The sequence below is a fragment of the Sphingomonas morindae genome (assembly GCF_023822065.1).
GTDB lineage: Bacteria > Pseudomonadota > Alphaproteobacteria > Sphingomonadales > Sphingomonadaceae > Solisphingomonas > Solisphingomonas morindae.
Map to the genome: position 1 here is coordinate 3,160,740 of NZ_CP084930.1, position 114,214 is coordinate 3,274,953.

General features: G+C 70.0%; 100 protein-coding genes, 1 tRNA gene and 2 pseudogenes (2 of these 103 only partly in view). 35 read left to right on the forward strand and 68 right to left on the reverse strand.

The features are described from left to right. Both hflX and hfq read right to left on the reverse strand, forming a co-directional pair. Positions 1 to 927, reverse strand: partial view of a GTPase HflX gene (gene hflX, locus LHA26_RS15415; protein ID WP_252166458.1) — the 5' portion only. It extends 393 nt beyond the left edge of the window; 927 of the gene's 1,320 nt are visible here — the first part of the coding sequence; its start codon is at positions 925 to 927; its stop codon lies off the left edge, out of view. After that, positions 924 to 1,433, reverse strand: coding sequence for an RNA chaperone Hfq (gene hfq, locus LHA26_RS15420; protein WP_302898078.1), 510 nt, complete (start codon positions 1,431 to 1,433; stop codon positions 924 to 926). The genes hflX and hfq overlap by 4 nt, the downstream gene beginning before the upstream one ends. A 239-nt stretch (positions 1,434 to 1,672) precedes the next feature. On the opposite strand from hfq, the gene gyrA reads away from it, so the two are divergent. Then, positions 1,673 to 4,387 carry a DNA gyrase subunit A gene (gene gyrA, locus LHA26_RS15425; protein ID WP_302898021.1) on the forward strand — a complete coding sequence of 905 codons (2,715 nt, stop codon included), beginning with the start codon at positions 1,673 to 1,675 and terminating at the stop codon, positions 4,385 to 4,387. A 126-nt stretch (positions 4,388 to 4,513) separates the two neighbouring features. Here gyrA and secA read toward each other — a convergent pair whose 3' ends face one another. After that, positions 4,514 to 7,252 carry a preprotein translocase subunit SecA gene (secA, locus tag LHA26_RS15430; protein ID WP_252166460.1) on the reverse strand — a complete coding sequence of 913 codons (2,739 nt, stop codon included), beginning with the start codon at positions 7,250 to 7,252 and terminating at the stop codon, positions 4,514 to 4,516. A 102-nt stretch (positions 7,253 to 7,354) separates the two neighbouring features. Beyond that, positions 7,355 to 7,903, reverse strand: a complete 549-nt coding sequence (locus LHA26_RS15435; protein WP_252166461.1) for an energy transducer TonB — start codon at positions 7,901 to 7,903, stop codon at positions 7,355 to 7,357. A gap of 108 nt (positions 7,904 to 8,011) precedes the next feature. Here LHA26_RS15435 and argJ point away from each other — a divergent pair, with 108 nt between their 5' ends. Both argJ and LHA26_RS15445 read left to right on the forward strand, forming a co-directional pair. After that, complete coding sequence (argJ, locus tag LHA26_RS15440) at positions 8,012 to 9,238, forward strand: bifunctional glutamate N-acetyltransferase/amino-acid acetyltransferase ArgJ (protein ID WP_252166462.1); 1,227 nt, start codon at positions 8,012 to 8,014, stop codon at positions 9,236 to 9,238. A 4-nt stretch (positions 9,239 to 9,242) separates the two neighbouring features. Further along, on the forward strand, positions 9,243 to 10,040 hold the full coding sequence (locus tag LHA26_RS15445; protein ID WP_252166463.1) for an inositol monophosphatase family protein: 798 nt from the start codon (positions 9,243 to 9,245) through the stop codon (positions 10,038 to 10,040). A 35-nt stretch (positions 10,041 to 10,075) separates the two neighbouring features. On the opposite strand, the gene trxA is transcribed toward LHA26_RS15445, so the two are convergent. The 9 genes from trxA to LHA26_RS15490 form a co-directional block, all read right to left on the reverse strand. Next, positions 10,076 to 10,396, reverse strand: coding sequence for a thioredoxin TrxA (gene trxA / locus LHA26_RS15450; RefSeq protein WP_252166464.1), 321 nt, complete (start codon positions 10,394 to 10,396; stop codon positions 10,076 to 10,078). A gap of 49 nt (positions 10,397 to 10,445) precedes the next feature. Beyond that, positions 10,446 to 13,880, reverse strand: a complete 3,435-nt coding sequence (addA, locus tag LHA26_RS15455) for a double-strand break repair helicase AddA (RefSeq protein WP_252166465.1) — start codon at positions 13,878 to 13,880, stop codon at positions 10,446 to 10,448. Then, the gene (locus tag LHA26_RS15460; RefSeq protein ID WP_252166466.1) at positions 13,877 to 16,795 is read right to left on the reverse strand and encodes a PD-(D/E)XK nuclease family protein; all 2,919 of its coding nucleotides are present in this window, start codon (positions 16,793 to 16,795) and stop codon (positions 13,877 to 13,879) included. The genes addA and LHA26_RS15460 overlap by 4 nt, the downstream gene beginning before the upstream one ends. Beyond that, a complete protein-coding gene (locus LHA26_RS15465; RefSeq protein WP_252166467.1) occupies positions 16,788 to 17,558 on the reverse strand; it encodes a nucleotidyltransferase family protein in 771 nt (256 codons plus the stop codon). The genes LHA26_RS15460 and LHA26_RS15465 overlap by 8 nt, the downstream gene beginning before the upstream one ends. After that, positions 17,555 to 18,538 (reverse strand): aminoglycoside phosphotransferase family protein, encoded by a 984-nt coding sequence (locus LHA26_RS15470; protein ID WP_437441262.1) that lies wholly within the window; start codon positions 18,536 to 18,538, stop codon positions 17,555 to 17,557. Before LHA26_RS15470 ends, LHA26_RS15465 begins: the two co-directional genes overlap by 4 nt. Next, positions 18,535 to 18,975 carry a tRNA (adenosine(37)-N6)-threonylcarbamoyltransferase complex ATPase subunit type 1 TsaE gene (gene tsaE / locus LHA26_RS15475; protein WP_437441263.1) on the reverse strand — a complete coding sequence of 147 codons (441 nt, stop codon included), beginning with the start codon at positions 18,973 to 18,975 and terminating at the stop codon, positions 18,535 to 18,537. Before tsaE ends, LHA26_RS15470 begins: the two co-directional genes overlap by 4 nt. Further along, the gene (locus LHA26_RS15480) at positions 18,975 to 21,347 is read right to left on the reverse strand and encodes a sensor histidine kinase (protein WP_437441223.1); all 2,373 of its coding nucleotides are present in this window, start codon (positions 21,345 to 21,347) and stop codon (positions 18,975 to 18,977) included. The genes tsaE and LHA26_RS15480 overlap by 1 nt, the downstream gene beginning before the upstream one ends. A gap of 128 nt (positions 21,348 to 21,475) precedes the next feature. Next, a complete protein-coding gene (ahcY, locus tag LHA26_RS15485; RefSeq protein WP_252166470.1) occupies positions 21,476 to 22,885 on the reverse strand; it encodes an adenosylhomocysteinase in 1,410 nt (469 codons plus the stop codon). Between the two features lie 143 nt (positions 22,886 to 23,028). After that, complete coding sequence (locus tag LHA26_RS15490; protein ID WP_252166471.1) at positions 23,029 to 23,589, reverse strand: YqgE/AlgH family protein; 561 nt, start codon at positions 23,587 to 23,589, stop codon at positions 23,029 to 23,031. A gap of 100 nt (positions 23,590 to 23,689) precedes the next feature. On the opposite strand from LHA26_RS15490, the gene LHA26_RS15495 reads away from it, so the two are divergent. The 5 genes from LHA26_RS15495 to LHA26_RS15515 all read left to right on the forward strand — a co-directional run bounded on the left by LHA26_RS15495 (position 23,690) and on the right by LHA26_RS15515 (position 27,980). Next, a complete protein-coding gene (locus tag LHA26_RS15495) occupies positions 23,690 to 24,169 on the forward strand; it encodes a peroxiredoxin (protein ID WP_252166472.1) in 480 nt (159 codons plus the stop codon). A 42-nt stretch (positions 24,170 to 24,211) separates the two neighbouring features. After that, positions 24,212 to 24,640, forward strand: coding sequence for a PaaI family thioesterase (locus tag LHA26_RS15500; RefSeq protein ID WP_252166473.1), 429 nt, complete (start codon positions 24,212 to 24,214; stop codon positions 24,638 to 24,640). Then, on the forward strand, positions 24,637 to 25,026 hold the full coding sequence (locus LHA26_RS15505) for a PaaI family thioesterase (RefSeq protein ID WP_252166474.1): 390 nt from the start codon (positions 24,637 to 24,639) through the stop codon (positions 25,024 to 25,026). Before LHA26_RS15500 ends, LHA26_RS15505 begins: the two co-directional genes overlap by 4 nt. 93 nt (positions 25,027 to 25,119) lie before the next feature. Next, complete coding sequence (locus tag LHA26_RS15510; RefSeq protein ID WP_252166475.1) at positions 25,120 to 25,782, forward strand: HPP family protein; 663 nt, start codon at positions 25,120 to 25,122, stop codon at positions 25,780 to 25,782. Between the two features lie 77 nt (positions 25,783 to 25,859). After that, positions 25,860 to 27,980 (forward strand): TonB-dependent siderophore receptor, encoded by a 2,121-nt coding sequence (locus tag LHA26_RS15515; protein ID WP_252166476.1) that lies wholly within the window; start codon positions 25,860 to 25,862, stop codon positions 27,978 to 27,980. A gap of 62 nt (positions 27,981 to 28,042) precedes the next feature. Here LHA26_RS15515 and typA read toward each other — a convergent pair whose 3' ends face one another. Both typA and LHA26_RS15525 read right to left on the reverse strand, forming a co-directional pair. After that, a complete protein-coding gene (gene typA / locus LHA26_RS15520) occupies positions 28,043 to 29,857 on the reverse strand; it encodes a translational GTPase TypA (protein ID WP_252166477.1) in 1,815 nt (604 codons plus the stop codon). Between the two features lie 65 nt (positions 29,858 to 29,922). Beyond that, entirely contained in the window at positions 29,923 to 30,555 is a 633-nt protein-coding gene (locus LHA26_RS15525; protein ID WP_252166478.1) for a LysE family translocator, read from the reverse strand. A 74-nt stretch (positions 30,556 to 30,629) separates the two neighbouring features. Here LHA26_RS15525 and LHA26_RS15530 point away from each other — a divergent pair, with 74 nt between their 5' ends. The 6 genes from LHA26_RS15530 (at position 30,630) to LHA26_RS15555 (ending at position 39,176) form a co-directional block, all read left to right on the forward strand. Beyond that, entirely contained in the window at positions 30,630 to 32,189 is a 1,560-nt protein-coding gene (locus tag LHA26_RS15530; RefSeq protein WP_252166479.1) for an alkaline phosphatase D family protein, read from the forward strand. A gap of 82 nt (positions 32,190 to 32,271) precedes the next feature. Beyond that, positions 32,272 to 33,468, forward strand: a complete 1,197-nt coding sequence (locus LHA26_RS15535; RefSeq protein WP_252166480.1) for a toxic anion resistance protein — start codon at positions 32,272 to 32,274, stop codon at positions 33,466 to 33,468. Then, positions 33,468 to 34,181 carry a hypothetical protein gene (locus tag LHA26_RS15540; protein ID WP_252166481.1) on the forward strand — a complete coding sequence of 238 codons (714 nt, stop codon included), beginning with the start codon at positions 33,468 to 33,470 and terminating at the stop codon, positions 34,179 to 34,181. Before LHA26_RS15535 ends, LHA26_RS15540 begins: the two co-directional genes overlap by 1 nt. 171 nt (positions 34,182 to 34,352) lie before the next feature. Then, positions 34,353 to 36,671, forward strand: a complete 2,319-nt coding sequence (locus tag LHA26_RS15545; protein ID WP_252166482.1) for a TonB-dependent receptor — start codon at positions 34,353 to 34,355, stop codon at positions 36,669 to 36,671. 105 nt (positions 36,672 to 36,776) lie between these two features. Next, positions 36,777 to 37,289 (forward strand): lactoylglutathione lyase, encoded by a 513-nt coding sequence (gene gloA / locus LHA26_RS15550; protein WP_252166483.1) that lies wholly within the window; start codon positions 36,777 to 36,779, stop codon positions 37,287 to 37,289. A gap of 93 nt (positions 37,290 to 37,382) precedes the next feature. After that, entirely contained in the window at positions 37,383 to 39,176 is a 1,794-nt protein-coding gene (locus LHA26_RS15555) for a thiamine pyrophosphate-requiring protein (RefSeq protein WP_252166484.1), read from the forward strand. A gap of 8 nt (positions 39,177 to 39,184) precedes the next feature. Here the strand turns inward: LHA26_RS15555 and LHA26_RS15560 are convergent, their stop codons facing one another. Beyond that, entirely contained in the window at positions 39,185 to 39,604 is a 420-nt protein-coding gene (locus LHA26_RS15560) for a hypothetical protein (RefSeq protein ID WP_252166485.1), read from the reverse strand. Positions 39,605 to 39,745: 141 nt separating this feature from the next. On the opposite strand from LHA26_RS15560, the gene LHA26_RS15565 reads away from it, so the two are divergent. Continuing rightward, the gene (locus LHA26_RS15565; RefSeq protein ID WP_252166486.1) at positions 39,746 to 40,165 is read left to right on the forward strand and encodes a secondary thiamine-phosphate synthase enzyme YjbQ; all 420 of its coding nucleotides are present in this window, start codon (positions 39,746 to 39,748) and stop codon (positions 40,163 to 40,165) included. A 16-nt stretch (positions 40,166 to 40,181) separates the two neighbouring features. Here the strand turns inward: LHA26_RS15565 and LHA26_RS15570 are convergent, their stop codons facing one another. The 3 genes from LHA26_RS15570 to fdhD are packed head-to-tail and all read right to left on the reverse strand — an operon-like array spanning position 40,182 to position 42,494. Continuing rightward, a complete protein-coding gene (locus LHA26_RS15570) occupies positions 40,182 to 40,700 on the reverse strand; it encodes a GNAT family N-acetyltransferase (RefSeq protein ID WP_252166487.1) in 519 nt (172 codons plus the stop codon). Continuing rightward, positions 40,697 to 41,689 (reverse strand): porphobilinogen synthase, encoded by a 993-nt coding sequence (gene hemB / locus LHA26_RS15575; protein WP_252166488.1) that lies wholly within the window; start codon positions 41,687 to 41,689, stop codon positions 40,697 to 40,699. Before hemB ends, LHA26_RS15570 begins: the two co-directional genes overlap by 4 nt. Before the next feature lie 10 nt (positions 41,690 to 41,699). After that, positions 41,700 to 42,494: a formate dehydrogenase accessory sulfurtransferase FdhD gene (fdhD, locus tag LHA26_RS15580; RefSeq protein WP_252166489.1), complete on the reverse strand. Its 795-nt coding sequence runs from the start codon at positions 42,492 to 42,494 to the stop codon at positions 41,700 to 41,702. A gap of 164 nt (positions 42,495 to 42,658) precedes the next feature. On the opposite strand from fdhD, the gene LHA26_RS15585 reads away from it, so the two are divergent. Next, positions 42,659 to 43,708, forward strand: coding sequence for a diacylglycerol/lipid kinase family protein (locus LHA26_RS15585; RefSeq protein ID WP_367890726.1), 1,050 nt, complete (start codon positions 42,659 to 42,661; stop codon positions 43,706 to 43,708). Here the strand turns inward: LHA26_RS15585 and LHA26_RS15590 are convergent. From LHA26_RS15590 to LHA26_RS15610, 5 genes are read right to left on the reverse strand one after another with little or no spacing between them, the layout of a single operon-like run. Then, positions 43,651 to 45,057 carry an MATE family efflux transporter gene (locus LHA26_RS15590; RefSeq protein ID WP_252166490.1) on the reverse strand — a complete coding sequence of 469 codons (1,407 nt, stop codon included), beginning with the start codon at positions 45,055 to 45,057 and terminating at the stop codon, positions 43,651 to 43,653. The genes LHA26_RS15585 and LHA26_RS15590 overlap by 58 nt on opposite strands. Positions 45,058 to 45,060: 3 nt before the next feature. Next, entirely contained in the window at positions 45,061 to 47,718 is a 2,658-nt protein-coding gene (locus LHA26_RS15595; protein WP_252166491.1) for a valine--tRNA ligase, read from the reverse strand. Positions 47,719 to 47,775: 57 nt separating this feature from the next. Then, complete coding sequence (locus LHA26_RS15600) at positions 47,776 to 48,459, reverse strand: DUF2497 domain-containing protein (protein ID WP_252166492.1); 684 nt, start codon at positions 48,457 to 48,459, stop codon at positions 47,776 to 47,778. Between the two features lie 42 nt (positions 48,460 to 48,501). Beyond that, a complete protein-coding gene (locus LHA26_RS15605; protein WP_252166493.1) occupies positions 48,502 to 49,953 on the reverse strand; it encodes a TolC family outer membrane protein in 1,452 nt (483 codons plus the stop codon). 17 nt (positions 49,954 to 49,970) lie between these two features. Continuing rightward, entirely contained in the window at positions 49,971 to 50,624 is a 654-nt protein-coding gene (locus tag LHA26_RS15610) for a protein-L-isoaspartate O-methyltransferase family protein (RefSeq protein WP_252166494.1), read from the reverse strand. A gap of 286 nt (positions 50,625 to 50,910) precedes the next feature. Between LHA26_RS15610 and LHA26_RS15615 the strand changes: the two genes are divergently transcribed. After that, positions 50,911 to 50,984 (forward strand) — tRNA-Gly (locus LHA26_RS15615). Between the two features lie 6 nt (positions 50,985 to 50,990). Here LHA26_RS15615 and LHA26_RS15620 read toward each other — a convergent pair. The 7 genes from LHA26_RS15620 to LHA26_RS15650 form a co-directional block, all read right to left on the reverse strand. After that, positions 50,991 to 52,217, reverse strand: a complete 1,227-nt coding sequence (locus tag LHA26_RS15620; RefSeq protein ID WP_252166495.1) for a hypothetical protein — start codon at positions 52,215 to 52,217, stop codon at positions 50,991 to 50,993. A 144-nt stretch (positions 52,218 to 52,361) separates the two neighbouring features. Continuing rightward, entirely contained in the window at positions 52,362 to 52,598 is a 237-nt protein-coding gene (locus LHA26_RS15625) for a hypothetical protein (RefSeq protein WP_252166496.1), read from the reverse strand. Further along, positions 52,595 to 53,233: a hypothetical protein gene (locus tag LHA26_RS15630; protein WP_252166497.1), complete on the reverse strand. Its 639-nt coding sequence runs from the start codon at positions 53,231 to 53,233 to the stop codon at positions 52,595 to 52,597. Before LHA26_RS15630 ends, LHA26_RS15625 begins: the two co-directional genes overlap by 4 nt. After that, the gene (locus tag LHA26_RS15635; protein ID WP_252166498.1) at positions 53,167 to 55,890 is read right to left on the reverse strand and encodes a toprim domain-containing protein; all 2,724 of its coding nucleotides are present in this window, start codon (positions 55,888 to 55,890) and stop codon (positions 53,167 to 53,169) included. Before LHA26_RS15635 ends, LHA26_RS15630 begins: the two co-directional genes overlap by 67 nt. 108 nt (positions 55,891 to 55,998) lie before the next feature. Beyond that, complete coding sequence (locus tag LHA26_RS15640; protein WP_252166499.1) at positions 55,999 to 56,334, reverse strand: Ogr/Delta-like zinc finger protein; 336 nt, start codon at positions 56,332 to 56,334, stop codon at positions 55,999 to 56,001. Then, the gene (locus LHA26_RS15645) at positions 56,331 to 56,822 is read right to left on the reverse strand and encodes a hypothetical protein (RefSeq protein WP_252166500.1); all 492 of its coding nucleotides are present in this window, start codon (positions 56,820 to 56,822) and stop codon (positions 56,331 to 56,333) included. The genes LHA26_RS15640 and LHA26_RS15645 overlap by 4 nt, the downstream gene beginning before the upstream one ends. Further along, on the reverse strand, positions 56,819 to 57,124 hold the full coding sequence (locus LHA26_RS15650; RefSeq protein ID WP_252168420.1) for a transcriptional regulator: 306 nt from the start codon (positions 57,122 to 57,124) through the stop codon (positions 56,819 to 56,821). Before LHA26_RS15650 ends, LHA26_RS15645 begins: the two co-directional genes overlap by 4 nt. Before the next feature lie 81 nt (positions 57,125 to 57,205). Between LHA26_RS15650 and LHA26_RS20185 the strand changes: the two are divergent. The 5 genes and pseudogenes from LHA26_RS20185 to LHA26_RS15665 all read left to right on the forward strand — a co-directional run. Further along, positions 57,206 to 57,376 (forward strand): annotated as a pseudogene (locus tag LHA26_RS20185) (helix-turn-helix domain-containing protein); the annotation flags it as partial. 174 nt (positions 57,377 to 57,550) lie between these two features. Next, complete coding sequence (locus LHA26_RS15655; RefSeq protein ID WP_252166501.1) at positions 57,551 to 57,877, forward strand: S24 family peptidase; 327 nt, start codon at positions 57,551 to 57,553, stop codon at positions 57,875 to 57,877. Then, a pseudogene (locus LHA26_RS20190) lies at positions 57,874 to 58,104 on the forward strand (helix-turn-helix domain-containing protein); the annotation flags it as partial. The gene LHA26_RS15655 and the pseudogene LHA26_RS20190, both read left to right, overlap by 4 nt. Before the next feature lie 93 nt (positions 58,105 to 58,197). After that, positions 58,198 to 58,578, forward strand: coding sequence for a S24 family peptidase (locus LHA26_RS15660; protein ID WP_252166502.1), 381 nt, complete (start codon positions 58,198 to 58,200; stop codon positions 58,576 to 58,578). A gap of 182 nt (positions 58,579 to 58,760) precedes the next feature. Continuing rightward, positions 58,761 to 59,897, forward strand: coding sequence for a hypothetical protein (locus LHA26_RS15665; protein ID WP_252166503.1), 1,137 nt, complete (start codon positions 58,761 to 58,763; stop codon positions 59,895 to 59,897). 17 nt (positions 59,898 to 59,914) lie between these two features. Here LHA26_RS15665 and LHA26_RS15670 read toward each other — a convergent pair whose 3' ends face one another. From LHA26_RS15670 to LHA26_RS15695, 6 genes are read right to left on the reverse strand one after another with little or no spacing between them, the layout of a single operon-like run. Further along, complete coding sequence (locus tag LHA26_RS15670; RefSeq protein WP_252166504.1) at positions 59,915 to 60,922, reverse strand: contractile injection system protein, VgrG/Pvc8 family; 1,008 nt, start codon at positions 60,920 to 60,922, stop codon at positions 59,915 to 59,917. Next, positions 60,919 to 61,314, reverse strand: coding sequence for a phage tail protein (locus LHA26_RS15675; RefSeq protein ID WP_252166505.1), 396 nt, complete (start codon positions 61,312 to 61,314; stop codon positions 60,919 to 60,921). The genes LHA26_RS15670 and LHA26_RS15675 overlap by 4 nt, the downstream gene beginning before the upstream one ends. Next, entirely contained in the window at positions 61,314 to 61,808 is a 495-nt protein-coding gene (locus LHA26_RS15680; RefSeq protein WP_252166506.1) for a phage major tail tube protein, read from the reverse strand. The genes LHA26_RS15675 and LHA26_RS15680 overlap by 1 nt, the downstream gene beginning before the upstream one ends. A gap of 32 nt (positions 61,809 to 61,840) precedes the next feature. Next, complete coding sequence (locus LHA26_RS15685; RefSeq protein WP_252166507.1) at positions 61,841 to 63,001, reverse strand: phage tail sheath subtilisin-like domain-containing protein; 1,161 nt, start codon at positions 62,999 to 63,001, stop codon at positions 61,841 to 61,843. 11 nt (positions 63,002 to 63,012) lie between these two features. After that, positions 63,013 to 63,354: a GPW/gp25 family protein gene (locus tag LHA26_RS15690; protein ID WP_367890727.1), complete on the reverse strand. Its 342-nt coding sequence runs from the start codon at positions 63,352 to 63,354 to the stop codon at positions 63,013 to 63,015. An 8-nt stretch (positions 63,355 to 63,362) separates the two neighbouring features. Next, the gene (locus tag LHA26_RS15695) at positions 63,363 to 63,905 is read right to left on the reverse strand and encodes a phage baseplate assembly protein V (RefSeq protein WP_252166509.1); all 543 of its coding nucleotides are present in this window, start codon (positions 63,903 to 63,905) and stop codon (positions 63,363 to 63,365) included. Between the two features lie 159 nt (positions 63,906 to 64,064). On the opposite strand from LHA26_RS15695, the gene LHA26_RS15700 reads away from it, so the two are divergent. Next, complete coding sequence (locus LHA26_RS15700; protein ID WP_252166510.1) at positions 64,065 to 64,982, forward strand: CE1 family esterase; 918 nt, start codon at positions 64,065 to 64,067, stop codon at positions 64,980 to 64,982. 292 nt (positions 64,983 to 65,274) lie between these two features. Here LHA26_RS15700 and LHA26_RS15705 read toward each other — a convergent pair whose 3' ends face one another. From LHA26_RS15705 to LHA26_RS15725, 5 genes are all read right to left on the reverse strand, one after another. Next, positions 65,275 to 65,541 carry a BrnA antitoxin family protein gene (locus tag LHA26_RS15705; protein ID WP_252166511.1) on the reverse strand — a complete coding sequence of 89 codons (267 nt, stop codon included), beginning with the start codon at positions 65,539 to 65,541 and terminating at the stop codon, positions 65,275 to 65,277. Further along, a complete protein-coding gene (locus LHA26_RS15710) occupies positions 65,531 to 65,794 on the reverse strand; it encodes a BrnT family toxin (protein ID WP_252166512.1) in 264 nt (87 codons plus the stop codon). Before LHA26_RS15710 ends, LHA26_RS15705 begins: the two co-directional genes overlap by 11 nt. A gap of 72 nt (positions 65,795 to 65,866) precedes the next feature. Further along, the gene (locus tag LHA26_RS15715; RefSeq protein ID WP_252166513.1) at positions 65,867 to 67,750 is read right to left on the reverse strand and encodes a hypothetical protein; all 1,884 of its coding nucleotides are present in this window, start codon (positions 67,748 to 67,750) and stop codon (positions 65,867 to 65,869) included. A gap of 22 nt (positions 67,751 to 67,772) precedes the next feature. Then, a complete protein-coding gene (locus LHA26_RS15720; RefSeq protein WP_252166514.1) occupies positions 67,773 to 68,432 on the reverse strand; it encodes a hypothetical protein in 660 nt (219 codons plus the stop codon). A 14-nt stretch (positions 68,433 to 68,446) separates the two neighbouring features. Further along, complete coding sequence (locus tag LHA26_RS15725) at positions 68,447 to 68,860, reverse strand: hypothetical protein (RefSeq protein WP_252166515.1); 414 nt, start codon at positions 68,858 to 68,860, stop codon at positions 68,447 to 68,449. Between the two features lie 450 nt (positions 68,861 to 69,310). On the opposite strand from LHA26_RS15725, the gene LHA26_RS15730 reads away from it, so the two are divergent. Both LHA26_RS15730 and LHA26_RS15735 read left to right on the forward strand, forming a co-directional pair. Continuing rightward, positions 69,311 to 71,089 carry an ATP-dependent nuclease gene (locus LHA26_RS15730; protein ID WP_252166516.1) on the forward strand — a complete coding sequence of 593 codons (1,779 nt, stop codon included), beginning with the start codon at positions 69,311 to 69,313 and terminating at the stop codon, positions 71,087 to 71,089. After that, positions 71,083 to 72,849 (forward strand): UvrD-helicase domain-containing protein, encoded by a 1,767-nt coding sequence (locus LHA26_RS15735; RefSeq protein ID WP_252166517.1) that lies wholly within the window; start codon positions 71,083 to 71,085, stop codon positions 72,847 to 72,849. Before LHA26_RS15730 ends, LHA26_RS15735 begins: the two co-directional genes overlap by 7 nt. 194 nt (positions 72,850 to 73,043) lie before the next feature. Here LHA26_RS15735 and LHA26_RS15740 read toward each other — a convergent pair whose 3' ends face one another. The 16 genes from LHA26_RS15740 to LHA26_RS15815 all read right to left on the reverse strand — a co-directional run bounded on the left by LHA26_RS15740 (position 73,044) and on the right by LHA26_RS15815 (position 84,757). Then, the gene (locus tag LHA26_RS15740) at positions 73,044 to 73,868 is read right to left on the reverse strand and encodes a DNA adenine methylase (RefSeq protein ID WP_252166518.1); all 825 of its coding nucleotides are present in this window, start codon (positions 73,866 to 73,868) and stop codon (positions 73,044 to 73,046) included. Positions 73,869 to 73,915: 47 nt separating this feature from the next. Further along, positions 73,916 to 74,134, reverse strand: coding sequence for a hypothetical protein (locus tag LHA26_RS15745; RefSeq protein ID WP_252166519.1), 219 nt, complete (start codon positions 74,132 to 74,134; stop codon positions 73,916 to 73,918). Positions 74,135 to 74,143: 9 nt separating this feature from the next. After that, entirely contained in the window at positions 74,144 to 76,030 is a 1,887-nt protein-coding gene (locus tag LHA26_RS15750; protein WP_252166520.1) for a gp53-like domain-containing protein, read from the reverse strand. Positions 76,031 to 76,039: 9 nt separating this feature from the next. Continuing rightward, a complete protein-coding gene (locus LHA26_RS15755) occupies positions 76,040 to 76,591 on the reverse strand; it encodes a phage tail protein I (protein WP_252166521.1) in 552 nt (183 codons plus the stop codon). After that, positions 76,588 to 77,487: a baseplate assembly protein gene (locus LHA26_RS15760; protein ID WP_252166522.1), complete on the reverse strand. Its 900-nt coding sequence runs from the start codon at positions 77,485 to 77,487 to the stop codon at positions 76,588 to 76,590. Before LHA26_RS15760 ends, LHA26_RS15755 begins: the two co-directional genes overlap by 4 nt. Before the next feature lie 883 nt (positions 77,488 to 78,370). Beyond that, positions 78,371 to 79,033: a phage virion morphogenesis protein gene (locus LHA26_RS15765; protein ID WP_252166523.1), complete on the reverse strand. Its 663-nt coding sequence runs from the start codon at positions 79,031 to 79,033 to the stop codon at positions 78,371 to 78,373. Beyond that, positions 79,030 to 79,536, reverse strand: a complete 507-nt coding sequence (locus tag LHA26_RS15770; protein ID WP_252166524.1) for a phage tail protein — start codon at positions 79,534 to 79,536, stop codon at positions 79,030 to 79,032. Before LHA26_RS15770 ends, LHA26_RS15765 begins: the two co-directional genes overlap by 4 nt. Then, positions 79,533 to 79,742 (reverse strand): hypothetical protein, encoded by a 210-nt coding sequence (locus LHA26_RS15775; protein WP_252166525.1) that lies wholly within the window; start codon positions 79,740 to 79,742, stop codon positions 79,533 to 79,535. The genes LHA26_RS15770 and LHA26_RS15775 overlap by 4 nt, the downstream gene beginning before the upstream one ends. A 31-nt stretch (positions 79,743 to 79,773) precedes the next feature. Then, entirely contained in the window at positions 79,774 to 80,277 is a 504-nt protein-coding gene (locus LHA26_RS15780) for a hypothetical protein (RefSeq protein WP_252166526.1), read from the reverse strand. Further along, positions 80,274 to 80,825, reverse strand: a complete 552-nt coding sequence (locus LHA26_RS15785) for a glycoside hydrolase family 108 protein (protein ID WP_252166527.1) — start codon at positions 80,823 to 80,825, stop codon at positions 80,274 to 80,276. The genes LHA26_RS15780 and LHA26_RS15785 overlap by 4 nt, the downstream gene beginning before the upstream one ends. After that, positions 80,822 to 81,178, reverse strand: a complete 357-nt coding sequence (locus LHA26_RS15790) for a hypothetical protein (protein ID WP_252166528.1) — start codon at positions 81,176 to 81,178, stop codon at positions 80,822 to 80,824. The genes LHA26_RS15785 and LHA26_RS15790 overlap by 4 nt, the downstream gene beginning before the upstream one ends. 5 nt (positions 81,179 to 81,183) lie before the next feature. Continuing rightward, positions 81,184 to 81,402, reverse strand: coding sequence for a tail protein X (locus LHA26_RS15795; protein WP_252166529.1), 219 nt, complete (start codon positions 81,400 to 81,402; stop codon positions 81,184 to 81,186). Then, entirely contained in the window at positions 81,402 to 81,899 is a 498-nt protein-coding gene (locus LHA26_RS15800) for a head completion/stabilization protein (RefSeq protein ID WP_252166530.1), read from the reverse strand. Before LHA26_RS15800 ends, LHA26_RS15795 begins: the two co-directional genes overlap by 1 nt. 116 nt (positions 81,900 to 82,015) lie before the next feature. Further along, positions 82,016 to 82,762 (reverse strand): phage terminase small subunit, encoded by a 747-nt coding sequence (gpM, locus tag LHA26_RS15805; RefSeq protein ID WP_252166531.1) that lies wholly within the window; start codon positions 82,760 to 82,762, stop codon positions 82,016 to 82,018. A gap of 55 nt (positions 82,763 to 82,817) precedes the next feature. After that, positions 82,818 to 83,894, reverse strand: coding sequence for a phage major capsid protein, P2 family (locus tag LHA26_RS15810; protein WP_252166532.1), 1,077 nt, complete (start codon positions 83,892 to 83,894; stop codon positions 82,818 to 82,820). A 35-nt stretch (positions 83,895 to 83,929) separates the two neighbouring features. After that, on the reverse strand, positions 83,930 to 84,757 hold the full coding sequence (locus LHA26_RS15815) for a GPO family capsid scaffolding protein (protein ID WP_252166533.1): 828 nt from the start codon (positions 84,755 to 84,757) through the stop codon (positions 83,930 to 83,932). A gap of 187 nt (positions 84,758 to 84,944) precedes the next feature. Between LHA26_RS15815 and LHA26_RS15820 the strand changes: the two genes are divergently transcribed. Together LHA26_RS15820 and LHA26_RS15825 are read left to right on the forward strand one after the other, a co-directional pair. Then, positions 84,945 to 86,741 (forward strand): terminase large subunit domain-containing protein, encoded by a 1,797-nt coding sequence (locus LHA26_RS15820; RefSeq protein WP_252168421.1) that lies wholly within the window; start codon positions 84,945 to 84,947, stop codon positions 86,739 to 86,741. Beyond that, positions 86,741 to 87,799, forward strand: a complete 1,059-nt coding sequence (locus LHA26_RS15825; protein WP_252166534.1) for a phage portal protein — start codon at positions 86,741 to 86,743, stop codon at positions 87,797 to 87,799. The genes LHA26_RS15820 and LHA26_RS15825 overlap by 1 nt, the downstream gene beginning before the upstream one ends. Positions 87,800 to 87,820: 21 nt before the next feature. Here the strand turns inward: LHA26_RS15825 and LHA26_RS15830 are convergent, their stop codons facing one another. The 8 genes from LHA26_RS15830 to LHA26_RS15865 form a co-directional block, all read right to left on the reverse strand. Next, entirely contained in the window at positions 87,821 to 88,141 is a 321-nt protein-coding gene (locus LHA26_RS15830; protein WP_252166535.1) for an addiction module antidote protein, read from the reverse strand. 67 nt (positions 88,142 to 88,208) lie between these two features. Continuing rightward, positions 88,209 to 88,499 (reverse strand): type II toxin-antitoxin system RelE/ParE family toxin, encoded by a 291-nt coding sequence (locus LHA26_RS15835; RefSeq protein WP_252166536.1) that lies wholly within the window; start codon positions 88,497 to 88,499, stop codon positions 88,209 to 88,211. 49 nt (positions 88,500 to 88,548) lie between these two features. Continuing rightward, positions 88,549 to 88,944 carry a hypothetical protein gene (locus LHA26_RS15840; RefSeq protein ID WP_252166537.1) on the reverse strand — a complete coding sequence of 132 codons (396 nt, stop codon included), beginning with the start codon at positions 88,942 to 88,944 and terminating at the stop codon, positions 88,549 to 88,551. A gap of 178 nt (positions 88,945 to 89,122) precedes the next feature. Then, complete coding sequence (locus tag LHA26_RS15845; protein ID WP_252166538.1) at positions 89,123 to 91,795, reverse strand: phage tail tape measure protein; 2,673 nt, start codon at positions 91,793 to 91,795, stop codon at positions 89,123 to 89,125. A gap of 3 nt (positions 91,796 to 91,798) precedes the next feature. Next, complete coding sequence (locus LHA26_RS15850) at positions 91,799 to 91,933, reverse strand: GpE family phage tail protein (protein WP_252166539.1); 135 nt, start codon at positions 91,931 to 91,933, stop codon at positions 91,799 to 91,801. An 8-nt stretch (positions 91,934 to 91,941) separates the two neighbouring features. Continuing rightward, positions 91,942 to 92,268, reverse strand: coding sequence for a phage tail assembly protein (locus LHA26_RS15855; RefSeq protein WP_252166540.1), 327 nt, complete (start codon positions 92,266 to 92,268; stop codon positions 91,942 to 91,944). Between the two features lie 869 nt (positions 92,269 to 93,137). Beyond that, entirely contained in the window at positions 93,138 to 93,335 is a 198-nt protein-coding gene (locus LHA26_RS15860) for a helix-turn-helix domain-containing protein (RefSeq protein ID WP_252166541.1), read from the reverse strand. Between the two features lie 14 nt (positions 93,336 to 93,349). Next, positions 93,350 to 94,309: an alpha/beta hydrolase gene (locus LHA26_RS15865; protein ID WP_252166542.1), complete on the reverse strand. Its 960-nt coding sequence runs from the start codon at positions 94,307 to 94,309 to the stop codon at positions 93,350 to 93,352. Positions 94,310 to 94,467: 158 nt separating this feature from the next. On the opposite strand from LHA26_RS15865, the gene LHA26_RS15870 reads away from it, so the two are divergent. From LHA26_RS15870 to nagE, 5 genes are all read left to right on the forward strand, one after another. Then, positions 94,468 to 97,089 carry a glycoside hydrolase family 3 C-terminal domain-containing protein gene (locus LHA26_RS15870; protein ID WP_252166543.1) on the forward strand — a complete coding sequence of 874 codons (2,622 nt, stop codon included), beginning with the start codon at positions 94,468 to 94,470 and terminating at the stop codon, positions 97,087 to 97,089. Positions 97,090 to 97,332: 243 nt separating this feature from the next. Further along, the gene (locus tag LHA26_RS15875; RefSeq protein ID WP_252168422.1) at positions 97,333 to 98,340 is read left to right on the forward strand and encodes an SIS domain-containing protein; all 1,008 of its coding nucleotides are present in this window, start codon (positions 97,333 to 97,335) and stop codon (positions 98,338 to 98,340) included. Next, the gene (nagA, locus tag LHA26_RS15880; protein WP_252166544.1) at positions 98,337 to 99,476 is read left to right on the forward strand and encodes an N-acetylglucosamine-6-phosphate deacetylase; all 1,140 of its coding nucleotides are present in this window, start codon (positions 98,337 to 98,339) and stop codon (positions 99,474 to 99,476) included. The genes LHA26_RS15875 and nagA overlap by 4 nt, the downstream gene beginning before the upstream one ends. After that, entirely contained in the window at positions 99,473 to 102,007 is a 2,535-nt protein-coding gene (ptsP, locus tag LHA26_RS15885; RefSeq protein WP_252166545.1) for a phosphoenolpyruvate--protein phosphotransferase, read from the forward strand. The genes nagA and ptsP overlap by 4 nt, the downstream gene beginning before the upstream one ends. After that, a complete protein-coding gene (nagE, locus tag LHA26_RS15890; RefSeq protein WP_252166546.1) occupies positions 102,004 to 103,746 on the forward strand; it encodes an N-acetylglucosamine-specific PTS transporter subunit IIBC in 1,743 nt (580 codons plus the stop codon). Before ptsP ends, nagE begins: the two co-directional genes overlap by 4 nt. 50 nt (positions 103,747 to 103,796) lie before the next feature. On the opposite strand, the gene galA is transcribed toward nagE, so the two are convergent. Beyond that, on the reverse strand, positions 103,797 to 106,676 hold the full coding sequence (galA, locus tag LHA26_RS15895; RefSeq protein WP_252166547.1) for a beta-galactosidase GalA: 2,880 nt from the start codon (positions 106,674 to 106,676) through the stop codon (positions 103,797 to 103,799). A 33-nt stretch (positions 106,677 to 106,709) separates the two neighbouring features. Further along, positions 106,710 to 107,447, reverse strand: coding sequence for a GntR family transcriptional regulator (locus tag LHA26_RS15900; RefSeq protein ID WP_252166548.1), 738 nt, complete (start codon positions 107,445 to 107,447; stop codon positions 106,710 to 106,712). 240 nt (positions 107,448 to 107,687) lie between these two features. On the opposite strand from LHA26_RS15900, the gene LHA26_RS15905 reads away from it, so the two are divergent. The 3 genes in view from LHA26_RS15905 to LHA26_RS15915 are tightly spaced (each overlapping or abutting the next) and all read left to right on the forward strand, a layout consistent with a single transcriptional unit that may run on beyond the window. After that, positions 107,688 to 110,330, forward strand: a complete 2,643-nt coding sequence (locus LHA26_RS15905) for a beta-mannosidase (RefSeq protein ID WP_367890728.1) — start codon at positions 107,688 to 107,690, stop codon at positions 110,328 to 110,330. Further along, complete coding sequence (locus LHA26_RS15910; protein ID WP_252166549.1) at positions 110,327 to 112,903, forward strand: glycoside hydrolase family 3 C-terminal domain-containing protein; 2,577 nt, start codon at positions 110,327 to 110,329, stop codon at positions 112,901 to 112,903. The genes LHA26_RS15905 and LHA26_RS15910 overlap by 4 nt, the downstream gene beginning before the upstream one ends. Further along, positions 112,900 to 114,214, forward strand: partial view of a glycoside hydrolase family 125 protein gene (locus LHA26_RS15915; RefSeq protein ID WP_252166550.1) — the 5' portion only. It continues 119 nt past the right edge of the window; only the first 1,315 of its 1,434 coding nucleotides appear in the window; it begins with the start codon at positions 112,900 to 112,902; its stop codon lies off the right edge, out of view. Before LHA26_RS15910 ends, LHA26_RS15915 begins: the two co-directional genes overlap by 4 nt.

A 114,214-nucleotide genomic window follows, 5' to 3' on the forward strand; every position in this document is an offset into this window, starting at 1 on the left:
CACATGATCGACATCGCCCGCCTGCGCCTCGCTATCGGGATGGGCGATGTCGCGGACATGGACGATGATATCGGCGGTCGTCACCTCCTCAAGCGTGGCGCGGAACGCCGCGACCAGCTGGGTCGGCAGATCCGACACGAAGCCCACCGTGTCGGACAGGATCGCCTTGTCGATGCCGGGCAGGCGGATGTGCCGCATGGTCGGATCCAGCGTCGCGAAGAGCAGATCCTGCGCCATCACCTCCGCGCCGGTCATGCGGTTGAACAGCGTCGACTTGCCAGCATTGGTATAGCCGACCAGCGCCACCACCGGCCAGGGCGCGCGGCGGCGCCGCTCGCGGTGCAGGCCGCGCGTGCGGCTGACCTGATCCAGCTCGCGCCGCAGCTTGGCCATGCGATCGCGGATCATCCGCCGGTCCGCCTCGATCTGGGTCTCGCCGGGACCGCCGAGAAAGCCGAAGCCGCCGCGTTGCCGCTCGAGATGGGTCCAGGAGCGCACCAGCCGGCCCGCCTGGTAATCCAGATGCGCCAGCTCCACCTGCAGCCGCCCCTCGGCCGTGGCGGCGCGCTCGCCGAAAATCTCCAGGATCAGGCCGGTCCGGTCGATCACCTTGGCGCCCAGCGCTTTCTCGAGATTGCGCTGCTGGATCGGCGTGACCGCCGCGTCCACCACCACCAGCTCGGCTTCGGCAAGCCGCACCTGTTCGGCCAGATGCTCCACCTGGCCCGCACCGATCAGCGTGGCGGCCTTGGGCGCGCGCAGCCGGAAGCCGATCTTCTCGACCACGTCGAGATGGATGGCGCGGGCGAGCCCGGCCGCCTCGTCCAGCCGCGCCTCGGTGGAGCGGCTGTGCGCGCCGATCTCCGGCAGCACGACCAGCGCCCGCCCGCCGCGGGCGAAGCCGTCCTCGCGCTGGAAGCCGCTCAATCCTCGTCCTCGTCTTCGTCGCTGTCCGCGAGATTGACGGGATGCAGGGGCTGGATGGTGGAGATGGCGTGCTTGTACACCAGCTGGCTCATGCCATCGCGGCGGAGCAGCAGGCAGAAGAGATCATAGGCGGCCACTTCGCCCTGGAGCATGACGCCATTGACGAGGAACATGGTGACGGGCTCGGCGGCGTTGCGCACGGCGGTGAGGAAAATCTCCTGCAGCAGCGTGGCGCGCTTGTTCTCGGCGAACGCCTTTTCGATCGGCGCGAGATCGACCGGATGCGCGGGCATGACCGTGGAGATGGCGTGCTTGTAGATCAGCTGCGACTGACCGTCGCGGCGGAGCAGCACGGAAAAATTGTCGAACCAGGTGATGATGCCCTGCAGCTTCACCCCCTTGACCAGGAACATCGTCACCGGGGTCTTCGACTTACGCAGCGAATTCAGGAACATATCCTGAAGGTTGTTGGGCTTTTCGGCCATGGAACCGTGTCTCCGGTCAATTGGCGGGGCATTGCCCGCAGGTACGCCGTTCGATGGCGTTCGTGCCCCCGCCTTTTGCGGGGGCGTTCCGCCATGTAGTGGCTTGGCCGCGGCGCGGCAACCGGGCGGGCGCCGCCTTGGCCCTTGCCGCCTCGCGCGCGGGCGCACGCGCGGGGTGGCGCTGGCGGACCGCCTCGGCTAGGACAGGGAGCGGCGCCCTCGTGCGCGCCCATCCCGATAACCATTGAACGGACCGATCTTTGGCCAGCGCGCCCCCGACCATCGAACCTAGCGATATCTCCCCCGTCTCGATCGTCGACGAGATGAAGTCGAGTTACCTCGACTATGCCATGTCGGTGATCGTCAGCCGCGCGCTCCCCGATGTGCGGGACGGGCTGAAGCCGGTACACCGCCGCATCCTGTTCGGCGCGCATGAGGCGGGCTTTGTCGCCGGCCGGCCCTATCGCAAATCGGCGCGCCTGGTCGGCGACGTGATGGGTAAATACCATCCGCACGGCGACAGCTCCATCTACGACGCGCTGGCGCGGATGACGCAGGATTGGTCGCTGCGGCTGCCGCTGATCGACGGCCAGGGCAATTTCGGCTCGATGGACCCCGATCCGCCGGCGGCGATGCGCTATACGGAGGCGCGGCTGGCGCGCACCGCCAACGCGCTGCTCGACGATATCGACAAGGACACGGTCGACTTTCAGCCCAATTACGACGGGTCGGAGCGCGAGCCGGTGGTGCTGCCGGCGCGCTTCCCCAATCTGCTCGTCAACGGCGCGGGCGGCATCGCGGTGGGCATGGCCACCAATGTGCCGCCGCACAATCTCGGCGAGGTGATCGCCGCCTGCAAGGCGCTGATCGCCGATCCCATGATCAGCGTCGAGCGGCTGATGGAGATCGTACCGGGCCCGGATTTCCCGACCGGCGGCCTCATCCTCGGCCAGGGCGGCGCGCGCAACGCCTATCACACCGGCCGCGGCTCGATCATCGTCCGCTCGCGCCATATCGTCGAGGAAGGGCGCGGCGATCGCCGTTCGATCGTGCTGACCGAAATCCCCTTCCAGGTCGGCAAGTCGGGCCTGGTGGAGAAGATCGCCGAAGCCGCCAAGGAGCGGCGGATCGAGGGCATTTCCGACATCCGCGACGAAAGCTCGCGCGAGGGCGTGCGGATCGTGCTCGATCTCAAGCGCGACGCGACGCCCGACGTGGTGCTCAACCAGCTGTGGCGCCATACGCCCGCGCAATCGAGCTTCCCCGCCAACATGCTGGCGATCCGCGGCGGCCGCCCCGAAATCCTCGGCCTGCGCGACATCTTGCAGAGCTTCGTGCAATTCCGCGAGGAGGTGATCACCCGCCGCTCCAAATATGAGCTGCTCAAGGCGCGCGAGCGGGCGCACATCTTGCTGGGCCTGGTCGTCGCCGTCTCCAATCTCGACGAGGTGGTGCGGATCATCCGTGGCTCCGCCTCGCCCGCCGAGGCGCGTGCGGCGCTGCTCGCGCGCGAATGGCCGATCGGCGAGATCGCGCCCTATCTCGCGCTGGTGGAGGCTGTGGAGACGGTGGAGGCGGGCGAGACCTATCGCCTGTCCGAGACCCAGGTCCGGGCCATTCTCGATCTGCGCCTGCACCGGCTGACCGCGCTGGGGCGCGACGAGATCGGCGACGAGCTGCGCCAGCTCGCCGCCTCGATCGGCGAGCTGCTCGATATTCTCGGCAATCGCGAGCGGCTCTACGCGCTGCTGGTGGAGGAGCTGGAGAAGGTCGCCGCCGATTTCGCGACGCCGCGCCGCACCGCCATCATGCCGGCGGGCGACGATATCGACGACGAGGATCTGATCGAGCGCGAGGAGATGGTCGTCACCGTCACGCTCGGCGGCTATATCAAGCGGACCCCGCTGGACAGCTTCCGCTCGCAGAAGCGCGGCGGCAAGGGCCGGTCCGGCATGGCGACCAAGGATGAGGACGCGGTCACCAAGCTGTTCGTCACCTCCACTCACACGCCGGTGCTGTTCTTCTCCACCGCCGGCAAAGTGTATCGCCTCAAGGTGTGGCGCCTGCCCGAAGGCGCGCCCCAGGCGCGCGGCCGCTCGATGAACAACATCCTGCCGCTGGCCGAAGGCGAGACCATCTCGACGGTGCTGCCGCTGCCCGAGGATGAATCGGAATGGGGCAAACTCCACATCCTGTTCGCCACCGCGCACGGATCGGTGCGCCGCAACGCGATGGACGCCTTCACCAACATCCCGACCAACGGCAAGTTCGCGATGCGCTTCGACGAGGACGCGACCGACCGGCTGGTCGGCGTCGCGCTGCTCGAGGAGAGCGACGACGTGCTGCTCGCGACGCGCGGCGGCAAGGCGATCCGCTTCGCCGCCACCGATGTGCGCGAATTTCAGAGCCGCACCTCCACCGGCGTGCGCGGCATCAGCCTGGCGGCGGGCGACGAGGTGATCTCGCTCTCGATCCTCGCCGGCTTCGAGGCGACCACCGAGGAGCGCGAGGCCTATCTGCGGGGCGATCCGCAATTGTCGGCGGAGCGGCGCGCCGCCTTCGAGAAGGCGGAGCAATTCATCCTCACCGTCACCACCAACGGCTATGGCAAGCGCACCTCGGCCTATGAATATCGCCGCACCGGGCGCGGCGGCCAGGGCATCACCAACATCGTCACCTCCAGCCGCAACGGTCCGGTGGTGGCGAGCTTCCCCGCCAAGCATGGCGAGCAGCTGATGCTGGTGACGGACCAGGCCAAGCTGATCCGCACCACCGTGGGCGATATCCGCACCGCCGGCCGGTCCACGCAGGGCGTCACCATCTTCCGCGTCGCGGACGGCGAGCATGTCGTCTCGGCCGCGCGGATCGACGAGAGCGGCGCGCCGACCGAGCTGGCGGAGGAGGCCGAACCCGCGCTCGATCCGCAGATCGAGGGAGACACGGACGAGGATCTGGCGGACGGCGCCGGCGCCTGACGCCGCGCGGCGGGGCTGCACCGCCCCGCCCGCTCCTTGCTTTGCGACACGAGAAAACGGCGCGGCCCCGAGAGGGACCGCGCCGTTTTCGGTTGCGTCAGCGGCCGCGCGTGGCGGCCGGCGCGCTCAGAGCGCGCCGTGGCAGTGCTTGTATTTCTTGCCCGAGCCGCAGGGGCATGGCGCATTGCGGCTGACCACGCCCGCCCACAGGGCCGGATCGTCGCCCAATTCCTCGGGCATGGCGGGCTGCGGGGTCTGCATCGGCGCGATCCGCGTCGTCACCAGCCCCAGCGAGGCGGCATCGATGTCGCGCGTATCGTCCTGCGCGGTGAGCGGATCGAGATGGCTGGTCAGGAAGTCCGGCAGCTCGGGCAGCGGCGGCGGCATCTGGAAGCGGACATTGGCGAGCGTGCGCGTCACATCCTCGCGGATCGCGTCGAGCATCCGCTCGAACATCGCGAAGGCTTCCTGCTTATACTCGTTGATCGGCGTCTTCTGCGCATAGGCGCGCAGATGGATCACCTGGCGCAGCGCATCGAGCCGCGAGAGATGGTCCTTCCAATGCTCGTCGAGCGTCTGGAGGAGCACGCTCTTCTCGACACCATGCCAGGTATCGACCCCGGCCTCCTCGACCCGCGCCGCGATCTGCGCATCGGCCTCGGCCTTGATCCGCTCGGCGAGGATCTCGGGCTCGATGCCCTCCTCCCCGATCCACGCCACCACCGGCAGCTCGAGCCCGAACACGTCCAGCACGCGCGCCTGAAGCGTCTCGCCGTCCCATTGTTCGGGATAGCTGCCGATCGGGCAGGCATCGCCGACCAGCGCCGACACCGTCTCGCCGCGCATCTCGTCGGTGACGTCGTCGACCGTCGCCGAATCCATGATGTCGGCGCGCTGCTCGTAGATGATCTTGCGCTGGTCGTTCATCACGTCGTCATATTCGACGACCTGCTTGCGGATATCATAGTTGCGCGCCTCGACCTTGCGTTGCGCCGTCTCGATCGCCTTGGTGATCCAGGGGCTGACGATCGCCTCGCCATCCTCGAGATTCTTCTGCATCATCCGCGCGAACAGCGTCTGCGGGCCGAAGATGCGCAGCAGATCGTCGTCGAGGCTGAGATAGAAGCGGCTGAGGCCGGGATCGCCCTGCCGGCCCGAGCGGCCGCGCAGCTGATTGTCGATGCGCCGGCTCTCGTGCCGCTCGGTGCCGAGCACGAACAGGCCACCGGCGTTGAGCACGGCCTCCTTCTCGGCCTTGATCTCCTCGCGGATCAGCGCGGCGCGCGCCTCATAGTCGGGCGTGCCCTCGACGAGATCGGGATATTCGTCGATCATGCGGAATTCGAGATTGCCGCCGAGCTGGATGTCGGTGCCACGGCCCGCCATGTTGGTGGCGATCGTCACCGCGCCCAGCCGCCCGGCCTGCGCCACGATATGCGCTTCCTGCTCGTGATAGCGGGCGTTGAGCACATTGTGCCGGACGCCCTCCTTCTTGAGGAATTCCGACAGAAGCTCGGACTTCTCGATCGAGACGGTGCCGACCAGCACCGGCTGGCGCCCGGTTTCCTGCTTCTCGCGGATGGCCTTGGCGATGGCGCCGAACTTGTCGGTGATGTTCTTGAAGAACTGGTCGTCTTCGTCGATGCGCCGGATCGCGACATTGGTCGGGATGGTGACCACGTTCATCTTGTAGATGTCGAAAAATTCCGCCGCCTCGGTGGCAGCGGTGCCGGTCATGCCGCCGAGCTTGGGGTACATGCGGAAATAATTCTGGAAGGTGATCGAGGCCAGAGTCTGGTTCTCGGGCTCGATCTTGACGCCTTCCTTGGCCTCCACCGCCTGATGCAGGCCATCGGACCAGCGCCGGCCGTCCATCATGCGGCCGGTGAACTCGTCGATGATGACGACCTTGTTGTCCTTGACGATATAATCGATGTCGCGCTTGAAGCCGACATTCGCCTTCAGCGCCTGGTTGAGGTGGTGCACCACCTGCGTATTCTCGAAGTCGTAGAGATTGTCGCCCTCGAGCAGGCCGGCGGCGTGGAGCAGCTGCTCGGCCTTCTCCGTGCCCTCCTCGGTGAGGATGACGGAGCGCTGCTTCTCGTCATGCTCGTAATCGGTCGCGGCGAGCTGCTTCACCACCGCGTCGACGCTGATATACAGCTCGGACTTGTCGTCGGTCGGCCCGGAGATGATCAGCGGCGTGCGCGCTTCGTCGATGAGGATCGAATCCACCTCGTCCACGATCGCGAAGTTGAACGGCCGCTGCACCATCGCGGTCCGCTCATATTTCATGTTGTCGCGCAGATAATCGAAGCCGAACTCGTTGTTCGTGCCATAGGTGATATCGGCGTGATAGGCGGCGCGGCGCTCGGGATCGGAGATGTTGGGCACGATCACGCCCGTGGTCAGGCCGAGAAAGCGATAGACCTGGCCCATCCACTCGGCATCGCGGCGGGCCAGATAGTCGTTGACCGTCACCACATGCACGCCGGCGCCCGGCAGCGCGTTCAGATAGGTGGCCAGCGTCGCCACCAGCGTCTTGCCCTCGCCGGTGCGCATCTCGGCGATCTCGCCGCGATGCAGGACGATGCCGCCGATCATCTGCACGTCGTAATGGCGTTGGCCCAGCACGCGCTTGGCCGCCTCGCGCACGGTGGCGAAGGCTTCGGGCAGCAGATCGTCGAGCGACGCGCCCTCGGCCAGCGCGGCGCGGAACTTGACGGTCTGCGCCTGCAGCCCCGCATCGTCGAGCGCGGCGATCGTCGGCTCGAAGGCGTTGATCTTGGCGACGACAGCCCGCAGCGACTTGACGTAGCGGTCGTTGGACGACCCAAAAATGGCCTTGGCGATGCCGCCCAGCATGAACGCGATCCCGTCTCAGAAGGCGGGACCGAGCACGCGACCGCGCTCGCGGAGCCCCGCGCGAAAGTAAGGACCGCGATCTAGGTTCCGGGCCCGCGCAAGTCAATTCGGCCCGGCGGTCGCTTGCGGTATCTGCCAAATCACGGCGTTGCGATAGGTGCCGCCGATCGGACAGCCCCGTCCATCCATCGCCGGCGTGAAGCGCGCGCGGCGCATCAGGGCCGCGCAGGCGGCGCCATCGAGCCAGGGCGATCCGCTGCCGCTCAGCCTGTCGCAGCGCATCACCGCGCCGTCCGGCGCGATCCGCAAGGCAAAGCCGGTGCGGCCCGTCTCGTTGCGGAACAAGGAGATGAGCGGGTAATCTTCGGTCAGCACCCAGCTTTGCGGACTGGTGGCGGGGCGCGGCCGCGTGGCTCCAGCGGCGGGATCGCAGGGCGCCGCCCTCGGCACGCCCACGGCCGACAAGAGTGGCGGCAGCGGCTGCAAGGACGGCGTGTCCGGCCGCCGGGCGCCGGGCCGCAGATCGTCCTCCGGCCAGCCGAGCGGCGCGAACAGGAGCGCGCCGCCCAGCAGCGCGGCGGCAAAACCCGCCCGGGATCGGAGAAAAGCGGACGCGAACGAGACAAGGGACACCTGGCGCGCGCTCCGCATCGGCGTTTCCTTCGCAGTAGGGCGATCGCCTGGCGTCGCCGTGCCGCGTTCATAGCATGGCGGCGAAGGCGGTGGAAAGCGACCTGCGATTTGCCTATGGCTCGGCCCATGTCGCACCCCCGCTCGCCACTCGCCACACCCTTCCCCGCCTTGCCGCCGATCGCGGGCGTCCGGCTCGCCACGGTGCGCGCGGGTTATAAGCCATGGGAGCGGGACGATCTCACGCTGGTCCGCCTGGACGAGGGCACCAGCGTCGCGGGCGTCACCACGCGCTCGCGCTGCCCCTCGCCCGAGGTGGAATGGTGCCGCGCCGCCCTCACCCTTGGCCGCGCCCGGGCGCTGGTGGTGAACGCCGGCAATTCCAACGCCTTCACGGGCGCGCGCGGGCGCGCCGCGGTGGAGGCCGTGGCAGCGCGCGCGGCGCAGGGCCTGGGCTGCCAGCCCTCGGACGTGTTCGTCGCCTCGACCGGGGTGATCGGCGTGCCACTGCCGATCGCCACCGCCGAGGCCGGGGTCAGCGCCGCGCTGGCCGCGCCCGAGGCGGACTGGGCGGCGGCGGCGGCCGCGATCAGCACCACCGACACCTTCCCCAAGGGGGCGGCGGCCACCGCGATGATCGGCGATACGCGCGTCACCGTGGTCGGCATCATCAAGGGCTCGGGCATGATCGCGCCCGACATGGCGACGATGCTGGGCTTTCTCTTCACCGACGCGGCGGTGGCGCCGGCGCTGCTCCAGGCCATGCTCGATCGCGCCAATGCGCGCAGCTTCGCCTGCATCACGGTGGATGGCGACACCTCGACCTCCGACACGGTGCTCGCCTTCGCCACCGGCGCCGCCGGACATACGCCGCTCGACAGCGCCGACGCGGCGGGGGCGGATGCGCTCGCGGCGGCGATCGAGCAGGTCTGCCTCGATCTCGCCCATCTGGTCGTGCGCGACGGCGAAGGTGCGACCAAATTCATCGCCGTGTCCGTCACCGGGGCGGAGAGCGACGGCTCGGCGCGGCGGATCGGCCTGTCGATCGCCAATTCGCCGCTGGTGAAGACGGCGATCGCCGGCGAGGACGCCAATTGGGGCCGCGTCGTCATGGCGGTGGGCAAGGCGGGCGAGCCGGCCGAGCGCGACCGGCTGGCGATCCGCTTCGGCGACACGCAGGTGGCGGCCGAGGGCGTGGCGGTGGAAGGCTATGACGAGGCGCCCGTGGCGGCGCATCTGCGCGGCTCCGACATCCGCATCGGCGTCGATCTCGGCCTGGGCGAAGGCCGCGCCACCGTGTGGACCTGCGATCTCACCCACGGCTATATTTCCATCAACGGCGATTATCGGAGCTGACGCCATGCACCCTCTGCACGCGGCGGTGGACGGGCTGATGCGCAAGGTGGGGCGCGATGTCGTGATGCGCCGCTTCGGCGCGCTCGCTCCCGCCGAGATCGAGGAAAAGGCCGGTCCCGACGATCTGGTGACGGTGGCGGATCGCGAATCCGAGGCGCGGCTCGCCGAAGGGCTGCTCCGCATCCTGCCGGGCAGCCATGTGGTGGGGGAGGAAGGCGTCGCGGCCGATGCCGGCCTGCTCGGGCAGATCACCAGCGGGCGCTGCTGGGTGATCGATCCGATCGACGGCACCGCCAATTTCGCCGCCGGGCGTCATCCCTTCGCGCTGATGGTCGCGCTGCTCGAGGAGGGCGAGACGGTGGCGGGCTGGATCCTCGATCCCGCCACGCGCCGCATGTGCCACGCCGCACAGGGCGGCGGCGCCTATATCGACAATCACCGCGTGACGGCGCGGGCGAGCGGCGCGCCCCGCCCGCTCGCCGCCCTGGCCACGCGCTATCTGCCCGAGGCGGTGCGGGCGGACGTGGTGGCGCGCGCCGAAGGCCGCTACCAGCCGGTCGACATTCCGCACTGCGCGGGGGAGCAATATCCGCGCCTGATCCTGGGCGCCAACGACATCGCGTTGTTCTGGCGCGCCATGCCCTGGGATCATCTGCCGGGCGCGCTGATCCTCGGCGAGGCGGGCGGCCGCATCGCGCGGCTGGACGGCGCCGCCTATCGAGCGGGCGAGGATCGCACCGGGCTGCTCGCGGCGGCGAGCCCCGCCTTGTGGGACGCCGCCGCGCGCGATCTGTTCGGCTGAGCCTTGCGGCCCGGCGCGTGGCCGGGCCGCAAGGCTCAGAGCGCGCCTTCGATAAAGGCCTTGAGCTGGCTCTTCGGCGCCGCGCCGACCTGGGTCGCCGCCGGCGCGCCGCCCTTGAACAGGATCATGGTGGGAATTCCGCGCACGCCATAGCGGCCGGGCGCGTCGGGATTGTCGTCGATGTTGAGCTTGGCGATCGTCACCTTCTCGCCGAGTTCGTTCGAAAGCTCCTCCAGCGCCGGGCCGATCATCTTGCACGGGCCGCACCATTCCGCCCAGAAATCCACCAGCACGGGGCCATCGGCGGAGAGCACGTCGGCCTCGAAGCTCTGGTCGGTGATCGTCTTGGTTGCCATCGATAATTCCTTTCGCTTGCGGCCTATCTAGGGCGCGCGCCGCCGCGGCTCAACGGGGCAGGCCGAAGCTTTGCTCCGCCGCCGCCAAGCCGGGCTTGTGGCGGGCGAGGAGATCGGGCGGGAGCGCGATCAGCGCCGGGCCTTCGGTGTAGAGCAAGGCGCCGCGCACCGGCCGGTCCGGGAAGATGCTTGCCAGCGCGGCGGCATAGGCGCTCATCTGCGCTAGATGCTGGGGCGGCACCGTCTCGACGCCGGCGGGCACGCGCCGCCCGGTCTTGAAGTCGAGGAACAGAATGTCCGTGTCCGACACCAGCAGCCGGTCCACCGTGCCGGCGATGACGGCGCCCTCCACCACCGCCGCGATCGGCGCCTCGGCCAGGGCGTCGGGATGGAAGAGCGGCGCGAAGCGCGGATCGGCAAGGATGGCGCAGGCCTCGACCGCCAGCGTCCCCGCCTCGTCGCGGGCGACGCCGGCGGCCTCGGTGAGCCAGCGCACCGCCGCCGCGTGGCGCGCCTCGGGCGGACAGGCGGGCAGCCGCTCGAACAGGCTGTGGAGCAGCCGCCCACGCGCGGCGGCGGCGCGTTGCGCCGGGCCGGGCGGCGGCAGCGGCACATCGTCGCGGCCGATGGCGGAGGGCGCGAGCGGGCGCGGCGGGCGCTGTTCGGCGGGCGCGCGCGCGCGCAGCCAGCCGGGCTCGGCCGCCGCCGGCGGCGCGACCACGCGACGGGGACGGCCCGGCGTGGCGCTGCCATCGCGATGGACGCGGACCTCGCCCCAAAGCGGATCGGGCTCGATCGTGCCGCCGAGCGTGTCGAGCGCGGCGGCCAGCGCGGCGTACCAGCTTTCCTGCGGCGGCACGCCCTTGGCGAGCGGGCCGAGCGCGCCGCCGATCGCCAGCCATTCCTCGGCGCGGGTGGCGGCGACATAGAGGAGGCGCCAATGCTCGCGCCGGTCGCGCGCCTCGGCCTTGGCCAGCAGCTGGTCGAACGGCGGCACGCGCTCCTCGGCGCGCGGCCGCAGGCTCGGCACCGTCAGCGTCTCGTCGATCGGCAGGTCGAAGCCGCCCACGGGCGCCCGCGCGGGATCGCCGGTGGCGTCGGCGAGCACCACCACCGGCGCCTGCAGGCCCTTGGCGCCATGCGCGGTCATCACCCGCACCGCGTCCAGCGGCGCGGACGGATCGCGCTTGATCTGCACCTCGCCGCGATCGAACCAGTCGAGAAAGGGCTGGAGCGAGGGCTGGCCCTCCTCCTCGAAGCCGAGCGCGGCATTGAGCAGTTCCTCGATCGGATCGCGCGCATCCTCGCCGAGCCGCTCGAGCATGCGCCGCCGGCCGTCAAACGGGCCGGACAGCAGCTCCTCGAAGAAGCGATAGGGCGTGACCAGATCGGCCGCCGCGAGGATCGCGCCCAGCGCGTCCGCCACCGCGCTTTGGGCGGGATCGGCGCGCACCGCCGCCAGCAGCGTGCCCGGCCGGCGATGCGCGAGCGCGAACAAAGTCTCCTGATCCAGCCCGAACAGAGGCGAGACGAGGAGATGCGCCAGCGTCAGATCATCTTCGGGCTGAAGCGCGAAGCGCGCGGCGGCGAGCAGATCGCGCACCGCCAGCGGCGCGTCCAGCCGCAGCCGGTCCACGCCCGCCACCGGCACGCCATGCGCGTGGAGCCGGGCGACTATCAGCGCCGCGAGATCACCGCGCTTGCGCACCAGCACCATCACATCCTCGGGGCGCAGCGGCCGCCCGCGCGAGGCGAGCCAGGGTGCCGCGTCGATCCAGGCGCGGATCTGCTGCGCGAGCCGGTCCGCGAAGCGGCGGGTCGCGGTATCGAGCCAGCCCTCCTCGCCCTCCGGCGCCTCGGCCTCGCCCTCCTCCTCGTCCTCGGCGGTCAGCGGCGGCCAGAGGAACACCGCCCCCGGCCCGCGCCGCGCCGCCTCGTGCTTGGGCACGCCGCCCGCCAGCCCCAGCGCCGGGCCGCCCAGCCGGTCGATCAGCGCATCGACCAGCGCCAGCACCGGCGGGAAGGAGCGGAAGGATCGATCGAGCGACAGCGGCTCGAAGCGGCGCCCGCCCGCCCCCGCCCGCTCCGCGAACAGTCGCTGGGCGGCCTCGAAGAAGAGCGGGTCGGTGCCCTGGAAGCCGAAAATGGCCTGCTTGAAATCGCCGACGGTGAACAGCGTGCGCAGCGGCGGCGGCGGTTCCTGGTCGGGATCCTCGGTCCAGAAATCCTCGACGAGACGCGCGACGATCGCCCATTGCCGGGCATTGGTGTCCTGCGCCTCGTCCACCAGGATATGATCGGTGCGCTGATCCAGCTTGAAGCGCACCCATTCGCCCATGCCGGGCGTATCCAGCAGGGCCACGGTGGTGCGGATGAGATCGTCGAAATCGACCGCGCCGGCGGCGCGCTTGGCCGCCGTCCAGGCGCGCGCATAGGCTTGGCCGGCGCGCAGCGCCGCGGCCAGCAGCGCCGCGAACGCCGCCTTGGCGCGCAGCGCGAGCAGCGCTCCGCAGGCACCGTGCAGCGCGGCGGCATCCTCGGCATAGCCGGGCTCTTGTGGCGCCTGGCCCTTGCCGCAGGCGCGCAGCTCGCCCTTGGCGGTCGCCCAGACGGCGTGGAGCGTGGCGAGGCCGGCGGCGCGCGCGTCCGCGTCCAGCGCCAGCCAGGCCGCGATCGCCGCCGCGCGCTCGCGCCCGCGCGCGGTGTTCCAGCCCTGGTTGGCGGCGTGGAGACGGGCCAGCGCGGCCGCGTCCAGCGTGGCGCAGCGTTCGGCGAGGATCGTCTCGATCGGGCCGGCGGGCACGTCCAGCAGGCGCCGCAGCCGCGCCTCGATGCCCGGCGCGGCGCCGAGCCCCGCCATTGCCTCGGGCACGCGGCCGCAGGCGCGCAGAAAAGCCTCGGCGCGCTCCTCGCCCAGCCGGCGGCTGAGCAGCTCGATATCGGCGATCAGCGGGCGATCCCCGCCCGTCTCGGCGGCGACCAGCAGATCGGCCAGCGTCGCGCGCGCCAGCGCCGCCTCCTCGCGCGCCTCGATCAGGCGGAAGCCCGGCACCAGCCCCGCCTCGCCCGGAAAGGCGCCGAGCAGCGCCTGGCAGAAGGCGTGGATCGTCTGGATGCGCAGGCCGCCGCCGGTGGCCTCCAGCACGCGCGCGAACAGCGTGCGGGCATGCGCGATCGCCGCCGGATGATTGGCCTCGCCGAGCGCGAACAGCTCCTTGCGCAGATCCTGGTCGCGCATCCGCACCCAGCTCGCGAGCCGCGCATGGATGCGATCCGCCATTTCGGCGGCGCCCGCCTTGGTGAAGGTGAGGCACAGGATGCTGGCGGGATCATTGCCCGCCAGCAGCAGCCGGATGACGCGCGCCGTCAGCACATGCGTCTTGCCGGTGCCGGCCGAGGCGGACAGCCAGACGAGCCGCGCCGGATCGGCGGCGAGCGCCTGGGCGCCCTGCAGCGGCTTGAGCAGCGGGATCCGGCCGCTCACGCCCCGTCCCCGGCATCGGCGCCCTGGCGGCCATACCATTCGTCCAGCCGCATCAGCGCGTCGTACTCGTCATAGGGTGAATATTCGGGGCGGATCTTGGCGGTGAAGGGCGCGTCCCCGGTCAGCCATTGCGCGGCGGCGGCGCGGAAATCCTGCAGCGCGCGCTCGGTGAAGGCGGCGGGATCGAGCACCGACCGCCGCCCCAGGGCGGGCGCGACATAGCCGAGCTGCCCGTCCTTCTGCGCCAGCGACCAATATTCGAACTGGCCCGCCACCCCGGACACATCGGCGAAGCCGCCCCGCTCGGCGATCAGCCCGAGCAGGCCGAGCTGGAGCGCATAGCCTTCGGCCACCGCGCGCGGACGCGGCGGCGCGCCGGTCTTATAGTCGACGATCACCAGCTGCCCGTCGGCGTCGCGATCGATCCGGTCGACCTTGCCGTGCAGCCGCACCCCCGCGATATCGAGCGCGCCCGCCTGCTCGATGGCGATGATGCTGCGCCCCTCGCCGGCGAGCCGCGCCATCGTCGCCGCGATCCAGGCCACCGCCTCGCGCAGCCGCGGCGCCCACAGCGCGCGCAGCACGGGATGCGCGGCGATGCCGCCCAGCATCGCTTCGGCGCGGGGCAGCAGCCGCGCGGGATCGGCGCCGTCCAGCCGCGCCCATTGCTCGAGCACCGCATGGACGGCGGTGCCGCGCCAGGCCGGGCTGGGCTCCGCATCCACCGGATCGAGCGGCCGCAGCCGCAGCATGGTGCGGGCGTAGAAGGCGTAGGGATCGGCCTTGAGCCGATCGAGCGCGGTGACCGCAAGCTGGCGCGGCCGCAGCGACGCGGGCGGCGCCGGCGCGGGCCGATCGGCCGGGGCGAAGCGCGCCGGCCGGTCGAGCGCGGCCGCCCAGTGGCGGTAGCGCCGCGCCGGCGTGACGCCGCCGGTCATCGCGCCCAGCCGCAGCCAGAAGCGCGAGGCGACGGTGGGCGCGCGGGCATCGCGCCGCGCCCGCGTCACGATCGCGCGCGGCGCACCGAGCGCGCTGACGAAATCATGCGCCGAAAGCCCGATGCGCCGCTCCAGCCCGGGCAGGCCCAGCTCGGCGCGGATGCGCGGCGCGAGCCAGGGATCGGGGCTCGGCAGCGCCGGCCACACGCCTTCGTTGAGCCCGCCCAGCACCACCAGATCCGCCTGCTGCAGCCGCGATTCGAGCAGGCCCCAGATGAACAGGCGCGGATGGCCGCCCTGGGGCGGACGCACCGCCTCCTCCTCCATCAGCCGGGTGAGCAGCGGGGCGAGCGCGCTCGGGGTGAGCGTCGCCGGACCTTCCGGCGCGGCCTCCTCCATCGCCTCGAACAGGCGCGCCGCCGCCCGCCCGGCGGGATTGGCCCAGAGCGCCTCGCCCGCCAGCGCCTCGCCCGTCTCGCGCAGCGCGGCGAGCGCGCCGGCGATGGTGAGTGGCGCCGCAAACGCCGTCTCGAGCGGCCGCAGCCGGTCGCGCAGATCGGCGAACCAGGCGGGCGGGGCGAGCGGCGCCAGCGCGTCCAGCCCCGGCGCCGGGCGCGGCCCGCGCAGCGCGAGATCGAGACGGCGCACCTGGCTGAGCCAGGCGATCCGCGTGCCCTCGGGCCCGCCCGTCACCAGCGGATGCTTCAACAGCGTGAGCAGCGGCACCGGGGCGAACTGCGCCGCCGCCGCTTCGGCCATGGCCAGCAGCAAGGTGCCCGGCGGCGTGGCGGAGAGCGGCCGGCCGGCGCTGTCGTCCGCCTCGATGCCCCAGCGCGAGAGATGCGCCGAGACGCGACGGGCGAGGCCGCGATCGGGGGTGACGAGCGCGGCGGTGGCGCCGGGCTGCTCGATCGCCTCGCGCAGCGCCACCGCGATCGCCTGCGCCTCCTTGGCGGGGCTCGCGCATTCCAGCGCGGTCACCCCGGAGAGCCGGCGTTCGGCCTTGGGCAGCGTCTGCCATTTGCCGGTAAAGGCGGCGGGCGCCATGGCATGGGCGACCGCGCGGCCGCGCACCGCAGGCGCCGCCGGCGCGGCGCCGTGCCGCCAGCGCCGCACCTCGCCGCGCGCCACGCCCATGCGGTCCAGCAGCAGCTTGAGCGCGAATTGCGGATGGCTCTCGATCGGCCGCGCCCCGGCGGCGGGGCCGAGCGCCTCCCATTCGGCCTCCGGCAGCGCGAGATCCAGCGCCGGCAGCACCACCGCGCCGGCGGGCAGCCGCGCCACCTGGCGCAGCAGCCGCGCCACGGCGGGGGCGGCGCTGGTGATGCCGGCGGCGATCACCGGATGCGATGGCGGCGCGTCGCGCCATCGCGCGGCGGCGCGATCGAGCAGCCGGTTGCGGCGATCGGCCGGATCGAGCCGGCCCAGATCGGCGAGCAGCGCGCGCCACCGCGCCAGCACCGCCGCCATCACCCCCAAAGCGCTCTGCCAGTGCGCCGAGACATCCCCCGCCACCGCGAGCGACGTCAGCGCCTCGGGGGCGACTTCCTCGATCGCCATCTGGTCCAGCGCGCGGGCGAAGGCGCAGGACAGGCGCATCGCCTCGGCCGCGTCCACCGGCTCGCCGGCGCGCGCGCGCTCCTCCGCGATCAGCCGCGCGAGGATCATTCGCCGCCGCATCGGCGCGATGGCGGGCGGCACCGGCGCGGCGTCGGCGGGATCGAGCGCCTGGCCCAGCGCCTCGTCCAGCTCGGGATCGCCGATCGCCACCAGGCGTGGCAGCACCAGCCCGGCCTCGGCGCGGCGGACAAAGGCATCGGTCAGCGCGCGTCCGGCGCGGTTGCTGGGGATGAGGAGGAGCGTCCGCGCGAGCGCCAGCCGATCGCCGCGCGTGCGCGCCATCAGCCCGGCGGCGAGGGCATCGGCGAAGGGCTGATGCGCCGGGATCGAGAAGACGGCGGGGCCGGCCTCAGCCACGCCGCAGCATCGCCTCGGCCACCGGGATGTTCGCCGGCGCGCCGACATCGCACCACAGCCCCTGGTGCACCACGCCATGCGCGCGCCCCTCGGCCATGGCGCGGTTCCAGAGGAGGTTGAACGAGAAGGCCCCATCGGGCGCGCCGCGCAGCAGGCGCGGCGACACGATCTGCACCCCCGTATAGACGAAGGGCGCCACCCGGCGCGGCGCGCGCCGGCTCAGGCGGCCGGCGGCGTCCATCGTGAAATCGCCGGCCCCGCGATGCGCGGTCGCGCGGGCGAGCGGCACCACCAGCAGCAGCGCGTCCATGATCGCATCGTCCCAGCGGTGCGCGAGCAGATGCAGCGTGTCGACCGGCCCGTCGAGCCAGACATTGTCGGTGTTGATGACGTAGAAGGGGCGATCTCCCAGCAGCGGCGCCGCCCGCGCGACGCCGCCGCCGGTCTCGAGCAGCTGGGCGCGTTCGTCCGAAATGGCGATGTCGAGCCCCGGCACGCGGCGGAGATGCGCCTCGAGCGCATCGGCGAAATGATGGACGTTGACCACCAGCCGGCTCACTCCCGCCGCGCGGACATGGCCGATGGCGTGATCGAGCAGCGTCTGCCCGCCCACCTCGACCAGCGGCTTCGGCCGCGTCGCGGTCAGCGGGCGCATCCGCTTGCCGAGCCCGGCGGCGAGCAGCATCGCCACATCGGGCATGGTGGCATCGGCCGCGCTCCGCGGGTCGGGGCGCAGCGACAGCGGCTTGGCGAAGCGGGTCATGCGGGGGTCGGCTCCCAGGCGGCGGCGCGCGCGGCGGCGGGAACGTGGCGGGCGAACCAATCGGCGACGGGGGCGAGCGCGGGATGCGCGAGGTTGCGCTCCACATAGCCCCACACGCGCGGCTGGTGGCGCAGATAGCCGGGCTTGCCGTCACGCTTCCACAGGCGCGTGAAAATGCCGAGGATCTTGATGTTGCGCTGCGCGCCCAGCACTTCATAGGCGGCGCGGAAGCCGGGGTCGATCGCGCCGCCGCCATAGCGGGCGAGCATCGCCGCCTCGATTGCCGGGGAGACGGTGCGGCGCGCATCCTGCAGCAGCGAGACGAGATCATAGGCCGCGTGGCCGGCGAGCGCGTCCTGGAAATCGAGCAGGCCGAGCCCCGCCAGCCCGGGCCGGTCGAGCAGCATCAGATTGTCGACATGGAAATCGCGCAGCACCAGCACGGGCGGACGCGGGGCCTCGACCAGGCCGAGCACCGGCTGCCAGGCCGCGCGCCAGCCTGCGCGATCGAAGGTCAGGCCGAGCGCCGGTCCGTACCAGTCGACGAACAGGTCCAGCTCGCGCTCCAGCACGGCGCGGTCATAGGGTGGCAGGCCGGCGGGCAGCGGCGCGGCGGCGAGGCCGCGCAGCAGGTCCACCGCCGCGCCATAGATCTCCGCCTCGGGTGTGGCATCCGCGCGCAGCAGCGGGCCCACCAGCCGATCGCCCAGATCCTCGAGCAGCAGCAGCCCGCCCTCGACATCCTCGGCCAGGATGGCGGGCGCCGACAGGCCGAGCCGCGCGAGATGACGGGCGATCGCGAGGAAGGGCCGCACATCCTCGCCCTTGGCCGGCGGCGCGTCCATCAGCACCGCCACGCGCGCGCCGTCGCGCACCCGGAAATAGCGGCGGAAGGAGGCATCACCCGCCAGCGGCGCGATCGTCGCGCCCGCCCAGCCATGGGCGGCCAGAAAGGCGGGGGCGTCGTCGGGCGGAATCATCGCGGGGGCCATCGCGCCTCCCATGGCGCGGGCGTCTCCCAAGTCAAGCGGCGGCCGGCGCCGAGGGGGGCGAGATGCAGCCGGAGCGCGTCGGACCAGAGCGAGGCGCCAAGACGTTCGGGCCATTCCACCAGCAGCGCGCCATCGGCGCGATATTCGGCCAGCGCCAGCGCCTCCACCTCGGCGGGATCCTCGATGCGGTAGAGATCGACATGCGCGACCGGGAGGCGCAGCTCGGGGGGCGCATAGGGCTGGACGATCGCGAAGCTGGGACTCGGCGCCTCGCCCAGAAGGCCGAGCCCGGCCAGCACGCCGCGCGCCAGCGCGGTCTTGCCCGCGCCGAGATCTCCGAACAGCGCCACCACATCGCCGGCCCGCAGACGCGGCGCCAGCGCGCGGCCGACCGCCTCGGTCGCCGCCGCATCCGGCAGATCCATCATGGCGCCTCGGCGCCGCGCGCGCGAGGCAGCGCGATCGCCACCGTCGTGCCCTGGCCGGGGGCGCTGTCCAGCCGGATCGTGCCGCCATGCGCCTCGACATAGTGGCGCGCGAGCGGCAGGCCGAGCCCCAGCGAGCCCTCGCTCCGCTGGCCCTCCAGCCCGGCCCGATGGAAGGGATGGAAGGCGCGTTCGACATCGCTCGGCGTCAGCCCGGGGCCATTATCGGTGACGATCACCTGCGCGTCGCCGGCGGCGCCCTCGGCGCGCACCAGCACGCGGCCGCCCTCCTGCGTGTAGATCACGGCATTGGCGAGCACATGGCCGATGGCCTGGCGCAGCCGCTGGGCATCGGCGTCGATCGTGCCGGAGGAGCGATCGATGCGGGCGGTGAGATCGATCCCGCGATGGCGCGCCAGCTCCGCATGATCGGCGACGATCTCGCGCACCAGCCCGGCGAAATCGAGCGGCGCGACATCCAGCTCCAGCCGGCCCGCCGCCGAGCGGGTGAGATCCAGCACCTCGTCGACCAGCTCGCCCAGCCGCTCGGTCGCGGTGAGGATCGCGCCGACATATTCGCGCGCGCGCTCGCCCAGCGGCCCGGCAAAGCCGCCGGAGAGCATCTCGGCGAAACCGCCGATCGAGGTGAGCGGCGTGCGCAGCTCGTAGGACATGGCGGCGACGAACGCCGATTTGACCCGATCGCCCTCCTCCAGCGCCGCCGCGCGCTCGCGCAGCGCCTGTTCGGCGCGGCGGCTGTCGGTGATGTCGAGCAGCGTGAAAAGCGCGTTACCATCCGGCAGCGGCACCGCCGCGAAGCGGAAATGGCGCCCGTCCGCAAAGGCGATCCGCCCGGTCCGGCTCTGCCGCTCTGCGGTGGCGAGCCGCACCAGCTCGCGGATCAGCCCGGCGCGCGCGGGGTTGGCGAGCGCGGGGGCGATGCGGCCGATCAGCGCGTCGACGCGCGGATGCTCGGCCAGATAATCCTCGTCCAGCGTCCAGATCTCGCGGAAGCGATCATTCCAGAGATGCAGCCGCCCATCGGCCGCGAACACGCCGATCGCCTCGAACAGATTGTTGAAGGTGGCGGTCCGCACGCGCAACAGCGTGTCGCGCGCGGATTGCAGCTTCACCTGCTCGGTGCGGTCCTCGAAGATCAGCAGCAGCCCGCCATCGGGCAGCGGCTGGCCGACGACGCGGAGATGGGCGCCGCCCGGCAGCTGCCACGCCTCCTCCACCGGCTGCTCGGCCAGGAACCAGCGCCGGCGCTCCGCTTTCCAGCCGGGAAAGTCGCGGCTCTCGGGCAGCCGCCCGGCCTCGCGCATCCGCTCGATCACGCGATCGAATTCGGGCCGGTCGGCCAGCCATTCGGGCAGCATCGCGAAGAGGCGCTGGAAGGCGGTGTTGACGAAGGTGAGGTGACGATCCGCCGAGAATTGCGCCACGCCGGCCGAAAGCCGGTCCAGCATATCGCGCTGCGCCTCGGTGAAGCGGACGAGATCAGCCCGCGCCTGCTCCACCTCCTCGATATCCATGGCGTAGCCGGCGATGCCGATCGGGCCGAGCGGCACGTCCACCACGCGCAGCGTGCGCCGCTCGCCGCCAATCGTGGCCGGCACGGTGCGCACCGAAACGGCGCCCTCGTCGCGCGCGGCGGCGGCGGTGGCGAGCGGGCTCTGCGCGCCCTGCCCCTCCACCAGCTCGAGCCCGCGCCCGATCACATCGGCCGCATCGGCGCCATCCACCGCGCGGACATAGGCCGAATTGACGAGGCTGAGGCGCAGATCGGGCGCGCGATGCCACATCGGGATGGGCGCCGCCTCGATCAGCCCCGCCAGCGCGTCCAGCGTCTCGGCAAGCTCCACGCGCTCCTGGTCGAGCCGGGCGATCTCCTCCTCGCTGTCGGTGGCGTCGAACACCCAGAGCAGGGCGGCGCCCTCGCCCAGCGGATCGCCGCCCGGCCGGCCGCGCACCATCAGCACGCGCCGCCCGCCGGCGGGGCGCAGCGCGCGCGCGAAGGCGCCGCCGCCCCGGCTGGTGGCGAGAATATCGGATTCGAGCCCCTCGGCGTCGGCCGGATCGAGCGCGGCGAGCAGATCGGGCAGTTTGCGCGGCACGGCGGAGAGGCCGAACCAGTCGGCGACGCGCTCGTGCGCGCGGACCCGGCCCTCGCCGGTAACGATCAGCGGCAGCGCCGGGGCGCCGGCCAGCATTGCGCGGAAGCGTTCCAGCTCGATCATGGCGGAGCGCGCGCGGTGATCGCGGCGCGCGCCGAGGATGACGGCGAGCACGGCGCCGGTCAGCCACAGCGCCAGCACGAGCCCAAGCAGCGTCGCATGGACCGTATCGAGGACGATCACGTCGTCCGGCACCGCTCGCACCTCTGGGTCACCGGACAAGTCTAGAGCAGGATCGGCGCCGGGAAACAATCGTCGATCGTCCCGGCGCCGATAAATATGCCGCGCGCCCGCACCTCATGGAAGCGGCCCGCGGCAGGGGCTTAGTAGCGGTAATGGTCGGGCTTGAAGGGCCCTTCCGGAGTCACGCCGATATAGGCGGCCTGCTTCTCGGTGAGCTTGGAGAGCTTCACGCCCAGCTTGTCGAGGTGAAGGCGGGCGACCTTCTCGTCCAGATGCTTCGGCAGCACATAGACCTTGTTCTCATAATCGGCGCCGCGCGTGAACAGCTCGATCTGGGCCAGCGTCTGGTTGGTGAAGCTGGACGACATCACGAAGCTCGGATGGCCGGTGGCGCAGCCGAGATTCACCAGGCGGCCCTTGGCGAGAACGATGATCTTCTTGCCGTCGGCGAACTCGACCTCGTCGACCTGCGGCTTGATCTCGGTCCACTTATAGTTGCTGAGGCCCGCGATCTGGATCTCGCTGTCGAAATGGCCGATGTTGCAGACGATCGCCATGTTCTTCATCGCGCGCATATGATCGACGGTGATGACGTCGGCATTGCCCGTCGCGGTGACGAAGATGTCGGCGCGGCTCGCCGCTTCCTCCATCGTCACGACCTCATAGCCTTCCATCGCCGCCTGGAGCGCGCAGATCGGATCGACTTCGGTCACGAGCACGCGCGCGCCGCCATTGCGGAGCGAGGCGGCCGAGCCCTTGCCGACATCGCCGAAGCCGGCGACGCAGGCAACCTTGCCGGCGAGCATCACGTCGGTGGCGCGACGGATCGCGTCGACCAGCGATTCCTTGCAGCCATAGAGATTGTCGAACTTGGACTTGGTGACCGAGTCGTTGACGTTGATCGCCGGGAAGGGCAGCTCGCCGCGCTTGGCGATCTCGTACAGGCGGTGCACGCCGGTGGTCGTCTCCTCGGACACGCCCTTGATCGCCTCGGCGGTGCGGGTGAGATAGCCCGGCTTGGCGGCGATGAACGCCTTGAGCGCGCGCTGGAACTCGACCTCTTCCTCATTGTCCGGCTCGGGCAGGGTGGCGCCCGCTTCCACCTTCGCGCCCCACAGCACGAACATGGTGGCGTCGCCGCCATCGTCGAGGATCATGTTGCAGGGCTCGTCTCCCCAATCGAAGATGCGGCCGACATAATCCCAATATTCGGCCAGGCTCTCGCCCTTGACCGCGAACACCGGCACGCCCGAGGCGGCGATGGCGGCGGCGGCGTGATCCTGGGTGGAGAAGATGTTGCACGACGCCCAGCGGACCTCGGCGCCGAGCGCGGTGAGCGTCTCGATCAGCACCGCCGTCTGGATGGTCATGTGCAGCGAGCCGGTGATGCGGGCGCCCTTCAGCGGCTGCGAGGCGCCATATTCCTCGCGCAGCGCCATCAGGCCCGGCATCTCGGTCTCGGCGATCTCGATCTCCTTGCGGCCGAAGGCGGCGAGGCTGAGATCCCTGACGACATAGTCCTTGGTGTCGGGCGCAAATGCGGTGGCCACGAACGGTCTCCTGAAACGAGCCGGGGGCCACGCCTGTCGCGACCCCGGATTTTCCGCGCCTTAGCCGTCCCCGCCGCCGCGATCAAATATAAAGATGTCTTTATATGCGGCCGCCGGGCTTCGCCGCCGCCGCGGCGCCCCGGTCAGGCGGTGCCTGCGCTGCTGGCGAGCAGGCGCGGATCGATGCCGGCGGCGGTGAAGCCGCGGCGCCAGCGCTGCTCCACCGGCGCATCGAACAGCAGCGCCGGATCGCCCTCGGCGTTGAACCAGCCATTGCGGCGGATCTCGTCGTCGAGCTGCCCCTCGCCCCAGCCGGCATAGCCCAGCGCCGCCAGCCAGCGGCTGGGCCCGCGCCCCTCGGCGATGGCGCGCAGCACGTCGAGCGTGCTGGTCAGCATCCAGCGGCCAGCGACATCGACGCTGCTCTCGCCGCCCCAGTCGCGGCTGTGCACGACAAAACCGCGATTAGGCTCGACCGGACCGCCCACGAAGATCGGGCTGTCGGGCGCGACACCGGGATCGATGCCGAGCTGCGCCATCAGCGTGTGCAGCGTCACCCCGTCCGCGTGGCGGCCGATGCCGATTCCCAGCGCGCCATTCTCGTCATGCACGCACAGGGCGATAACGGCGTGATCGAAGCGGGGATCGCCGATTCCCGGCATGGCCAGGAGCAATTGGCCGGTAAAGAAGCGGGGCGCGTCCATTCGCCCGACCTTACGCCCTGGCCGGCGGCGCGTCCATGCACGCACCTCGCCACGGCGGACGCGATCGGCTAGGCGCCGGGCTTCAGCAGGAGACCGCATCATGTCCATCGAGCCCGGCCAGACTTTGCCCGACGCCAGCTTCGCCACCATGACCGAGCACGGCCCCGAGCCGGTCGACAGCGGCTTCTTCGCCGGCAAGACGGTGGTGCTGTTCGGCCTGCCCGGCGCCTTCACCCCCACCTGCTCGGCGCGCCACCTGCCCGGCTTTGTCGAGAAGGCCGATGCGCTGCGTGCCAAGGGCGTCGACGCGATCGCCTGCACCTCGGTCAACGACGTGTTCGTCATGGATGCCTGGGGCAAGGCCAACCAGGCCGAGGGCAAGGTGATCCTGCTGGCCGACGGCAACGGCGATTTCGCCCGCGCGATCGGCCTCACCATGGATGGCAGCCGCTACGGCATGGGCGAGCGCAGCCAGCGCTACGCGATGATCGTGAAGGACGGCGTGGTCGACCAGCTCTTCGTCGAGGCGCCCGGCGAGTATCGGGTCAGCGCCGTGGAGCATGTGCTCGAGGCGCTGTAACGCGCATTGCCGACGCCGCCGGCTGACGCTAAGGTCAACCACATGACCGATGCGGAACGGCTGGCGGCGTTGATCGAGCGGGTGGCCGGCTTCGGCCATAATGCCGCGCTCGGCCTTCGACCCGTGGCGCACGGCGCGGATTGGGCGACGCTGGCGCTCGACTATCGCGCCGAGCTGATCGGCGAGCCGGAGCGCGCGGTGCTCGCCTCCGGGCCGATCCTGGCGCTGATGGACATGGCGACGAGCTGCGCCACCTGGATCCGGCGCGGCGGCTTCGTGCCCCAGGCGACGCTGGATTTCCGAATCGACTATCTGCGCGCGGCGCGCCCGGGCCGCACCGTCATCGGCCGCGGCGAATGCACCCGCCTCACCCGGCGCATCGCCTTTGTCCGCGGCACCGCGCATGATGGCGACGAGGCGGATCCCATCGCGCTGGTGGCGGGCACCTTCATGTCCACCGACGTGCCATGATCCCCGATCTGCCCCCCTATGCCCGCTGGTTGGGCGTGACGCTGGAACGCGCGCCGGATGGCGGGCTCGGCTTCCGCCTGCCCTATGGCGATACGGTGCAGGGCCGGCCCGGCTTCTTCCATGGCGGCGCGCTCGCGGGGCTGCTGGAGATCGCGGCGATCGGTACGCTGCGCGACCGGCTCGCGGCGGAGGCGCCCGGGGCGATCGTCAAGCCGATCACCGTCACCTTCGATTTTCTGCGCGGGGGCCGCGCGCTGCCGGTGCATGCCGATGCCAGCATCACCCGGCTCGGCGCGCGGATCGCCATCCTCTCCGCCCGGGCCTGGCAGGACGCGGCGGAAACGCCCATCGCCATGGCCCGGATGACCCTCGCGGTGCATCGCTAAAGCCAGGCTTTCCGGAGCCCTGCCTTAAAGCATCTTGGGTTGCACGCGACGCCGGGGCAAGAGACGCCGCCTCTCCCCATCGCGATCCGGTTCATGGTCCTGCCCCTCTCCTCCCCGCCGCATACCCCGCTCCGCACCCAGATCCTCACCGCCGGCGCGGCGCTGCTGGGGATATTGATCACCGCCGCGATCAGCCGCGCCGCGCTGGGCGCGGCGGCGCCGCTCTGGCTGGTGGCGCCGATCGGCGCCTCGGCGGTGCTGGTCTTCGCCGTGCCCGCCAGCCCGCTCGCCCAGCCCTGGCCGGTGATCGGCGGCAACATGCTCTCGGCGCTGGTCGGCGTCGCGGCGGCCAAGGCGATCGCCGCGCCGGTGCCGGCGGCGGCCGTGGCGGTGGGCGGCGCCATCCTCGCCATGAGCCTGGCGCGCTGCCTGCATCCGCCGGGCGGCGCGGCGGCGCTGACGGCGGTGATCGGCGGCCCCGCCGTCCATGCCGCCGGCTTTGGCTTCGCGCTGCTGCCGGTGGGGCTCAACGCCGCGCTGCTGGTGCTTGCGGGCATGCTGCTCAACCGCGCCACGGGGCATAGCTATCCGCATCGCGCCCCGCATCCCGCCGCCGGCGCGCCGCATCCCGAGGATCTCGACCGCGCGCTCGCCGACCTGGGCGAGACCTTGGACGTGCAGCGCGACGATCTCGATCTGCTCTTCGCCCGCGTCGCCTACCACGCCGCGCGGAGACATCGCCGGCCACAGCGATGATGCGACGCATTCGCTTCGCTATTGCGAGCTACCCGCATTAGCGCTACCGCCCCTCGCAAGCAAAACGAAGGGGTTAGATGACCATGCAGGTTCTGAGGGGCGCGATGGCGCTGGGCGGGCTCTTGATCGGCGCGCCCGCGCTCGCGGAAGGGGCGGCACCCGAGGATGGCGGGGTCATCGTCGTCACGGGCCAGCAGGATGCCACCCAGACTTCGGCGGGCACCAAGAGCGCGATGCCGATCGCCGAGGTGCCGCAATCGATCAGCGTCATCGATGCGGGCACGATCGTCGGGCTCGGGCTCCAGAACCTCAACCAGGCGCTGCGCTTCGTCGCCGGCGTCACGCCCGAGCAGCGCGGCGCCAGCGCCGAGGTCTATGACCAGTTCAAACTGCGCGGGTTCGATGCCCTGCAATATCTGGACGGGCTGCGCAGCTTCGACAGCCCCTCGGGCTATGCCGCCGCGCAGGTGGACGTGTCGCGGCTGGATCGGGTCGAGGTGGTGAAGGGCCCCGCCTCCGCCCTGTACGGCCAGACCGGGCCGGGCGGCCTTGTCGCGCTATCGAGCAAGCTGCCGCTCGATCGCGGCTTCTACGGCGCGGTGGGCGCTACCTATGGCACCTATGATCTCTACCGGATCGACGCCGACATGGGCGGACAGGCGGCGCCTTCGGTGCTGTGGCGCCTCTATGGCAGCGCCAATGGCGCGCACACCCAGCAAAGCCATGGCCGGCGCGCGCGGCAGACCGTGTCGGGCGCCGTCACGCTCGGCCAGACCAGCCGCACCACGCTGACCCTGCTGGCCACCTATTCGCACGATCCGCGCAACGGCACCTATGGCGTCTTCCCCGCCTCGGGCACCTTCATCGCCAACCCCAATGGCCGGCTGCCGACGCGCTTCGACGACGGCGAGCCGGGGAATTTCTTCAGCCGCGAGCAGGCCGCCGGCACCTTCATCCTGGCGCATGATTTCGGTGGAGGCTGGCATTTCCGCTCGGCCGGTCGCTACCAATATGTCGGGTCGCGGCTCGGCATCGTCTATACCAGCGGCAGCCTCGCCGACGATCCGAGCCAGCGCGTCTTCAACCGCGCCTCCTATGCCACGCGCGAGCGGCTCAACGCCTGGACGTTCGACAATCAGCTCGCGGGCAGCGTGACGACCGGCCCGGTGACGCACGCGCTTCTCTTCGGCGTCGATCGCCAGGTGCTCCATTCGACCGAGACCTACGCCTTCGGCACGGCCACCCCGATCGACGGCTTCGCACCCGTCTATGGCAGCATGACGGTGCCGCGCACGCCGCAGACGGTGCCGGGCGGGGAACCCGGCTATCTCGGCTATCATGTCCGCCAGCAGGGCCTCTACGCGCAGGACGAAATGGCGGCGGGGGGGCTGCGGCTGACACTGAGCGGCCGCCAGGATTGGGCGCGCGTGGCGCCGGCGGGCGCGCCGGCGGAGCATTCGGACAAATTCACCTATCGCGCGGGCCTGCTCTACAAGACCGGCTTCGGCCTCGCGCCCTATATCTCCTACGCCACCTCCTTCCAGCCGCAGAGCGGACAGGTGCGCACCAGCGACGGCAGCCTCGGCAACGCCAAGCCGAGCGCGGGCAAACAGCTGGAGGCGGGGGCGAAATATCTCGTGCCGGGGACGCAGATCCTGCTCACCGCCGCCTGGTTCCGCATCCACCAGACCAACTTGCTCACTGCGGTGCCCAACACCAATTATTCGATCCAGAACGCGCGCGTGCGGTCCAAGGGGGTGGAGGTGGAGGCGACCGCGCCGCTGCCTTATGGCTTCGAGGCGCGGCTCGCCTTCAGCCGCCAGTCGGTGCGCAACAGCGATGGCAGCCGCATCCTCGGCGTGGGGCGCGGCGGGACGAGCGCCAACCTGGAATGGGCGCCCAAGACCGGCCCCGCCGCCGGCCTGGCGATCGGCGGCGCGGTGCGGCATGTCGATCAGGTCTATGCCGGCACCTATTTCGACGGCATCACCCGCAACACGCCCGGGGTGACGCTGTTCGACGCGCTCGCCCGCTACGATCTCGGCAAGCTCTCGCCCCGGCTCGATGGGCTGAGCCTCGCGCTCAACGCCACCAACCTGTTCGACAAGAAGTATCTCACCACCTGCTATCTCGATTATGGCTGGTGCTGGTACGGCAATCGCCGCACCGTGCAGGGCACGATCGGCTTCCGCTGGTAAGAAAAAGCCCCCGGACGGCGGACCGTCCGGGGGCTTTCTGCAAGGGCGCGGGCGGCGCCGGCTCAGGCAGCGGCGCGCTTGGCGCGCTTGCGCTCGTGCGGGTCGAGATGGCGCTTGCGCAGGCGGATCGACTTGGGCGTCACCTCCACCAGCTCATCCTCGTCGATATAGGCGATCGCCTGCTCGAGCGTGGGCTTGCGCGGCGGCGTCAGCCGGATCGCGTCGTCCTTGCCGCCCGAGGCGCGGAAGTTGGTGAGCTGCTTCGCCTTGAGCGGGTTCACCTCGAGATCGTCATCCTTGGCATTCTCGCCGATGATCATGCCCTCATAGATGGGATCGCCCGGCGACACCATCAGCACGCCGCGCTCCTCGAGCGAGTTGAGCGCATAGGCGACCGCCTCGCCGGTGCCGTTGGAGATCAGCGCGCCGTTTTTGCGGCCCTCGATCGCGCCCTTATAGGGGCCGTATTTCTCGAAGAGCCGGTTCATGATGCCGGTTCCGCGCGTGTCCGACAGGAACTCGCCATGATAGCCGATCAGCCCGCGCGACGGCGCGGAGAAGGTGATGCGCGTCTTGCCGCCGCCCGACGGACGCATATCCGTCAGCTCGGCCTTGCGGATCGACATCTTCTCGACGACGGTGCCCGAAAACTCGTCGTCCACGTCGATCACGACCGTCTCATAGGGCTCGGTGCGTGCGCCATTCTCCTCGCGGAACAGCACGCGCGGGCGGCTGATGCCCAGCTCGAACCCCTCGCGGCGCATCGTCTCGATCAGAACGCCGAGCTGAAGCTCGCCACGCCCGGCGACCTCGAACGAGTCCTTGTCCGCGCTCTCGGTGACGCGGATCGCGACATTGCTCTCGGCCTCGCGGAACAGCCGATCGCGGATCATGCGGCTCGTCACCTTGCTGCCCTCGCGGCCGGCGAAGGGGCTGTCATTGACGAGGAAGCGCATCGACAGGGTGGGCGGATCGATCGGCTGCGCCGTGATCGGCACATTCACGCTCGGATCGGCGATGGTGTTGGCCACGGTCGCCACGGTGAGGCCGGCCAGGCTGATGATGTCGCCCGCCTGCGCCTCGTCCACCGGCACGCGCTCGAGGCCGCGGAAGGTCATCAGCTTGGAGGCGCGCCCCGCCTCGATGACATTGCCCTCGCCGTCCAGAGCGTGGATCGGCTGGTTGACCTTGACCACGCCGCTATTGACCCGGCCGGTGAGGATGCGGCCGAGGAAATTGTCGCGATCGAGCAGCGTCACGAGGAAGCTGAACGGCGCGTCGAGATCGACCGTCGGCGCCGGAACGTGGCGCACGATCGTCTCGAACAGCGGACGCAGCGTGCCTTCGCGCGCCTCGGCGTCGTTCGAGGCATAGCCGTTGCGGCCCGAGGCGTAGAGCACCGGGAAATCGAGCTGCTCGTCGGTGGCGTCGAGGCTGACGAAGAGATCGAACACCTCGTCGAGCACTTCCTGCACGCGCGCGTCCTGGCGATCGATCTTGTTGACCACCACGATCGGCTTCAGCCCGAGCGCCAGCGCCTTGCCGGTGACGAATTTGGTCTGCGGCATCGCGCCTTCGGACGAATCGACGAGCAGGATGACGCCATCCACCATCGACAGGATCCGCTCCACCTCGCCGCCGAAATCGGCGTGGCCCGGGGTGTCGACGATGTTGATCCGCGTTCCCTCCCATTCCACGCTCGTGCACTTGGCGAGAATGGTGATGCCGCGCTCCTTCTCGAGATCGTTCGAGTCCATCGCGCGTTCCTCGACGCGCTGATTGTCGCGGAAGGTGCCGGACTGGCGGAAAAGCTGATCGACGAGAGTCGTCTTGCCGTGATCGACGTGGGCGATGATCGCCACGTTGCGGAGGCTCATGAGGGTCTAATCCTGTCGGGGTGTATCGCGCGGCGCCATAGCCGAAAGCCGCGCGCGCAACAAGCTCAGGCTCGGGCGGCGATCAGCGCCGTGCCGAAGGCGATGAACAGCGCGCCGGTGGCGCGATCGAAGCCGCGCTGCCGTCCGGGCGCCTTCAGCCAGCCCGCCAGCCGCCGGCCGCCCAGGGCATAAGCGAGATACCAGCCGCATTCGACGGTGACGAAGGTGGCCACCAACAGGCCGAACTGCGGCGCCCAGGGCGCGTCGCGGCGGATGAATTGCGGGAAGAGCGCGCCCGCGAACAGGATCAGCTTGGGGTTGGACAGGCCGACGAACAGCCCGTCGCGGAACAGGCGCGGGCCGGAAAGGCGCGGCGGCACGGTGGCGGCGGCCTCGTCCGGCATCGCCCCCCGCCCCGCCGCCCACCAGGATTTCACGCCCAGATAGACGAGATAGGCCGCGCCGGCGTAGCGCAGCGCATCGAACAGGCGCGGCATGGCGGCGAGCAGCGCGCCGACACCGAGCGCCGAGAGCGCGAGCGCCGTGAGCACCGCGGTCAGGCAGCCCGCCATGCTCCACAGGCTGCGCACCACGCCGAAGCGGGCGGCGCGCGCCATCACGTGCAGCATGTTCGGCCCGGGGGTGCCGCTCACCACCAGCACCGTCAGCAGAAAGGGCCACCAGCGATCGAAGCTCATTCCGCATCCCCCTGTGCCATGCGCGCGCCTTGCTGCAACATTCCCGACATCTCCCCCCGCTACGCGACGGGATCATGATCTACCGTCCCTCGCGTCGCGCCCTGCTCGGCGGCCTCGTCGCCGCGCCCGTCTTCCTGCCCGGCCTCGCCCGCGCCGCCGAGCTCGGCTTCGCGGACTTTCCCTTCACGCTCGGCGTCAGCGCGGGCGATGCCCTGCCCGATGGCTTTGTGCTCTGGACGCGGCTGGCGCCCGATCCGCTGGCGCCGCACGGCGGCATGCCGATGGCGCCCGTGCCCGTCAATTGGGAGGTGGCGGAGGATGACGGCTTCCGCACCATCGTCGCCAAGGGGCAGGAGACCGCCTGGCCCGAACTCGGCCATTCGGTCCATGCCGAGGTCAGCGGGCTCAAGCCCGGCCGTCCCTATTGGTACCGCTTCCGCTGCGGCGGCGAACTGAGCCTCGCGGGCCGCGCCGCCACCCTGCCCGCGCCCGGCACGACCGTGGACCGGGTGCGCTTCGCCGCCGCCGGCTGCCAGCACTTCGAATCGGGCTACTACACCGCCTATCGCCACCTCGCCGAGGAGAACGATCTCGATTTCGTGTTCCACTATGGCGACTATATCTACGAATATTCCGCCGGGGTGGCGCTCAACGGCCTGCATCAGCCGATCGATCCGGTGCGCCGCTATCTCGGCCGCGAACCCTATAGCCTCGACGATTACCGGCTGCGCTACGCCCAGACCACGCTCGACAGCGACATGCAGGCGGCGCGCGCCGCCCATCCCTGGTTCGTCAGCTATGACGATCACGAGGTGCAGAATAACTGGACCGGCGATACCGACAAGGACGATACGCCCGCGGCCCTGTTCCGCCTGCGCCGCGCCGCCGCGCTCCAGGCCTGGTACGAACATATGCCGGTGCGCCGCAGCGCCATGCCGGACGCGACCGGGCTGGTCGAGTTCCGCCGCCGTTTCGATTACGGCACGCTGCTGCGCGGCCATCTGCTCAATACGCGGCTCTACCGCTCGGACCAGCCCTGCGGTGACGGCTTCAAGCCGCTGTGCACGCCGATGACGGGCGATGTCCTGGGGCGGCCGCAGGAAGCCTGGCTCGATCAGGGCCTCGCCACCAGCCGCCAGCGCTGGCAGCTGATCGCGCAGCAGGTGATGGTCGCCGCGCCCGATCGCCGCACCCCCGAGCATGACGGGCCGCAGCCGACCTTCAACATGGACAGCTGGGCGGGCTATCCGCTCGCGCAGCGGCGCCTGTTCGATCGGTTCGCGGCGCATCGCCCCGGCAATATCGTGGTGGTGACGGGGGACGAGCACCAGAATTGGGCGAATGATCTGGTGCGCGACGATGGCCGCATCGTCGCCAGCGAGTTCGTCGCCACCTCGATCAGCTCGGGCGGCGACGGGTACGACACCCGCCCGGGCAATGACGAGATCATGCGCCACAACAGCTTCGTCAAATGGACCAACGACCGGCGCGGCTATCTGCTGACGGAGGTGACGCCGGACGCCTGGACCGGCGATTTCCGCACCGTCGCCGCGGTTTCCACCGCGGGCGCGCCGGTGCGCACCGCCGCGCGCTGGCAGGTGGCGGCGGGCCAGGCGGGGTTGCGCGCGGGGTGATCGGCGCGGCGCGGCGCCGTGTCGCTTGAATAGAACACCCGGTGCGGCCTATCTATGCCGGGACACGGCAAGAAGGACCGCCATGGCCACCGAACCGACCACGCTGGACGCGCCGATCGAGCTGACCCCGCCCGCGCCCGTGCCGGTGCTCCCGCCCGAGCGCGCGGCCGGGCTGGTGCCGCTTAGCGAGGGCCAGCGGAGCAAGCTCGACCAGCGGGTGGATGGCTTCATCGCGGAGCTGGTGGCGGCCGATTCCCAGTCGCCCGAATTTGGCCGCAAGGTCGATCAGATCACCAATATGGGCCGCCGCGAGATCCAGGAAGCCGCCGGCCATTCCAACCGCTTCCTCGATCGCCCCGTCAAGGCGATGGACAAGGACAGCAGCGTCGGCGCCGATCTCGCCGCGCTGCGCCGCACGATCGAGGATCTCGATCCCGGCCGGCAGGGCAATCTTCTCGCCCCCAAGAAATTGTTCGGCATGATCCCCTTCGGATCGAAGATGCGGGACTATTTCGACGGCTATAAATCCGCGCAGAGCCACATCGCCACCATCCTCGCCCGGCTGGCGAGCGGCAAGGACGAGCTGCTCAAGGACAATGCCGCGATCGATGTGGAGCGTCAGTCGCTCTGGCAGGCGATGGGCCGGCTGGAGCAGATGATCCACATCGCCAAGACGCTGGACGCGCGGCTTGAGGACAAGGCGTCCGAGCTTGACGGCAGCGATCCAGCCAAGGCCAAGGCGATCCGCGAGAGCGCGCTCTTCTATGTGCGGCAGCGCAGCCAGGATCTGCTCACCCAGATGGCGGTGACGGTGCAGGGCTATCTCGCGCTCGATCTGGTCAAGAAGAACAATGTCGAGCTGATCAAGGGCGTGGACCGCGCCTCCACCACCACGGTGGCGGCGCTGCGCACGGCAGTGACGGTGGCGCAGGCGCTGACCAGCCAGAAGCTCGTTCTGGAGCAGATCACCGCGCTCAACACCACCACCGCCAACATCATCGATTCCACCGGCGCGCTGCTCAAATCGCAGACCGCGCAGATCCACCAGCAGGCCGCCGCGAGCACCATTCCAATCGATACGCTCAAGCGCGCCTTCCAGAACATCTACCAGACCATGGACGCGATCGACACGTTCAAGCTCCAGGCGCTCGACACGATGAAGCAGACGGTGGGCAGCCTGACTGACGAGGTCGAGAAGTCGCGCGGCTACATCGCCCGGGCGGAAGGCGCCGCCCAGGCCCAGCTTTCCGCGCGCGACGAAGCCTTCAAGCTCGACTGATGGCGAGCAGCGACGATATTCTGAGCCACGCCGCCGAGCTGTTGCGGCGGCTGTCGCCCGAAGGGCGGGCGGCGGCGCTGCGTCGTCGCGAACGGCGGATGCGCGCCGCCAAGCGCATGCTGAAGCGCCTGCTGATCGGCACGATGCTGGTCCTGGCGGCGGCGGCGGCGATCGGTTTCGTCGTGCCGATCGGGATTGGCGGTGTGTTCGCCACGCTGCTCGCGCTGATCCTCGTCTGGACGCTGGTCCTCGGCACGGGCCGCACCGTCGCGCCGCGCGCGGAGCAGCTGGCCACCACCGATCTCGCGCGCCTGCCCGCCGATACCGGCGCCTGGCTCGATCGGCAGCGCCTCGCCCTGCCCGCGCCCGCGCAGCGCCAGATCGATCAGCTGGAGAGCGGCCTCGCCGCGCTGGCGCCGCAGCTGAGCGGGCTCGATCCGCGCCAGCCCGAAGCGCTGGAGGTGCGGCGGCTGATCGCCGACGAGCTGCCCGAGCTGATCCGTGGCTATCAGCGCGTGCCGCCGACGCTGCGGCGCACGCCGATCGCCGGCGGCACCTCGCCCGACCGCCAGCTCGCCGATGGGCTGGCGACGATCGGCGAGGAGCTGGCGCGGATGAACCAGCGGCTCGCCGACAAGGATCTGAAGGCGCTCGCCACGCAGAACCGCTATCTCGAGATCAAATATCGCGGCGACGATCAGCCGCCCGCCTGAGCGCGCCTGCCATGGCGCGAGTGATGCACGCGCCCCACACCAGCCGCCAAATCTTTGGGCTGGCTGCGGAAGATAGTGTGCCCCAAAGGACTCTTCCGTTACATTTTGTTGAAAGCTTCGAGACAGAAGCAGGCGGACGAGGGTGCCGACAAGGCCCAATCAGGGGGCTCCATGGCTATTCGGCTTTGTGTTTCTCGCGCCACGACGCTCGGCCTCGTCGCCGGCACGGCGCTTCTCTCGACCCTGTGCGCGGCGCCGCTCGCGGCACAGACGATCGGCGCGGCGCCTGCGGGCAGCGACGCCACCCAGCCCCAGGCGGCGCGTGACAGCCAGGGCGTTGGCCTGGGCGATATCGTCGTCACCGCGTCGCGGCGCGAGGAGCTGGCGCGCAACGTGCCGGTCGCGGTCAGCGCGATCAGCGGCGAGAAGCTCGACGTGCTCAATTCGAGCGGGCTCGACATCCGCTTCCTCGCCGCGCGCGTTCCCAGCCTCCAGGTGGAAAGCTCCTTCGGCCGCACCTTCCCGCGCTTCTATATCCGCGGCCTCGGCAACACCGATTTCGATCCCAACGCCGCCCAGCCCGTGTCGGTGGTGCTGGATGATGTCGCGCTGGAAAGCCCGCTGCTCAAATCCTTCCCGATCTTCGACGTGCAGAATGTCCAGGTGCTGCGCGGGCCGCAGGGCACGCTGTTCGGCCGCAACACGCCGGCGGGCGTGGTGAAGCTGGATTCGGCCAAGCCGAGCGATACGTTCGGCGGCTATGCCAGCGTCAACGCCGGCACCTATGGCACGGTCAATGCCGAGGGCGCGGTCGGCGGCGGGCTCGGCGAGGGGCTGGATTTCCGCCTTTCGGGCCTGCTCCAGCGGCGCGACGACTGGGTGACCAACACCGACACCGCCGGCCTCGCCAAGCGCAAGCTGGAAGGCTATCGCGATCTCGCCGGCCGCTTCCAGCTGGGCTATAGCAGCGGCGATTTCCACGCCCTGTGGAACCTGCATGGCCGCACGCTGGATGGCACGCCGCGCGTCTTCCGCGCCGGCATCTTCCAGAAGGGCAGCAACCACTTCGTCTCCGGCTTCGACAAGGATACGGTGTCGCTGGACGGCATCACCGACCAGACGATGACGCAATGGGGCACCAACCTCCATCTCGATTATCATTTCGCCGGGCTCGGCACCCTCTATTCCGTCACCGCCTATGAGCGCGCCAAGGTGGAGAGCATCGGCGATGTCGACGGCGGCAGCTGCTACGCCTTCATCCCGGGCTGCACGCTGGGCCAGATCAATGTCGGCGCCTTTCCGTCCAACACCGGCGACGTGATCTTCCCGCGCGAGTTCAGCCAGGAGGTGCGCTTCGCCACCGATGATCTGAACGGGCTGCGGCTGCAGAGCGGCGTCTATTATTTCCGTCAGTGGCTGGATTATACCGAAACCTCCTTCGATGGCGCCGGCACGCTCAACGGCGATATCCGTCACAACAACAAGAACGAGAATGTCGGCCTGTTCGGATCGGCCGAATATCGCCTGACCCCGGCGCTGACGCTCCGCGCCGGCGTCCGCTATTCGCATGACGACAAGCGCGACACCGTCTACCAGCCGCAGGGTTTCGACAACAGCGCGCAGGTCGTGCTCGTCCAGCTGCCGCTCACCAGCCGCGCCAAGGGCAACAACGTGTCGTGGGACGCGAGCGGCACCTATACGCTGAACCCGCATGTCAGCCTCTATGCGCGCGTCGCCACCGGCTATCTCGGCCCGGCGATCCAGGATCGCGTGACCTTCGGCAGCGTGCCCTCGATCGCGCGCAAGCAGACCACCCTCTCGGCCGAGGGCGGCATCAAGGGCGAGACGGCGGATCGGCGCTTCAACTTCGCGCTCGACGGCTATTGGTACCGCACCAAGGATTTCCAGGTGACGGCGGTCGGCGGCGCGAGCAACTCGGCGCGGCTCATCAATGCCGATCATGCGATCGGCTATGGCGTCGAGGCCGAACTGGGCGCGCGGCCGGTGCCCAATCTCACCCTCACCGCCAGCGGCAGCTGGAACTTCACCCAGCTCCGCGATCCCAATCTGCTCGTCGCGGCGTGCGGCGGCGGGTGCACGGTGACCGATCCAACCACGGTGATCGGCGGCACCACCTATGCCTATATCAACGGCAACGCCCTGCCCCAGGCACCGCGCTACATCGCCAATGCGACCGCGCGCTATGGCGTGCCGCTGCCCAATGGCGATGAGGTGTTCGTCTATACCGACTGGTCTTACCGCAGCAAGATCAACTACTTCCTCTACGAGGCGTCGGAGTTCCGTGGGCGCGCCCTGGTCGAGGGGGGTGCCAAGCTGGGCTATCGCTTCCACGGCGGCATCGAAGTCGCGGCGTTCGCGCGCAACATCCTCAACCAGATCCGCGCGATCAGCGCGATCGACTTCAACAATCTCACCGGCATGATCAACGATCCGCGGATCATCGGCGGCGAGGTGCGCGTCACCTTCTGAGGCGGGCGTGGCGGGCGGTGGAACGGCCGCCCGCCATCGCCGCGCCTGGCGGCCCTGCCCGGGCGCGGCTAGAAGGGCTGGCGTTCCACCACAGGAGGGCTGCTCATGACCCGCGCCGAAGGCACCCAGGGCTTCGTGCTCAACCAGACGATGCTGCGGGTACGCGATCCCGAGGCCTCGCTCGCCTTCTACACCGAGGTGCTGGGCATGACGCTGCTCCAGCGGCTGGACTTCGAACCGATGCGCTTCTCGCTCTTCTTCCTCGCCTATCTGGCGGAGGGCGAGACGGTGCCCGAGGATCCGGTGGCGCGCGCCCGCTTTCTCTTCGATCGCGAGACGACGCTCGAACTCACCCATAATTGGGGCACCGAGACCGATCCCGATTTCGCCGGCTATCACAACGGCAACAGCGCGCCGCGCGGATTCGGCCATATCGGCATCGGCGTGCCGGACGTCGCCGCCGCCTGCGCGCGCTTCGAGGCGCTGGGCGTGCCCTTCGCCAAGCGGCTGGAGGATGGCGCGATGAAGACGATCGCCTTCATCACCGATCCCGACGGCTATTGGATCGAGATCCTGTCCGCCATGGGCATGGCGGCGGCGATCGCCGCGCAGGGCTGAGCGCGCGCCGCTCGTCCTGCGCCGCGCTCGGGCCGCCCCAGCGCCGGAACGGCGGCCGGCGCCGCCGGTTGGCTCGCCCAAGGAGAATGGGCGATGACGCAGACGGTAGCGGATTTCTTTTGGCAGCGGCTGCATCAATGGGGCGTGCGGCGGATCTTCGGCTATCCCGGCGACGGCATCAACGGTCTGCTCGGCGCGCTGGACCGCGCCGGCGACATGTTCGAGTTCGTCCAGGTCCGGCATGAGGAAATGGCGGCCTTCATGGCCTCCGCCCATGCCAAGTTCACGGGCGAACTGGGTGTCTGCCTCGCCACCTCCGGTCCCGGCGCGGCGCATCTGCTGACGGGGCTGTACGATGCCCGGCTGGATCACATGCCCGTGCTCGCCATCGCCGGGCAGCAGGCGCGCACCGCGCTGGGCGGCCATTATCAGCAGGAACTGGATCTGCCCGCGCTGTTCAAGGATGTCGCCGGCGATTTCGTGCAGATGGCGACGGTGCCCGCGCAGGTGCGGCACCTGACCGATCGCGCGGTGCGGATCGCGCTGGGCCGGCGCCGCGTCACCGCGCTCATCTTCCCCAATGATCTCCAGGAACTGCCGATGGAGGCGCCGCCGCGCAAACATGGCGCCATCTTCTCGGGCGCGGGCTGGAGCCCACCGGTGGTGGTGCCGCACCAGGCGGATCTCGCGCGCGCGGCCGCGCTGCTCAACCAGGGGGAGCGGGTCGCCATCCTGGTCGGCGCGGGTGCGCGCGAGGCTGGCGCCGAGGTCGAGGCGATCGCCGACCGGCTCGGCGCCGGCGTCGCCAAGGCCCTGCTCGGCAAGCAGGTCCTGCCCGACGATCTGCCCTATGTGACGGGCTCGATCGGCCTGCTCGGCACCCGCCCCAGCTACGACATGATGATGCAGTGCGACACGCTGCTGATGATCGGCTCGGGCTTTCCCTATTCGGAATTCCTGCCGCCCGAGGGCCAGGCGCGCGGCGTGCAGATCGATCTCGATCCCGGCATGCTGGCGATCCGCTACCCGATGGAGGTCAATCTCGAGGGCGATGCCCGCTCCACCCTGGCCGCGCTGCTCCCCTTGCTGGCGCAGAAGGCGGACGGCGCGTGGCGCGTGAAGATCGCCGGCTGGAATGCGGATTGGGATAAGGTCGTCCGCGCCCGCGCCGCCGCCAAGGCCGATCCGGTCAACCCGCAGCGCATCTTCACCGAGCTGAGCGACCGGCTGCCCGATCAAGCTATCATCACTTCGGATTCAGGCTCCTGCGCCAATTGGTTCGCACGGGATATAAAGATGCGACGGGGGATGATGGCGTCGCTCTCGGGCGGCCTCGCCTCGATGGGCGCGGCGGTGCCCTATGCCATCGCCGCGAAGTTCGCGCATCCCGCGCGGCCGGTGATCGCCAGCGTCGGCGATGGCGCGATGCAGATGAACAATATGGCGGAGCTGCTGACCGTCGCCAAATATTGGCGGCGCTGGGCCAATCCCTGTTTCGTCGTGTGCGTGCTCAACAACCAGGATCTCAACCAGGTCACCTGGGAGCAGCGGGTGATGGAAGGCAATCCCAAGTTCGAGGCGAGCCAGCGCCTGCCCGACATGCCCTATCATCGCTTCGCCGAGATGATCGGCCTCAAGGGCCTGTATTGCGACGATCCCGACCAGCTCGGCGCCGCCTGGGACGAAGCGCTGGCGGCGCGGATCCCGGTGGTGCTGGAGGTGAAATGCGATCCCGAGGTGCCGCCGCTGCCGCCGCACATCACGCTGGATCAGGCGCGCGCCTTCATGTCCACGGTGGTGAAGGGCGATCCCGAACAGGGCTCGCTGCTGCGCGATACGGCGCGTCAGGTGCTGAGCAGCCTGCTTCCGGGTGGCGGCCACCGGTGAGGCGCCGTTCAGCGCCCCTCGCCATGCTGGAGCCGCTTGAGCAGCGGATAGAGGATCGCCCGCTCCTCGGCGATGCGCGCCGCCATCATGGCGAGAATGGCGTGCGACGCCTGGCGATAGCTCGGCCAGTCCGCCGCGACCGCCTCCGACGGCCAGCGCGTGACATGGGCCGCGGAGGTGGCGCGGATCGGCACCATCGCGGCCTGAAGCTGGCGCACCTGATCGGCCTCCTCGCCGGTCAGCCGCGCGAGCAGATAGGGGAAGACGCGCTCGGTGAGATGCCGGCTGCGCGCGCTGCTGCAGCGGCTCAGCTCCAGCCTGGCGAAGGAGACGCGCTCACGCTGGAGCTGCTCCTCATGGACCAGTCGCCGCATGATCGCCATCCGCTCGTCCAGCAGATCGTGAAGCGAGGCCAGTTCGGCAAGCAACGCAAACCCCCTACCCGCGCGGGTGGCAATCGCTCCGCGCGACGGCCAGCATAAGCCGGACGCGGTCCGCTTGCAAAAGCCTCACAAGGGGATAGCGGACGAACCGCCCCATTTTCGTTCGATGCGAGGGAACAGCGGATCATGCTACGCCAAGCCAGCCAGCTGCTGCGGCTCGAGACCCGTGGCAAGGGCCTCTACGAATTCACGCGCGAGGCGAGCCGCTGGGTGGCGGAGACCGGCATGGCCGAGGGCCTTCTCACGCTGTTCTGCCGCCACAGCTCGGCCTCGCTGCTGATCCAGGAAAATGCAGCGCCCGCGGTGAAGCGTGATCTGGCGCGCTTCTTCGAGGATCTCGTACCCGAACAGGCCGGCTATGAGCATGACGATGAGGGGCCGGATGATATGCCCGCGCATATCCGCACGGCGCTGACCGGCGTGTCGCTCCAGATCCCGCTGATCGGCGGCGCGCTCATGCTGGGTACGTGGCAGGGGCTCTATCTGTTCGAGCACCGGCGCGCGCCGCATCGGCGCGAGGTGGCGCTGCACCTGATCGGCGCCTGATCGGCGCCGCACTCGCTCAGCCCTGGTAGACGATGTGCGCGCGGAGGGGATGGCCGGGCGCAAAATCGGGATGGTCGAAATCCAGATCGGGCCGGCGGCGCATGCCCAGCCGGGTCATCAAACCCCAGCTCGCCCGATTGGCTGGCACCGTAATGGCATACACGGGTTCGCCCGGCCGATGCGCCGCCGCCCAGGCGAGGCTGGCCGTCGCCGCCTCGCGGGCATAGCCCTGCCCCCAGGCATCGGCGCGCAGCCGCCAGCCGATCTCCAGCCGATCCAGGATCGGCCCGACGCGGCCATATTTGACCCCGCACAGGCCGAGCAGCGCGTCGTCGCTGCGCCGCTCAACCCCCCAGAAGCCATGGCCATGCGCGGCCTGGCTCGCCAGCATCCGCTCGAACCCCGGATCCGCCTCCGCCGGCGCCTGCGGACCGCCGAGATGCGCCATCACCTCCGGCGCGGCGCAGAGCGCGTGATAGGCGGGGCGATCCGCCTCCGTCCAGAAACGGAGCCGCAGCCGCGCGGTCTCGATCACGCGCCCAGCAGCCGGGCGGCGAGCGGCGCGAAATAGGTGAGCATGCCCGAACAGCCGGCGCGCTTCATCGCCGTCAGCGTCTCAAGCGCGAGCGCATCGCGATCGCCCATGCCGGCGGCGGCGGCGGCCTCGATCATCGCGTATTCGCCCGACACTTGATACGCGAACACAGGAACTTCGGAGCGTTCCTTCACACGGCGTATGATGTCGAGATAGGGCAGGCCGGGCTTGACGATCACCGTGTCCGCGCCCTCGGCGAGATCCAGCGCCACCTCGCGCAACGCCTCCTCGGCATTGGCATGATCCATCTGATAGCCGCGCTTGTCGCCCTTGAGCCGGCCCCGCGAGCCGACCGCGTCGCGGAACGGTCCGTAGAAGGCGGAGGCATATTTGGCGGCATAGGCCATGATCTGGACGTTGCGGTGGCCGCCCGCCTCGAGCGCGGCGCGGATCGCGGCCACGCGGCCGTCCATCATGTCCGATGGCGCGATGATATCGGCGCCAGCCTCGGCCTGCACCAGCGCCTGCTCCACGAGCAGCGCCATAGTCTCGTCGTTGAGCACATACCCCGCCTCGTCGACCAGCCCGTCATGGCCATGCTCGGTATAGGGATCGAGCGCGACATCGGTGAGCACGCCGATCTCCGGCGCCGCATCCTTGATCGCGCGGATGGCGCGGCAGATGAGATTGTCGGGGTTGAGCGCCTCGCGCCCGTCCGGGCTGCGCAGCGCCTCGGGCGTATTGGGGAAGAGCGCGAGGCACGGAATGCCGAGATCGCGCGCCTCGCGCGCGCGGGCGGCGATGCCATCCACCGACCAGCGCGACACGCCCGGCAGGGTGGCGATCGGTTCCTCCACGCCCTGCCCTTCGGCGATGAAGAGCGGCCAGATCAGATCGGAGGGGCTCAGCACCGTCTCGGCGACGAGGCGGCGGGACCAGGGGGCGACGCGGGTGCGGCGCAGGCGGAGCGCGGGATAAGCGGCGGTCATGCGCGCAGACCTAATCCTCTCCGTCGACGGCTTCCAGTAGCGCGTCCGGCCGGGCGAGTGCGAAGAGCTGAAGACCGGCTGCGCGCGCCCGCTCCACCGCTAGGCTGGTCGGCGCGGAGATCGCCGCGATCGCCGGGCAGCCGGCGAGCACCGCCTTCTCGACCAGTTCGTAGGAGAGGCGCGCCGTGGTCAGCGCGAAGCCGCCGTCCCAACCCGCGCCCGCCCGCGCGAGTGCGCCGACCAGCTTGTCGAAGGCATTGTGGCGGCCGACATCCTCGCGGACGCGGACGATCGCGCCGGCCGCATCCACCTGCGCGGCGGCGTGGACGGCGCCGGTGCTGGCCGATAGCGGCTGATGCGCGCGCAGCGCCGCGAGCGCGCGAAACACCGAAGCGGGCGCGATCGGCGCGGCCTCGGGCAGGCGCGGCAGCGGCCGCAACGCCTGCTCGAGATTCTCGATGCCGCACAGCCCGCACGAGCTTTCCGACACCCGATGGCGGACGCGGTCCTGCACGCGCGCGGGATCGGCGAGGCCCAGCCGCAGCATCACGCCGCGCGCCACCGGCTGCGCCTCGATCCAGAGCAGGTCCGCGGCGGTGTCGATCAGCCGTTCGGACAGGCAGAAGCCGGTGGCGAAATCCTCCAGCGCATCGGGCGTGGCCATCATCACCGCATAGCCGATGCCGTCGATCTCGATCGCCACCGGCGTCTCGATGGCGAGCGGACGCGCGATCGGAGCCGCCGCGCCATCGGCGGCGACGCGGCGGAAGGCGAAGGCGCGCTGTCCTAGCGGAAGATCAGCCACAGCAGCAGAATGACTGGGATCGGCACGCCCAAAAGCCACAATAACAGTCCCTTACCCATGGCGGCTTCCTTTTCTCACAGAGGAGAAAGGAACCCCGCGCGCCCCGCCCCGGTTCCTTGGCACGATCATGCACCCGTAACGGTCGGCGGCGCGTTTGCGAGAGCGTGACCCATTCCAATCCCCGCGCCGCCCTGATCGTCAACGCCCGCTCGCGCAAGGGTCGGGCCCAGTTCCGTCACGCCTGCACGCTGCTGCGCGCCGCCGGCGTGGACCTTGCCGAAGCCTATGCCGTCCGCAAGCCGGAGCAATTGCCGGATCGCGTGCGGGCGGCGGTGGCGCGAGGCATCGGCCTCGTCATCGTCGGCGGGGGCGATGGCACCATGTCGTCCGCGGTGGATCTGCTGGTGGGGCATGAGACGCGGCTCGGCGTGCTCCCGCTCGGCACCGCGAACAGCTTCGCCCGGACGCTCGGCCTGCCGCTGGATCTGCCCGGCGCGGTGGACGTGATCGCCAGCGGCGTGCCCCGCGCGATCGATCTCGGCATGATCGATGGCGATTATTTCGCCAATTGCGCGACGCTCGGCATCGCGCCGCAGATCGCCGAAACGGTGCCGCACGGGCTCAAGGCGTGGCTCGGCCGTCCCGGCTATCTGCTCTGGGCGGCGCGCCAGCTGGCGCGCTACCAGCCCTTCCGCGTCACCATCGGCGAGGAGACGGTGGATGCGGTGGAGGTTCGGATCGCCAATGGCCGCTTCCATGGCGGAGTGGATCTGGTGGAGGAGGCGGCGCTCGATTCGGGCCGCATCGTCGTCCAGGCGGTGATCGGCCAGAGCCGCGCCGGGCTGATCGCCAGCTGGGCGGCGAGCGTGCTGCGCCTGCCCCAGCGCGATCGGCTGGTGCGCAGCTTCGAAGGCACATCGCTGCGCATCGCCACGCCCGAGCCCATGCCCATCTCGATCGATGGCGAGGTGCTGGCGCACACCCCCGTCACCGCGCGGGTGGCGCGGGCGGCGATCCGCGTGATGGCGCCGCGCGACGGGGCGGCCGTGGCGCACGGGCCGGTGCCGCCGCCCTCGCGGCGGCGCATGGCGGGCGCGGGCGGCCTGCTGCTCGCCGCCGGCCTGGGCTATGCGCTGTGGCGTCGCCGCCGTCGCGATCAGGACGCGGCGGCGGGCACCGCCATGCGCGCGCGCCGCCAGCCGCCGAAGCGGTAATAGCCGATCGCCATCAGCATCGCCGCGAGCGAGCCGAGCGGCATGGTCCACCACAGCGCCTCGGTGCCGAAGCGCGGCATCATCGCGAAGGCGACGCTGAGCCGGATCGGGAAGAGCGCGAGGAACAGGATCACCAGCGGCGGCACCACCGCGCCGGTGGCGCGCACCGTGCCGAAGATCACGATCGTCACCCCGAAGAGCAGGAAGGACCAGCTGCCGACGAGATTGATGTGGCGGGCGATCTCCACCGCCGGGCTGGTCGCGCCCAGGAACAGCGCGAGCACCGGCCGATCCACCGCGAAGAGCAGCGCGAGCAGCGCGCCGGTGAGCGCCAGATTGGCCAGCACCCCGCCGCGCGTGATCGCATCCACCCGATCCCAGCGGCCCGCGCCGATATTCTGCGCGGCCATGGCCGAGACGGCGGCGCCGATCGCCAGCGCCGGCATCTGCACATAGGTCCAGAGCTGGAGGGCGACGCCATAGGCGGCCGTGACATCCACCCCGGCCCGGTTGACCAGCCCCATCAGCGTCAGCCCGGCGAAGGAGATGACGAACATCTGGAGCCCCATCGGCAGGCCCTTGACGAGGATGATGCGCAGCAGCGCGGGATCGGGTCGCAAATAGCGCAGCTCCGCGCCGCGCAACCGGATCGGCAGATCGCGCGCATAGAGGATGACGATGGTGACGAGCAGCGCCACGCTGTTGGCGAACAGCGTGGCGAGCGCCGAGCCGGCGATGCCCAGCCGCGGCGCCGGGCCGAGACCGAGGATGAGCACCGGGTTGAGCCCGGCGTCCAGCACCACCGTCAGCACCATCACCAGAAAGGGGGTGAGCGAATCGCCCGTGCCGCGCAGCCCCATCGACAGCACCACGAGCAGGAAGCTCGCGGGAACGCCCAGGAAGATGACGCGCAGATAGGCGAGCGCGAGCGGCACCGCCTCGGGCGGGGTGGCGAGCAGCCGCAGCAGCGGCGCGGCGGCGAACCAGCCGATCGCCGCCACCAGCGCGGAGACGATCGCGAAGGTGCCGAAGGCGGTGCCCAGCGCGCGCCGCGCCGCGTCCACATCGCGCCGCCCCATCGCCTGTCCGACCAGGATGGTGGCCGCCAGGCCGAAGCCGAACACCGCCGCGAAGGCGAGGAAGGTGACGAGATTGGCGTTCGACGAGGCGGCGAGCGCCTTTTCGCCCAGCGCCCGGCCGATCCACACGGCATTGATCGAGACGTTGAGCGACTGGAGGATGTTGGATCCGAGCGTCGGCAGGGCGAAGACGATCAGCGTGCGCAGGATCGGACCGGAGGTCAGATCATGCCCGCCCGGGCGCCGCGCGGGGGCTGATCCGTCCGCCATGGCTCAGCCCAGCCGCGCCAGCGCGGCGCCGAGCCGATCGGCCTCGGCGGCCTTGTCGGCATGGTCCGCGCGCGCCTTCTCCACCGCCTCGGGCTTGGCGCGCGCGACGAAGCTGGGATTGTCGAGCCGCGCCGCCAGCCCGTCCCGCTCCTTGGCGGCGGCGGCGATTGCCTTGCCGAGCCGGGCCTTCTCGGCCTCCAGATCGATCACGCCCTCGAGCGGGAGGATGAAGGTCGCCTCGTCGATCACCACCTGCGCGGCGCCGCCCGCGGCCTCGCCGGCCGCCGGATCGATGCGCGCCAGACGCGCGATCGCCGGCGTTTGGCGCGCAAGCCGGGCCAGCGTGGCGGGCGCCGCATCGCGGACATGCACGGCGAGCCGCGCGCCCGGCGGCACGTTCAGCTCGGTCCGCGCCGCGCGCACCTCGCTCACCAGTCGGATCAGCCAGTCGATCTCGCGGCGCGCCTCGGGATCGATCGCGCGGGCGTCGGCGATCGGCCAGCGCGCGACGATCAGATCATGGTCGCGCGTGCCGAGCGCGTGCCACAATTCCTCGGTGATGAAGGGCATGAAGGGGTGGAGCAGGACCAGGATCTGATCCAGCACCCAGCCCGCCACCGCGCGCGTCTCCGCCGCCGCAGCGTCGCCCTCACCCTCGTTATCGCCCTGGAGCAGCGGCTTGATCAGCTCCAGATACCAGTCGCAAAAGCGGCTCCAGGCGAATTGATAGAGCGCGTTGGCGGTGCCGTCGAAGCGATGGTCGGCGAGCGCGAGATCGATCGCCTGCACCGTCTCGATCGTCTCGGCGATGATCCAGCGGTTCACCGCCAGCGCGGCCGGCGGCGCTTCCAGCCTGTCCGAGCCGCCAATCCCGTTGGCCTGGCAGAAGCGCGCCGCGTTCCACAGCTTGGTCGCGAAGTTGCGATAGCCCTCGACGCGCTTCTCATCCATCTTGATGTCGCGGCCCTGGCTTTCCATCGCCGCCATGAAGAAGCGCAGCGCATCGGCGCCGTAGCGATCGATCAGGCCGAGCGGATCGACGGTGTTGCCCTTGGACTTGGACATTTTCGCGCCGTCCGCCGCGCGCACCAGCCCGTGCAGATACAGGGTGCGGAACGGCACCTCGCCGAGAAAGTGCATGCCCTGCATCATCATCCGCGCGTCCCAGAAGAACAGGATGTCGAAGCCGGAGATCAGCACGTCATTGGGGTAGCGGCCGGCCAGGCTCGGATCCGCATCGTCGGGCCAGCCCAGCGTCGCGAAGGGCCAGAGGGCGGAGGAGAACCAGGTGTCCAGCACGTCGCTGTCGCGGGTCAGCGCCACCCCCGCCCCCGCTTCCGCCTGCGCCTCCGCCTCGCTCTCGGCGACGAAGATGCGGCCGTCCTCGGCATACCAGGCGGGGATGCGATGGCCCCACCAGAGCTGGCGCGAGACGCACCAGGGCTGGATATTCTCCATCCAGTTGAAGAAGGTCTTCTCCCAGCTCTTCGGCACGACCGCGATCCGCCCCGAACGCACCGCCTCGATCGGGCCTTTGGCGAGCGTCGCGGCATCGACATACCATTGATCGGTGAGCCAGGGCTCGATCACCACGCCCGAGCGATCGCCATAGGGCGTCTGGATCACGCGATCCTCGACCCGGACCAGCGCGCCATCCTCTTCCAGCATGGCGACGATCCGCTGCCGCGCCTCGAACCGGTCGAGCCCGATCAGATCCGCCGGGACGCGCCCATCGGCCGTCTGGCAGATGGCGGCGCGCGCATCGAGCATGTTGAGCATGTCCGCCGGGCGGATGCCGGCGCGCACCCCCACCTCGAAATCGTTGAAGTCATGCCCGGGCGTGATCTTCACCGCGCCCGAGCCGAGTTCGGGATCGGCATGCGCGTCGGCGACGATCGGGATCAGCCGGCCGGTGATCGGCAGCTTCACCTGGCGGCCGATGAGCGCGCTGTAGCGCGCGTCCTCAGGGTTCACCGCCACCGCCATATCGGCGAGCATCGTCTCGGGGCGCGTCGTCGCCACCTCGATCGCGCCGCTGCCGTCGGCGAGGTCGTAGCGCAGGTGCCAGAACTGGCCGTTGCGCTCCTTGGTCTCCACCTCCAGGTCGCTGATCGCCGTGCCCAGGCCCGGATCCCAGTTCACCAGCCGCTTGTCGCGGTACAAGAGGCCCTGCTTGTAGAGCGTGACGAAGACTTTCAGCACCGCCCGGCTGAAGCCCTCGTCCATGGTGAAGCGCTCGTTCGCCCAATCCATCGAACAGCCGAGCCGGCGCAGCTGGCGGGTGATCTGCCCGCCGCTCTCGGCCTTCCACTCCCACACCTTGGCGATGAAATCCTCGCGGCTGAAATCGGTCCGCTTCTGGCCGGCGGCGTTGAGCTGCCGCTCCACGACCATCTGGGTGGCGATGCCGGCATGATCGGTGCCGACCACCCATAGCGCGTCCTTGCCCTTCAGCCGGGCATGGCGGACGAGAATGTCCTGAAGCGTATTGTCCAGCGCGTGGCCGATATGCAGCGAGCCCGTCACATTGGGGGGCGGGTTGACGATGGTGAAGGGCGTGGCGCCCGGCCGCGCGGGGCGGAACAGCCCCTGTGCCTCCCAATGGCTGTACCAGCGGGCTTCCATGGCGGCGGGATCGAAGGTCTTGGGCAGTTCGGTCATGATGGACGGCGCCTAGCAGGGCCGGCGCGGGGAATCGAGGGCCGGCGCGAGGCCGCTTCAGCCGCGCCCGCTGACGCGCGCAATCTCGGCCGCGACCAGCCGCTCGACAATGCCCGGCAGCTCGCGATCGAGCCAATCGCGCAGCATCGGCCGCAGCAGATCGGCGACGAGCGCCTCGAGCGTCAGGCCCGGGCCCGCCTCGGGCCGGATCTGAAGCTGGGACAGGGCGGCGAAGGCGTGGCGGCTGGCGGCGGCGGCGGCGCCGGACAGGATCGTGGCCTGGTCCGGGCCGGCCGTCTCCGCCGGCGCATCGCCAGCAAGCGCAGGCGCCGCGACCGGATCGGCCGCCGCGCGGGTCGCCGCCAGCTCGGGCGCATGTTCGGCTGCGGGCACGAGATCCTCCAGCTGGGCGGGCGCGGCCGCATCGGCCTGCTCGGCGGCGGGTGGCGGCGGCGCGGGTTCGGCGGCGATCGGGCTCGTCAGCTCGAGCACGTCCGCGGACGGCGCCGCCTCGTCCGTCGCGATGGCGGGCCGAAGCTCCGGCGCGGGCGCGGGTTGCTCGTCGCGCACGATGTCCGGCGCGGCGTCGGCCAGTTCGGGCGCCTCTTCCTCGGCGATGGGCTCCTCGACAAGCGGGGCGTGATCCGCCTCCACCGGCCGCGGCTTCAACCGCGCGCCGCGCGCGGGCACCTCGCTGTCCTCGGCGATGATGCGCTTGATGGAGGCGAGAATATCCTCCATCGACGGCTCTTGGTTAAGTGGCCCCATGGCGGGCACTATTCCTCAGTTCCCCGGCGGTGTCACCGGGGAATTTTGCTCCGGCACGGCCGGACCGTAAATCGGCTTGGAGAGTGCCGCCGGGGTCGGCTCCTCCTTGAAATCGCTGATCGTGTGGCGAACGCTCTCATAATGGACATTGGGGTCGTAGAGCGGGCCGCCGTTCAGGCCGAGCCGCTTGTAATTGACCAGGCCCATGGCGTTCAGTAGCTGGAAGCCGGCGATATAGGCGTCATGCTGGGCGGAGACGAGCGTGACATTGCTCGAGAGCAGCTCCTGCTCGCCGTTCAGCACGTCCAGCACTTGACGCAGCCCCACCGATTGCTCGGCGCGCAGCCCTTCCAGCGCCAGCGCATTGGCGCGCACCTGCTCGCGGCTCGATCGCTCGGTGGCGAGCAGCGCCTGATAATTGGAGAAGGCGGCATGGACATTGGCGACGACCTGCCGCTCGGTCGCGATCTGCTGCTCCAGCGCCTGGCTCTCGAAAGCCTGGCTCTGCCGCACCTGGGCCGAGGGGCCGCCGCCCTGGTAGAGCGGGATGGTGGCCGTCACGCCGACCACGCCGTAATCGCCCCGCCGCGGCACCAGCCCGCTCGCGGCGCCGGCATAGTTATAGTAATTCTCGGACGCCGTCGCGGAGACGATCGGCAGGCGCGTGGCGCGCGCGGCGCCGACATCGTAGCGCGCCGCCTTCACCGCCGCCGCCGCGGCGGCGATGTTCGGGTTCTCCCGCAGGGCGGTGGCCTCGGCCTGGTCGGCGCCCGCCGGCAGCATCGGCAGATCGGGCGGACTGTCGAGCGTGCCCGCCGACTGGCCGATCACGGCGCGGAAATTCTCCTCGCTGGTGGTCAGCTGCGCCTGGGCGGCCGAGAGCTGGCTGCGCGCGCCCTCCAGCCGCGCCTCGGACTGGGCGACATCGGTGCGGGTCAGGTCGCCGACCTGGAAGCGGTCGCGCGTGGCGTCCAGATTGGTCTGTAGGACGCGGACATTGTTGAGGTTGAGCTTCACGATCGCGCGATCGCGCAGCACATCCATATAGGCCGTGACCGCCTGCACGAAGACATCGCCCTCGGTAGCGCGCAGCCCCTGCTGGCCGCCGGCGACCCGGGCATCGGCGGCGTTGAGCGCGTTGCGCACGCGCCCGCCCTGCCAGACCGGCACGCTCAGCTGCGCGCCGACCGAGACGATCCGGTTATAGCCGTTGAGCTGGCTGTAGTTGCGCGCATTCTGGCTGAGCGAGCCCTGGACGCCGAGGCTCGGCAGCCCCTGCGCGCGGACGATGCCATATTGCGCATCGGTGGCGCGCAGCGCCGCGCGCTGGCCGTTGAGCTGGGGATTATTGCCATAGGCGGCGTCGAGCGTCTCGCGCAAGGTGAGCGCCGATGCGGCACCCGGCCATGCGACCCCGCACGCCAGCGCCAGCGCCAGCGCCGCCTTTCCCCCAGCCCCCCTCGTCATGTGGTTCGATCGCTCCTCTAGAAGGTGAAGGCCGGCTCGGGCGCGAAGCCGGGCAGGCGCGCGGTGTCGATGTCGGCGAAGGCGGCGAAGCCGATATGACCGCCCACCTTCTTGCCGTAGACGAGCTGCGACAGCCGGTTGCGCACCAGGCCGCCGAGCAGCCGTCCGCCCTCGGCGAGCTGGTCGCACAGCGCCTGCGGGATCTGCTCGACCCCGCCCTCGATGAGGATCAGCGCATAGGGCGCGCCCGCCGACCAGCCGGCGGCGAGCGGCCCCTCGGCGATCGTCACCTTCGGCGTGTCGGCTAGAGTGTCGCGCAGCCGCGCGAGCAGCGTGGCATCCTCCTCGAGCGCCACCACCTCGGCGCCGATCCGCGCGAGCAGCGCGGTCGAATAGCCGGTCGCCGCGCCCACCAGCAGGACGCGCTCACCCGGCTGAACCTGCGCGCGATCCAGCAGCCGCGCCGTTACCAGCGGCGCGTTGAGGCCGCGGCCGGGCGCCAGCGGGATGATCGCGTCGCGGTAGCAGAGGCGCGCATGGCCATCGCCCACGAAGCGTTCGCGCGGCAGCGCCTCCATCGCCTCCAGCACCGCCACGTCCGTCACCTTGTTCGGGCGCAGCTGGCTGACGATCATGGCCCGCCGGGCGGTATCGAGATCCTGTCCGCTCATGAATATCGTCCTCGCACAACTGTATTAGTTTGACAACACACTTGTTGGCCGAGGAGACTCGTAGGCGAGCCGGCGCCGGACAGCAATGTCCGCCACGCCGCCGGATCCGCTTTCCCACTCGATTGAAGCCGTTGCGCCCCGCGGATCCAAGGCGCCGGCCGCGCCCGACCGACTCGCGCCGCCTGTCCGTTGCGCGGCGGCGGGTTTCCGTTGACCGACCGCCCCGGCCTGTGGCACTGGGCGCTTGGCACGTCGCCCGCTCCTGCGGGGCGGAGGCGCCGGCATCGCGGGTGTAGCTCAATGGTAGAGCAGAAGCTTCCCAAGCTTACGACGAGGGTTCGATTCCCTTCACCCGCTCCATGATTTTCAAAGCTTTTTCGGCCCGGCCAGCGAGCGGGGCGCGGTAAATGCGCGGTAAGCGGGTGGATCGAAGGCGCCCGGCGCTAGCCTTTCTATGTCGTCGATGATGCTTTCGGTCGCCGCCAGCGCGAGGCCGAGATTGGCGGGATCCGGCAAGGCGTAGATGTCGGAGACGCTCGTCTTCACATGGCCCAGCATCATCTCGCCCTGCCGCCACTGCGCCTCTCCGATTCGGCGGCGCGCGATCGTCGCCATGGAGCGCCGGATCAGCTTCTCGCCCGACTCCCGGCCCGTCGGCAGGCCGAGATGCGCGCGCATCCTCTCCCAAGGCGCGCGGACCAGCGAGACGGGAAGAAAGGCGTCGCCACTGTCGAGATAGGGGGCGAACTGACGCGCGATCGGTATCTTGGGCCTGTGCTTCTTGGTCTGCCGCCGGCCCGGCGGATTGAGATCGAGCACGCGCGCGGCGGCGTGCCACTGGACGGGCCTGGCGTCGAAGATCGCGTCCGGCCGCGCCCAGGTCGAGACCGCGAAGCGCAAATAGCGGAGCAGGTTCGCGCGCTCGCGCCGCCGCGCGGCCCGCGCCTTTTCGGTCGGCGCCTCGGGCCGCAGGCAGAAGTCGAACATGCGGGCGAGCATGGGCACGTCCGCGCGATACACGGGCGACGCGGCCACGGCGGCCGGCTGTTCGGCGCGGAAGGCCGCCTTCTGGCCCGGCGTCGCGTTGATGGCGGCGGCGAGCTGCAGGACGCAGCCCTCGACCGCGCCGAGCGTGCGATCGCGGGTCACGGCGCCCCTGGGGCTGACCACGGGCTTGGCGCGCAGCCAGGCGCGAAACCCGTCCACCCAGCGCGCGTCCACGTCGGCGCAGCGCGTGGCGGGACGATCGGCCAGATAATCGAGGACATGGCCAAGCCGGGATCGGGCGGACTTGGCGCCGGCCTTGTGCTCGCCGAGGATCAGATAATCGGCGATCGCGTCGGCGAGCAGCGGCGTCTCCCGATGATCCCAGGCGCGGTGACAGGTCGGGCACCGCTTGGCGCCCGTGGACGCCAGGAACAGGCGATCGAGCGCTAGGCGCGCTTCCCCAAGATCGCGCGTGCCCGCGCTAAGGCTACGCTCGCGTCGTCGCTCGGGGTCGTACCAGATGATCTCGAGGGCGCGTCCGGCTCGGGCGTAGAGCTTGTAAGCGCCCCGCTGATAGAGCGGCTTCGGGCGCTTCGTTGCTGGCATTGGTTCCTCTGATAGGCGGCCACGGCGCGACGAAAGGTTTCGATAGCACCGGTGCCCACCAGCATGTCCAGATCGTCGGCGCTCAGCTGGATGGCCCTGCCCTGCTCGATCTTTCTCGAGAGGCGACGATCGAGATCGGGCAGACTAGCCATGACGCCCTCCGCTCCACCGGACGAGCCTTCGGGCGAGCATGCGCGGCGACGCCAGCAGCGCGATCGCGACCAGCACGATCCAGATGATCGCCCGGAAGCCCGTCTCGCGAACGCGGCCGCCCCGCCCCCGCCCCGGCCATCGCGGCAAGGCGCCGCGCGCGGCGGGGGGCGCGCAGCGGCGGCAGCGGCACCAGCTGGCATGGACCAGGCCGGCGGGTGGGTGTCTCATGCCGCGCCTCCTCCCGTCGCGCGCGCGGCGCCCGGCGCGCACCGGGTGCAAAGGTCGCCATTCTCGGCCGACCAGGCGCAGGCGTCGCCCGCATGATCCAGCTGCTCGGCCCATGCGTCCCAGCCGCAGCCCCGGCAGAGCCGCACCGGCTCGCCATCGACGAGCTGCTGATAGACGGCCGGGTCGAACGCGAAGGCACGCGAAAGGCCGAGCGCGCGCACGTCGCGCAGGAGGACGTCGCAGCGCTCGGCGGCGCGCAGCGTGCGCTCCGCCAGCGCGCGCTCCTCCGGCCAACGCGCCAGACGCCGCGCCGCCGCCGCGATCGTCAGGCCGGCGCATGCGCGTCGCAGACGAACATAGTCCCAGGGGCGGATCGCTCCGCCATCGCCCGCGGCCGGACGCCGGCGCGGAGCGGTCGCGACGGGCGCGCCGAGCGCGCGCAGAAATTCCTCGGGCGTGCGCATCACAGGCCCGGGCCCGCGCCGCCGGCCCGGCGACCGGGTCCGGCCATGCCGCGCGTCGACCGCGCCGGCGTTGAAGATCGTGGCTGCATCATCCGCGCTCCGGATCAGGGATGGGAGGGAACAGACGCCTCGAACACGTAGCAATTGACGGTCTTTTTGGATCTCGAGCACTTGACCGCCTTGTACTCGACGAATTTGCGGACACGGCCGCCCTTCAGCAGCCTCTTCATCTCGGTCATGCCGCCCTGCCCGGGCAGCCTAAGGCCCGCGTGCGCGAGCCGCTGCTCCATCTGGACCAGATTGACCGCGATCAGCGCCGGATTGCCGCTATGGTTGAGCGGCGTCATCGTCTCCGGCGGATCGCTGGCCGCCAGATGATCGAACAATTCCCAAAACTGCTCGACATGGGGATGATCATGCTCCGCCAGGCGCTGGCGCTCGTCGAGCATGGCGCCGATCAGCGCCTTGGCTTCGTCCACGCTCTCGTCGGGCAGGTTCGTCACGACCAGGCGCAGCGCGTCGAGCATGGCGGCGAGCTGGGCGTGGTTCTTGGCGAGGCGATCGTTGCGGATCCCCGGCCGCTCCAGAAAGGCGGCGTAGTGAGCCCGGAAGCGCTCGGCGTAGCGCTCGAGCACCTGCGCCTCGCGCCGGATGGCGTGAACGATGAAGCCCGACACGGCGTCGCGCTCGAAGCGGGTGATGCGCTCGGACGCCGCGCGGGTGCGCGGACCCCAGCCCGTCTTGTCGAACCGCACCCCCATGATGCGTTCGCGCATCGCCGGCGATCCATCGACCGGATCATTCTGCACGATCATTATCGCCCCCCGAAAGGGTGGCTCGAAGGTCTCCATGCCCGCGTTGGCGATCGCCCGCACGCGCACCGCACGACCATTATAGGCGGTCTTGAGCTCGTCCCACTCGAAGCGGCGGCCGTGCGGCGTCTCCTGGGCGCGATCGCCCTCGATCAGCACCACCGGCAGATTGCCCACCTGCCCGAGCGTGCGCGCGACGCCCACCGGCGAGGCCTTGATCGGGTCCAGCCCTTCGTAATTGCCGACGCGGCCGAGCAGCTTCCACAGAAAGGTGATGAGCGTCGTCTTGCCGGTGCCCGGCGGCCCGGTCACCTCGAGAAAGCCCAGGCTCTCCTGGGTGGCGCGGATCTGCTCGGCGAAGAGCGCGGTGAACCAGAAGGCCAGCACCACCAGCCCCGGCGCGCCCCAGGCGTCGATCATCGGACCGACCCATTCGAGGTTCAGCCGATCCGGATCATAGGCGATCCTGAGCAGCCGATCGCTGGTGCGCAGCTTCACCGCCTGGGCGCCGAAGACGAAATAATCATCCTCGTTGATCTTCGCGACCTTGCCGCCGCTGACGCCGATATCGCCGAGCAGATAGGCTTTATGCTCGATCGAATAGCCGGTGAACTGGATCGCCTCGACGATGCGGATCGTCGCCCATTGGCGCTGCATCAGCCGGTCCAGCTGCGCGGTCGATCCGGTCCATTGCGCGCCGGGCGCGACCGAGGAGAGGCGCTTCTTGAACTCGGTTCCGGCGGAGCAGGCCGCGCCCGAGAAGGTGGCCCGGACCGCGTCGCGACGCGGCCGGCCCCGCTCATGCGGATAATCGACGCGGAAATAATAGGCGCCCTCGTCCATATTGGGATCGCGCTGAAAATAGAGGGTACGGAAGGTGCAGTTGGCGAGCTCGCTCACCTCGACAGCCTGGCGCGCGGCCAGCTCCCATTGCTGCTCGTGATCGAGGCCTTCAAGCGTCTCGGGGCTGTTCCGCGCGATGCTCTCGCGGGTCTGCTCGATCCGCTCGACCGAGAAGGAGGCCCAGAGCTGGCGCTGGTTGAACACCAGCGGGAAGGAGGTGGTCTTGAAGCGCTTGTAGATCAGGAAGGCCTTCTCGTCGGGCGTCCCGGCGATGGTGACATCGCCCGCCCAGAGATACGCCTCGCGGTCCTTGGCGGTGAGGCGGTCGGCGATCGCCAGATCGTTCCAGTCCTGCTTCTCGCCCTCGCCATCCACGCGCACCTGCGCGGCGCCGGCGATCCAGCCCTCCTCGCGCGCCCTGGCGACGAATTTGCGCGTGAATTCGACGCCGGCGGCGCCCTGGTCGAAGGCGAAGATCAGCTTGGGCGCCGGGCCCGGCTCGGCGCGCGCGGCGATGGCGGCGCGCAGCGCGGCGAGCGCGGCGGCGGGATAATTGCCGCACGTCATCGTCGAGACCGCGACGACGCCAGCCTGGCGCAGCGCGATCGCGTCGAAAATGCCTTCCGCTATCCAGATCTCGGACGCCGCGGCGAGCGTCTCCACCGTGTCGCCGGGATAGGCCCACCAATGGCCGGCGAAGCTTTTGCCAAAGGCGAAGATCGCCTTCTTGTCGCCGAACCGGCCGGGCTGGTCGATCAGCCGCTGCCACCATCCGCCGCCGGGCAGCGGGAAGCGGACGGCGGCCGACATGATCCCGAGATTGGGATCGCGATACAATTCCTGCGCATAGGCGCCGGCGAGCGGCTTGGTCTGGAAGCCGCGCGCATATTCCAGATAGGCGTCGGCCGCCGCGTTGGGCCGCTCGGGCGTCACCCGGTAGCGCCGGGACCAGTCGTCGAAGATCTCGGGATAGAGCGCCTTTGTCGGCTGCTCCCAGGCGCAGCTGTTGAGCCGGCCGCAGCGCAGCAGCCAGGGATGATCGGCGGGGGTGTAGAGACTGTCCTTCGCTCCGCATTGCGGGCATTTGCCCTTGCGGAGATAGGCGCCTTCCCGCTTCAGCCCATAATCGGCCTTGAGGCGGGCGGTCACGTCGCGGAGCAGATCGTCGCGCAAAGTCTCGCTCTTCCGTGGGGCGATCCGCGCCCGATCCCGGAGGCGGGGCCGTGCCGCCGGGTCGGTCGCGTCGGGTGCGGGGTGAGGCGCTGGGCCGGCCGGGGCCGATCAGCCGCTCATGATCGTCTCGTCGGCGCGCGGCGCCGCGTCGGCGTGATCGTCATTGGCCGGGCGCAGGGCGTTTTCATTGGCCGGGCGCGGCCGGGCGGCCCGCAGACCGGACGCGCCGAGCGGTAGCCGAACCTCGGGATTGGGCGTGCGACTGGCGACGACGCTGTGGATGATGGCGAGCTGCGCGACGAAATGATGCCCGCAGGAATCATTCTCGCACCGGAACCGGATCTCTCGGCACAGGATGGTCATTTGCTCGCTGGTGCGGATCAGCGCGCGGGTGCCGCAATGCGGACAGGCCATGACGAGCCGGCGATGGATGACGCGCTTCACAGGTTGGACCCCCTTTCCGCCCGCCCCGCGGAAGTGCCGGACAGGAAGCTCTTCAGCCGGCCGAGCAGCCGCGTGGTGGCGCCGCTCGCCTCCTCGGCCTCGGCGATGGCGTGGCGGATCGCGCCCGCCCCCGCGCCCGGCCGCGTGACGGCGATGCCGGTGGCGATCGCGTCGGCCGTCTCGCGCGCCACCGCCGCGAGATCCTCGGCCAGCCCGGCCGCGCAAGCGCGCGCCGCGAGGCTCTCGCTGTGCAGCTGGCGCGCATAGCTTTCCAGCATCGGGAAACCCGCGCCGCCGGCGGCGCGCCAGGCGAGATCCATCGCCTTGGCCTGGCCGAGCGAGGGCGTGGTGCGGCACTCGCTCTCGCTCCAATAGCGCACCGCCCGCTCCGAGCGGCCGACGAGATGGGCGAGGCGGGCATAGCCGACGCGCCCCGCGATCAGCGCCACCGCCTGGGCGAAGCTGAGCGGCGCGCGGGGCTTGGTCATGGGCGGCGCTGCGAAGGCGCCGCGTCTCCGCAGCGGACGCGAGCACCAGGGGCCGCTACGGCTTTCTTGGCCGAGCATGCGACGGGCGTGAATATGTCGGGACGGAGATCGTAGCGCGAAACGCCGGTGGCCGCCTCGACCTTGAGCACATAGTGCCCCGGCAGCGGCGATCGGCGCTTTTTGAGCTGGGACAGGTTGCCGGGGGTGCATCCGCAGATCGCGGCAAGGCCGGTCCAGCTTCCCGCCGCCCGCGCGGCGGCCTCGAGCGCCCTAAAGGCCGTTCTCTGCCGATTGATGTCCATCAACTTATTAAAGCAATACCAATGTAGCGTTGCAAGTGATTTGATATAGCATACTTAAGAATCCTCCTTAACAAGGAGAGCATGCAGCAAGTTGACATAAGACGCCTTGCCGAAGCCATGGAAGCCGCCGGATTGGATCAAACTGGCCTCGCCAAGCGCATTGGCTGCACTCCCAGCGCCATCAACCAAATCTTGCGCGGAAAAACCAAGAGGCCACGTCTTCTTCTGGAGATCGTTCAGGCTTTAGGCGTGACCTTGAGCTGGGTCCGAGGGCAGTCGGACTCTGGCGGGCCTGGGAGTCATCCAACGGATCATTTTCTAAGTGCGCCGGAGGCTGATTTCGATCTGGTCAAAGTGGAGCTTCTTCCCACTTCGGCGGGCGCCGCTCGGGCGCCTCGGGGTTGGCTCGAGTCGCCCCGAGTCGCCATGTCGCGCCACCTCATAGAGACGGTGCTCCGCGCCCATCCCTCCGACATGCTGGCCCTCGCGATCGAGGGCGATTCGATGGCGCCGCAATTCCTGCCCGGCGATCAGCTGCTGGTGGACAAACGCCGCCAGTCGATCTCGCAGCCCGGCGCCTTCTGCCTCTGGGATGGCGACGGACATGTCGTCAAGCTGCTCGAGCGCGTCGCGGGCAGCGACCCGCCACGGGTGCGCGTGCTCAGCCGCAACCCGATCTACGGCGCGACCGAGCGTTTGGTCGCGGACGTGACGATCCTGGGTCGGGTCGTCTGGTTCAGCCGGCGCGTGTGACGACCCGCGGCGCCTCGCCCGGTCCCCCGCCCCAGTGGAGCGGACCGGCGCGTCCTTTCACGATCATCGGCTCTCGCGTCGCGCAACGGCTCCAAGCCGTTGGCCATACGCAGGCCAGCCTCGCGCGGCGACTATCGATTACCCAACCGACGATCGCCAGGCTTGTCGCCGGCAAGAGCGCCGGCTCGGCGCATCTGCATCGCATCGCGCGCGAATTGCAGACAACCCCGGCGTACCTGACAGGCGAGACGGATGACCCGTCGCTCAGCGCGCTTCCCTGTCCCACGCCAGCGCTGGTCGCCGAGCAGATCGACGCGGTGATGATTCTGGAGATCGCACTCGATCCGGCCGAGCAGCAAGGGGCCGGTACGCCGCGCTTCTGGCCGCGCGCCTGGCTCGACGCGCTCACCGATGGCGAGGCGGATCAGCTGCGCGCGGTGCGCCAGCGGGGCGACGCCATGGCGCCCGCGCTGGTCGATGGCGATCTGGTGCTGATCGATCGCGGCGCGCGCGCCGGCGCGCACCAGGACGCGATCTGGCTGACGATCACGGCGGGGGCCGCCGCGCTGCGCCGGGTCCGCTTTCTCGATGGCGATCGCCTCGAGCTTCTGGCGGACAACCCCGCCATCCCCGCCCGAGCGCTGGCCGCCGACGCGGTGACGCTGCTCGGCCAGCTCTGCGCGGTCGTGCGAAGAGGGTAGCCCTTGGAAGCCAATCACGACGAGCGCGTGCCCGACACAATGATGATCCCAGGTCGCCCCGTGTGCTTCAGCCGGCGCGTGCAATATCGCCCATGAGAAGCTTTACAATTAAGCGGCCATACAGGACAATGGATCAGTCATCACGCGATCGCTATGTTGATAATGTTTTGGAGAGGCTTATCATGTCGGATGAAGTCGCATCGCTTCTAAAAAGTCTCAGCTTGGTGACGGTCCCGGACGATGAGGTTAGCCCAGTCGTGCGCAACGTCATAGACGAGTTTAAGTCCTCAAAGTCATTTCTTTGGCGAATATATGGATCTAAAAAAGGGAGCAGCCCAATATTCCTTGTGGCCGACTCTCCTGCTTTCCAGGCGGCGGCTTCATCACTAAAAAAATGTGATGTTATCATCATATTCTCAGGAGTCGAGCCAATACTGGATAGTATATGCAGTGCTCTGCTGTCGAGTAAATCTCTGTTTCCGGCTATGGGTCCCGTGCCAGACACGGTTTCTGAGTCAATCTATTCACCATCAGACTGTGTCGAAAAGGTTTACTTTCCCAGCGCCCAGCTTTCCGGAGACAGGAAAGTTCTCAAGGACAAGCTTGTGTTTCTCATTTTGTATTGCATGCTTGCCCACGAAACGACACACATAATGAATGGTCATCTTGACCTGTTTCAGGCGAGGTCCGGTGAGCGCTGCTTGATGGAGTTTGGTCCTTCGAGCAAAAACGTGACAAGCTTGGAACGGCAAACGCTTGAGTGGGATGCAGATGTCGGCGCAGCGGAGATGATGCTCCGCTTTGCTCTTGATCCCGAGATTACCACCGTGTCCGGACGATCCAAATGGACCATCAAGCCTCTGGGCCGCTTCGGCGATGCCGATACAAGCATCCATATGGCTTTGGCCGCAACCACAATCTTGGCGCTTGTACTAACGATGTCCAAAGGCTCAGAAGAGTCTTATGGTGACGACCATTCTCACCCTCATGGCGTACATCGTGGGCATCACGCCCACGTCGCGCTCGAACACTTTCTTAGCTTCAGGACCGGATTCAACCGGCGGGATAGCAGCGACCAAAGACTTTTCAATAGCGTCATAGAAGCGTGGTATCAGGTATTCTATCAATATTTGGATGAAAGTTTTTCTCCAGCCTGGTCTGTGGATGGTCTGAGACGCGCAGCTGGCAGATTCGAAGAGTATAAGAAACAATGGAGCATTCTGCATCCAGATCTCCAAGCTCATAGTCGCGGTGTAACAATAGCGCCCGCCTCTCCGCAGGTTCATCCTGCGCATCCGCAATCAGGGATACTCGGCTAAAGCCCGCGATCTGTCGCCTACGACACCCCCTCCATCTCCAGCGTCGTCAGCAGCGCGCCGCCTTCCGCCAGCATGTGGACCGCGCGCGTGATGAGCCATGGTCGCGCGTCGATCTCGGGGCGGAAGCCGCGCGGCGTCACCCGCTGTTCGGGCGCGAGCTCGGGGCGGCCGAGCGCCAGGTCGAAGCGGAGCGTGCGGGTCGCGCGGGCGAGCCGGGCATGCTCGGCCTCGGCGGCGGCGCGGGCCTCGGCCTCGGAGGCGTGAACGCGGGCGAGCCGCTTGCGGCGCCCCTCCCCGCCCGCGTGGACGAGATGGCGTCGCGCGGCGCCGAGATCGTGCCAGGCGGCGGTGACGCCGGTCACCGCCTCCTTCCGCTCGATCGTCAAGCCGTAACGATCGCCATCGCTCCGCCGGATCGTCATCGAAGGCAGCGCCTGGCCGGTGGCGGTGACGCCCGCGCTCGTGGGCGCCAGGATCAGCGCGCCATGCTTGATCGTCGCGACCGCGTCGTGCGCGCGGCCGAGGCGACGGAGCAGCGCCATGTCGCTCTCGCGCGATTGCGCCACGATCGAGACGGGCACGCCGGCGAGCGACGCGGCGCAGCGCGGGGTGAGCCCGTTCCGGCCGGCGATGTCGGCCACCACCTGGCCGAGCGTCGTCGCGCGCCAGCTCGTCTCGCGCCGGGTGGTCAGCGCGCCGGTCATGTCGGCCGCGCGCGCGCGGACGATCAGCTGGTCGGGCGGCCCGCCATGCTCGAGCGTGTCGATCACGAAGCGGCCCTTCTCGACCAGGCCGGCGGTGACGCCGCCGCCGCCGCGCGCCCAGCCCAGCTGGAGCGTGATCGTGGCGCCGATCGGCGGCAGCGCCAGCCCATGGTCGCTGTCGTCGAGCGTGATCTCCAGCGTGTCCGCCTCCTCGCCCCGCGCCTCGGTAAGGCTGAGCGCCGACAGGCGCGGCCGGATCTTGGGGCTCACATCCTTGCCGTCGATGGTCAGCCGGAAGTCAGGCAGGGGCACGATGCTCATCGCGGCGCCCTTCCGTCCGTCACGCGCGCGAGGTCGATCGAGAAGTCGATGCGGCGCGGCGTGCCATCGGGCCAGAAGTCGGTATGGCGCTCGTCGAGGCGCTCGAGGACGAAGTCGCCATAGACAGTGCCGGCGGCGCAGACGAGCGGCGCCGCCTCGCCCTGATCGGCCATCGCGCGCAGCGTGTCGAGCGACACGCGGCCATCGGCGATCGCCTGATAGACAGCACCGCTGAGCGTAATGGTGTCGTCGCCTGGTCCCACGAACTGCACCGCGTCCCGCGCACCGACGCGCGGGGTGCGCGCGAAGCGCCACTCGGAGCGGCGTTGCAGCTCATCATAGGCGAGCGTCGCCAGCTCGAAGGCGAACAGGCCGAGCGAGAGCAGCGCCATCAGATGCCGAGATTGGCGCGGTGCGCGGCGAGGAGATCGACGCCGTTGACCGTCAGCACCATGTTGATCGGATCGATCTCGATCACGGGCACGCCGTTCCACTCGAGGCGATAGTAGGAGAGCGTCGTCTTGACCTTGAACGCGCCCAGCTCGCCGGGCTTGCTCTCGCCGCCGTCGATCTCCTCGTGCAGCCCGCGCGCGTAGACTTCGATGCCGTCCGCCCGGCCGGCCTGCTCGTAGGAGCCGGCGAAGCGCAGCGTGGCGCTGGTGCCATATTGCCGAAGCACCTGGAGGATGGGGCCCGGATAGCCATGCTCGAGCACGAATTCGTCGCCCATGCCCAGGTCGATCGGCACCGCGCCGTCCATGCCGGCGCCGCGCCATTTCTCGATCTTGCGGCTGAGCTTGGGCAGCGTGATCGCGCTCGCCTCGCCGATATAGGCGCGGCCCTCGTTGAACAGCATCATGTGCTTGAGGATGCGGGGATAGGCCATGGAGGATCTCCGGTTGGATGGGCGCGGGCGGATCAGCTCAGGCCGGCGGCGAAATCGGCGAAATAGCTGTCGGTGATGCGCTGGCTGATGCTCAGCGCCTCGAGCGGCGGCACCGGCGTATAGTCATAATCCAGCACCAGCTTGCCGGCGGAGAGCGCGGCCACCGGATTCTTGTCCGCGTCGAACCAGCATCGGCCGCCGATCAGCGCGCCCTCGCGCTTCATGTCGCGCAAAAAGCCGTTGATGCTCTCGACGATGTCCTTGGCGAGGCTGGGCCGCAGCGGCTTGTCGATGCCCCAGAGCAGGCCCTGGCCGATCGTCTCGAGCAGCACATGCGCGGTGCGCGTCGCGCTTTCGAAGGCGAAGAGCGGATCGGACGAACAGGTGCGGTTGCCCCAGAAGCGATAGCCCGAGCCGGTATGGACGAGCGCGGTCACATCGGCGGCGTTGAGGATGCCGGCCTCGGTCTCGCCGCTGGTCAGATCCCATTGGATCGGCCGGGTCATGCCGGTGACGCCGGTGACATCGACATTGGAGAGCGTCTTGAAGAAGCCGGCCTCCTGGTCGATCCGCGCGCGCAGGCCGAGCGCCCGCGCCACGGCATGGCTGGTCACCGTCGCGCCTGTGCTGTCGGTCATCAGGAAATCGGGGAAGAGGAGCATCAGCTCGCGCGCGCCGAACTGGCGGCGATAGGCCGCCGCCGCCGCGACATCGACGCCGACCGCCGACGCATAGGCCATGGCCTTGAGCTTCTGCGCCACGACGACCAGGGCCGCGACCACCGCCTGCGTGTCGAGGCCGGGCGCGCCGAGGATCTTGGGCTTGACCGTCAGGCGCGCCTGCGCGGCGAGCAGCGCCTGCATCCCCGTCTTCTGGCCCTGGGCGGTGGTGGCGCCGATCACGTTCGCGCTGGTCTCGGCCGGCGTCGCGCCCTCGGCCACGCGCACCAGCACGATCACGGGCCGCGCCTGGTCGGCGATCGCGCGCAGCACGTTCCTGGCGGTGCCGCCCGCGCCGAGCCGGTCGATCGCCGCCTCGGCGTCCGTCACCAGCACGGGCGTGTCGAGCGGAAAGGCGGTCTCGTCCGCCCTGGGCGCGGTGACGACGAGGCCGATGATGGCGGTCGAGGCGACGGTGAAGCGGCGCGTGCCGTCCGAAATCTCGGTGGCCTTGATGCCGTGGAAATCGGCCATGATCCTTCCTTTCAGGCGGGGCGGAGCGGAATGGTGAGGCGCGCGGGGGCGGCGGGCCCGGCCAGATCGCGTCGCCGGCCCTCGATGGTGAGCGCGGTCGCCCCCCGCGCGTCGCTGGCGAGCCGGAAGCCGGTCACCCGCACGCGCGGCTCCCAGCGCGCGATCGCCACCGCCGAGGCGGCGAACAGCCGCAGCCGGCCGAGATCGTTCATCGGCTGGTCGATCAGATCGGGCAGCAGCGAGCCATAGTCGCGCACGCCCACGCGGCTGCCGAGCGGGGTGAGCAATATGTCGCCGATCGATTGCGCGAGATGCGCCTCGCCATCGAGCGGCTTGCCAGTGTCGCGCGACATGCCGCGCATCAGGCCGCCACCGGCGTGCCGGACATGGCGCCGCCCGCCTGCACCTTGTCGTGGACATGGTTCTTCAGGCTGACGCCGGCGGTCTTCACGTCCTCGGTAGCCGTGACGGTGCCGTTGACGGTGACAGGCCCGTCGATGGTGAGGCCGCCGGGCGCCACGATGTGCGCCGTCGCGTCTGGGACAAGCCGCGCCACCAGCGCGTGCCCGTCGGCGTCATAGGAGAGGATCGCGCCGTCGCCGAAGCGGAGCAGCATCAGGCCGGCGACGCTGGCCGGCGCGGGGTTGGCGTCCGAGTAGATCCCGCACAGCGCGACGCCGGCGGCGATGTCGCCCTCGGGGCAGAGGAGCAGCACCTGCTCGCCCACGCTCGGCGGCGACCAGAGCCGCGCATCGCCGGCGCGGCCGGCGATCCACGGCACGGCGGCGGTCTCCAGCTCGCCCACCGCCACCGTGCAGCGCGCGGCGGCGAGATCGACCGACGCGATCGTGCCGAAGCGCACCACGTCGCCGATCAGCCGCTGGATATCCGGAGTGCCGCTCATGATGCGGGACCATGGCGGGCGCCGCGCCGGGCCGCGCGGGCGCTGGCTTGTGGAGACGCGCTCTACAAGCTAGCGCTTTAAAGCCTTGCACAGCGTCTTTCACGATGCGCCTCCTTTGCCCTTTCGCGAAGGAGAGCAAAGAAGAATGGAGGGGATCGCGTGGGTCTGCCGCTCATCCGCGTCTGCGCTCTGCTGATGACGATCAGCGTTGGTCCAGCCGCCGCAGCCATATCGCCCGCTCAAGCGCCCGACTTGGCGTCGCGGACGATAATGGTCGAGAATATGCCGGTCTTCATCCATGTCCCTCCGGCGGCGAGCCGACAGCCTTCCCCATTGGTCCTTCTTTTGCATGGAAGCCATGGCCGAGGAGCGAGCACTTTTGACGGCAGTAAATTGGGGAGTGTTGCGGATCGCCATGGCTTTATCGTCGCGGCGCCGGATGGCGGGATCGCTTTGCGGGATGGTTACGCTTGGAACGTGCCGTATGTGCCGACAGCGACCGGCCAAATGCCTTCCGAGAAGGACAGGAACGATGTCGCGTTCTTGATCAAGCTTATCGATGTGCTGGTTTCGAAGGGACTGGTCGATCCTGGCCGCGTGTATGTGACAGGCATTTCTGGCGGCGGAAGGATGGCCTCCTGGCTCGGCTGTGTGGAGGCAGAGCGGTTCGCCGCGATCGCGCCGGTCGTTGGCCTGAGGGCGGGAGCGCCGTCTCCCGGCAATGCGGGTCGGCCGGATCCGAGGACGTGCAATCCAAAGAGACCTGTCCCCATCATCGCCTTTGCCGGAGATGCGGACACCACGAACCCCATCAACGGCGGCGGGGCTCCTTATTGGCAATATTCGATGAAGCAAAGTGAGATCCGTTGGGCTCAGCTTGACGGATGCCAAAGGCCCATAAGGCGGCGTTGGATCTCGAAAGACGTTTATGAGGAGGGCTTCGACCACTGCCTTGGCGAGGCTAAGGTGATCGCTCGGATTACGAGAGGAGGAACGCACAAATGGCTGGCAGACAATGAGGCCATGTGGAACTTCTTCAGCAAATACAGCGCTGCGCGAGCGCCTTCAGCTCCCTGATCATCGGGCATACTCATCTGGCGGTTTATCGCGCGGCGCGGGCTCGAGCTTGGTGAGGGACGGCGGCGGCAAGCTCGGCCCCATGCCGTCGAACGCGACGCGGAACGCCGCGCCTCGCGCGTTGGTCACCTGGACGATCCCGGTTATCAGGGCGTCTTCGGCGGTGCGCTTGATGCGATATCCTGCCGCACGCGCCCTTTTTCCGAGATCTCTCGCTTGGTGTGGGGCGCACCACGAGCGAGCGACCTTGTCAGCGGACCCGGCCGGCGAGATGTCGCCGGGTCGATTCAATCTAAAGCCCCACGGCCTTGCGCAGCGCGGCGTTGATGCGCGTCTGCCAGCCTGGGCCCTCCGCGCGAAAGCGCTCGAGCACGTCTTGGTCGACGCGCAGCGTCACCGACTGTTTGGCCGTGCCCCTGGGCCGCCCGCGCGGCTTGCCGAAGGCCGCGAGCACGGCTTCGGGCAGCACCTCGCTCCCCGGTCGGGCACGCGCGAAATCCTCCTCGGTCCACTCCGGATTTTCCTCATCGAACACAATGGGCGGCTTCTCAGACCCCATGACGACGCAACTCCTTCTCATGCGCGCGCCGAAAGCTGATCGCCCGGATCACCCCGGCGCGCAGGGTGAAGACGAGGCACCGGCCTTCGCCATCGATGCGCCCGAAGGCGCGGAAGCGGACTTCGCCATAGTCCGCGCGATCGTCGACCAGAAGGGCCGCCCCGCGCAGATCCAGCTCCTCCGCCTCGGCCAGCGACAGGCCATGCTTGGCTTGGTTGATGGCATCCTTGGCCGGATCGAAGACGATGTCCATGGCTTTCTTGTAACTACAGAAAGAGGCGCGGGCGAGCTAGTTTTTGTACCTACGTAAAGACACTGGGACCGCTCACGGCACGCGGTCCGGCGTCAGCACGCGGGCGGCCTCGGCATGGCCGTGGCTGTTGGGGTGGATGCCGTCATTGGTGAAGCCCGAGCTGCTGCCGTCCGCGATCCATTTGCCGGTCTCGACGCCGGCCTTGCCGAGCGCGCTGGCGTCGCCCTCGACATAGGCGTTGGGATCGATCCACTGGCTGGCGCGCAGATCCGCCGGCAGCGCGCGGATCGCGGCGTTGAGCGTCGCGCGCGCGCCGCCGGCGTCGCTCCAGTTGCGGCTGGGGCTCTGGTTGACGGTGGTGGCCCATTTGTCGGTGGAGGCGGCGTCGGGCGTGACCAGCGCCTGGGCGATCGGCACCGGCCCCACCGCCGCCTGGATCCGCTGGTTGAGCACCATGTTGGCGGCGAGCGCGGCGAGGCCGATCCGCGCCTGGGCGGTGGCGGCTCCGGTGCCGGCAACGCGGAGGGTGAGCGTGCCGTCGGTTATGTCGACGCCGGGCGTGGTGACGCTGGGCGGGCTCGCGCCCGAGACGCCGCCCGTCGTCACGACATAGAGGGTGCCGCCATAGAGAAGCACCGTGCCCGCCAGATAGGGGCTGGCGTTGGCGCGGCTGAGATAGGGCGTGCCGCCGGCCAGATCATTATGGCCATATTCGTTGATCACGCCGGTGGGATTGGCGAGCGCGAGCAGTTGCAGCCGATAGCGTATCCCCTCGGGCGCGGCGGCGCTGTAATTGGCCTTGTCGGAGCCGCGCGCGACGTTGATCGCCTGGTTGACGCCCGCCACCTCGTACAGGCCGCGCTCGATATAGCCGGCATTGCCCAGCGCCGAGCCCTGGACATCGCCCAGATCGCCCGAGCCCGCCACGCCCTCCCCCACCATATAGGCGATGCTGTCGCCGACCGTGGCGACGGACCGGGCGAAGGCCGGCCCCTCGATCAGCAGCATGGCCGGGGTGAAGGGGCCGGCCTGGCCGGTCTGCGCCGTCGTCCAGGGCGCCACCGACGTGGCGGTGGCGGCGGTGGCGGCGTCGATCTGGCTGTCGGTCGCGCTGGCGATCTGGCCCTCGTGGCGGTTGAGGAAGCTGCTGGCGAGCTTGGTGTAGGGGATCTGTCCCGCCGCCGGCGCGGCGAGTTCGGTGGTGAACCACAGGCCATAAGCCGCGCGCGCGGGCAGGATCGCGCCGATATCCAGCACGTCGGACAGGATATAGCCGCGCGACCGGTCCCAGCTGGCGGGATCATAGCTGACCGAGCTGGCGCCGTTGAAGGTGAAGAGCGGCCGCCGCCCCTCCAGGCCCGTCACCGCGCGCGCGTAGACCGGCTCGAGCGCGGCCTGGAACCGCAGCGGATAGGGATAGAAGCTGTCCGCGATCGGGCCGTTGATCGGGCCGCTGGCGAGCGTCTGCGCGATGCTCACCTGATAGCTGCCCTCGCGGCCGGCGATGCCCTGGGGATTGGCGTTGGTGAGCTGGGCGAGGATCTGCGTGCCCGGCGCCAGCGCCGATCCCGCCGCCCCCGCGAGGATGGCGCCGGGGTTGAAGGCGCCGCTGGTCCAGTCGGTGATGGTGAGCGTGGTGCCGCTGATCGAGCCGGTGCCGCTGGTCTCGCTGGGGCTGGTGAGCGGGATGACGAGCCGCACGCGGCGGAAGGGCGTGTGGCTATATTGGCGCAGCCGCCAGGTGAGCGCGCGGTAGCGGCCCGGATTGAAGCCCTGCGCGGCCACGCGCAGCCCCTGGGCGTTGCCGCGCCAGGCGAGCGGATAGTGGAGCGCGCGATCGGCGCGGTTCATGCCGTCGGGCGTCATGCCCGCGTGCGCGGCGGCCGCGGCCAGCGCCAGCGCGGCCAGCGCCAGCGCGGCGAGCGCCACGCCCAGCGCGCGAAAGAGGCGTCGCATGCTTTCCTCCTCCCGCCCTGGCCTACCAGCTGCGCGCATAGACGGGCGCGTTGGCGACGGCGCAGAGGATCGACAGCGCGCCGGTGGCGACATGGCTGTCCTTGCTCTCGAAATAGCTGCCGCCCGCGATCAGCAGGCTGTGCTGATCCTGGGTCGCCGGCCCGGCGGCGTTGAGGTAGCAGGCGCCGCTCGACTGGTTCTGGATGGCGAAGCCGCGCCGCGCGGGATCGGCGGCCATGAGCGGCGTCGCCGCGCCGGCGGTGGCGACGACCAGGCCCCGATCGGCCGCCGCGCCGGCGACGACGGTGTCGACCTTGGCGCCCGCCTGGGGCGACGCGGCCGAGGCGGCGATCAGCGCCGACAGGCGATCGATGATGCCCTTGAGGAGCGCGGTGTGGCTCGCCGCCGTGGTATCGGTCGCGATCGACTTGGCGTCGCTGGGCGCGCCGAGCGTGGCAAGCTGCTGCTGCTGGAGCGCCTTGGTCGCGGGGTCGATCTTGGCGCCGGCGGTGTCCACCAGCACGTTGCAATCGGCCTGGGCGCCGTCCGCCTGCGGCACCGAGCATTTGGTGATGAGCGCGGCGTTGCCGTCCTTCACGACGAAATTGGGCGCGGCGCCGGCGGCGGCCAGCGGGAAGAGGAGCGCCGCGAGCGGGGCGGCACGGAAGATCAGACGGCGCATCACGGAGCCTTTCCTCATTGCAGGGCGGAGTTGGTGGGGTCTGAGAAGTCGAGGATGCCGGCGGCGGACGGCGTCTCGTCCGAGGGCGCGATCAGCAGCTGGTGCTCGAAGTCGGTGTAGTTGCCGACCGGGTCGACGGCGCGGAGCCGGCAGACGAGCCTGCCGGCCGGCGGCAGCTCGGCTTGGGCCGGGAGCGTCAGCTCGGCGCCGGCGAGCGTGAAATCATCGGTGTCGGCGCCGGAGCGCATCTCGAAGGTGACGGCGCGATCGGCGGCGAGCGTCACTTTGTAGGGCTTGTGGAGATCGACATGGGCGATCGCCGGCGTGGTGATGACGGGATCGGAGAAGTCGGCGCCCTGCGCGGGCCACGCGCCCAGTGTCGTGACGCCCGCTTCGACGATGCGGATGCCGTGGACGAAGCCGGCCATATCGTTCCTTTCGCCAGAGCGCAGAGGCCTGCGACCATGGGGAAAGGGTGCGCGGTGCGCGCGGGCGTTGGCTTGTAGAGACGTTCTCCACAAGCAAGCGCGCTTGGGTTCAGGTGGGCGGCTTAGGTCAGGTGCTTGGTAGATGCACGCTTGTTGCAAATTGGGACATATCCGTTGGTTCTTACGACAGCGGTGAATGGCAGCTTACGGCGGTAGCGGCCCTCCGGGCGTTCACTAGCTGCGCGACACAGAATGAGAATGACTGGGACATTAGCGGTCCGGTGACGTGCCTGCCTAAGCGGGACTCCTTCAGCGTTCAGTCCGATACGTCGTCTGTCGGTGAGCGATAGGCTAAGTGAAAGTCTTAATTTCCAAAACAGACATGCAGCGTTGACGCACCGACGCAGATGGGCTTCTATCTTCCAAACGGTTGAGAAAGAGAGCAAAATCGTGAGACTGAGTAGGATTGTCATAAAGAACTTAAGAGCAATCCAAGCGCTCGATATCCCGATCACCGATGCGGCGACCGTCGTTATCGGCGAAAACAATGCGGGCAAGTCCACACTCCTACACGGCATCCGCCTCTGTCTCGACGTTACCCTGTCCTCCGCCTTCCGTTCCTTGAGCAAGGAGGATGTACACTGCGCCGTAGACCAGAGCGCGCCATTCCAAGTACTCGTTGCTGTCGAGTTCACAGGATTTGCCGGCAATGAAAACGAAGAGGCACTGCTACACGGCACGCAAATTGGTACGGATAGAGCGAGGCTCTTCTATCGGTTTCGCCCGAAGCGTCTCGTGCGTGAACTAATACTCTCCGGTTACCTTGACAGGCCACTTACACTTGACGACTTCGGCTGGGAATTGTTCGGTGGCGGCAACCCAGAGATCGACGTTGCGAGCATTCAGTGGGATCACGAGAACGGTGACATAGGCGCCTGCTCCGTCGGTCTTCAAATTCTGCAGTCCTTCCTCGTCGTGTTCCTTCCGGCGCTGCGTGACGTCGAAGCCGATCTGCAGCATTTTCGGCGTTCACCTTTGATGAAGCTGGTCGAAGCAAGCGAAATGGACCTCGCCGAACAGGCGGCGATCGTCGAGGCGGTCAAGGCCGTAAACGCTCAAATAGAGACATCTACACCTATCAACGATCTAGCAGGTTATATTGATAGCGCCCTAAAGGAGATCACCGGACCCGCCTTCGCACTTGACGTTAAGCTCGGCCTCTCCGCTCCCACCTTCCAATCGATTGTACGCAATCTAATCGTGCTGCTCTCAGGCGCGCTGGCGCAAAACGTCGAACCCCGCCGTAATGGTCTCGGCCTAAACAACGTTCTCTTCATAGCCATGCTGATCGAGCAGTTCCGCAAGCGTGCCGCTAGCGGCAACGCTGCAGGGGAGCTCATCCTCATCGAGGAACCAGAGGCCCATCTGCATCCGCAACTGCAGTCGACCCTGATGGACGCGTTGCGGCAGCTCCCCTTCCAAGTCATCGCCACCACCCACAGCACCCAGGTAACGGCGGGCGCGTCGCTCTCCTCCTTCGCCGTCATGTCCCAGCAGCCGAACGGTATCTCTGTGGCTGCGGTTCCGAGTCGAGCGTCCGGCCTCACGCCAAATGACCGAAAGGACCTGGAGAGATACCTAGATGCGACCAAGTCGAACCTCTTGTTCGCCCGCCGCGTCATGCTGGTCGAAGGACCGGCTGAGTTGCTCCTAATCCCACCAATGGTGAAGCAGATCCTAGGCATTGATCTCGAGCGCGAGGGCATATCAGTCGTTGCCATACATGGGACGCACTTCGGGCCCTTCGCCAGAATGTTTGCCGTGGACTGTCTCCCCAAGCGCTGCGCCATCGTGGCCGACGCGGATCGCGTTCCCGGTATCGGTGATCCTGACGACGATGTCGTGCCGCCGGAGAACCTCGTCGCTCTTGAGGGAGAATTCGTGAAGGCGTTCGTAGGCGCGACTACCTTCGAGCGAGAGATTACTATGGACGGGAACCTGACCATGCTGGCTGCGGTCGCTGGTGATCTAGGCGCACCCAGAATACAAAGTCATCTTGACGATGCGAAGTTTTTAGGCACGACAGAAGAGCTGAAGGAAAAAGTGCTTCGGACCGCCGTTCGTTTCGGAAAAGCTCGGTTTGCGCAAGCCGCAGCCCGCCACGCCGAGAAGGCCCAAAAGCTCCCTCCCTATATTGAGCAGGCCGTATATTGGCTGAGACAATGGTAAAACTCCTTACCGACGAACAGCAGGAGGCGGTCGATTGGCAGGAGAGCCTGCTACTCACCGCTTGCCCCGGCAGCGGCAAAACACGCACACTTATTGCCAAGCTGGTGGCAGAGATCGAATGCGTGCGCGGGACCCCGCGTTCGATCTGCTGCATCACCTACACCAACACTGCCGTCCAGGAGATTGAGCAACGCGCGAGCGAACAGCTCCAAGCTGGGGACGAACGCTACATCTACGTCTCAACGATTCACTCATTCTGCCTGCACTCGATTCTACGCCCGTTCGCTTGGCTCCGACCCGACTTGGGTGGCGCTAGGAGGATCCTGACCCGGGACAGTCCAGACTTCGAGGCAATCTGCCAGTACGCCGCCGCGCAGGTGAACTTGCTTCAGCTAAATCAAGCCGATTACGAGGCATTCGAAAGCCTTAGCGTCGACACCAACGGTCGGATCATTGGGGTCGCGCTGAAGAACGACGCGGTGTGCCGTGCCGCCCCTTATTTCTGGGCCCGGTGTGCTCAACTTGGATACATAGATTTCGGAAACATCGTCTATGGTGCCTACCTCCTCCTACGCGAACATCCAGGAATCGCCCTGTCACTTTGCGCGCGGCACCCGTGGTTCCTTATCGACGAGTTTCAGGACACGACCGAACTTCAGGTTGAAATGCTGAAGCTGCTCCACGCCACGCGAAGATCGAAAATTTTCGCCGTGGGAGACCTGTACCAGTCGATCTACGGCTTCACCGGAGCCCGCCCGGAACTCGTTGCACCCTTCGGCGTCCACATTGGAGCTCGATCCGATCTGAGCCTCTCGCTGAATTTCCGCTCCAGCAGGCGCATCGTAAACCACGCCGAGCGGCTATTCCCGCGCCTCCCGCCCATGACGGCGGCGGGATCGACGCGCGACTACCCGGTCGACCCCATCCTAATTCGCGGAGGGACGGTATTCGAGGCGATCACCGAACATTTCCTGCCGGCTCTCGAAGCGCAGCACATCGCGCTTGGTGACGCGACGATCCTGGCCAAGGATTGGTTTTCCTTAATTACCCTAGCGAGGGAACTCAGAGACTTCGGCACGCCCATCGTGGGACCGGGAGCCAGGCCATACAAGCGCTCGCGCCTTTTCGCACAACTGGCCGAGCAGCTTTGCGGCGCCATTGTCGAGCCGACCGGCGACACGACCCGACAACTCGAGCGAGCGCTGTTCCACACCGTGCAGGATGCTACCGGTCAAGCCCGGCTCGGACTGTTCGGATTCGCGGGCCGTCAGGTCCTGGTCCGACTCCAGCGCGAAGCGCTACGTCTAGCAAACCTCGGGCACGGGGCAATCGCCTGGCTGGACGCTATGTCCCAAGCCACTGGAGATATCCTCCTACGTGCGGAGTATGTCGACCGCATCCAGTCCGGCCTCTTTTATGCCTCGGTGCAGGAGATGAAGGCCGACATGATCCGGCAGAAAGTCGACATCTTCAATCTCACGATCGAGCACCTTGGCTTGTTTGCAAGTCCGACGCGAGCGCTTAGATTGTCGACCATTCACTATGCAAAAGGGCGCGAATACTCGGCAGTCGCTGTAATAGGTCTGCGGACGGGGTATTTTCCATTCAAATACAGCGATGACGTGATCGCTGAAAAGCGTCAGTTCTACGTCGCGATTACAAGAGCGGAAAAACTGCTGATGTACGTCGCCGAGCGGGACCGATGGGGTAACGCTCCTAGTCCATTTCTAGGACCCACCGGGCTAAACGTCCTTAGATGATCGGCCAGTGAGTGACCTGACAATAGCTTCCAGTATAAACCTTTCCACACCGACTATCCGAAGCCAGCACGCCTTTCCAATCCCTTGCTTCTATCAAGCCAAGTGCCGGTAGCCGTCATAGTCGAGCGTCCTTAAAAGCGGAGCCGAACGACCGGCTCTGGTCGGTATCGGCTCGCCGGCTTTGCATCGGCGATCTATCTGCAGGCGGCGACCAGCTCGGGCGGCAGGTTGCTGATGATCAGCTCGGCCGCCTTGGTCGGCGTGCCGCCCACCTGGTAGGTGGTCGCCACCGGTAGCAGCGCGAAGCCGGCGAAGGTCGTGCGCACCGCGGCATTGTCGTTGATCGAGAGGAGGAAGCGCCCCTTGATCCCGCGCAGCTGCTCGGCGAGCTGGGCGAAGTCGTCGCGGCTGAAGACGCCCGGCCCATAGTCGGTCTCGCACCCATGATAGGGCGGATCGAGGTAGAAGAGCGCGCCGTTGCGATCGTAGCGACGGAGGAAGTCGGCATAGGGCAGCCGCTCGATCGTCACGCCCTGGAGGCGCTCATGGACATCGGCGAGCATCGGCTCGAGCTTGCTGACATCGAAGCGCGCCGGGGCGGCGGCGTCGACGCCATAGGTCCGGCCCGAGACCTTGCCGCCGAAGGCCAAGCGCTGGAGGTAGAGGAAGCGCACCGCGCGCTGGAGATCGGTCAGGCTGTCGGGCGCCTGGGCGAGCAGCCGGTCGAACTCCGCCCGGCTCGCGACGCGGAAGCGCAGCATGTCGATCAAATAGGGATAATGCTCGGCCAGGCAGCGGAACAGGCCCGCCACATCGCCCGAGATATCGTTGATCGCCTCGGCGCGCGGGCGGCGGCCGCGGCGGAAGAAGATGCCGCCCATGCCGACGAACGGCTCCGCATAGGAGCTGTGCGGCACCCGGTCGATGATGGCGCAGATTCGGCGCGCGAGGTTGCGCTTGCCGCCGATATAGCCCGCCACCGGGCGGACGGGACGAACGGGACGCAGCGTGTCGGGCATGGCGTGCCTCCGGACGGGGGGCGAAGAGGCTCCGGCGGGGCCCGTGCTCAGCGCGCGGGCGTCGCGGCGATCGCGCCGACCGCGATCTTCACCGCCACGCCGGCCGCGACGGCGGCGACACGCAGCGCGGTCGCCTCCGCGTCATAGGCGCCGGCCTCGGTCATGCAGGCATTGACCGGGCGGACATGCACGATCTCGCCCTGGGTGAAGGTGACGGGCACGCTGCGGGTGACGGGATCGAAGCCGCCGATCCGGGTCTTCATCATTCCCTCTCCTCAATAGCCGATCGCTAGCCAGATGAAGGCGGTGCCCCGCCACGCGGCCTGGCCGGTCGACATGGCGGAGTAGATCGTGACCTCCTCGCGCGTCTGCCCGCCGGCGCCGTGAAAGGCGGCGGGCGGGCCGCCGGCGGCGTTCGAGACCAGGACTTGGAAGCAGGCATTGGGAAAGGCGCGCGGGAAGCGGATCCGCCGGGCGCCGCTATCGTCCGAATGCCCGGCGCTCCCCCATTGCAGGATCAGCCCGCTCGGCAGCATCTGCCAGCCGTCGGGGCCCAGGCCGGCGGCGAAGGTCTCGCGCAGCGCATAGTCGCCGCCCTGGCGGCCATCGAGCAGATCGGCGTCGAGCCCCGATCCCGCGCCGTCATTGCCGGCATGCCAGAGGGGCTGGCCGGCATAGCGGAGCGTGTGATCGTCCGGCGCGCAGCCCAGCGCGTGCGGCGCGGTGCCGAAGGCGACATAGCCCGCGCGCGGATCGCCCTGCGCGCGGATGCCCACCGTCCCCGCCATGTTGACGTCGCCGATCCAGGCGTCGTCGCCCACGGCGATGCCCCGGCCATCGCCATTGGCGCGGACGCGCAGCCGGGTGGCGGAGACCTCGCCTTCCTCGTCGATCGACACGACATCGGCGGAGGCCCGGTTCTGGAACCGCACCGTGCCCGTGATCCGCGCATAGGTGGCGCCGCCGCGGGCGAAATAGAAGCGCTCGACGCCGTCGTCGGATCGCACCCAGTCACCGGTGGCGGCGCGCAGGAAATCGCGGGACTGGAAGCCATCGAGCAGATCGGCGTCGAGCCCCGAGCCCGCGCCGTCATTGCCGGCATCCCAGACGCGCAAGCCCGCGCGCATCATCTGGCCGGAGACGGCGAGATCGGTCGCGACCGAGGTGAGGCTCGCGGCGATCGCGAGCTTGGTGGTCCCGCCGCCCACGAAATTGAAGCTGTCGGCCGCGCGATTATAGACGAGCGCGTCGCCGAGATCGAAGAAGATCTGCGGATTGGGGCCGCCCATGTCCAGGTAGAAATTGGGATCGCGCCGGATCGCGCCGGCGAAGCTGTTGGCCTGGTCGCGGCGCGCGAAGGCCGCGCTGTCGATCCCGTCGAGCAGATCGGCGTCGAGCCCCGAGCCCGCGCCGTCATTGCCCGAATGCCAGGCGAGCGCGTCGCGGATGGTGAAGCGGTTGCCGGCGAGATCATAGGCCCAGAGCCCGCCCGTCAGCGAATCATAGGCGCCGATCGCGCGGCCATTGCCGTAGACATAGCTCACCCGCCCGCCCGCGCCCTCGAACTCGAGGCGCTTCTCGTCGAGATCGACGCGCTCGAAGCGCAGCGAGCCGGCGAGGCTGTCGCCCGCGCGGCGGACGAAGCGGCGCAGATTGGCGGGGGTGACGGCGCGGGTGGCGAGCGCGCGCGCCTCGGCCTCGGCGTCGGTCGCCAGCGCCACCACCCCGGCGCGCTCGGTGGTGGCGGGCGGATCGAGGAAATTGGTGTCGCCGAAGCGCAGCGCGCGCGCGTCGATATCGGCGAAGCGCAGGTCGATCGCGATCAGCCCCATCGTGGCGGCCGTCTTCGCCAGGATCGGCTCGGCCTGGCCATACAGGGCGAACAGCGTGCCATCGTCGAGATACAGGGCGATGGCGCGCAGCGTATAGGCGTCCGCGCTCTCGTCGCGCGCGATGATGTGGATCGTGTCCGCCGCCACCGCCTCGCCCGCCAGCGCGGCGCTGCGCTTGAACTCGCCGGCGAGCGCGGTGTCGCTCGGCTTGGGGCTGATCGCGGCGGCGGAATAGCCGATCTGCGCGATCTGGACGGCGGCGGTGCCGCCCCGGCGCGCGTCGACCAGCGCCGCGCGGCCCTTCTCCGTGACGATGAGGGGGAAGGCCATTCAATCCTCTCAGGCCGGGGCGGGCGCGGCGGCGAGCGCCAACCGCGCGTGGATGACGGGCCGGGCGACGCCGATCAGGCCGAGCGCGCCGGTCGCGGCGGCGGACAGGGTGAAGGTGAAATGCGCGCGCAGCGGCTTGGCGCGGGCGATATCGTCGATCACCTGGTCCAGCTCGCCGGCGCTCGGCGCCGCCCCCAGCCCGGCCAGGCTCAGCACCAGCGCGAAGGTGTGCGGCGCGCCCGGCGGCGTCTGCTGCCACCATTCGCGCAGCGCCACCGCGCCGCCATAGCTCGCCACCAGATCGCGGATCGCCTGGATCGTACCCTTGCGGCGCTGGATGGGAATGGCGCGGCGGATGCGCGCGCGCTTCACCGCCTCGGGCCAATCGGGCGACCAGGCGTCGATCGAGAGCGCATAGGCGAGATAGGGCAGCAGCGCGGCCGGGCAGCCGTCCGCGTTCCAGAGCGGCTCGATCGGCGTCGGCACGTCCGAAAGCCGCGCCATCGCCGCCTCCAGCGCGCGCTCCAGCGGCGTGGCGTTGCGCGGCAGCAGCGAGATCATGCCGCGATCCCGCCATGGCTCAGCGTCACGCCGGTGCAGAAGCCCGCCTGGGTGGCATCCAGCGCCAGATCGGCGGCCGGCGCGTCGAGCCGCACATTCTGCACGCCCGGGCCATGCAGCGCCGCGAATAGCGCCGAGCGCGTGAGATCGCGGCCGAGCCGCTGGCCCTCGGCGAGCAGCGCGTCGAGCCGCGCGCGCGCGGCGGCGAGCACGATCTGGCTGTCCGGCCCGACATAGGTGACGAGGCTGGCGGTGATGGCGAAGGGGATGATGGTGGCGCTCCGCACCGTGACATGATCGGTCAGCGGGCGGCGCGTCTCGGCGGTGAGATAGTCCGCCACGCGCGCCACCAGCGCGGGCGCGGCGGCGCCGTCGCCGCCGCGCGCCAGGATGGTGACGAGCACCTCGCCCGGCGCCGGGCTGGTGGCGCTGGCGTCCAGCACCTCGGGCGCGGCGGTGAGCGCGTGGTAGATATAGGCCCCGCTCGGCCCCGCCACCGAGAAGCTTTCGGGCGCCAGGATCATCCGTCGCCGCAACGCGTCGTCGCTCTCCAGCACCGCCGGCCGGCCGCGCGCCGGATCCGCCGGCGCGAGGACCAGCCGCGCGACGCCGAGCAGCGCCGCCAGATTGTCGAGATCGGCGCCGGCGGCATAGGCCGGCATGCAGGCGCGCGCGGCGTCGTTGACGCGGGCGCGGATGAGCAGCTCGCGATAGGCGCACAGCTCGAGCAGCTTGACGGCGGGATCGCTCTCCACCGTCGCGTCGAAGTCCGGCACCAGCTCGACCAGGCGCGCGCGCAGCTGCGCGAGGATGGTTTCGAAATCGAGCGGCTCGACGATCGCCGGCGCGGGCAGGCGCGAGAGATCGACGGCGGTGAAGGTGGCGGTATCGACCATGGCCGCGCCCTTGTCGGGCCGGGCGCTGGGGGCGCGCTAGGGCGCTCGCTTGTGGAGACGTTCTCTACAAGCTGCGGTAAAGATGCGTTCGAAACAAACCGAGGGAGCGTGATCGTGGGCGGCCAGTCTGTATGGCACGTATGTCTGACATGGACGTGCGCGATCGATACGGCAGATCAGTGGCAGACGTTGATCAGCGGCATCTTGGCTCTCGTGGCCGCAAGGCTGGCTTTAAGCATATCGCGAGAACAAGTGTCGGTCGCCAGAGCGCAAATGACCGAGGATCGGCAACAGAGGCAACGCGATCGCTCGGGCAGGCTAAGGGCTGCAAGGGCCTCTCTGCCAAACAGCTTAAGCGATATATGTTGGTACGCAAGTAGCTACGCTTCTGGCCTTAATCGTCGTTGGCCGACAGCAGCATCGCTTTACGGAGCGAATGAGACTGCGGAAACGCACGATATCATTTTTTCAGATATGCCGCACTTTCCCTCCCATGCCGCAGCTGTTCTGGAGCGAATACTTGAGCTTGCAGATGATGAGGGCGTTTGCACGCGGATCGAGAGCCTGCTGCGAGAAGTCCAGGTTCTCACAGTGCGAACTGCGCCTTTACGATCGGGAGAGAGCATATCCCTCCATGCTTTGGCAACATATATTCTTCAGGCGGCTGCCGTATATGCGAGAGCGGAGTCTCTCTTTGGTTATGCTCGGAACAGCGTAGCGACGATAAATCCAGATGAAGATCTTTGGCCTGGTGTTCATAGAGCATTGCTAACTTCAAACGTGCACACAGATTATGTTCGCACGTTGATGAAATCTGAGAGAGACGCTGGTTTTACGCCAGGAGAAGCTGACACGAAGTCTCTTGTGTGATCTAGCTTCCTGATTAGCCAACCAGGTGGCTCAACATCGTGTTTATCATCGTGTCGCGATCAGCTTCAGTGAGCCCCAGCAGCTGCCGCCGCGGATAGCGCACCGGCTTCGCCTTCGGCGCCGGCCGATCCTCCCCACCCTCCTGATGCACGCGCGCGATCGCCGCCGCCCGGCCGGAGAACCCCACCCACAGCTCCGCGTCGGTGGCACCGCTCTTGAGGTAGCGGGCCTGGCGGAGCTTGCGGAACATGGCCTGGCGCCGGATGCCGCCGCGCCGGCGGAGCGTGCCGCCGGGCCTGGCGCGGTCGGCCGGCTCCACCGGCAGCCAGCGCGCCACCTTGTCCCACGCATAGGTCCGCTCGGCGCCCGACTCGATGTCGAAGCCGGTGAAGTGATCACCCTGGCGGATCCAGTCGCGCATCAGCACCAGGCGCGGGCGCGCGGCGCCTTTCGGATAGAGGAACTTGATCGGATAGCCGCCCTTCTTCGGCGCCGGCTTCGATTTGCGCGGTGCATAGGGCGAACCGTCGGCGTTCCGCTGCGCGGCAATCCGGGCGGCCTGGGAGCCCTTCAGATCGCGGGCGACGCGGCGGAGCAGCTGGCGGCGCTCGGCCGGGCCGAGGCGGCCGAGGATCGCGCCGGCGTGCCGCTCCAGCTCGGCCAGATCCGCGCTCATGGCCGGAAGGCGGGATCGCTGGTCCGCGCGACCATATCGGCGCCCATTAGCAGCTGCCAGAGCCTGGCGCCGCACGGCACGTCCGGGAAGCGGTCGAAGCCGTGTCCCGGCCGCTCGGGCACGGCCGCGACGCCATAGCCGCCGCCCGCGCGCGGGGTGACGATCACGCCTTCGGCCATGCCCTCGATCTTGATCTCGATGTCCGAGGCCTCGCCGTCGAGCAGCTCCATGGTGAAGCGGAAGGGCCTGGCCTCGGCCTTTTCGAGCAGCTCGGGCTGTTGCTCGGCGAGCCAGGCCAGCACCGGCACCATCAGGAGGTCGGGATCCCCGTCATACTCCTCGATCACGGCGGTCAGCGTGTAGCGATATTCGAAGGTCAGATCGGCGCCGCCGCCGCCCGCGATCTGCCCGCCATCGACGAAGACGGCGAGCCGATCGGGGTTGGCGGTCAGATAGGGCACCGCCGCGGCGAGCAGGCGCCGCAGGCTCTCGGGCTTCTTCACGGCGTCGCGCGCGCCGGCGCCGCGCACGCGCCCGGCGCGGTCCAGTCGATCAGCCGGCCGAGCTGGGCGGCGATGGCGGCATAGGCGGTCGCCAGGCCGATCGCGGCGGCGCGCACCGGCGCCGGCACGGTCGCGGCTTCATCCTCCGGAAAGCCCGGCGGCGGCTCGGGGCAGCGCAGCAGCTCCGCCGGCGGCGTGTTCCGCACCGCGATCGCCACCGGCGGCGGCGGCGCGGGCTCAGCGGCCGGGTGCGCGCAGCCCGCCGACAGCGTTGAGAGCGCGAAACCAGCCGCCGTCCACGCGGTCGTCATCGCCCACCTTCGCATTGGCCGTCTCCATGGCTTGGGCCGCGCGCGTCGCGGCGGCGGTCGCCGCGCGCGCGGCCTGGGTGTCGGATCTTGTTTGCGCGTCGCGGCGCGCCAGCTCGGCCGCGTAGACGCGCGCGCTCTCGGCGGTGACGTCGCGCTGGTAGCGGGCGAGCCGCGCCACCTGCGCGGCGCACAGCTGGCCGCGCGGATGCGCCTTGCCTTCCGTGTCCTTGGCGGCGGCGAAGCCCTCGCCGGCGCTCGCGCAGACGCGATCCGCCCAGGCGGCGAGCTGGTCGCGCTCCCGCCGCGCGACCGCGCCCCAGGCATAGAGGCCGGCGGCGGCGACCGCGACGAGGAGCAGCGTCAGATAGCTGCGATGCGCGCCGAACAGCGCGCGCGCGGCGCTCCAGGCGCCGAGGGGGAAGGCGATCATGCGGAAGGGCTCCTGTCCATCACGCGGTTGCGGATCCAGCCGAAGACGAAGGCGCGCTGGGTGGCGTCGGCCTCGACCAGGCGCACATAGCGCTCGCCCTGGAGCGCGTTCAGCAGCGCGACCAGCACCGCCTCGCCGCCCTGCCGCGCGCGGGCGGCGAGATAGGCGTCGAGCGTGGCGAGCGTCGCGCCGCCGGCCAGGATGCGCCCGTCGCGCTTCAGCGCCGCGCCCTGAAAGGCGTTGAGCGCGCGCTGCAGCAGGATCACGGCGGTGGCGACGCCGCAATTGACGCCCGTGTCGAACAGCTCGCCGGCGATCGCGGCCGAGCGCTGGGCGACCAGATCGAAGCGCGGCGCGGTCCAATAATCGGCGCGGTAGATCGCGGCGGCGGTGGCGCGCGGCAGCGCCGCCATGGCGCCCGCATAGCCATGCGCGCGCGCGACCGCCTGGGTGATGCCGTAGCGCGTCGGCCCGCCCCGGTCGCTCGGCCGGTCCGCATAGCCGCCCTCGCGCGCGATCACGGCGTCGATCCGCTGGTCGATTGTCACGCCGCGCCTCCACCGCCCTTGGGGCCGATGCCGAGCCGGCCGAGGATCGTGGCGGGCGCGTCGCTCAGCAGCCGCGCGAGATTCTCGAGAAAGCGCGGCGTGGCGCGGAAGGCGACCATGGCGAGGATGAAGCTGACCGCCTGGCACATGAAGGGATCGAGCCTGAGCCAGGCGCGCGCGCCGAGCGTTACATAATAGGAGACCGAAATGCCGACGCCCCATTGCACCAGGCGCTGGCTCCAGGTGAGGCCCGTCTCCCAGGCCTGGGCCACGGCGGCGCCGATCGCCGCCGGCAGCAGCGCGCTGGCGAGCGATCGCAGCCCTTCGAGCGTGTCGTGGAGGAGCTTGTCCATGGGCTTCAATCCCAGAGGTTGACCAGCGGCACGGAACGCGCCGCGGGCGGGGTGTCGGGGAGGATGACGGGGGCGCCGATCGGCAGCACCGCGCCGAGCCCGGCCAGGCCCGGATTGCGCGCCAGCACGCCGGCGATGTCGGCCGCGCCCAGGCCGCGTTCGCGCCAGATCAGCAGATCGAGCGTGTCTCCCTGGCGCGCGACGAGCGTGTCGCCCGCCGCCATCAGATCAACTCCACCAGGGTGCGCGTGCGGCCCTTCAGGTCGCGAATGGCGTGCAGCGCGTCGCGGCGCAGCGTCTCGGGCGCGCCCTCGAGCGCGTCGATCGCGCGATCGCCGGCGCCGGTCGTGTCGAAGTCGCGATAGCGCTCGATGATTCGCGCCTTGGCGTAGAGCGCCACCGCGTCGCGATAGAGGAGGACGAGCCGCGACGTGCCGTCGATCGCGGGCGCGGGCACATCGCCGAGGCGGGCATGGCCGGCGGCGGCCTGCTCGGCGCGCCACGGCTCCAGATCCGCGCCGGCGGTGAGAATGCCATGGATCAGCGCCGCGCGCAGCCGCGCGGGCGTCACCGTCTTCTGGTCGCGGAAGCGATGCGCCTCGCGCGCCTGGGCGGGATCGATGTCGGGCCACCACCCGCCCGCGATCACGGGCTCGGCGACATCCTCGGCCGAGGGCAGCTCGGGCGGGCCGTCGGTGCGGGTGACGAAGCGTGCGGACATGGATCCTCCTTTCCGCGCCCGCCCGGTTTACGGGGGTGGGGATCGGGTCAGAGAGCGGCCAGGCCGAGGCCTCCCGTCTCGCGCGATCCGCCCCCGAGCGCCGGGGGGCGAGCGTATCAGCCGGCCTTGGCCGGCCTGTTCGGTGCGGGCGGCGCGAGCGCCTTCTCGAGCTGGTTGAGCTTGCCGGTGACGCCGATGCGCGGATCCAGCGCGCGGGCGCGGCGGAGCGCGTCGCGCGCGAGGGTCAGCGTTGGGTCGACCGCGTCGGGCGCGGCGCGCGCCGCCGCCTTCATCCGTTCGAAGCCGATCGCCTTCCAAAGCTTGGCGCGCGGCGCGTCGTGCATGTCGAGCGCGGCGGTCAGCGCCTCGGCGGTGAGCAGCACGTCGAGCGGAAAGCCGCGTCCGGCCGCCTGCGCCTTCAGGGCCGCCTCGGCGATCTCCTCCACCACCAGCGTCGCGGTGTCGCGCTGATAGCGCGCCGGCATCGCGACCTTGTGGCGGAGCAGGAAGGCGGCGAGCCGCAAGCCATGGGCGAAGTCGCCCGTGTCGATCGCCCAGACCATGATGGTGGGCAGCACGTCGGCGGCGACGCCGGTGCCGACGCCGGCATCCGCCGCGAGCAGCCCCTCGATCCAGCCGGCATAGTCGGGCAGCATCTCGCGCTTGGCGTCGATCTTCCGTTCGATCGAGCGGATCTGCTTCAGCCGGCGCAGATCGTGCGTGAGCCGCGTCGCGATGGTCGCGGCGGCGGCATCCGCTTGCGGGCGGACGGACGCGGCAAGCCCGCCCTCCACGGCGGGATCGACCGCGCTGATGCTCTGGGCGGCGAGGACCCGTTCGCGGGTTTGGCGCGCGAGGCTCATGAACGGATCCCGGGCTGTGGAGGGCGGACCACGGCGCGAGGGCGGGAAGGACCGGTCAGCCCTTCCTCCCCATCACGACGTTCTCGACGAGCGCGCACCGGCCATAGTCCTCGACGACATAGGCCTCGTTCACGCTCGAATAATTCTCGATCTGATCGAGCGCGGGCTCGTCCTTGAGCTGGCGGCGCCGCGTGCCGTTCTGGACATAGATCGACAGATTATCGAGGCTGGTGATGAGCAGCGCGTTGGCCGGGAAGAAGGGCACGATGATCGCCGTCTTGCCGCCGACCTGCTTGGGCAGCGTCAGGATGCGGTTGCGCGCCTCCATCTGCATGGCGTTGTCGCCGGCGGTGTTGATGATGTTCATCTCGCGATCGTGGATGAGATCGCGGCCGATGATCACCACCAGATCGGTGTCGTCGCGGTGCCACACATCCATCAGCTCGGTGGCGTCATGCACCAGCGCGTCGAGATTGGCATAGTCGACCTCCGCGCCGATCGTGCCGGCGCCGACATAAATCTTGCCCTGCGCGGTGACATGGCCGGTGCCGTCGCGCGTGTCGCGGGCGAGGCCGCCGCCCGCCATCAGGCGCACCGGCGCGAAGGCGCGGATCTTGTGGAGCCAGCCGAAATTCACGTCCTGGAGGAGCGGGAATTTGGCGATGTCGGTCTGCTGCGCGCAGGCGGTGCCATTCCATCCGATCATGATCCGGTCGCGGCCCTGCTGCGCGACGATCGCCGCGCTGAGCAGCGTCTGGAATTCGGGCCGGTGCGCCCACATGTCGAGCTTGCTGTAGGAAATGGCGGTGTCGCTGTTGGTCTGGGCGCAAGTGTATTGCCCGCGATCGCTGGTGTCGGTCGGGTCGATCGGCTTGCGGCGCGTGCCGCCGGCGGTGTTGGTGCGGCTCGCGATCGGGCGCGTGACGCCGACGCCGACCTTGGCGCCGGTCTGCGCGTGGACGGGCACGATCTGGATGCGGCCGAGAAAGTCGCTCGAGGCCTGGATCACCTCCTCGAGCTTCTGCTCGACCACCGGGCCGACCGAATATTTGACCGTGGCGTCCTCGACGCCGCTGATCGCCGCCATGCGCTGGGTATAGGCGTTGAAGAGCTTGCGGGTTTCGTTGCGCATCCTTGGGTGCTCCTGGGCGGTCCGGCGGGGGCGGATCAGAAATCGGCCTGAACGGCGCCGGCGCCGCCGGTCGCGGGCTGGCGCGCGAAGCCGGGCTGCTCGGTCGTGGCGAGCGCGTCGGCGAGCGCGTCGAGCCGGGTCGCCAGCGCCGCCACCTCGGCGTTGATCGGCGCGACGGCGGCGGCGACGCCGTCGCTCACCGCCAGCGCGACCGCCGAGAAGAGCGCGGCATTGTCGTTGGCGGGCGCCGGCGGCGTGACGGGCGTCTCCTTCGCCCGGTCGGGCTCGGGGGACTTGAAGCCGAGGCGCGCGAAGGTGGCGGCGACCACGCTCGCCACGGTCGCGGCGATCCCGGCGGGTTCTTCCCGATCGGCCTCGAACCGGAGCGCCACCGGCTCGTCGGCCGTCGCGAACAGCGTGCCGGGCGCGGTGCGGATGAATTTCAGCGCCTGGGTGCCGATGCTGGCGGGCGTGTCGGTGAAGGCGAGGCCGACCAGGCCGAACTTGTCCGTGCCGGCATAGCTCGGCGTCAGCTCGACCGAGGGGAACGGCTTCTGATCGGCGGCGACGAGCCTCACCAGCTGGTCATTGCCCTCGACCTGCACATAGAGCGCGCGGCGCGTCTCTTCCTTGCCATCGATCACGAAGACATCGTCCTGCGCGCGCACCGCGATGACGCTGCCATAGCCGTTGAAGGGCGGCTCCGGGCTGTAGCCGGCGATATGCTCGATATTGATGCGCGGCGTGTAATTGTCGGTCGAGAAGGTCTCGACCACCTGGTCGACCATGTCGCGGCTGACGGTCCGGCCGTCCATCGTGCTGCCCTCGACGAAGGCGCGGAAAAACTGGCTCTTCTTGCCCATGGCGATGCCCGCGACCTTTCCTATCGGCCGGGCTCGACCCCCGGCGGCGTGTCCGGGCCAGAAAGGCGCCAAGCGGCCCCTGTCTCAAGCGCGCCGGCTTGTGGCGCGCCTGTCCACAAGCCGGCGCTGGCGATCGGCGGAGCCGGCTCTGCCTAACGTCGCCGCCATGTCCGCGCCCGCCCTCCCGATGCCCGCGCCCCCGCTACCCGCTTGCCTGCCCTTCGACGCACGGCGCCAGGCGCGCGGCCTCTACTGGCGCGGATGGAGCGTGACCCAGATCGCCGACGAGCTGTCGCTCAAGCGGCCGACCGTCGAGAGCTGGAAACGGCGCGATCGCTGGGACGAGGCGCCCTCGATCCGCAAGCTCGAGGACTGCCTCGAGGTCCGGTTGATGACGCTGGTCGCCAAGGAGAAGAAGGCCGGCGACGATTACAAGGAGATCGATCTCCTCGGCCGCCAGATCGCCACGCTCGCCCGGGTGCGGCGCTATCAGGCGCCGGGCGGCCATGAAGGCGATCTCAACGAGAAGGTCGGCAACCGGAACGCGGGCGAAAAGAAGAAGGCGCGCAAGAACCACTTCACCGCCGAGCAGGCGGCCCGGCTGCGCGCGATCTTCGAGGGCCAGCTCTACGGCTATCAGGAGACCTGGTTCGCCAATCTGAGCCAGCGCACGCGGATGATCCTTAAGTCGCGCCAGATCGGCGCGACCTATTATTTCGCCTTCGAGGCGCTGATCGACGCGATCGAGACCGGCCGCAACCAGATCTTCCTCTCGGCCTCCAAGGCGCAGGCGCACCAGTTCCGCAGCTATATCGTCGGCTTCGCCAAGCTGGTCGGCGTGACACTCACCGGCGATCCGATGTGCATCACCAGCGCGCTGCGCCCCGAGGAGGAAGCGGCGGCCGAGCTGCACTTCCTCGGCACCAACTTCCGCACCGCCCAAGGCCGCCACGGCAATTTCTATTTCGACGAATTCTTCTGGGTCCACAGCTTCGAGGCGCTGAACAAGGTCGCCTCGGGCATGGCGACGCACAAGAAGTGGCGAAAAACCTACTTCTCGACGCCATCGACCATCGCGCACCCGGCGCATCCCTATTGGACGGGCGAGCGCCGCAACCGTCGCGCCAGGAAGGAAGAGCGCGTCGAGATCGATGTCAGCCACGCCGCGCTGCGGCAAGGCGCGGTCGGGCCGGACCGCGTGTGGCGGCACATCGTCACCATCCACGACGCCGAGGCCGCCGGCTGCGACCTGTTCGACATCGACGAGCTGAAGGACGAATATGCGCCCGACGAGTTCGCCAACCTGTTCGGGTGCGAGTTCGTCGACGACAGCCTGTCGGCCTTCAAGTTCAACGAGCTGGTCAGGTGCGGCTGCGATAGCCTGGTCGAGTGGACGGACTGCGATCCGGAAGGCGCGCGGCCCTATGGCACGCGCGCGGTCTGGGCCGGCTATGATCCGCAGGAAAGCGAGGAGGGCGACAATGCCGCGCTGGTGATCATGGCGCCGCCGGCGGCGCAGGGCGGCACCTTCCGCGTGCTCGAGCGCCACCAGCTGCGCGGGCTCGACTTCGAGCAGCAGGCTGCCTTCATCGAGGCGGTCTGTGCGCGCTACACCGTCACCTACATGGGCGTGGACGCGACAGGCGTGGGCGCCGCCGTCTACCAGCTCCTCGCCAAATCGGCCGCCATCGGCGGCGTCACCAAGATCGAATATTCGCTCGAGGTGAAGGCGGCCATGATCATGAAGGCGCAGAACGTGATCCGGCGCGGCCGGCTCGCCTTCGACGTGGCGATGATCGACCTGATCTCGGCCTTCGTCTCGATCAAGAAGGCGCTCACCGCGAGCGGGCGCGGCATCACCTTCAAGGCCGGGCGCGCCGGCGGCGACGGCCATGCCGATCTCGCCTGGGCCGCCATGCACATTCTCATCAACGAACCGCTCGACGGCAAGCAAGCGCCGAAGGCAAGCATGGAGATCTGCTGATGGGCAAGAAGCGCGGCGCGCGCCGGATGAGCCGGGCCGAGACCGTGTCGGCCGCCGCCGGCGCGCTGGTGCCGGCCAACGACCAGGCGGGCCGGATCGAGGCCTTCAGCTTCGGCGACCCGGAGGCGGTGCTCGACCGGCGCCAGCTGATCGACATGATCGAGTGCTGGCACAATGAGCGCTGGTATGAGCCGCCGGTGCCGATGGACGGGCTCGCGCGCGCCTTCCGCGTCAGCCCGCACCACAGCTCGGCGATTCTGCTCAAGTGCAACATGCTGGCCGCCAGCTTCGAGGCCTCGCCGCTCCTCACCCGCAGGGCGTTCCGCGCGCTGGTCCAGGATTATCTGGTGTTCGGCAACGCCTATCTCGAGCTGCGCCGCAACCGGCTCGGCGCGCCGCTGCGGCTCGACCATGCGCTGGCGAAATATGTCCGGCGCGGCATCGTCGACGGCGCCTTTTGGTTCGTGCCGGGCAACGCTTCGGAGACCGCCTTCGCGCCCGGCTCGGTGGTGCAGCTCGCCGCGCCCAGCGTCGACCAGGAGATCTATGGGCTCCCCGAATATCTGTCCGCGCTCCAGTCGGCGCTGCTCAACGAGAGCGCGACCTTGTTCCGGCGCCGCTATTATCTGAACGGCAGCCATGCCGGCTTCATCCTCTACGCCACCGGCGAGTTCGCCGATGGCGATGTCGACGCGCTGCGCGAGGCGCTCCGCGCGTCCAAGGGGCCGGGCAATTTCCGCAATCTCTTCGTCCATGCGCCCAAGGGCGCCGAGAATGGCATCAAGCTGCTGCCGATCGCCGAGGTCGGCGCGCGCGACGAGTTTCTCGGCATCAAGAACACGACGCGCGACGATGTCCTCGCCGCGCACCGCGTGCCGCCGCAGCTGCTCGGCATCGTGCCCGCGAACGCCGGCGGCTTCGGCGACGTCACCAAAGCGACCGACGCCTTCTACGAGCTGGAGATCGCGCCGCTCCAGGCGGTGTTCCTCGAGGTGAACGACTGGCTCGGCGCCGAGGCGGTGCGGTTCAGGGAGAGATCGGCGGCGCGGGCGGCCTAGCCTGTTCCGCCCGGTCTCGCCTCACGCTGGATCGGCCATCTCGGTTCGCGCCGCCGTCACCCGCAGGCCCAGCGCGCGCGTCACCTTGAGCAGCGTCTCCAGCGTCGGATTGCCGTCGCGGCTGAGCGCGCGATAGAGTTGCTGGCGCTTGATGCCCGTCTCGCGCGCCAGCTGCGCCATGCCGCGCGCGCGCGCGACCGCGCCGAGCGCATGGGCGATGAAGCCGGCGTCGCCGCTGGCGAAGGCCTCGGCGAGAAGCGCGTCCTGGTCCTCCGCCTCCGTAAGATAGGCGGCGGCGTCGAACGGCGCGAGGTCCAGGGGCGCCTCGGTGCCATCGGTCATGGCTTTGTTCCTTTCATTCCTTCGCTCCATGGATCGTGTCTCGTCCGGCCGATCCCGCCGGTGTCCGTCATGGGATGCGCGCCGCCAAGGCCTTGGCCTGGGCGATGTCGCGCGCCTGACTATCCTTGTCGCCGCCCGCCAGCAGGATGATCGTCTCCGCGCCGCGCCGCGTGAAATAGAGCCGATAGCCGGGCCCGTGATGGATGCGCAGCTCGCTCACGCCACCCCCGACGCTTTTCACGTCGCCCATCTGCCCCGCCTCGATCCGCAGGATGCGCCCGGCGATGCGCGAGCGCGTCGCCTGGTCCCGCAGACCATCGAACCAGGCTTGGAAGGCGGCGGTGCGGAGCGTCTTCATGCGTCTCTTATAAGTGACTAGGCGCCACCTGTCAACATATAAGAGACGGTTACCGCCCCTCGCTCCATGTCAGCAGCGCGCGCTTGGCCTGTTCGAACTCCATCCGGGCCTCCGCCATCTCGCGCAGCGCCGGCGCGGCGGTCGACGCACGGCCGAGCGCCGCCACCATCCGGTCGGCCGCCGCGACAAGCCGCTGGACCAGGGGCTCGAGCGGCCCGTCGCGCCCGGCGAAGGGCATGGCGACCAGATAGACGCGCTTCGATCCGCAGGCGCAGCGCAGCTGCGCGGGCAGCGTCGACCAGGTGAGCGGGCGGCAGCGCCGCACCAGATCCGCGATCAGCTGCTCGCGGTCGAGCAGCTTCACCCGGCCGCACTGGCGGCACGTCACCTGCACCCCCGCCTCGATCTTGCGCAGATCGGTGAGGCTCTTCGGATCGCCCACCATCAGCGCCGCCGCCGCGGGGCGCGCCAGGCGCGGGCAAGGGGCGCGCGCGCCACGCCGCGCGCGCTGGTCTCGGGCAGCATCCCATCCTCTTCGCAAACCGCGCCCAGCGCGTCACCGTCGCTTAGAACATATTGGCAACAGCGGACAAGCCCCCGCGCCCCCGATCCCGCCCCCACCCTCAAAAACGCGCGTCTCCCCCCGCCTCGCCCGCGGTCTTTTCGTGTCGCTTTTGATGCGCGATGCGGGGGCGCGGGCGCTTCGGGAGAATGGGGCTGCTAGGGGGTTTGCCGGGCTGGCGGCGTCGCGGGGGACCTATCGCTTCGATGATGCGATTTGATGCAGCCGGAGCCGGTGCGCACGCGCTCAAGCGTCGCCATGGTCGGGCGCGTCGCGGAAGCTCGACTGGCGCCGATTGCGCGCCTCGGCGTCGAGCACGCGCTTCACCTCGCGGGCGAGCGCGCGCGTCCTGGCCGGGCTGCTGCGTCACGTGGATGGTGACATGGAAGCTTTGGTGGATCGCCGGACCGCGCCCTCGGGATCGATCGCCCGCCCCGCGTGCCGCCACGCCCGCCATCGCCGCCATGGGGGGAATGCCGATCGCGGGTACCGGTGCCGCGAGGATGCGCCGCGCGTTCGCGGACGCGGCGGCGGGGAGGATCGCCGCGGCGGCGAGCGCGACGCCCAGCGCGCGCGTGCGCGCGAGCGGGCGCGGGGCGCCGCGACCGATGCCGAGCGCGAGACCGCTGGCGATCTGCTCGCCCAGCCCGGCGAAGACGCGACTCGGCGAGTGGATGCCGAGCACCTGGCGGAACGCCGAGACGGCGCCCTTGGCCAGCGCCGTGACATGCGCGATCAGCCGCGCGGGGCTGAGCATGCCGATCAGTCCCTCCAGCATCATCGCGCCGATATGCGTGAACTGCTCGGGAAGGCTGGCCATCCAGCGGAGCGCGCCGGCGAACGCCCGCTTGACCTTGTCCCAGTGGCGATAGGCTTGGAAGGCGAGCAGCGCGAGCGCCGCGATGACCGTCGCGATCGCGAGCACCATGGGACTGGCGAGCATCATCAGCCCCGCGCGCAACACGCCGCGGCCCAGCATCATCGCGGCGGCGCGCGCCAGTCCGAAGGGCACGCGCGCCAACAAGGCCAATCGCATGGCGCCGCTCAACGCGCCGCCCAGCAGCCCGAGGCCCCGCCGCGCCAGGCGGGCGGCGGCGCCGAGCAGCGGAAAGGCGGCGGCGACCGATCCCTCCGCGCGGATCTTGGCGAACAGGCCGATGACGCGCGCCGCCGGCCCGAGCAGGCCGCCGAACGCGATGCGCGCGATCGCGAGGGCGCCGCGCATCAGCAGCAAATTCATGACGATCGATCCGAGCCACGCGAAGGCGGTGGGATGCGCCTGGCCAAGGGCGGTGAAGGCGCGCAGCGCGGAGGTCGCCATGCGCATCAGCCGGACGACCGAGTCCAGCAGTCCGCCCTTGGCGCCGGCGGCCACCATGAAGTCCTTCAAGCCGGCGCGCAGCTTTCCCTGTTCGCCGAAAAAGCCCTGATTGACCGTGGCATAGGCCTGGTCCAGCGATTGCGTGCGCGCATAGGCCGCGCCGGACCGGAGGAGGGTCGCCATCTGCTTGTCGATCAGGTTGAAAAGGTTGCCGCCCGTGGAACCGAATAGCCGGGCGTTCTCGAAGGCCCGCGCCTCGCCGGTGCGGATGCCCGCGCGCGCATAGGCGGGCAGGACGAAATCGCGGTGAAATTCTACGGGGTCATGCTGCAGGGCCGCCGCCGCGTCCGCCGTGAGCGGATTGCCCCGCGTGCTCCGCACGCCGCCCAGGCTGTTGAAGCGGACCCGGCTACGATCCCACAGGCCGAGCCGCACGAATTCGGCGGCGGCGCGGCTATTGGCCTTGATACCACTGGCCATTTTGAAGGCGGTCGCGAGGCCGACGCCGGCCGCCTCATGCTGCTCCGCGATCAAGGGCTCGATATGGCCGAACAGGGCGCGTTCCGTGAGATGCGCGGCCGCGATGCCGGCGCGCGCCATGAAGGCCTGATAATCGGACGGCTGCACGGCGCCGCCCGAGGATTGCAGCGCGCGGAACAGGCCATTGGTCAGCGAGGCGGCGCGTTCGGGACTGGTCAGTCCGCCCGCCTGCTCGATGAAGCGGAGAAAATAGCGCGACTGCTCGTCGCTGAGCGGGGCGCCGCTGGCGGCGGTGACGACATGCAGCTTGGCGAGCAGTGGCGCCATCCGCTTGGCGGCGGCCAGCTGACCCCCGAGGGCCGCCTCGCCGCTCTCGCGGAACACGCCCTGCGCCTCCTGCAAGTAGCGCAGATTCTCGGCGGTGCTGGAGCCGGCGATGTCCATCGCCTGCGCATAGGCGGTGAGGTTGCGCACCGCGCCGTCGCTCAGGCCAAGCATCCGCATGCGGTTCTGCGTCGCCTCGACCTCGGCGCCCGCGCGCGCCATGGCGAGCAAGGGCGAGGCCAGCATCGTCAGGCCGAACAGGCTGCCCTGGCCGCGCGCCATCATCGTGTCGCCGGCGGCCTGGGCCTGCCGCGTCCGCGCCTCGATCTGCGTCAGCCGTACCCGCCGCTCGAGCAGCCGCGTGCTGCGCTCCACCGCCGCGCGCAGCGCGCGCTCACGTTCGATGAGGTGGGTCACATTGCCGCTGGCGCCGCCCAGCGCGCGCCCCACCTCGGCTAGGGCGCGGCGCTGACCGTCGAGCGTCCGGTTGGTCTCCGTGAGCGCGCGCCCCGCCGCGCGGGACGTGCCGGCGATGCGCTCGAGCAGCCGCGACAGGCGGTCGGTGCCCGTGAAGTTGACGCGGATCATGAGATCGCCGGCGCCCGCCATGCGCTACTCCCTGGTGTCGACCAGCCCGAGCGCCTCCGCCCGATCGATCGCCAGCCGTCGCCACGCCATCAGCTCGGCGACGCTCATCCCGGCGAGGGCCGCCGGCGGCCAGTGGAACATGACCGCCAGATCGGCCATGGCCTCTTCTACGCGATCGGGGAGCCCGTGTTCGCGCCCCTCTGCGGCAAAAAACCCGCCACTTGGTTACTCAGCTCGACAAAATCGGCGATGTCGAGCGCCTCGAGATCCGCCGCGTGCAGCGTCGGCTCGGTGATGCGGGGCAGCAGCGCGAACATCGCGTCGGTGTCCGCCTGAACAAGATCGAGCAGCCGCAGCCCGCGCAGCGCGCCGGGGCCGGGACGGCGGAGAAGAACGGTCTCGATGCGCGTGTCGCCCCGCTTGAGCGGCACGTCGAGCGGAACGGAGACGGTCGCGGGTCTATGGGCGTGCGGGGGCTCGGCACGAACGGCCATGTAAAGGCTCCTGTTTCTCATGCATTTGACGGAACGCGCCCAATATTTACCGCCGACGACTCGGCTACTCAATAGCGCCGCGCGCCATCCTCCAAAAGGAAGGGGGGTCGGGAAAACACCAATCACCCCAACCGGCGCCGAAAACTGACGGCAAGTGATTTGAATGGCGGCACTTTCGCGGTTGGGGTGCCACACCAACCTAACACCAACCATTATTTTGATTTAAACAACCTCAAAGGCTTAGCAGCCATGTGCTGGGCCATCTGGCACCGCAACCTGGTTGGTGTCCGGTTGGTGTAAAAGTTGGTGTGCAAGTCCTTGATCTATCACGCCGGTTGGTGTGGTTGGTGTTTTCCCGACCCCTCCCCGAACCTGTGCGCGCTCCTGCTCCTCGCTCCGGGCGTGACCCGATGGGCGCGTCGAAAGGCCCGGTATTTCAGCCCCTTCGGCCTGATGACCGGGCAAGTCTCGGAATGCGGCGCGCGGGATGGGTCGCACGCTCCCTTCGCGGCATGGCCCTCGCCTCCAAGACCAGCCACCGCGACCAGGCATTGGCATGCTGCTCGCGGCGCGCTGGCCTTGAAGGGCGCCCGGGCGCGCGCGGTAAAACCGCGGTAAGAGCCGGAGGTGTTCTCTTTATGAACCGCCTCCGTTTGCGCTCCGATCCAGCGCAACGAACAAGGAAGTCATTGAAAACACAAGACGACCTAGCCTTCCCAAGCTTACGACGAGGGTTCGATTCCCTTCACCCGCTCCATGCCCGCGCGCGATCCGGATCGGTCGGCCGGCCTAAGCGGCTTCGGCGGCCAGCCTGGCTTCAGGCTCCTCGCCCCACCCCGCCGGCCTCCGCCAAGCCTTCCACGCCACGGCTATTCCGCCGCCACCCGCACCCGCTCGGGATGATCGGACAGATAGCGCGCGGCGAGCGCGGTGCGGGTTTCGATCGGGGCGACGCCGCGCTCCATGTCGCTGATCGTCACCCGGTGCATGCCGAGCGCGCTGGCGAACTCGGCCTGGGTGAGCCCCGCCGCCTTGCGCAGCGCCTTCATCTCCTCGGGTCGCATCATCCCCTCCCCCTGTCTTAGCGCGCCGGCGCGAGCCAGCCATGCATCGCCATCCAGCGTGCGAACTCGTCGAACCAGCCGGTGCTGGTGGTCGGCTTGGGATACATGCCGAAGCCATGGCCCCCTTGTTCGAACAGATGGAATTCCACCGGCTTGTGCGCGTTGCGCCAGCTGTCGATCAGGCCGTAGCCGCCATTGCCGAACAGCGGATCGTCCGCTGCCAGCGCCACGAACAGCGGCGGCGCGTCGGCCGGCACGGTTACCGGCGCGAGCGGGCCGTAGATGATGCCGAGAAAGGCCGGCCGATCGGCGCCGCCGCCCAATTCGGTGGCGAGCGTCAGCATCGCGCCCGCGGAAAAGCCGACCATGCCGACCCGGCTGGGATCGACATGCCATTCGCCGGCGCGCCGCCGGATCAGCGCCAGCGCGGCGTGCGCATCGGCCAGCTGCGGCTCGAGCGCGCGCACCGCGTCCGCGCCGGGCCTGGGCGGGGTGCGCGCCGCGCCGGAGAACATCGCCGCCATCGCGCGCGAAAAGGCGGGCATGTCGGCCGGTGTCTGGTTCAGCCGATATTTCAGCACGAAAGCGGCGACGCCGCGCGCGGCCAGCGCGCGCGCCACGGCCCAGCCTTCATTCTCCATCGACAGCGTGCGGAAGCCGCCGCCCGGCGCCACCAGCACCGCCGTGCCATTGGCCTTGGCGGGATCGGGCAGGATCGGCGTCAGCGTCGCGACGGTGACGTTGCGCGCGAAGGTGGAGCCATATTGCGTGTACCAGCTCTCGGGCACGGTGGCGCCGGGCAGCGCGCCGGTGCCGAGCGGGATCGCATCGGCCTGGGCGGGCGTGGCCATGGGCGCCATCGCATCGGATTGCGCGGGCGCGCGCCCCGCCGCCGCCGCGCCGATCACCAGCCCAAGGGCGAGCGCCCGCAGCCCCGGTCCGCGCCGCGCGCGTCCGGACCTTGTCCTATTCGCCATGACATCCTGCCCTTTCTTTCTCGTCACCGCCGAATCACGGCGGTGCTTGGCTCCTCACGCTCCAGAAGGTAACGCTACCATCACCAAGAATAGAAGGGGAGAATGTGATGAAGCGGCTGATTTCATTGGTGACGACATTGTTCGCGAGTGCAGCGGGGATGGCGCTGACTTCGCCCGTGACGGCGGCGCCCCCCGCCCCCGCGACCGGCCTGCGCGCCGATGCCGAGGCGCAGGCCGCCGCGATCGTGGCGCGGATGACGCTCGACGAGAAATTGCCGCAACTGCTCAATGTCGCCCCCGCCATCCCCCGGCTGGGGGTCCCCGCCTATAATTGGTGGACCGAATCGCTTCACGGCGCGCTCGGCCCGGTCCCGACCACCAACTTCCCCGAGCCGATCGGCCTCGCCGCCAGCTTCGATGCACCGCTCGTCCACCAGGTGGCCGGTGCGATCGGCACCGAGGTGCGCGCGCTCCACACGCTCGGCCGCCGCACCGGCCAGCTCGGCCGCATCGGCACGGGGCTGGACAGCTGGTCCCCCAACATCAACCTGTTTCGCGATCCGCGCTGGGGCCGGGGGCAGGAAACCTATGGCGAGGATCCGTTCCTCACCGCGCATATGGGGGTCGCCTTCGTCACCGGCCTGCAGGGCGACGATCCCGATCGCCCGCTGGTCATCGCCACGCCCAAGCATTTCGCGGTGCATAGCGGACCGGAATCGACGCGCCACCGCGCCAATGTCTTCGTGTCGACGCATGATCTCGAGGACAGCTATCTCCCCGCCTTCCGCGCCGCCATCACCGAGGGCCATGCCGGCTCGATCATGTGCGCCTATAACCGCATCGACGGCCAGCCCGCCTGCGCGAGCGACATTCTCCTCAAGGATCATCTACGCGGCGCCTGGGGCTTTTCAGGCTATGTCGTGTCCGATTGCGACGCGGTGAAGGATATCGCCGACAATCATCATTATGCGCCCGACCAGCCGGCCGCCGTCGCCGCGGCGATGCGCGCAGGCGTGGACAATGAGTGCAACACCGCGACGCTGGACGACACCGCCGGGCTGGAGCGCCGCTTCCGCGCCGCGCTGGACCAAGGCCTGATCTCGGTCGCGGATATCGATCGCTCGCTGGTGCGGCTGTTCGCGGCGCGGCTGCTCGCGGGCGATCTGCCCGGACTCCCCGGCGCGGTCCGCGACCTGCCGCCCTCGGCGATCGATTCGCCGGCGCACCGCGCGCTCGCCCGCAAGGCGGCGACCGAGGCGCTCGTGCTGCTCAAGAATGACGGCATCCTTCCGCTCAAGCCGGGCGTGCGGATCGCCGTGGTCGGCCCGCTCGGCGACGCCACGCGCGTGCTGCGCGGCAACTATTCCTCGCCGCTTTCCGCGCCCCCTGTCTCGGTGGTCGAAGGGCTGCGCGCGGTGCTGCCCGCCGGGCAGGTGACGCTGGTGCCTTTCTCGGCTTCGGTGACCGATGGCGATCGCGTGCCCATGACGGCGCTCCGCACCGCCGGCGGCAAGCCCGGGGTGGAGGTGCGCTACTTCAACCCGACCGAACCCGTGCCCGATCGGATCGAACCCGAGGCCAAGGCGGCCACATTGGCCGCGATCCGCTACCAGACGCGGCCCTTCGCGACGCGCACCGAGCCCGATGTCGGCAATACCAGCCTCTCCGTGCCCGGGCTCGCCACGCATCACCGCACCGAATGGACCGGCCGCCTCGTGCCGCCCGAGAGCGGCACCTACCGCATCGGCCTGGCCGGCGCGGGCGGCGTGCTGACGATGCCGGGCTTCCCCAGCGTCGACCGGCGCGAAGGCCATTGGAACGATCTGCCCGGTTTCACCACGGTCGAGCTGGTGAAGGGCAAGGCCTATCCCTTCCATATCGAGGCGACCGGCGGGGTCGATCTGGTGTGGAAGCGGATCAGCCGCGATGCGCCGGCCGCGCTCGCCAGCGCCGCCCAATCGGCGGACGTGATCCTCGCGGTGGTCGGCCTCACCTCGGATCTCGAGGCGGAGGAGACGGGCGTCACCGTAGAAGGCTTTGCCGGCGGCGACAAGACCACGCTCGATCTCCCGGCCGACCAGCGCGCGCTGCTGGACCAGGCGCGCGCGACCGGAAAGCCGGTGATCGTGGTGGCGATGAACGGCAGCCCCATCAACCTCGCCTGGGCCAAGGACAATGCCGCCGCGATCCTGGAGGCCTGGTATCCGGGCGAGGCCGGCGGCCTGGCGGTGGCCGATGTCCTGACCGGGCGCGCCAATCCCTCGGGCCGGCTGCCGCTCACCTTCTACCGCAGCACCGCCGACCTGCCGCCTTTCGACAATTATGCGATGGCCGGGCGCACCTACCGCTATTTCACCGGCACCCCCGTCTATCCGTTCGGCGCCGGCCTCAGCTATACGCGCTTCACCTATGGCACGCCCAGCGTCACCCCCGTGGCGGCCGGCGCGCAGGCGGGCATCACCGTCACCACCGAGATCGCCAATGTCGGCGGCCGTCCCGGTGACGAGGTGGCGCAGCTCTATCTGAGCTTCCCGGATCGGCCCGGCGTGCCCCGGCTCGCGCTGCGCGGCTTCCAGCGCGTCTCGCTCGGCGTGGGCGAGCGGCGGCAGCTGCGCTTCACCCTGTCGCCGCGCGATCTGAGCGCCGTCACCAGCGACGGCGTGCGCGCGGTGCTGGCGGGCCATTATCGCGTCACCGTGGGCGGCGGCCAGCCCGCCCCCGGCGACACCATGGGCGGCGCCGGGTTCGACATCGCCACCGCCGCGCCGATCCCGCTCTGAACGCCGGCGCCGCCCCGGCGCGGTCCGGGGCGGCATCGGGCTGCTTGCATACCCAAATAGAACCTCTCGCCCATAAATTCTATTCCGCGCCAGCGCGCTCTCCGCTTTTGTGCGGCACCGACGGCGCACCGGTTGCGCAATACCAGTCTATGACTTATCAGGCCTGGAAAGACATGTAGGGGACATGCCGTGCCAGCGCTCGATACCAGCCCATCCGCCTCCCCTGCCGCGCCGCCCTCGCTCATGCACCAGGAGGCGGAAGAGGCGGCGCGGGCCGTCGCCCGGCTGCTCGATCGCCATGGCGCCCTGATCGCGGAACTTGGCGCGGCGCTGCGCGCGGCGCCGCCTTCGCTGGTGGTCAGCTGCGCGCGCGGCTCGTCCGATCATGCCGCGACCTACGGCAAATATCTGATCGAGACGATGATCGGCATCCCCGTCGCGTCGGCGGCGCCGTCCGTCTCGTCGGTCTATGCGGCGCCGGTGCGGGCGGAGGGCGGGCTGTGCATCGCCATCTCGCAAAGCGGCCGCAGCCCCGATCTGCTCGCCACGGTGCGGGCGCACAAGGCCGGCGGCGCGCGCGTGATCGCGCTGGTCAACGATGCCGAGGCGCCGCTCGCCGCGCTTGCCGATACGCTGATCCCGCTCGAGGCGGGGCCGGAACGCTCGGTCGCCGCCACCAAATCCTTCATCACCGCGCTCGCCGCGCTGGCCGCGCTCGTCGCCGCCTGGGCAGACGATGCGGCGCTGCGATCCGCGCTCAACGACCTGCCGACCGACCTCGCCCGCGCCTGGGCGCGCGATTGGTCGAGCCTCGCCGACCTGCTCGTCCCGGCGCGCAACCTGTTCGTCGTCGGTCGCGGGCTGGGCTTCGGCATCGCCCAGGAGGCGGCGCTCAAGCTCAAGGAGACGTGCGGCCTCCATGCCGAGGCGTTCAGCGCCGCCGAGGTGCGCCACGGGCCGATGGCGATCGTGGACGAGCGCTTCCCGGTCGTCGCCTTTGCCGGGTCCGATGCGGCGGGCGATGATGTCCGCGCCGTCGCGGCCGAATTCGCCGGGCGCGGCGCTCCCGTGTCGCTGATCGACGCGCGCCGTGACGGAGCCGGCGATCCGCCGACTTCGGCCGCGCATCCCGCGATCGAGCCGCTGCTGATGATCCAGAGCTTCTACCGCATGGCGAACGGTCTCGCGCTCGCGCGCGGATTCGATCCCGATGCGCCCCGCCATCTCGCCAAGGTGACGCGCACGCTATGACCGCATGGAGCTTCACCAACGGCCATGTCGTCACCGCCGGCGGCGTGCTGCCCGCCGCGCGGATCACGCTCGCCGGGGATCGCATCGCCGCCATAAGCGAGGCGCCGGGCCCGGACGCGATCGATCTGGCAGGCGGCTGGATCATGCCCGGCTTCATCGATACGCAAGTGAATGGCGGCGGCGGCGTGCTGTTCAACGACGCGCCGACCATCGCCGGCATCGCCGCGATTGGCGAAGCCCATGCGCCGACCGGCACCACCGGCTTCCTGCCGACGCTGATCACCGATGCGCCGGCGGTGATCGGCCGCGCGCTCGATGCGGTCGATGCCGCGATCGCGGCGGGCGTGCCCGGGGTGCTGGGCATCCATGTCGAAGGTCCGGTCATCAATCCCGCGCGGCACGGGATCCACGATGAAGCGCGCGTCCACCCGCTCGACGATGCGCTGATGGCGCTGCTGCTCCGCCCCCGACGCGGCGTGGTGATGGTGACGCTCGCGCCCGAGCGCGTGCCCGCCGATCGCATCCGCGCGCTGGCGGCGGCAGGCGTCCGCGTCAGCCTCGGCCATAGTGACGCCAGCCATGCCGAGGCGGTGGCGGGAATCGCCGCCGGCATCACCGGCGTCACCCATTTGTTCAACGCCATGTCGCCGATGGCGCACCGCGCGCCCGGCGTGGTCGGCGCGGCGCTCGACGATCCCCGCCTGTACTGCGGGATCATCGCCGATGGCCATCATGTCGACGATGTCGTACTGCGCGTCGCGCTCCGGAGCCGCCCGCGCGACCGCTTCATGCTGGTGACCGACGCCATGCCCTGCGTGGGCGCGGCGGAAAAGGATTTCACCCTCCAGGGCAAGCGGATCCGCGTCGTGGACGGGCGCTGTGTCGACGCCGCGGGCACGCTGGCGGGCTCCGATCTCGATATGGCGGGCGCGGTACGGCACGCCATCACGCGGCTCGGCGTCGCCCCCGAGGAGGCCGCCGTCATGGCCGCCGGTGCGCCGGCCGCCTTTCTCGGCCTGGCGGACAGCCACGGCCAGCTCGCCCCCGGCCGCCGCGCCGACTGGGTGCGGCTCGATGCCGGCTTCCACCCGGTGGAAACCATGATCGCCGGCACCCGGCGCGTGGCCGTCGCATGAGCCGCACCGTGGAGATCGCCGCGCCGCTCGCGGGCGTGGTGCGGGGGCTCGAGGCGGTGCCCGACGCGGTGTTCTCCGAAAGGCTGCTGGGCGATGGGCTCGCCATCGATCCGGTGGAGGGCCGGCTGTGCGCGCCGTGCGCGGCACAGGTGGTGGCGGTGCAGCCGAGCGGCCATGCCGTAACGCTTGCGCTCGCCCCCGGGGTCGATCTGCTGATCCATATCGGGCTCGACACGGTGCGCCTCGACGGGCGCGGCTTCACCCCGCGCGTCGCGCCGGGGGATCGGGTGGCGGCGGGCGATCCGCTGATCGACTTCGATCTGGATGCGATCGTCACCGAGGCGCGCGCCGCCATCACCCCGCTGATCCTGGTGGGCGACGGCGCCACCATCGCCGCGCGCGCCGCGCCCGGCCCGATCGCACGCGGCGCGCCGCTACTCACCGTGCTGCTGGCGGAGGCGGAGGCGGAGGTGGCGGACGCGCCCGCCGGCGCCGCGAAGACCGAGCGGAAACCTGAGGCGGCGGCGACGCGCCTGCTGCGTATCGACCTGCCGCACGGCATCCACGCCCGGCCGGCGGCGCGGCTCGGCGCCGCCGCGCGCGGCTATCGCGCGACGGTCAGCCTCGCCAAGGACGATCGGACGGCGCCGGTGGCGAGCCCCACGGCGCTGCTCGCGCTCGGCATCCGCCAGGGCGATGCCGTGCGGCTCTCGGCGACGGGCGAGGAGGCCGAGGCAGCGGTGGCGGCGCTCGCCGCGCTGATCGCCACGGGGCTGGGCGAGGAGACGGCGCCCGCTCCCGCCCCCGCCCCCGCCCCTGCCCCCGCCTTCACCAGCGCCGCCGCCAACGCGCCACCGGGCGCACTGGCCGGCATCGCGGCGGCGCCGGGCCTGGCGATCGGCGAGATCCGCCAGCTGCGCGCCGCCGCGCCCGAACCCGCGCCGCACGGCGCCGGCATCGCCGAGGAAGAGGCCGCGTTCGCCGCCGCGCGCGCCACGCTCGCCGCGCGGCTGGCGGACGTCACCGGGCCCGCGCGCGGCATCGCCGAGGCGCATGCCGCGCTGCTCGACGACCCCGCGCTGATCGAGGCGACGCGCGACGGCATCGCGCGCGGCGCCAGCGCCGGCCGCGCCTGGCGCGAGGCGCTGCGCCCGCAGGCCGAGGCGTTGCGCGCGCTCGACGATAAGCGCCTCGCCGAGCGCGCCGACGATCTACTCGATCTCGAGCGCCAGATGCTGCGGCTGCTGGCGGGCGACGCCGCGCCCGCGCCGGTCCTGCCGCCCGAAACTTTGCTGGTGGCGGAGGATCTGCTGCCGTCCGATCTGCTCGCGCTCGACCGTGCGGCGCTGGCGGGGCTGTGCGTGGCGCGCGGCGGGCCGACCAGCCATGTCGCCATCCTCGCCGCCGCCATGGGGCTGCCGATGCTGGTGGCGCTGGGCGAGGCGGTGCTGGCGCTGCCCGAGGGCGGGTGCGCGCTGCTCGATGCCGGCGCCGGGCTGCTCCATCCCGATCCGGCGCCCGATCGCCTCGCCGCCGCGCGCGCGGCGATCGCGGCGGCGGCGGCGCGGCGGGCCGAGGCGCTGGCGCGCGCCGGCACGCTCTGCCACAGCGCCGATGGCGTGCGGATCGAGATCTTCGCCAATCTCGGCCATCGCGACGAGGCCGCGCCGGCGGTGGCGCGCGGCGCCGAGGGCTGCGGCCTGCTACGCACCGAATTCCTCTTCCTCGAGCGCGCCGCGGCGCCCGATGAGGCGGAGCAGAGCGCCGAATATCAGGCGATCGCCGATGCCTTGGGCGAGCGCCCGCTTATCGTCCGCCTGCTCGATATCGGCGGCGACAAGCCCGCCCCCTATCTGCCGATCGCGCCGGAGGAGAATCCGGCGCTGGGGCTGCGCGGCATCCGCGTCGGGCTGGCCCGGCCGGCGCTGCTCGATACGCAGCTGCGCGCGATCCTGGCGGTGCGGCCGGCGGGCCGCTGCCATATCATGGTGCCTATGGTGGCCGGGCTGGAGGAGCTGCGCGCGGTGCGGGCCCGGGTCGCCGCGCTCGCGGCCGAGGCGGGGCTCGCCGCGCCCTTTCGGCTGGGCATTATGGTGGAGACGCCGGCGGCGGCGATGCTCGCCGATCGCTTCGCGGCGGAGGCGGATTTCCTGTCGATCGGCACCAATGATCTCACCCAATATGCGCTCGCCATGGATCGCGGCAACGCCGCCGTGGCGGGCGGGGTGGACGGGCTGCACCCGGCGGTGCTGCGGCTGATCGCCGAGACCTGCCGCGGCGGCGCGCGCCACGGGCGCTGGACGGGCGTGTGCGGCGGCCTGGCCTCGGATCCGCTGGCGGTGCCGATCCTGCTCGGCCTGGGCGTGACCGAACTTTCGGCGGCGCCGGCCATGGTGCCGGACATCAAGGCGCTGGTGACGCGGCTGACGCTGGCGGACTGTCGCGCCCATGCCGAGGCGGCGCTCGCCTGCGCCACGGCGGCGGAGGTGCGGGCGCTGGCCGCCCGCTTCGCGGAGGAGATGCCCGCATGAAGACGCTGCTCGCCCGCCTGCAGCCGCTCGGCCGCGCGCTGATGCTGCCGATCGCGGTGCTGCCCGCGGCCGGCCTGCTGCTCCGTCTCGGCCAGCCCGATCTGCTCGACATTGGCTTCATCGGCGCCGCCGGCGGTGCGATCTTCGATCATCTCGGCCTCTTGTTCGCGCTCGGCGTCGCGACCGGCTTCGCGCGCGACGGCAATGGCGCCGCCTGCCTGGCGGGCGTCGTCTGCTTCCTCGTCGCGACCGAGGCGGGCAAGACGCTGCTGCCGGTGCCGCCCGAAGCCGGCGCCGGGCTGGTCGGCGCCGGCGCCGATCTCGCCGTCGCGGCCTGGAAGGCCAAGGCGGTGGCGCGGCTCGACGTGCCGCTCGGCATCCTCTCGGGGCTGGCCGGCGGAATTTTCTACAACCGTTTCTCCACCATCCGCCTGCCCGAATATCTCGCCTTCTTCGGCGGCCGGCGTTTCGTGCCGATCGTCAGCGGCCTTGCCGGGCTGGTGCTGGCGGTGCTGGTTGGGCAGGGCTATGGCGCGATCGCCGGCGGGATCGACCGGCTCGGCGCGCTCATCACCGGCGCCGGCGGCTTCGGCCTCTTCCTGTTCGGGCTGGCCAACCGGCTGCTGCTCGTCACCGGCCTGCACCATCTCGTGAACAACATCGTCTGGTTCGTGATGGGGGATTATCACGGCGCGAATGGCGATCTGCGGCGCTTCTTCGCGGGCGATCCGAGCGCGGGCGCCTTCATGGCGGGCTTTTTCCCGGTGATGATCTTCGGCCTGCCCGCCGCCTGCCTCGCCATGTACCATTGCGCGCGACCGGAGCGCCGCAAGGAAGTGGTCGGGCTGCTCACCAGCCTCGCGCTCACCTCGGCGCTGACCGGCGTGACCGAGCCGATCGAGTTCAGCTTCATGTTCCTCGCGCCGCTGCTCTATGCGGTGCACGCGGTGCTGACCGGCGCCGCCATGGCGCTGATGAATCTGCTCGGCGTCCGGCTCGGCTTCGGCTTCTCGGCCGGGCTGCTCGATTATGCGCTGAATTTCGGCAAGGCGACGCGGCCGCTGCTGCTGCTGCCCGTCGGCGCTGTTTATGCGCTGCTCTATTACGGCCTGTTCCGCTTCTGCATCCAGCGCTTCGATCTCGCGACCCCGGGCCGCGAGCCGCGCGCGCCCGATGCGGAGACGGCGACGGGCGCCGATCCTGCGGCGGCCGCGCCGGGCGCGCGCGGCGCCGGCTTCGTCGCGGCGCTTGGCGGGAGCGGCAACCTGGCCGAGATCGGCGCCTGCACAACCAGGCTGCGGCTGATCGTGCGCGAGCCCGCGCGGATCGACGAGGCGGCGCTGCGCCGGCTGGGCGCGCGCGGCATCATCAGGCCGGGCGGCGGGGCGGTGCAGGTGGTGCTGGGGCCGATGGCCGATCTGGTCGCGGTCGAGATGCGCGACGCGGTGGCGGCCGCGCCCTCGCCGCCGCCCGCCGCCGCGCCGCCGGCTATCGCCCCGCCCGCCGCCGTCGCGCGCCCGGTCACGCCCTCGGCGGCGCTGCTCGCCGCGCTGGGGGGCGCGGACAATGTCGAAGGCGCCACCCGCCATGCCGGGCGCCTCCGCCTGCACCTGCGCGATGCCGCCCGCGCCGATCGCGGCGCGCTGGCCGGGCTCGGCATCATCGCCACCGCCGAGCCGCTGGCCCATCGCCTCCATCTGCTCGCCGACGAGTCCGCGCTGGACCGGCTGACCGTCTGACAGATCGGCCGGCGGCCGGCCGGCCGGAGCCGCTCGCCGGTCGCCGCCGTTCAGGGCGTGACTGTCACCGGGCCGAGCAGCCCGGCCGGCCCGCCGCGCGCCTCCACCAGCAGCGCCACGTGGCGCGGCCCGGCGCCCGCCGGCAGGCGCGCGGTGAGCGGCCCGGGTGCGTCCTGCGTCTTGCTGGCGAGGCGGACGCCGTCGACCCATAATTCGGCGCGGCCGCCGATCCGCGCGAAGGCGATGCGGCCGCCCGCCGCCGCCACCTGTCGCCACGGCATCAGGCCGCTCCGGAACAGATACCAGCCGGTGCCATCCACCGCCGGGCCGGGATGCACAAAGGCCCAGCTGTTATTGTCGCCGTCGGCCGGCGCGAGATCGGGCGCGGGCCGCGCCGGGAAGGCGGGCGAGCGGCGCCATTCGTCGAGCCGCTGGAACGTCTCGGTCACCGCGATCTGCGGCGGCGGCGCCACCGCGCGCCGGGCGATGAGGCAGGCGGCGGGGCGCAGCCCCGGCGCGGTGGCGGTGAGCCGCAAGGGGCCGGGCGCGGCATCGCTCCGCACGATCAGCTGGGCAAGGCCGTTGAACAGCCGCCGCGCGGGCACCTGTTCGGGCTCATGGCTGTTGGGATCGCCATTGCCGACGCCGATGATCGTGCCGCCCGCCACGGTGAAGCGCGCGGGCGCATCGGCGATCGGCACGTGGCGGCCGCGCGCGTCCACCGCGTCGATCGTCACCGGCTGCACATCCTCGCCATCGCCCGCCATGACGGTGCGGGCCGGGGTAAGCCGCAGCGCGACGGGCGGCCCCGCCGTCTCGTGCGCGGCGGTCGCGACGATGCGGCCGCCGGCATAGCCGGTCGCCTCGATCCGCCCGGACTGATAGGCGATGGTCCAGCTATTGCCCATGATGCGGTCCACCCGCTGCCGGCCGATCAGCCGGCCGTTGACGCGCAGCGCCACCTCCTCGGCATTGGACATGACGAGCACCGGGATCGGCTGGCCCTCGCGGCCCGGCCAGGTCCAGTGCGGCGCGATCGAGACGACCGGCCGATCGTCGCGCCAGTGCGCGCGGTGGATGTCGAACGCCGTCTTGGCGAAGCCGCACAGGTCCATGATGCCGAACAGGCTCGATGCGGTCGGCCAGTCGAACGGGGTCGGTTCGCCATGATAGTCGAAGCCGGCCCAGACGAAGCTGCCCGCGACGAAAGGCCGGGCGGCGATGGCGCGCCAGGTGGCGCGATGCGTCGCCCCCCAGCTCGCTGCCTCGACATCGTAGGAGGAGACGACATGCCGCGCGGGATCGCTCGCGAAGGCGCCGCGCGTCTCGAAGGCGCTGGTATCCTCGGAACTGGTGATCGGGCGATCCGGGTGCAGGGCGTGGAAGCGGTCATAATCCGCCTGATAGTAATTGAAGCCGGTGACATCGACCGCGCTCGACACGTTGACCGGATCGAAGAAGGCGCCGTTCATCGCCGCCGTGACGGGCCGGCTGTCATCCAGCGCGCGCACGGCATGGACCATCCGGCGCACCATCTCCACCCCGGCGGGGCTGCCCTGCATCGGCTCCTCGTTGAAGACCGACCAGAGGATGACGGATGGATGGTTGCGATCGCGCCGCACCAGCGCCTCAAGCTGGACGAGATAATCAGGCGCGGGATTGAAGCGGCGATTCTCGTCCATGACGAGAAAGCCCATCCGGTCGGCGAGGTGCAGCAGTTCGGCGGCGGGCAGCGCATGGGTGCAGCGGATGGCGTTGCAGCCCATCTCCTTGAGCCGCTCCAACCGCCAGCGCAGCAGCGCATCGGGCACCGCCACGCCGACGCCGGCATGATCCTGGTGCAGGCACACGCCCTTGATCTTCACCGGCCGATCGTTGAGCAGCAGCCCGTGCGCGGGATCGAAGCGGATGGTGCGGAAGCCGATCGCGATCCGGCGCGTGTCGAGCGTCACGCCGTCGCGGCGCAGTTCGGTCTCGACGGTGTAGAGCGTCGGCGCTTCTACCGACCAGGGCTGCACCGCCTCTCCCGGCGTCAGCACGAGCCGCGCCTCGGCGCGGTCGAGCGGCGTCGCCCGTGCCCCGGCCTGCCCCTCGGCGAGGATCCGCCCATCGGGCGCGCGCAGCCGCGCCAGCACCGCCACGGCGGCGGGCGCCTCCAGCACATTGTCCAGCCGGACCGTGACGGGCACCTGCCAGCCCCCGTCCGCCGCGCGCCGCGGATCGCAATGCACGCCATCGGTCGCGATCGAAACGGCGGCGCGCCGCACCAGCCACACATGGCGGTACAGGCCCGCCCCCTCATACCACCAGCCTTCGGACGCATCGGCATCGACCCGCACCGCGATGACATTCTCCTCGTCGCCGAAGCGCGCGAACGGGGTCATGTCGATCACGATGGCGCTGTAGCCCGACCAGCTATGGGCGACGACATTGCCGTTGATCCACACCGTCGCCAGCGTCGCGGCGCCTTCGAACTGAAGCTCGATCCGCTTGCCGCGATCGGCGGGATCCAGCGTCAGCGTGCGCCGGTACCAGCCGATCCCGCGCGGCCGATAGCCTTGCGCGATATTGGCCGTCTTGACGAAGGGCTGGGCCGCCGCCCAATCGTGCGGCAGGCGCACCACCGGCCAGTCGCTGTCATCGAACACCATCCCCGCCGCGCCCTGGGCGTTGCCCGCCTTGACGCTGAGATAGATGGCGTTGAGCGATGGCAGCGGCGGATCGGCGACATCGCCTTGATGGAAGCGCCAGCCCTGTTCCAGCCGCACCCGATTAGGATCTTCCTGCGGCAGCGGCGGCGGCAGCGTATCGCCAGGGGGCGGCATCGGCACGGCGCCGGCGGCGGCCTCCGGCCGCTCGCGGGCCCCGGCGGGAACCGGCGGCAGCGCGGCGCCGGCCGCGCCGCTGAGCAGGAAATGGCGTCGGTTCATCGGGCGCTCCCCCGGCGCCTCGGGGCGGCGCCGCTAGATGTCGGACAGTTCGGCGACGAAGTCATACGCATCGCCGCGATAATAGGATCGGGTGAACTCGGCGGCGCGGCCGTCGCGCAGGAAGCCGCGCCGCTCGATGAGCAAACCGGGCTGGCCGGGATCCACGCCCAGCATCCGCGCATGTTCGGTGCCGAAGGGCACGGCGCGCAGCCGCTGCAGCGCGCGCACTGGCCGCATCCCGGCCGCGTCCAGCGCATCGTACAGCGAGTCCTTCACCGCCTGCACGCCCGGCAGGCAATAGCCGGCGATCGTCGCGAACTCGAGCGCCATCGGCTGGGCGTCGGCGTAGCGGATGCGGGCGAAGCGCAGCACCGGCGCCCCCGGCGAAAGATGCAGCGCCATCGCCTCGTCGGGATCGACGGTGCCGGCCGCGCGGCTGATCCAGCTGCTCGAGGCCGTGCGCCCGCGCGCCGCCATATCTTCCGAGAAGGAGGAGAGCTTGGAAAAATTCTTCTCGACCCGGCCGGCGACGAAGGTGCCCGCGCCGCGGCGGCGGGTGAGCAGCCCCTGCTCCACCAACTCGCCGATCGCGCGGCGCACCGTGATGCGTGACACGCCATATTCGGTGGCGAGATCGCGCTCCGCCGGAATGGCATCGCCATGGGCGAGGATTTCGCGCGCGATCGCATCGCGGATCAGCTGGTGGAGCTGGAGATAGAGGGGCGCGGGATTGCCCTCGCGGAAGCGACCGATCTGATCCGAGAAGCGCACCCTTGACCCCCTGCCCGCCGGCCGGCGCCGCGCGCGCCGCCGCTTGTGCGAAAAGGCTAGAGCATGGGATCGAGGACGGCAATCGGTCGCACCCTTGGCTGATTGGTATTCCGCGCTTTTCCGGCGGAGGAACAAGGAAGCACGCGAACCCGAACGCGCCGGCCTCAAGGCGGCTTGCATGTGGCATTGGATTGGTACACGTTGCCGCCTTGCTCGACAAGGGGCGGGAGGAGAGCGCGGGTGGCGGGACGGCGGGGCGGAAGCGCGGATGCGGTGCGATCCTCGCGGCGGTCGTGGCGGCGGGCGGCGGCGCTGCTCGGCGGCGCGCTGCTGGCGGGCGCCGCATCGGCCGCGCCGCGCACCGCCGCCTCGCTCGATGAGGGCTGGCAGGTGCGGCTCGCGCCCGGCGATCCCGCGATCGCCGCGCATCCGCGCGAGGCGGCGTGGATGCCGGCGCATGTGCCGGGCTCGGTGCAGCAGGATCTGCTCGCGCTCGGCCGCATCCCCGATCCGTTCATCGGCACCAACGAGGGCGCGGTGCAGTGGGTGGGCCGCGCCGATTGGGAGTATCGCCGCACGCTCGAGATCGCGCCGGACACGCTGCGGCGCGATCATGTCGAGCTGGTGTTCGACGGGCTGGACACTTTCGCCGCCGTGGAGATCAACGGCCGCGCGGTGCTGCGCGCCGACAATGCCCATCGCCAGTGGCGGATCGACGCCAAGCCCTTCCTCCAGGTCGGCGCCAACGCGCTGGTGATCCGCTTCGCCGCGCCGATCCGCGCGCTCCAGCCCCGGCTCGCCCAGGATGCGCAGGCGCTGCCCGGCGAATATGATTCCAGCTTCGGCGACGAGCCCAAGGGCCGCCAGACCTCGCCCTATATCCGTAAGCCGAAATATATGTATGGCTGGGATTGGGGGCCGCGCATCCTGGCGGTGGGTCCGTGGCGGCCGGTGCGGCTCGAGGCCTGGGACACGGCCCGGCTGGACGGCCTCGCGGTGGAGCAGGAGGCGGTCGACGCCGCCGAGGCGCGGCTGGTCGTGCGCGCCGCGATGGTCGCGGGTGCGGCCGGCCCCGCCGAGCTTCGCATCCGCGTCACTGCGCCCGATGGCCGCCGCATCGAGGCGACGCGCGCGATCACGCTCGCGCCGGGCGCCACGCGCGTCGCGGTGCCGCTCACGCTCCCCCATCCGCAGCTCTGGCAGCCGGCGGGCTATGGCGCGCATCCGCTCTACCGCGTCACCGCGACGCTGGTGCAGGACGGCGCGCCGAGCGATGCGACCGAGCGGCGCATCGGGCTGCGAACGGTCTCGCTCATCCGCGATGGCGGAGCGCTCGGCTTCCGCGTCAATGGCGTGCCGATCTTCGCCAAGGGCGCCAACCTGATCCCCTTCGACAGCTTTCCCGCGCGGGTGACGACGGCCGATATGCGGCCGCTGCTCGACGCGGCGGTGGACGCGCACATGAACATGCTGCGCGTATGGGGCGGCGGCTATTATCTGGACGACGCCTTCTACGACATGGCCGACGAGCGCGGCCTGATGATCTGGCAGGATTTCATGTTCGGCGGATCGGTGCCGCCGCCCGAGCCCAGCTATCGCGCCTCGGTGAAGGCCGAGGCCGAGCAGCAGGTGGCGCGGCTCGGCAGCCACGCCTCGATCGTGCTCTGGTCCGGCGGCAACGAGATCCTGTCGGGCTGGGCGGGGTGGAGCGATCGGGCCGCCTTCAAGCGCGCGATCGGCGCCGACGCGCAGGAGCGCTACGCCACCGCCATGGCCGATCTGTTCGATCGCGTGCTGCGCGAGGCGGTGCGCGATGGCGCGCCGGGCGCGGCCTATTGGGCCAATTCGCCGTCCGACGATTATCAGGGCCCGGTCGATACCGATGCCGCCGGGGATCGCCATTTCTGGGATGTCTGGTCGGGCTCCAAGCCGGTCGAGGCCTATCTCGATCACTGCCCCCGCTTCATGAGCGAATTTGGCTTCCAGGCCGCGCCCGGCCTTGCCACGATCCGCGCCTTCGCCGGCGATGGGCCGCTCTCGCCCGCCGATCCGGTGATGAAGGCGCACCAGAAATTCCTAGCCGGCGAGGGCAATGACAGGCTGCTCTTCTATATGCGCGCACGGCTCGGCACGCCGCGCGATCTCGGCGACTTCGTCTATCTCAGCCAGGTGAACCAGGCCGAGGCGATCGCGCTCGCCGCGCGCCACCAGCGCGCCTGCCGCCCGGTGACCATGGGGTCGCTCTACTGGCAGCTCAACGATGTCTGGCCGGCCTTGTCCTGGTCCAGCATCGATCATGCCGGCCGCTGGAAGCTGCTCCACTATGCGGCGCGGCGCTTCTTCGCGCCCGAGCTGATCGTCGCCGAGCATCGCGGCACCGCGACGCGGATCGCGCTCGTCTCCGACGCGACGACGCCGCGTCCGGCGCGCTGGCGGGTGCGCGGCTTCGACATGGACGGCCGGCTGCTCGGCAGCCGCGAGGGCGCCGTCACGCTCGCGCCGCTGGCGGTGACCGAGGCTGCGTCGCTCGACGACTCCGCCCTGTTCGGCGCCGCCGATCCCAAGGCCAGCTATGCCGTGGCGGAGCTGATCGAGGGCGCGGCGCCCGTCAGCCGCATGATCGTGGAGCGCGCGCTGCCCAAGGACATGGCCTATCCCGATCCGGGTCTGTCGGCGCGCTGGTCCGGGCGCAGCGTCACCGTCACCGCGCGGCGGCTCGCGCGCGCGGTGATGCTCGACTTCGGCGCCCTTGCCGCCCAAGCTTCGGACAATGGATTCGATCTGCTGCCGGGAGAGAGCCGCACGGTGACGATCACCGCCCAAGCCCCCGCCGCCGCGCTGGCCCGCGCGCTTACCCTCCGCTCGCTCGGGGGCCGGCGATGATCGCCGCCGCGCTCGCGCTCGCGCTCGCCGCCGCGCCCCAGGCCGATCCGCTCGCCGCGCGGATCGCGGCGCTGCCGGTCTCGGTCAAGGCCGCGCAATTGCAGAGCAGCGCGCCGGCCGCCCCGGCGCTCGGCCTGCCCGCCTATGACTGGTGGAACGAGGGCCTGCACGGCCTCGCCCGCAATGGCTATGCCACGGTGTTCCCGCAGGCGATCGGCATGGCGGCGAGCTGGGATCCCGATCTGCTCGAAACCATGGGCAGCATCGTCTCTACCGAGGCGCGCGCCCGCTTCAATGCGCGGCCGCCCGGCGCGGACCGCACCATCTATGAGGGGCTGACGATCTGGTCGCCCAACATCAACATCTTCCGCGATCCGCGCTGGGGCCGCGGGCAGGAAACCTATGGCGAGGATCCGCTGCTCACGGGGCGGCTGGGCGTCGCCTTCATCCGCGGCATCCAGGGGCCCGATCCGGCGCATCCGCGCGCCATCGCGACGCCCAAGCATTTCGCGGTGCACAGCGGGCCCGAGGCGGGGCGCGACGGCTTCGATGCGGATCCGTCGCCACAGGATCTCGAAGCCACCTACCTGCCCGCCTTCCGCATGGCGATCACCGAAGGCAAGGCGGGCTCGCTGATGTGCGCCTATAACGCCATCCACGGCGTGCCGCTCTGCGCCAATGCCGGGCTGATGACCGAGCGGCTGCGGCACGATTGGGGCTTTGCCGGCTTCACCGTCTCGGATTGCGATGCCGTGGGCAATATCGCGGCCTATCACCATTATCGGGGCGATGCGGCGGGCGCGGCGGCGGCCGCGCTGCGCGGCGGGACCGACATCAACTGCGGCACCACCTATGCCGCCCTGCCCGACGCGCTCGCGCGCGGCCTGATCCGCGCCGACGAAATCGACGCCGCGCTGCTGCGCGCGCTGCGGGCCCGGCGCGCGCTCGGCATCGCCTTCGGGGGTAACGATCCGTGGCGCCGGATCCCGGCGAGCGCGGTGGCGACGCCCGCGCATCACGAGGCCGCGCTCCGCGCCGCGCGCGAGGCGCTGGTGCTGCTGCAGAACCGGGGCGGAACCCTGCCGCTCAAGCCCGGCGCACGGATTGCGGTGATCGGCGCCGATGCCGATGATCTGGGTGTGCTCCAGGGCAATTATCACGGCACCGCGCGCGCGCCGGTGACTCCGCTCGAAGGCCTGCGCGCCCGCTTCGGCGCATCCGCAATCCGCTATGCGCAGGGCTCGGTGCTGGCCGAGGGCGCGCCGGTGGTGATGCCCGAAAGCGCCCTGCGCGCGGACGATGGCGCGCCCGGCCTGACCGCCGCCTATTTCGCCAGCCCTGATCTTTCGGGGCCGGCGCTGGTCACCCGGCGCGAGCGGCGGATCGATCTGGATTTCAACCGCGCCGCGCCCGTGGACGGGCTGGGCACGGGCTGGAGCGCGCGCTGGACGGGCCGCTTCGTGCCGCCGGCGCCGGGCCGCTACTCGATCGCGCTCGACGTACCGGCCTGCTGGAAATCCTGCCGGACGCACGATGTGGTGCGGCTTTGGGTGGACGGACGGCCGCTCGCCGCCGGACCGGTCGCCAAGGGGCGGGTGACGGCGACGATCGAGAGCGATGGCCGGCCGGTGCCGATCCGGATCGAGCTTGAACATCGCAGCGAGGATGAAGGCCTGCGGTTGCTCTGGAGCCCGCCCGAGGCGCCGCTGCGCGACGAAGCGCTCGCCGCCGCGCGCGCGGCGGACGTGATCCTCGCCTTTGTCGGCCTGTCTCCCGATCTGGAGGGCGAGGCGCTGCAGGTGAGCGTGCCCGGCTTTGTCGGCGGCGACCGCAGCGACATCGCCCTGCCGCCGGTGCAGCGCCGCCTGCTCGCCGCGCTGCACGCCACCGGCAAGCCCGTGGTGGCGGTGCTGATGAGCGGCAGCGCGGTGGCGATCGATCCCGATCTCGCCGACGCCATCGTCGCCGCCTGGTATCCGGGCGAGGCGGGCGGCACCGCCATCGCCGATCTCCTTGCCGGCGGCTTCTCGCCCTCGGGGCGCCTGCCCGTCACCTTCTACCGCGATACGGCCGATCTGCCCGCCTTTGTCGATTACGGCATGAAGGAGCGCACCTATCGCTATTTCACCGGCACCCCGCTCTGGCCCTTCGGCCATGGGCTGAGCTTCACGCGCTTCGCCTATGCCGCGCCCGATACGCCGCGGCTCAGCGTCGCCGCCGGGCAGAGCCTGACTGTCGAGGCGCGGATCACCAACCAGGGCGCCATGGCCGGGGCCGAGGTGGCGCAGGCCTATCTGGTGCCGCCGGCCGATGCCGCACCGGCCGGCCAGACCGCGCCCGTGCTCCAGCGCCAGCTCGTCGGCTTCACCCGGCTGGATCTGGCGCCCGGCGCCAGCGGCACCGCGCGCTTCACGCTCGATCCGCGACGCCTGAGCCTGGTCGCGGCCGATGGCACGCGGCGGGTGGTGCCCGGCGCCTATCGCCTCTTCATCGGCGGCGGCCAGCCGGGCGATGCGCCCGGCCAATGGTATGATCTCGCCATCACCGGCACCGCGACGGCGCTGCCCAAATGAGCCTGACCCGCCGCGCCGCGCTGATCGGCGGCCTCGCCGCCTCCGCCGCCCAGCCCGCCCGCGCCGCGGCGCCGTCCGCGCCCGCGCCCAGCCGCCGCCCGCCGCCCGGCGCGCGGCGTTTCTCCAGCCCCGCCGTGGAGCGCGAGATCGCCCGCGTCCAGGCCCGTATCGGCGATCCCAAGCTGCGCTGGATGTTCGGCAATTGCTATCCGAACACGCTCGATACCACGGTCCGGATGGGGCAGGTGGATGGCGCGCCGGATGCCTTTGTCATCACCGGCGACATACCCTGTCTGTGGCTGCGCGACAGCTCGGCACAGCTGCGGCCCTATCTGCACCTGGTGCGGGGCGATGCCGCGCTGCGCACGCTGTTCCGCGGGCTGATCGCGCGCCAGGCGCGCTCGATCCTGATCGATCCCTATGCCAACGCCTTTCTCGAGAATCCCGACGCGCGGAGCGATCTGGATTGGGCGATCCACGACCAGACCGAGATGAAGCCGGGCGTGGCCGAGCGCAAATGGGAGATTGATTCGCTCTGCTACCCGATCCGCCTAGCGCATGATTATTGGCGCGCCACCGGCGACACCCGGCCTTTCGACGCGCGCTGGGCGGCGGCCGCGCGGCTCAGCCTGGCGACGCTGCGCGCGCAGCAGCGGCTGCACGATGCCGGCCCCTATCGCTTCCTGCGCGCCTCCGACCGCGCGACCGAGACGCTGCCGCTCGACGGCTATGGCAATCCCACGCGCAAGGTGGGGCTGATCCATAGCGGCTTCCGTCCCTCGGACGATGCCTGCCTCTACCCCTTCCTCATCCCCTCCAACCTGTTCGCGGTCACGGCCCTGCGCGAGCTGGCGGCGCTGGCGCAGGGCGCGCGGGGCGATGCCGCGCTCGCCGCCGAGGCGGCGGGGCTGGCCGACGCGGTCGCCGCCGCGCTCGCCCGCCATGGCCGGATGCGGCTCGAGGACGGGTCCGAGATCTGGGCCTATGAGGTGGACGGTTTCGGCAACACCCTCTTCATGGACGATGCCAACGTTCCCTCCCTGCTCGGCCTCGCCTATCTGCGCTGCGCCGATCCGGCCGATCCGCTGTGGCGGCGCACCGCGGCGGCGGCGTGGAGCCCGCGCAACCCCTATTTCTTCCGCGGCGCCGCCGGCGAGGGGATTGGCGGCCCGCATGTCGGGCTGGGGCAGATCTGGCCGATGTCGATCATCATGCGCGCCTTCACCGAGACCGACGACGGCCGGCTGCGCACCTGGCTGCGGATGCTGCGCGACACCGACGCCGGCACCGGCTTCATGCACGAAAGCTTCG

Coding starts and splice junctions, on each gene's coding strand:
- secA (WP_252166460.1), bottom strand. CDS start 7,252: ATGCTGGGCGGCATCGCCAAGGCCATTTTTGGGTCGTCCAACGACCGC.
- LHA26_RS15435 (WP_252166461.1), bottom strand. CDS start 7,903: ATGCGGAGCGCGCGCCAGGTGTCCCTTGTCTCGTTCGCGTCCGCTTTT.
- argJ (WP_252166462.1), top strand. CDS start 8,012: ATGTCGCACCCCCGCTCGCCACTCGCCACACCCTTCCCCGCCTTGCCG.
- LHA26_RS15445 (WP_252166463.1), top strand. CDS start 9,243: ATGCACCCTCTGCACGCGGCGGTGGACGGGCTGATGCGCAAGGTGGGG.
- trxA (WP_252166464.1), bottom strand. CDS start 10,396: ATGGCAACCAAGACGATCACCGACCAGAGCTTCGAGGCCGACGTGCTC.
- LHA26_RS15465 (WP_252166467.1), bottom strand. CDS start 17,558: ATGACCCGCTTCGCCAAGCCGCTGTCGCTGCGCCCCGACCCGCGGAGC.
- LHA26_RS15470 (WP_437441262.1), bottom strand. CDS start 18,538: ATGATTCCGCCCGACGACGCCCCCGCCTTTCTGGCCGCCCATGGCTGG.
- tsaE (WP_437441263.1), bottom strand. CDS start 18,975: ATGGATCTGCCGGATGCGGCGGCGACCGAGGCGGTCGGCCGCGCGCTG.
- LHA26_RS15490 (WP_252166471.1), bottom strand. CDS start 23,589: ATGGACGCGCCCCGCTTCTTTACCGGCCAATTGCTCCTGGCCATGCCG.
- LHA26_RS15495 (WP_252166472.1), top strand. CDS start 23,690: ATGTCCATCGAGCCCGGCCAGACTTTGCCCGACGCCAGCTTCGCCACC.
- LHA26_RS15500 (WP_252166473.1), top strand. CDS start 24,212: ATGACCGATGCGGAACGGCTGGCGGCGTTGATCGAGCGGGTGGCCGGC.
- LHA26_RS15505 (WP_252166474.1), top strand. CDS start 24,637: ATGATCCCCGATCTGCCCCCCTATGCCCGCTGGTTGGGCGTGACGCTG.
- LHA26_RS15510 (WP_252166475.1), top strand. CDS start 25,120: ATGGTCCTGCCCCTCTCCTCCCCGCCGCATACCCCGCTCCGCACCCAG.
- LHA26_RS15515 (WP_252166476.1), top strand. CDS start 25,860: ATGACCATGCAGGTTCTGAGGGGCGCGATGGCGCTGGGCGGGCTCTTG.
- typA (WP_252166477.1), bottom strand. CDS start 29,857: ATGAGCCTCCGCAACGTGGCGATCATCGCCCACGTCGATCACGGCAAG.
- LHA26_RS15525 (WP_252166478.1), bottom strand. CDS start 30,555: ATGAGCTTCGATCGCTGGTGGCCCTTTCTGCTGACGGTGCTGGTGGTG.
- LHA26_RS15530 (WP_252166479.1), top strand. CDS start 30,630: ATGATCTACCGTCCCTCGCGTCGCGCCCTGCTCGGCGGCCTCGTCGCC.
- LHA26_RS15535 (WP_252166480.1), top strand. CDS start 32,272: ATGGCCACCGAACCGACCACGCTGGACGCGCCGATCGAGCTGACCCCG.
- LHA26_RS15540 (WP_252166481.1), top strand. CDS start 33,468: ATGGCGAGCAGCGACGATATTCTGAGCCACGCCGCCGAGCTGTTGCGG.
- LHA26_RS15545 (WP_252166482.1), top strand. CDS start 34,353: ATGGCTATTCGGCTTTGTGTTTCTCGCGCCACGACGCTCGGCCTCGTC.
- gloA (WP_252166483.1), top strand. CDS start 36,777: ATGACCCGCGCCGAAGGCACCCAGGGCTTCGTGCTCAACCAGACGATG.
- LHA26_RS15555 (WP_252166484.1), top strand. CDS start 37,383: ATGACGCAGACGGTAGCGGATTTCTTTTGGCAGCGGCTGCATCAATGG.
- LHA26_RS15565 (WP_252166486.1), top strand. CDS start 39,746: ATGCTACGCCAAGCCAGCCAGCTGCTGCGGCTCGAGACCCGTGGCAAG.
- hemB (WP_252166488.1), bottom strand. CDS start 41,689: ATGACCGCCGCTTATCCCGCGCTCCGCCTGCGCCGCACCCGCGTCGCC.
- LHA26_RS15590 (WP_252166490.1), bottom strand. CDS start 45,057: ATGGCGGACGGATCAGCCCCCGCGCGGCGCCCGGGCGGGCATGATCTG.
- LHA26_RS15595 (WP_252166491.1), bottom strand. CDS start 47,718: ATGACCGAACTGCCCAAGACCTTCGATCCCGCCGCCATGGAAGCCCGC.
- LHA26_RS15600 (WP_252166492.1), bottom strand. CDS start 48,459: ATGGAGGATATTCTCGCCTCCATCAAGCGCATCATCGCCGAGGACAGC.
- LHA26_RS15605 (WP_252166493.1), bottom strand. CDS start 49,953: ATGACGAGGGGGGCTGGGGGAAAGGCGGCGCTGGCGCTGGCGCTGGCG.
- LHA26_RS15610 (WP_252166494.1), bottom strand. CDS start 50,624: ATGAGCGGACAGGATCTCGATACCGCCCGGCGGGCCATGATCGTCAGC.
- LHA26_RS15620 (WP_252166495.1), bottom strand. CDS start 52,217: ATGCCAGCAACGAAGCGCCCGAAGCCGCTCTATCAGCGGGGCGCTTAC.
- LHA26_RS15625 (WP_252166496.1), bottom strand. CDS start 52,598: ATGAGACACCCACCCGCCGGCCTGGTCCATGCCAGCTGGTGCCGCTGC.
- LHA26_RS15645 (WP_252166500.1), bottom strand. CDS start 56,822: ATGACCAAGCCCCGCGCGCCGCTCAGCTTCGCCCAGGCGGTGGCGCTG.
- LHA26_RS15650 (WP_252168420.1), bottom strand. CDS start 57,124: ATGGACATCAATCGGCAGAGAACGGCCTTTAGGGCGCTCGAGGCCGCC.
- LHA26_RS15655 (WP_252166501.1), top strand. CDS start 57,551: ATGTCGCGCCACCTCATAGAGACGGTGCTCCGCGCCCATCCCTCCGAC.
- LHA26_RS15660 (WP_252166502.1), top strand. CDS start 58,198: ATGATTCTGGAGATCGCACTCGATCCGGCCGAGCAGCAAGGGGCCGGT.
- LHA26_RS15665 (WP_252166503.1), top strand. CDS start 58,761: ATGTCGGATGAAGTCGCATCGCTTCTAAAAAGTCTCAGCTTGGTGACG.
- LHA26_RS15670 (WP_252166504.1), bottom strand. CDS start 60,922: ATGAGCATCGTGCCCCTGCCTGACTTCCGGCTGACCATCGACGGCAAG.
- LHA26_RS15675 (WP_252166505.1), bottom strand. CDS start 61,314: ATGGCGCTGCTCTCGCTCGGCCTGTTCGCCTTCGAGCTGGCGACGCTC.
- LHA26_RS15680 (WP_252166506.1), bottom strand. CDS start 61,808: ATGGCCTATCCCCGCATCCTCAAGCACATGATGCTGTTCAACGAGGGC.
- LHA26_RS15685 (WP_252166507.1), bottom strand. CDS start 63,001: ATGGCCGATTTCCACGGCATCAAGGCCACCGAGATTTCGGACGGCACG.
- LHA26_RS15690 (WP_367890727.1), bottom strand. CDS start 63,354: ATGTCGCGCGACACTGGCAAGCCGCTCGATGGCGAGGCGCATCTCGCG.
- LHA26_RS15695 (WP_252166509.1), bottom strand. CDS start 63,905: ATGAGCGGCACTCCGGATATCCAGCGGCTGATCGGCGACGTGGTGCGC.
- LHA26_RS15705 (WP_252166511.1), bottom strand. CDS start 65,541: ATGGGGTCTGAGAAGCCGCCCATTGTGTTCGATGAGGAAAATCCGGAG.
- LHA26_RS15710 (WP_252166512.1), bottom strand. CDS start 65,794: ATGGACATCGTCTTCGATCCGGCCAAGGATGCCATCAACCAAGCCAAG.
- LHA26_RS15715 (WP_252166513.1), bottom strand. CDS start 67,750: ATGCGACGCCTCTTTCGCGCGCTGGGCGTGGCGCTCGCCGCGCTGGCG.
- LHA26_RS15720 (WP_252166514.1), bottom strand. CDS start 68,432: ATGCGCCGTCTGATCTTCCGTGCCGCCCCGCTCGCGGCGCTCCTCTTC.
- LHA26_RS15725 (WP_252166515.1), bottom strand. CDS start 68,860: ATGGCCGGCTTCGTCCACGGCATCCGCATCGTCGAAGCGGGCGTCACG.
- LHA26_RS15735 (WP_252166517.1), top strand. CDS start 71,083: ATGGTAAAACTCCTTACCGACGAACAGCAGGAGGCGGTCGATTGGCAG.
- LHA26_RS15740 (WP_252166518.1), bottom strand. CDS start 73,868: ATGCCCGACACGCTGCGTCCCGTTCGTCCCGTCCGCCCGGTGGCGGGC.
- LHA26_RS15745 (WP_252166519.1), bottom strand. CDS start 74,134: ATGATGAAGACCCGGATCGGCGGCTTCGATCCCGTCACCCGCAGCGTG.
- LHA26_RS15750 (WP_252166520.1), bottom strand. CDS start 76,030: ATGGCCTTCCCCCTCATCGTCACGGAGAAGGGCCGCGCGGCGCTGGTC.
- LHA26_RS15755 (WP_252166521.1), bottom strand. CDS start 76,591: ATGATCTCGCTGCTGCCGCGCAACGCCACGCCGCTGGAGCGCGCGCTG.
- LHA26_RS15760 (WP_252166522.1), bottom strand. CDS start 77,487: ATGGTCGATACCGCCACCTTCACCGCCGTCGATCTCTCGCGCCTGCCC.
- LHA26_RS15765 (WP_252166523.1), bottom strand. CDS start 79,033: ATGAGCGCGGATCTGGCCGAGCTGGAGCGGCACGCCGGCGCGATCCTC.
- LHA26_RS15780 (WP_252166526.1), bottom strand. CDS start 80,277: ATGATCGCCTTCCCCCTCGGCGCCTGGAGCGCCGCGCGCGCGCTGTTC.
- LHA26_RS15790 (WP_252166528.1), bottom strand. CDS start 81,178: ATGGACAAGCTCCTCCACGACACGCTCGAAGGGCTGCGATCGCTCGCC.
- LHA26_RS15795 (WP_252166529.1), bottom strand. CDS start 81,402: ATGGCGGCGGGCGACACGCTCGTCGCGCGCCAGGGAGACACGCTCGAT.
- LHA26_RS15800 (WP_252166530.1), bottom strand. CDS start 81,899: ATGTCCGCACGCTTCGTCACCCGCACCGACGGCCCGCCCGAGCTGCCC.
- gpM (WP_252166531.1), bottom strand. CDS start 82,762: ATGAGCCTCGCGCGCCAAACCCGCGAACGGGTCCTCGCCGCCCAGAGC.
- LHA26_RS15810 (WP_252166532.1), bottom strand. CDS start 83,894: ATGCGCAACGAAACCCGCAAGCTCTTCAACGCCTATACCCAGCGCATG.
- LHA26_RS15815 (WP_252166533.1), bottom strand. CDS start 84,757: ATGGGCAAGAAGAGCCAGTTTTTCCGCGCCTTCGTCGAGGGCAGCACG.
- LHA26_RS15820 (WP_252168421.1), top strand. CDS start 84,945: ATGCCCGCGCCCCCGCTACCCGCTTGCCTGCCCTTCGACGCACGGCGC.
- LHA26_RS15825 (WP_252166534.1), top strand. CDS start 86,741: ATGGGCAAGAAGCGCGGCGCGCGCCGGATGAGCCGGGCCGAGACCGTG.
- LHA26_RS15830 (WP_252166535.1), bottom strand. CDS start 88,141: ATGACCGATGGCACCGAGGCGCCCCTGGACCTCGCGCCGTTCGACGCC.
- LHA26_RS15835 (WP_252166536.1), bottom strand. CDS start 88,499: ATGAAGACGCTCCGCACCGCCGCCTTCCAAGCCTGGTTCGATGGTCTG.
- LHA26_RS15840 (WP_252166537.1), bottom strand. CDS start 88,944: ATGGTGGGCGATCCGAAGAGCCTCACCGATCTGCGCAAGATCGAGGCG.
- LHA26_RS15845 (WP_252166538.1), bottom strand. CDS start 91,795: ATGGCGGGCGCCGGCGATCTCATGATCCGCGTCAACTTCACGGGCACC.
- LHA26_RS15850 (WP_252166539.1), bottom strand. CDS start 91,933: ATGGCCGATCTGGCGGTCATGTTCCACTGGCCGCCGGCGGCCCTCGCC.
- LHA26_RS15855 (WP_252166540.1), bottom strand. CDS start 92,268: ATGGCCGTTCGTGCCGAGCCCCCGCACGCCCATAGACCCGCGACCGTC.
- LHA26_RS15860 (WP_252166541.1), bottom strand. CDS start 93,335: ATGATGCGACCCGAGGAGATGAAGGCGCTGCGCAAGGCGGCGGGGCTC.
- LHA26_RS15865 (WP_252166542.1), bottom strand. CDS start 94,309: ATGGCGAATAGGACAAGGTCCGGACGCGCGCGGCGCGGACCGGGGCTG.
- LHA26_RS15870 (WP_252166543.1), top strand. CDS start 94,468: ATGGCGCTGACTTCGCCCGTGACGGCGGCGCCCCCCGCCCCCGCGACC.
- LHA26_RS15875 (WP_252168422.1), top strand. CDS start 97,333: ATGCACCAGGAGGCGGAAGAGGCGGCGCGGGCCGTCGCCCGGCTGCTC.
- nagA (WP_252166544.1), top strand. CDS start 98,337: ATGACCGCATGGAGCTTCACCAACGGCCATGTCGTCACCGCCGGCGGC.
- ptsP (WP_252166545.1), top strand. CDS start 99,473: ATGAGCCGCACCGTGGAGATCGCCGCGCCGCTCGCGGGCGTGGTGCGG.
- nagE (WP_252166546.1), top strand. CDS start 102,004: ATGAAGACGCTGCTCGCCCGCCTGCAGCCGCTCGGCCGCGCGCTGATG.
- galA (WP_252166547.1), bottom strand. CDS start 106,676: ATGAACCGACGCCATTTCCTGCTCAGCGGCGCGGCCGGCGCCGCGCTG.
- LHA26_RS15910 (WP_252166549.1), top strand. CDS start 110,327: ATGATCGCCGCCGCGCTCGCGCTCGCGCTCGCCGCCGCGCCCCAGGCC.